At 72.0% G+C, this 112,389-nt stretch carries 101 protein-coding genes and 3 pseudogenes (2 of these 104 cut by a window edge); 60 read left to right on the top strand and 44 right to left on the bottom strand.

Translation table 11 applies throughout. The annotated features are described in order from the left end of the window. Positions 1–146, bottom strand: the beginning of a protein-coding gene (locus CSC62_RS18265; protein ID WP_162405100.1) for a helix-turn-helix domain-containing protein. 235 nt of this gene lie to the left of the window's left edge; only the first 146 of its 381 coding nucleotides appear in the window; the start codon lies at positions 144–146; its stop codon lies beyond the left edge, outside the window. Between the two features lie 161 nt (positions 147–307). Here CSC62_RS18265 and CSC62_RS05155 point away from each other — a divergent pair, with 161 nt between their 5' ends. Further along, on the top strand, positions 308–508 hold the full coding sequence (locus CSC62_RS05155; RefSeq protein WP_162405099.1) for a hypothetical protein: 201 nt from the start codon (positions 308–310) through the stop codon (positions 506–508). Between the two features lie 160 nt (positions 509–668). Beyond that, a complete protein-coding gene (locus CSC62_RS05150) occupies positions 669–977 on the top strand; it encodes a hypothetical protein (protein WP_162405098.1) in 309 nt (102 codons plus the stop codon). Between the two features lie 22 nt (positions 978–999). On the opposite strand, the gene CSC62_RS05145 is transcribed toward CSC62_RS05150, so the two are convergent. Then, positions 1,000–1,587: a FliH/SctL family protein gene (locus CSC62_RS05145; protein WP_162405097.1), complete on the bottom strand. Its 588-nt coding sequence runs from the start codon at positions 1,585–1,587 to the stop codon at positions 1,000–1,002. Between the two features lie 60 nt (positions 1,588–1,647). Here CSC62_RS05145 and CSC62_RS05140 point away from each other — a divergent pair, with 60 nt between their 5' ends. Next, complete coding sequence (locus tag CSC62_RS05140) at positions 1,648–3,816, top strand: bifunctional (p)ppGpp synthetase/guanosine-3',5'-bis(diphosphate) 3'-pyrophosphohydrolase (RefSeq protein ID WP_162405096.1); 2,169 nt, start codon at positions 1,648–1,650, stop codon at positions 3,814–3,816. A gap of 105 nt (positions 3,817–3,921) precedes the next feature. Beyond that, entirely contained in the window at positions 3,922–6,093 is a 2,172-nt protein-coding gene (locus CSC62_RS05135; RefSeq protein ID WP_162405095.1) for a RelA/SpoT family protein, read from the top strand. A 340-nt stretch (positions 6,094–6,433) separates the two neighbouring features. Here CSC62_RS05135 and CSC62_RS05130 read toward each other — a convergent pair whose 3' ends face one another. The 6 genes from CSC62_RS05130 to CSC62_RS05105 are packed head-to-tail and all read right to left on the bottom strand — an operon-like array spanning position 6,434 to position 11,176. After that, complete coding sequence (locus CSC62_RS05130) at positions 6,434–7,075, bottom strand: ribonuclease HII (RefSeq protein WP_162405094.1); 642 nt, start codon at positions 7,073–7,075, stop codon at positions 6,434–6,436. Continuing rightward, positions 7,072–8,292 (bottom strand): lipid-A-disaccharide synthase, encoded by a 1,221-nt coding sequence (gene lpxB / locus CSC62_RS05125; RefSeq protein ID WP_162405093.1) that lies wholly within the window; start codon positions 8,290–8,292, stop codon positions 7,072–7,074. The genes CSC62_RS05130 and lpxB overlap by 4 nt, the downstream gene beginning before the upstream one ends. Positions 8,293–8,317: 25 nt before the next feature. Next, a complete protein-coding gene (gene lpxA, locus CSC62_RS05120) occupies positions 8,318–9,106 on the bottom strand; it encodes an acyl-ACP--UDP-N-acetylglucosamine O-acyltransferase (protein WP_162405092.1) in 789 nt (262 codons plus the stop codon). A 22-nt stretch (positions 9,107–9,128) separates the two neighbouring features. Further along, positions 9,129–9,587: a 3-hydroxyacyl-ACP dehydratase FabZ gene (gene fabZ, locus CSC62_RS05115; protein ID WP_162405091.1), complete on the bottom strand. Its 459-nt coding sequence runs from the start codon at positions 9,585–9,587 to the stop codon at positions 9,129–9,131. After that, the gene (gene lpxD, locus CSC62_RS05110) at positions 9,584–10,609 is read right to left on the bottom strand and encodes a UDP-3-O-(3-hydroxymyristoyl)glucosamine N-acyltransferase (RefSeq protein WP_211368930.1); all 1,026 of its coding nucleotides are present in this window, start codon (positions 10,607–10,609) and stop codon (positions 9,584–9,586) included. The genes fabZ and lpxD overlap by 4 nt, the downstream gene beginning before the upstream one ends. A 45-nt stretch (positions 10,610–10,654) precedes the next feature. Beyond that, complete coding sequence (locus CSC62_RS05105; protein ID WP_162405089.1) at positions 10,655–11,176, bottom strand: Smr/MutS family protein; 522 nt, start codon at positions 11,174–11,176, stop codon at positions 10,655–10,657. 75 nt (positions 11,177–11,251) lie between these two features. Between CSC62_RS05105 and surE the strand changes: the two genes are divergently transcribed. From surE to CSC62_RS05085, 4 genes are read left to right on the top strand one after another with little or no spacing between them, the layout of a single operon-like run. Next, complete coding sequence (gene surE / locus CSC62_RS05100; RefSeq protein WP_162405088.1) at positions 11,252–12,043, top strand: 5'/3'-nucleotidase SurE; 792 nt, start codon at positions 11,252–11,254, stop codon at positions 12,041–12,043. Then, positions 12,040–12,732, top strand: coding sequence for a protein-L-isoaspartate(D-aspartate) O-methyltransferase (locus tag CSC62_RS05095; protein ID WP_162405087.1), 693 nt, complete (start codon positions 12,040–12,042; stop codon positions 12,730–12,732). Before surE ends, CSC62_RS05095 begins: the two co-directional genes overlap by 4 nt. Before the next feature lie 2 nt (positions 12,733–12,734). Beyond that, entirely contained in the window at positions 12,735–13,385 is a 651-nt protein-coding gene (locus tag CSC62_RS05090) for an exopolysaccharide biosynthesis protein (protein ID WP_162405086.1), read from the top strand. Positions 13,386–13,428: 43 nt separating this feature from the next. After that, positions 13,429–14,238 (top strand): peptidoglycan DD-metalloendopeptidase family protein, encoded by an 810-nt coding sequence (locus CSC62_RS05085; protein ID WP_162405085.1) that lies wholly within the window; start codon positions 13,429–13,431, stop codon positions 14,236–14,238. A gap of 143 nt (positions 14,239–14,381) precedes the next feature. Here the strand turns inward: CSC62_RS05085 and CSC62_RS05080 are convergent, their stop codons facing one another. Both CSC62_RS05080 and yhbY read right to left on the bottom strand, forming a co-directional pair. Beyond that, positions 14,382–14,771: an Mth938-like domain-containing protein gene (locus CSC62_RS05080; RefSeq protein WP_162405084.1), complete on the bottom strand. Its 390-nt coding sequence runs from the start codon at positions 14,769–14,771 to the stop codon at positions 14,382–14,384. 36 nt (positions 14,772–14,807) lie between these two features. Beyond that, positions 14,808–15,113 carry a ribosome assembly RNA-binding protein YhbY gene (yhbY, locus tag CSC62_RS05075; RefSeq protein WP_162405083.1) on the bottom strand — a complete coding sequence of 102 codons (306 nt, stop codon included), beginning with the start codon at positions 15,111–15,113 and terminating at the stop codon, positions 14,808–14,810. 84 nt (positions 15,114–15,197) lie between these two features. Between yhbY and rlmE the strand changes: the two genes are divergently transcribed. From rlmE to CSC62_RS05015, 12 genes and pseudogenes are all read left to right on the top strand, one after another. Then, complete coding sequence (gene rlmE, locus CSC62_RS05070) at positions 15,198–15,836, top strand: 23S rRNA (uridine(2552)-2'-O)-methyltransferase RlmE (protein WP_162405082.1); 639 nt, start codon at positions 15,198–15,200, stop codon at positions 15,834–15,836. An 89-nt stretch (positions 15,837–15,925) separates the two neighbouring features. Then, positions 15,926–17,863, top strand: a complete 1,938-nt coding sequence (gene ftsH / locus CSC62_RS05065; RefSeq protein ID WP_162405081.1) for an ATP-dependent zinc metalloprotease FtsH — start codon at positions 15,926–15,928, stop codon at positions 17,861–17,863. A gap of 10 nt (positions 17,864–17,873) precedes the next feature. Then, positions 17,874–18,155, top strand: a complete 282-nt coding sequence (locus CSC62_RS05060) for a hypothetical protein (RefSeq protein WP_162405080.1) — start codon at positions 17,874–17,876, stop codon at positions 18,153–18,155. Between the two features lie 79 nt (positions 18,156–18,234). Then, positions 18,235–19,131, top strand: coding sequence for a dihydropteroate synthase (gene folP / locus CSC62_RS05055; protein ID WP_162405079.1), 897 nt, complete (start codon positions 18,235–18,237; stop codon positions 19,129–19,131). 11 nt (positions 19,132–19,142) lie between these two features. Then, positions 19,143–20,121 (top strand): annotated as a pseudogene (miaA, locus tag CSC62_RS05050) (tRNA (adenosine(37)-N6)-dimethylallyltransferase MiaA); the annotation flags it as partial. 70 nt (positions 20,122–20,191) lie between these two features. Continuing rightward, positions 20,192–20,476 carry an RNA chaperone Hfq gene (hfq, locus tag CSC62_RS05045; RefSeq protein WP_162405077.1) on the top strand — a complete coding sequence of 95 codons (285 nt, stop codon included), beginning with the start codon at positions 20,192–20,194 and terminating at the stop codon, positions 20,474–20,476. Between the two features lie 20 nt (positions 20,477–20,496). After that, the gene (gene hflX / locus CSC62_RS05040; RefSeq protein ID WP_162405076.1) at positions 20,497–21,819 is read left to right on the top strand and encodes a ribosome rescue GTPase HflX; all 1,323 of its coding nucleotides are present in this window, start codon (positions 20,497–20,499) and stop codon (positions 21,817–21,819) included. Positions 21,820–21,851: 32 nt separating this feature from the next. Continuing rightward, positions 21,852–22,232: a RidA family protein gene (locus CSC62_RS05035; RefSeq protein WP_162405075.1), complete on the top strand. Its 381-nt coding sequence runs from the start codon at positions 21,852–21,854 to the stop codon at positions 22,230–22,232. 39 nt (positions 22,233–22,271) lie between these two features. Next, the gene (recG, locus tag CSC62_RS05030; RefSeq protein WP_162405074.1) at positions 22,272–24,407 is read left to right on the top strand and encodes an ATP-dependent DNA helicase RecG; all 2,136 of its coding nucleotides are present in this window, start codon (positions 22,272–22,274) and stop codon (positions 24,405–24,407) included. Positions 24,408–24,492: 85 nt separating this feature from the next. Further along, positions 24,493–25,434 (top strand): nucleoside hydrolase, encoded by a 942-nt coding sequence (locus tag CSC62_RS05025; protein WP_162405073.1) that lies wholly within the window; start codon positions 24,493–24,495, stop codon positions 25,432–25,434. Between the two features lie 90 nt (positions 25,435–25,524). Beyond that, entirely contained in the window at positions 25,525–25,773 is a 249-nt protein-coding gene (locus CSC62_RS05020; RefSeq protein ID WP_162405072.1) for a type B 50S ribosomal protein L31, read from the top strand. Between the two features lie 271 nt (positions 25,774–26,044). Then, positions 26,045–27,334, top strand: a complete 1,290-nt coding sequence (locus CSC62_RS05015; RefSeq protein ID WP_162405071.1) for a citrate synthase — start codon at positions 26,045–26,047, stop codon at positions 27,332–27,334. Positions 27,335–27,400: 66 nt separating this feature from the next. Here the strand turns inward: CSC62_RS05015 and CSC62_RS05010 are convergent, their stop codons facing one another. Further along, positions 27,401–28,048, bottom strand: coding sequence for a hypothetical protein (locus CSC62_RS05010; RefSeq protein ID WP_162405070.1), 648 nt, complete (start codon positions 28,046–28,048; stop codon positions 27,401–27,403). 139 nt (positions 28,049–28,187) lie between these two features. Further along, positions 28,188–30,659 carry a penicillin-binding protein 1A gene (locus CSC62_RS05005; RefSeq protein WP_162405069.1) on the bottom strand — a complete coding sequence of 824 codons (2,472 nt, stop codon included), beginning with the start codon at positions 30,657–30,659 and terminating at the stop codon, positions 28,188–28,190. Positions 30,660–30,867: 208 nt separating this feature from the next. Here CSC62_RS05005 and CSC62_RS05000 point away from each other — a divergent pair, with 208 nt between their 5' ends. The 13 genes and pseudogenes from CSC62_RS05000 to tkt all read left to right on the top strand — a co-directional run bounded on the left by CSC62_RS05000 (position 30,868) and on the right by tkt (position 46,752). Further along, complete coding sequence (locus CSC62_RS05000; protein ID WP_162405068.1) at positions 30,868–31,926, top strand: pilus assembly protein PilM; 1,059 nt, start codon at positions 30,868–30,870, stop codon at positions 31,924–31,926. Beyond that, positions 31,926–32,699 (top strand): PilN domain-containing protein, encoded by a 774-nt coding sequence (locus CSC62_RS04995; RefSeq protein ID WP_162405067.1) that lies wholly within the window; start codon positions 31,926–31,928, stop codon positions 32,697–32,699. Before CSC62_RS05000 ends, CSC62_RS04995 begins: the two co-directional genes overlap by 1 nt. Then, a complete protein-coding gene (locus tag CSC62_RS04990) occupies positions 32,696–33,346 on the top strand; it encodes a type IV pilus inner membrane component PilO (protein ID WP_162405066.1) in 651 nt (216 codons plus the stop codon). Before CSC62_RS04995 ends, CSC62_RS04990 begins: the two co-directional genes overlap by 4 nt. A 2-nt stretch (positions 33,347–33,348) precedes the next feature. Further along, entirely contained in the window at positions 33,349–33,900 is a 552-nt protein-coding gene (locus CSC62_RS04985) for a pilus assembly protein PilP (RefSeq protein ID WP_162405065.1), read from the top strand. A gap of 15 nt (positions 33,901–33,915) precedes the next feature. Next, positions 33,916–35,784: a type IV pilus secretin PilQ gene (locus CSC62_RS04980; RefSeq protein ID WP_162405064.1), complete on the top strand. Its 1,869-nt coding sequence runs from the start codon at positions 33,916–33,918 to the stop codon at positions 35,782–35,784. 130 nt (positions 35,785–35,914) lie between these two features. Next, complete coding sequence (locus CSC62_RS04975) at positions 35,915–36,922, top strand: AAA family ATPase (protein ID WP_162405063.1); 1,008 nt, start codon at positions 35,915–35,917, stop codon at positions 36,920–36,922. Continuing rightward, a pseudogene (locus CSC62_RS04970) lies at positions 36,919–37,812 on the top strand (DUF58 domain-containing protein); the annotation flags it as partial. The gene CSC62_RS04975 and the pseudogene CSC62_RS04970, both read left to right, overlap by 4 nt. A 160-nt stretch (positions 37,813–37,972) precedes the next feature. Then, positions 37,973–38,425 carry a DUF4381 family protein gene (locus tag CSC62_RS04965; protein WP_162405061.1) on the top strand — a complete coding sequence of 151 codons (453 nt, stop codon included), beginning with the start codon at positions 37,973–37,975 and terminating at the stop codon, positions 38,423–38,425. A gap of 5 nt (positions 38,426–38,430) precedes the next feature. Continuing rightward, positions 38,431–39,465, top strand: coding sequence for a vWA domain-containing protein (locus CSC62_RS04960; protein WP_162405106.1), 1,035 nt, complete (start codon positions 38,431–38,433; stop codon positions 39,463–39,465). Continuing rightward, positions 39,462–41,288: a tetratricopeptide repeat protein gene (locus CSC62_RS04955; RefSeq protein WP_162405060.1), complete on the top strand. Its 1,827-nt coding sequence runs from the start codon at positions 39,462–39,464 to the stop codon at positions 41,286–41,288. Before CSC62_RS04960 ends, CSC62_RS04955 begins: the two co-directional genes overlap by 4 nt. Further along, positions 41,285–43,042, top strand: a complete 1,758-nt coding sequence (locus CSC62_RS04950) for a BatD family protein (RefSeq protein ID WP_246194194.1) — start codon at positions 41,285–41,287, stop codon at positions 43,040–43,042. The genes CSC62_RS04955 and CSC62_RS04950 overlap by 4 nt, the downstream gene beginning before the upstream one ends. Positions 43,043–43,085: 43 nt before the next feature. Then, positions 43,086–44,387, top strand: a complete 1,302-nt coding sequence (locus CSC62_RS04945; RefSeq protein ID WP_162405059.1) for a dicarboxylate/amino acid:cation symporter — start codon at positions 43,086–43,088, stop codon at positions 44,385–44,387. A gap of 364 nt (positions 44,388–44,751) precedes the next feature. Next, entirely contained in the window at positions 44,752–46,752 is a 2,001-nt protein-coding gene (gene tkt / locus CSC62_RS04940; RefSeq protein ID WP_162405058.1) for a transketolase, read from the top strand. Between the two features lie 90 nt (positions 46,753–46,842). Here the strand turns inward: tkt and CSC62_RS04935 are convergent, their stop codons facing one another. The 4 genes from CSC62_RS04935 to CSC62_RS04920 form a co-directional block, all read right to left on the bottom strand. Next, positions 46,843–47,616 carry a M23 family metallopeptidase gene (locus tag CSC62_RS04935; RefSeq protein WP_162405057.1) on the bottom strand — a complete coding sequence of 258 codons (774 nt, stop codon included), beginning with the start codon at positions 47,614–47,616 and terminating at the stop codon, positions 46,843–46,845. A 34-nt stretch (positions 47,617–47,650) separates the two neighbouring features. Continuing rightward, positions 47,651–48,661: a L,D-transpeptidase family protein gene (locus CSC62_RS04930; RefSeq protein ID WP_162405056.1), complete on the bottom strand. Its 1,011-nt coding sequence runs from the start codon at positions 48,659–48,661 to the stop codon at positions 47,651–47,653. 125 nt (positions 48,662–48,786) lie between these two features. After that, positions 48,787–49,101 carry a BolA family protein gene (locus CSC62_RS04925; protein ID WP_162405055.1) on the bottom strand — a complete coding sequence of 105 codons (315 nt, stop codon included), beginning with the start codon at positions 49,099–49,101 and terminating at the stop codon, positions 48,787–48,789. A gap of 196 nt (positions 49,102–49,297) precedes the next feature. Next, entirely contained in the window at positions 49,298–51,259 is a 1,962-nt protein-coding gene (locus CSC62_RS04920) for an acetyl-CoA hydrolase/transferase C-terminal domain-containing protein (RefSeq protein ID WP_162405054.1), read from the bottom strand. 105 nt (positions 51,260–51,364) lie between these two features. On the opposite strand from CSC62_RS04920, the gene CSC62_RS04915 reads away from it, so the two are divergent. Genes CSC62_RS04915 through CSC62_RS04905 form a run of 3 tightly spaced genes read left to right on the top strand, consistent with a single transcriptional unit; the run spans position 51,365 to position 53,931 of the window. Next, positions 51,365–51,760 (top strand): BlaI/MecI/CopY family transcriptional regulator, encoded by a 396-nt coding sequence (locus CSC62_RS04915; protein WP_162405053.1) that lies wholly within the window; start codon positions 51,365–51,367, stop codon positions 51,758–51,760. Then, entirely contained in the window at positions 51,750–53,369 is a 1,620-nt protein-coding gene (locus tag CSC62_RS17995; RefSeq protein WP_246194192.1) for a TonB family protein, read from the top strand. Before CSC62_RS04915 ends, CSC62_RS17995 begins: the two co-directional genes overlap by 11 nt. Before the next feature lie 28 nt (positions 53,370–53,397). Continuing rightward, the gene (locus tag CSC62_RS04905) at positions 53,398–53,931 is read left to right on the top strand and encodes an energy transducer TonB (protein WP_162405052.1); all 534 of its coding nucleotides are present in this window, start codon (positions 53,398–53,400) and stop codon (positions 53,929–53,931) included. 30 nt (positions 53,932–53,961) lie between these two features. Here CSC62_RS04905 and CSC62_RS04900 read toward each other — a convergent pair whose 3' ends face one another. The 7 genes from CSC62_RS04900 to CSC62_RS04870 form a co-directional block, all read right to left on the bottom strand. Next, positions 53,962–55,245, bottom strand: coding sequence for a glucuronyl esterase domain-containing protein (locus tag CSC62_RS04900; RefSeq protein WP_162405051.1), 1,284 nt, complete (start codon positions 55,243–55,245; stop codon positions 53,962–53,964). A gap of 72 nt (positions 55,246–55,317) precedes the next feature. Continuing rightward, a complete protein-coding gene (locus CSC62_RS04895) occupies positions 55,318–55,875 on the bottom strand; it encodes a flavin reductase family protein (protein ID WP_162405050.1) in 558 nt (185 codons plus the stop codon). Positions 55,876–55,967: 92 nt separating this feature from the next. Beyond that, positions 55,968–56,582 carry a molybdenum ABC transporter ATP-binding protein gene (gene modC / locus CSC62_RS04890; protein ID WP_162405049.1) on the bottom strand — a complete coding sequence of 205 codons (615 nt, stop codon included), beginning with the start codon at positions 56,580–56,582 and terminating at the stop codon, positions 55,968–55,970. A gap of 7 nt (positions 56,583–56,589) precedes the next feature. Continuing rightward, positions 56,590–57,285 carry a molybdate ABC transporter permease subunit gene (gene modB, locus CSC62_RS04885; RefSeq protein ID WP_162405048.1) on the bottom strand — a complete coding sequence of 232 codons (696 nt, stop codon included), beginning with the start codon at positions 57,283–57,285 and terminating at the stop codon, positions 56,590–56,592. A 12-nt stretch (positions 57,286–57,297) separates the two neighbouring features. Then, entirely contained in the window at positions 57,298–58,029 is a 732-nt protein-coding gene (gene modA / locus CSC62_RS04880; protein WP_246194200.1) for a molybdate ABC transporter substrate-binding protein, read from the bottom strand. An 88-nt stretch (positions 58,030–58,117) separates the two neighbouring features. Then, positions 58,118–58,897 carry a S1/P1 nuclease gene (locus tag CSC62_RS04875; protein ID WP_246194190.1) on the bottom strand — a complete coding sequence of 260 codons (780 nt, stop codon included), beginning with the start codon at positions 58,895–58,897 and terminating at the stop codon, positions 58,118–58,120. 135 nt (positions 58,898–59,032) lie between these two features. Beyond that, positions 59,033–59,656, bottom strand: coding sequence for an OmpW/AlkL family protein (locus CSC62_RS04870; RefSeq protein WP_162405045.1), 624 nt, complete (start codon positions 59,654–59,656; stop codon positions 59,033–59,035). A 191-nt stretch (positions 59,657–59,847) separates the two neighbouring features. On the opposite strand from CSC62_RS04870, the gene gap reads away from it, so the two are divergent. From gap to CSC62_RS04850, 4 genes are all read left to right on the top strand, one after another. Further along, complete coding sequence (gene gap / locus CSC62_RS04865) at positions 59,848–60,852, top strand: type I glyceraldehyde-3-phosphate dehydrogenase (RefSeq protein ID WP_162405044.1); 1,005 nt, start codon at positions 59,848–59,850, stop codon at positions 60,850–60,852. Positions 60,853–61,098: 246 nt separating this feature from the next. Continuing rightward, on the top strand, positions 61,099–63,909 hold the full coding sequence (locus CSC62_RS04860; protein WP_425501992.1) for a DUF2339 domain-containing protein: 2,811 nt from the start codon (positions 61,099–61,101) through the stop codon (positions 63,907–63,909). Next, on the top strand, positions 63,906–65,339 hold the full coding sequence (locus tag CSC62_RS04855) for a DUF3999 domain-containing protein (protein ID WP_246194188.1): 1,434 nt from the start codon (positions 63,906–63,908) through the stop codon (positions 65,337–65,339). Before CSC62_RS04860 ends, CSC62_RS04855 begins: the two co-directional genes overlap by 4 nt. A gap of 214 nt (positions 65,340–65,553) precedes the next feature. Further along, positions 65,554–66,729 (top strand): phosphoglycerate kinase, encoded by a 1,176-nt coding sequence (locus tag CSC62_RS04850; protein ID WP_162405042.1) that lies wholly within the window; start codon positions 65,554–65,556, stop codon positions 66,727–66,729. Positions 66,730–66,937: 208 nt separating this feature from the next. Here CSC62_RS04850 and pdxA read toward each other — a convergent pair whose 3' ends face one another. From pdxA to CSC62_RS04820, 6 genes are all read right to left on the bottom strand, one after another. Continuing rightward, positions 66,938–67,921 carry a 4-hydroxythreonine-4-phosphate dehydrogenase PdxA gene (gene pdxA, locus CSC62_RS04845; RefSeq protein WP_162405041.1) on the bottom strand — a complete coding sequence of 328 codons (984 nt, stop codon included), beginning with the start codon at positions 67,919–67,921 and terminating at the stop codon, positions 66,938–66,940. A 13-nt stretch (positions 67,922–67,934) separates the two neighbouring features. Beyond that, positions 67,935–69,281, bottom strand: coding sequence for a peptidylprolyl isomerase (locus tag CSC62_RS04840; protein ID WP_162405040.1), 1,347 nt, complete (start codon positions 69,279–69,281; stop codon positions 67,935–67,937). A gap of 4 nt (positions 69,282–69,285) precedes the next feature. Then, on the bottom strand, positions 69,286–71,589 hold the full coding sequence (gene lptD, locus CSC62_RS04835) for an LPS assembly protein LptD (protein ID WP_246194186.1): 2,304 nt from the start codon (positions 71,587–71,589) through the stop codon (positions 69,286–69,288). Positions 71,590–71,722: 133 nt separating this feature from the next. After that, entirely contained in the window at positions 71,723–72,634 is a 912-nt protein-coding gene (locus CSC62_RS04830; RefSeq protein WP_162405103.1) for a histone deacetylase family protein, read from the bottom strand. Positions 72,635–72,743: 109 nt separating this feature from the next. Beyond that, positions 72,744–73,307, bottom strand: coding sequence for a cob(I)yrinic acid a,c-diamide adenosyltransferase (locus tag CSC62_RS04825; protein ID WP_162405038.1), 564 nt, complete (start codon positions 73,305–73,307; stop codon positions 72,744–72,746). Between the two features lie 22 nt (positions 73,308–73,329). Further along, positions 73,330–73,923 (bottom strand): hypothetical protein, encoded by a 594-nt coding sequence (locus CSC62_RS04820; protein ID WP_162405037.1) that lies wholly within the window; start codon positions 73,921–73,923, stop codon positions 73,330–73,332. Positions 73,924–74,059: 136 nt separating this feature from the next. Between CSC62_RS04820 and ubiH the strand changes: the two genes are divergently transcribed. Further along, positions 74,060–75,259: a 2-octaprenyl-6-methoxyphenyl hydroxylase gene (ubiH, locus tag CSC62_RS04815; RefSeq protein WP_162405036.1), complete on the top strand. Its 1,200-nt coding sequence runs from the start codon at positions 74,060–74,062 to the stop codon at positions 75,257–75,259. 8 nt (positions 75,260–75,267) lie between these two features. Beyond that, entirely contained in the window at positions 75,268–76,446 is a 1,179-nt protein-coding gene (locus CSC62_RS04810) for a UbiH/UbiF family hydroxylase (RefSeq protein WP_162405102.1), read from the top strand. A 12-nt stretch (positions 76,447–76,458) separates the two neighbouring features. Here the strand turns inward: CSC62_RS04810 and CSC62_RS04805 are convergent, their stop codons facing one another. Together CSC62_RS04805 and CSC62_RS04800 are read right to left on the bottom strand one after the other, a co-directional pair. Further along, positions 76,459–76,839, bottom strand: coding sequence for an EF-hand domain-containing protein (locus tag CSC62_RS04805; protein WP_162405035.1), 381 nt, complete (start codon positions 76,837–76,839; stop codon positions 76,459–76,461). Positions 76,840–76,926: 87 nt separating this feature from the next. Continuing rightward, the gene (locus CSC62_RS04800) at positions 76,927–78,075 is read right to left on the bottom strand and encodes a Gfo/Idh/MocA family protein (protein WP_162405034.1); all 1,149 of its coding nucleotides are present in this window, start codon (positions 78,073–78,075) and stop codon (positions 76,927–76,929) included. A gap of 169 nt (positions 78,076–78,244) precedes the next feature. On the opposite strand from CSC62_RS04800, the gene CSC62_RS04795 reads away from it, so the two are divergent. Beyond that, positions 78,245–79,189 (top strand): SMP-30/gluconolactonase/LRE family protein, encoded by a 945-nt coding sequence (locus CSC62_RS04795; RefSeq protein ID WP_425501991.1) that lies wholly within the window; start codon positions 78,245–78,247, stop codon positions 79,187–79,189. 93 nt (positions 79,190–79,282) lie between these two features. Then, entirely contained in the window at positions 79,283–79,999 is a 717-nt protein-coding gene (locus CSC62_RS04790; RefSeq protein ID WP_162405032.1) for a hypothetical protein, read from the top strand. A 123-nt stretch (positions 80,000–80,122) separates the two neighbouring features. Here CSC62_RS04790 and rlmM read toward each other — a convergent pair whose 3' ends face one another. From rlmM to CSC62_RS04775, 3 genes are read right to left on the bottom strand one after another with little or no spacing between them, the layout of a single operon-like run. After that, positions 80,123–81,178 (bottom strand): 23S rRNA (cytidine(2498)-2'-O)-methyltransferase RlmM, encoded by a 1,056-nt coding sequence (gene rlmM, locus CSC62_RS04785; RefSeq protein ID WP_162405031.1) that lies wholly within the window; start codon positions 81,176–81,178, stop codon positions 80,123–80,125. Between the two features lie 4 nt (positions 81,179–81,182). Further along, positions 81,183–81,743, bottom strand: coding sequence for a nucleoside deaminase (locus CSC62_RS04780; RefSeq protein WP_162405030.1), 561 nt, complete (start codon positions 81,741–81,743; stop codon positions 81,183–81,185). Between the two features lie 8 nt (positions 81,744–81,751). Further along, on the bottom strand, positions 81,752–83,521 hold the full coding sequence (locus CSC62_RS04775) for a glutamine--tRNA ligase/YqeY domain fusion protein (protein WP_162405029.1): 1,770 nt from the start codon (positions 83,519–83,521) through the stop codon (positions 81,752–81,754). 220 nt (positions 83,522–83,741) lie between these two features. Here CSC62_RS04775 and CSC62_RS04770 point away from each other — a divergent pair, with 220 nt between their 5' ends. Continuing rightward, positions 83,742–84,017, top strand: a complete 276-nt coding sequence (locus CSC62_RS04770) for a putative signal transducing protein (protein ID WP_162405028.1) — start codon at positions 83,742–83,744, stop codon at positions 84,015–84,017. A gap of 26 nt (positions 84,018–84,043) precedes the next feature. After that, positions 84,044–84,697 (top strand): peptide-methionine (S)-S-oxide reductase MsrA, encoded by a 654-nt coding sequence (msrA, locus tag CSC62_RS04765; protein ID WP_162405101.1) that lies wholly within the window; start codon positions 84,044–84,046, stop codon positions 84,695–84,697. Positions 84,698–84,745: 48 nt separating this feature from the next. Here the strand turns inward: msrA and CSC62_RS04760 are convergent, their stop codons facing one another. Then, positions 84,746–85,384 carry a hypothetical protein gene (locus CSC62_RS04760; RefSeq protein ID WP_162405027.1) on the bottom strand — a complete coding sequence of 213 codons (639 nt, stop codon included), beginning with the start codon at positions 85,382–85,384 and terminating at the stop codon, positions 84,746–84,748. A 13-nt stretch (positions 85,385–85,397) separates the two neighbouring features. Further along, positions 85,398–86,387 carry a transaldolase gene (locus CSC62_RS04755; RefSeq protein ID WP_162405026.1) on the bottom strand — a complete coding sequence of 330 codons (990 nt, stop codon included), beginning with the start codon at positions 86,385–86,387 and terminating at the stop codon, positions 85,398–85,400. Positions 86,388–86,659: 272 nt separating this feature from the next. Here CSC62_RS04755 and pyk point away from each other — a divergent pair, with 272 nt between their 5' ends. Next, the gene (gene pyk / locus CSC62_RS04750) at positions 86,660–88,126 is read left to right on the top strand and encodes a pyruvate kinase (protein ID WP_162405025.1); all 1,467 of its coding nucleotides are present in this window, start codon (positions 86,660–86,662) and stop codon (positions 88,124–88,126) included. Between the two features lie 162 nt (positions 88,127–88,288). Further along, positions 88,289–89,299: a class I fructose-bisphosphate aldolase gene (locus CSC62_RS04745; protein WP_162405024.1), complete on the top strand. Its 1,011-nt coding sequence runs from the start codon at positions 88,289–88,291 to the stop codon at positions 89,297–89,299. A gap of 70 nt (positions 89,300–89,369) precedes the next feature. Here CSC62_RS04745 and CSC62_RS04740 read toward each other — a convergent pair whose 3' ends face one another. After that, positions 89,370–90,254 (bottom strand): energy transducer TonB, encoded by an 885-nt coding sequence (locus tag CSC62_RS04740; RefSeq protein ID WP_162405023.1) that lies wholly within the window; start codon positions 90,252–90,254, stop codon positions 89,370–89,372. After that, complete coding sequence (gshB, locus tag CSC62_RS04735) at positions 90,251–91,231, bottom strand: glutathione synthase (RefSeq protein ID WP_162405022.1); 981 nt, start codon at positions 91,229–91,231, stop codon at positions 90,251–90,253. The genes CSC62_RS04740 and gshB overlap by 4 nt, the downstream gene beginning before the upstream one ends. 232 nt (positions 91,232–91,463) lie before the next feature. On the opposite strand from gshB, the gene pilG reads away from it, so the two are divergent. From pilG to CSC62_RS04700, 8 genes and pseudogenes are all read left to right on the top strand, one after another. Further along, positions 91,464–91,865, top strand: a complete 402-nt coding sequence (gene pilG / locus CSC62_RS04730; protein ID WP_162405021.1) for a twitching motility response regulator PilG — start codon at positions 91,464–91,466, stop codon at positions 91,863–91,865. A gap of 20 nt (positions 91,866–91,885) precedes the next feature. Continuing rightward, complete coding sequence (locus tag CSC62_RS04725; protein WP_162405020.1) at positions 91,886–92,251, top strand: response regulator; 366 nt, start codon at positions 91,886–91,888, stop codon at positions 92,249–92,251. Continuing rightward, on the top strand, positions 92,251–92,781 hold the full coding sequence (locus CSC62_RS04720; RefSeq protein ID WP_162405019.1) for a chemotaxis protein CheW: 531 nt from the start codon (positions 92,251–92,253) through the stop codon (positions 92,779–92,781). Before CSC62_RS04725 ends, CSC62_RS04720 begins: the two co-directional genes overlap by 1 nt. Positions 92,782–92,821: 40 nt before the next feature. Beyond that, a complete protein-coding gene (locus CSC62_RS04715; RefSeq protein WP_162405018.1) occupies positions 92,822–94,858 on the top strand; it encodes a methyl-accepting chemotaxis protein in 2,037 nt (678 codons plus the stop codon). An 82-nt stretch (positions 94,859–94,940) separates the two neighbouring features. After that, positions 94,941–95,375, top strand: a pseudogene (locus CSC62_RS18260) (Hpt domain-containing protein); the annotation flags it as partial. After that, on the top strand, positions 95,358–101,780 hold the full coding sequence (locus tag CSC62_RS04710) for a hybrid sensor histidine kinase/response regulator (RefSeq protein ID WP_484573168.1): 6,423 nt from the start codon (positions 95,358–95,360) through the stop codon (positions 101,778–101,780). The pseudogene CSC62_RS18260 and the gene CSC62_RS04710, both read left to right, overlap by 18 nt. After that, on the top strand, positions 101,767–103,008 hold the full coding sequence (locus CSC62_RS04705; protein WP_162405016.1) for a chemotaxis protein CheB: 1,242 nt from the start codon (positions 101,767–101,769) through the stop codon (positions 103,006–103,008). The genes CSC62_RS04710 and CSC62_RS04705 overlap by 14 nt, the downstream gene beginning before the upstream one ends. A 22-nt stretch (positions 103,009–103,030) precedes the next feature. Beyond that, on the top strand, positions 103,031–103,501 hold the full coding sequence (locus tag CSC62_RS04700; RefSeq protein WP_162405015.1) for a chemotaxis protein CheW: 471 nt from the start codon (positions 103,031–103,033) through the stop codon (positions 103,499–103,501). A 9-nt stretch (positions 103,502–103,510) separates the two neighbouring features. Here CSC62_RS04700 and CSC62_RS04695 read toward each other — a convergent pair whose 3' ends face one another. Together CSC62_RS04695 and bioA are read right to left on the bottom strand one after the other, a co-directional pair. Continuing rightward, complete coding sequence (locus CSC62_RS04695; RefSeq protein ID WP_162405014.1) at positions 103,511–104,245, bottom strand: 16S rRNA (uracil(1498)-N(3))-methyltransferase; 735 nt, start codon at positions 104,243–104,245, stop codon at positions 103,511–103,513. Then, positions 104,236–105,627 (bottom strand): adenosylmethionine--8-amino-7-oxononanoate transaminase, encoded by a 1,392-nt coding sequence (gene bioA, locus CSC62_RS04690; RefSeq protein ID WP_246194184.1) that lies wholly within the window; start codon positions 105,625–105,627, stop codon positions 104,236–104,238. The genes CSC62_RS04695 and bioA overlap by 10 nt, the downstream gene beginning before the upstream one ends. 74 nt (positions 105,628–105,701) lie before the next feature. Between bioA and nudE the strand changes: the two genes are divergently transcribed. Together nudE and cysQ are read left to right on the top strand one after the other, a co-directional pair. Continuing rightward, positions 105,702–106,247 carry an ADP compounds hydrolase NudE gene (gene nudE / locus CSC62_RS04685; RefSeq protein ID WP_162405012.1) on the top strand — a complete coding sequence of 182 codons (546 nt, stop codon included), beginning with the start codon at positions 105,702–105,704 and terminating at the stop codon, positions 106,245–106,247. Beyond that, on the top strand, positions 106,244–107,041 hold the full coding sequence (gene cysQ / locus CSC62_RS04680; protein WP_162405011.1) for a 3'(2'),5'-bisphosphate nucleotidase CysQ: 798 nt from the start codon (positions 106,244–106,246) through the stop codon (positions 107,039–107,041). The genes nudE and cysQ overlap by 4 nt, the downstream gene beginning before the upstream one ends. A gap of 176 nt (positions 107,042–107,217) precedes the next feature. Here the strand turns inward: cysQ and rnk are convergent, their stop codons facing one another. The 4 genes from rnk to ahpC all read right to left on the bottom strand — a co-directional run bounded on the left by rnk (position 107,218) and on the right by ahpC (position 111,242). After that, on the bottom strand, positions 107,218–107,649 hold the full coding sequence (rnk, locus tag CSC62_RS04675; protein WP_162405010.1) for a nucleoside diphosphate kinase regulator: 432 nt from the start codon (positions 107,647–107,649) through the stop codon (positions 107,218–107,220). 153 nt (positions 107,650–107,802) lie between these two features. Then, positions 107,803–108,774, bottom strand: coding sequence for a DNA-binding transcriptional regulator OxyR (gene oxyR / locus CSC62_RS04670; RefSeq protein WP_162405009.1), 972 nt, complete (start codon positions 108,772–108,774; stop codon positions 107,803–107,805). Between the two features lie 69 nt (positions 108,775–108,843). Further along, positions 108,844–110,439: an alkyl hydroperoxide reductase subunit F gene (ahpF, locus tag CSC62_RS04665; RefSeq protein ID WP_162405008.1), complete on the bottom strand. Its 1,596-nt coding sequence runs from the start codon at positions 110,437–110,439 to the stop codon at positions 108,844–108,846. A gap of 239 nt (positions 110,440–110,678) precedes the next feature. Continuing rightward, positions 110,679–111,242 (bottom strand): alkyl hydroperoxide reductase subunit C, encoded by a 564-nt coding sequence (gene ahpC / locus CSC62_RS04660; protein WP_162405007.1) that lies wholly within the window; start codon positions 111,240–111,242, stop codon positions 110,679–110,681. 193 nt (positions 111,243–111,435) lie between these two features. Between ahpC and prmC the strand changes: the two genes are divergently transcribed. Further along, entirely contained in the window at positions 111,436–112,281 is an 846-nt protein-coding gene (gene prmC, locus CSC62_RS04655) for a peptide chain release factor N(5)-glutamine methyltransferase (RefSeq protein ID WP_162405006.1), read from the top strand. 91 nt (positions 112,282–112,372) lie between these two features. Next, positions 112,373–112,389: the 5' end (the start) of a prolyl aminopeptidase gene (gene pip, locus CSC62_RS04650; protein WP_162405005.1), read on the top strand. 925 nt of this gene lie beyond the right edge of the window; the window shows 17 of its 942 coding nt (coding positions 1–17); its start codon is at positions 112,373–112,375; the stop codon falls past the right edge of the window.

Raw genomic sequence — 112,389 nt, 5'->3', positions numbered from 1 at the left:
TGGCAGAGGGTGGCAATGCTTGGGTTGTGGCGGCCCGTCTCCCAATGCCCAACGGTGGCATGGGAAACCCCGAGGTGATGGGCAAGATCCCGGATGCTGAGTCCAATCCTGGAGCGGGATTGCCGGATACGCGTGCCGATCCTCATGCACAGCTCCCCTGGGTGTCTAGCGAGGCTAGACAATAACAGCAATGGTATTGACCGAAGAATGCGAATGCGGGGTAAATCATCCCGGTATCCGGTGTCCCGGATACTGGCCCGGCCGGCCGATGTTTTCCAACCCTGTGCTTCCGGATGAGGAGAAAAGCATGAGGGAGTTGTCCAGCTTGGAGGTTTCTTCCGTGTCGGGTTCCATCGGCCTCGGAGATGCAATTGCCCTAGTCGAGGTCGCGGTAAAGGTGGTCACCGCCGGTTACAAAGTGGTGGAGGCAGCCGATGCCACTAACCGTGCGGTCTATGGCGATGACTTCGCTAATGAGTTGCTGGCCGCGGGCGGGCTGGGTGCCTGATTCAGCGCTTGGACGATTCTGGGGCAGTTCCTGCCCCAGAATCTTCTTCATCGCCTTCGCTCTGGCCGTGCCGGTCGCAGCGCTCTCGGTTCTTCTGGGCTGGGTGATTGCCAGCGCTATCCCCCCTCAGGGCGAGAGCAAGCTGCCGGATCCGGCGTACATGCTGATCGCCGTCTCCCTGTCTCCGATAGTCGAAAACTGGGTGGTGCTGCGTCTGGGAGACGTCATCCCCGACCGATGGGCTCGGGGGCGGTGGTGGATCAAGCCTTTGCTGATTGCCGTGCCTGCCGGCCTGTTTCATGTCCTGGTCAACTGGAATCTCGTTTCGTTAACGGCAATCCCGACCTTCTTCGTCATCGCGTGCCTAGCCATCAATGTCAGGAGCCGCCGTTGTGGATACTGGGCGTCGGTGATCCTGCATGCCCTGGTCAATGCACTCTTGCTCGGCCTGTGGTGGATTGCCGGCTGAGGGGCGGGCGGTGGCGTCGGATCTACTTGATCCGGCGTACTTTCGCGGCGGTGTTGTAGCCGGCGATCTTCAGGAACCAGGTATTGGTCACGCCGGGCTTGATCGTCACCGCCGGCGCCTGGGCGCGCACGCCGGCCAGGCTGGCGTCCTCGACCTGCTCCCAGACCTGGCCATTGGCCAAGGTGTACTGGCGGCCCTTGGCGAAGCCGCGGAACTCGCCGACCAGGGTGCTGGCGATCGGTTCGGAGGTGCCGAAGTCGAAGAAGCCGCGGTTCTCCTGCTTGACCTGCTGCCGGCCTTCCTCGCGCGCCTGCTCGCGGATGCGCTCGATCTCGGCGGCGCTGAGCACGGTGGCGCTCTCGGCCGGCGCGGCCTCGGTGGCGGCAGCGACGGCCGCGCCTTCCTGGCCGCGGCGGATCCAGGCCTGCAGCGCGGCCAGCTCCTGCGCAGTGAGCTTGTCCAGGCCGGCGGCCTTGAATTCCTCCGCGCTCATCTGCTGGCGCAGCGTGGTCGCCTCGGCGGCCGCCTGCGCGAACGCGCCGGGCGCGGCCAGGGCCAGCGCGAGCGCCAGCGCGGACAGGGACCATGGGGACGTCAGGCGCTGTTTCATGCTTGTTCCTCCGGTGCGTTGGCCGCTAGTGTAGTGCCAACCCCACGCGCCGGATCGGCCTTGTCGCGCCCCGCCATCGATGGTTTGCATGCCCTGCTGCAGGACCCGGCCGCCGCGTCCCTGCCGGCGGCCTTGCGCGAACGCCTGCAGGCGGCGTGGGACACCGCGGGCGCCGACCACGCCACCCGCGCGCCGTGGCCGGTGATCGTCGACACCCTGCGGATCCTGGGCCACCTGGACGCCGACGAACCGGCGCTGGCGGCGGCCCTGCTGTTCGACCTGCCGGGCCTGCGCGCGGTGGCGGCTCGGGAAGTCGCGACCACCTGGCCGGCGGTGGCCGGGCTGCTCGACGGCCAGGACGCGGCCGACCAGGTCTGGGCCCTGCACGCCGGGCGCGAGGCCGGGCGTAATGGTGAAGGCCTGCGCCGGCTGCTGCTGTCCATCGTCCACGACCTGCGGGTGGTGCCGGTGCTGCTGTCGCGGCAGCTGGCCCGGATGCGCGTGGCCGACCGCCAGCCCGAGGCCGAGCGCCGCGCCCTGGCCCAGCTCACCCGCGACATCCACGCCCCGCTGGCCAACCGCCTGGGCATCTGGCAGCTGAAGTGGGAGCTGGAGGACCTGGCCTTCCGCTTCCTCGAGCCGGACACCTACCGCCACCTGGCGCGCGAGCTGGACGAGACCCGGGCCGCGCGCGAGCGCTACGTGGAGGCGGTCAAGGCGCAGCTGGGCAAGGCCCTGGCTGCGCAGGGGCTGCAGGCCGAGATCAGCGGCCGCTCCAAGCACATCTACAGCATCTGGCGGAAGATGCAGAAAAAGCACCTGCCGCTGGACAAGCTCTACGACCTGCGCGCGGTGCGGGTGATGGTGGCCGACGTGGCGGCCTGCTACGCCGCGCTGGGCGTGGTCCACGCGCTGTGGGTGCCTGTGCCGGGCGAGTTCGACGACTACATCGCCCGGCCCAAGCCCAACGGCTACGCCTCCTTGCACACCGCCGTGGTCGGCCCGGAAGGGCGCACCCTGGAAGTGCAGATCCGCACCCGCGACATGCATGAGCAGGCCGAGCTGGGCGTGGCCGCGCACTGGCGCTACAAGGAAACCGGCGGCAGCGCCGCGGGCAAGGGCGCCGGGCGCGCGTTCGAGCGCAAGATCGCCTGGATGCGGCAGCTGCTGGAGCAGGCCGGCGAAGGCCGCGACGAGGGCCTGGCCGGGGCGCTGGACGCCGAGCTGGTCGAGGAGCGGGTGTACGCGCTCACGCCCAGGGGCGAGGTCGTGGACCTGCCGCAGGGCGCCACCCCGCTGGACTTCGCCTACCACGTGCACACCATGGTCGGGCACCGCTACAAGGGCGCCAAGGTCAACGGCCGGATCGTGCCGCTGGGCTACCACCTGCGCAGCGGCGACCGGGTCGAGATCATGACCGGCAAGGAGCCCGACCCCAAGCGCGACTGGCTGCTGCCGGCCAACGGCTACCTGGCCAGCGGCCGCTCGCGCGACAAGGTCCGGGCCTGGTTCCACAAGCTGGACCGCTCGCGCAATGTCGCCGCCGGGCGCGAGATGCTGGAGCGCGAGCTCAAGCGCCTGGGCCTGCACCAGGCCGACCTGGCGCCGGTGGCCCGGAAGTTCCACGCCGAGACCGTGGACGACCTGTACATCCAGGTCGCCCTGGGCGACGTCGGCCCGCACCAGGTCGGCCGCGCCCTGCATGAACTCGAACGCGCCGCCGAGCCGGCCGCCGCCGCGCCCGTGCCGGCACGCCCGGCGCCGCGCAGGACCGGGAAGAAGGCCACGGCCGGCTTCACCGTCCAGGGCGTGGGCAACCTGCTGGTGCAGCTGGCCAAGTGCTGCCAGCCGGTGCCGGGCGAGCCGATCGCCGGCTACCTCACCCGCATCCGTGGGGTCACCGTGCATCGCGCCGACTGCGCCTCCTTCGCCCGCCTGGCCGCGGCCCAGCCGCAGAGGGTACTGCCGGTGGAGTGGGGCGCGGCCGGCGGCGGCTACGAGGTGGACGTGGCGGTCAGCGGCATCGACCGCAAGTGGCTGCTCAAGGACGTGACCACCCTGATCGCCCAAGAGGACGCGCACGTGGCCGACATCCGCAGCGACCTGCGCAACGACGGCCGCCTGCACCTGCGCATGCGCCTGCGGGTGTCCGACTACGGCCAGCTGTCGACCCTGCTGGGCAAGCTCGACGCCCTGCCCGGCGTGGAGCGGGCGCAAAGGCTGGGCTGAGACCTGGTTTCGGGCATGGCGCCGCATCCCGATCGGCCCCATGGCCGGGCTGAATCGCGGCCTGGAATGTTTGCCGCCACAGGCCCGCTGGCATAGTCTTCCGCCATGAACCCAGGCCATTCAGCCCAGGCAGTCGCAAGCGTGCCGCCGTCCACCGGCGAGCCGGTCCCCGACTATGTCCTCGAGCTGGAGCGCGCCGCCGCCTACCTGCCGCGCGAGCAGCTGCCCCTGCTGCGCGAGGCCTGGCGGGTGGGCGCCGAGGCCCACGCCGGCCAGACCCGCAAGTCCGGCGAGCCCTACATCACCCATCCGGTGGCGGTGGCCGGGGTCCTGGCCGACCTCGGCCTGGACGTGGAGACGCTGATCGCGGCGATCCTGCACGACACCATCGAGGACACCCCGCTCACCCGCGAGCAGCTGGCGGCCCAGTTCGGCGAGGACGTGGCCGAGCTGGTCGACGGCGTCACCAAGCTGGACAAGCTCAAGTTCCGCGATCGCCAGGAGGCGGCGGCCGAGAGCTTCCGCAAGATGCTGCTGGCGATGTCGCGCGACCTGCGCGTGATCATGATCAAGCTGGCCGACCGCCTGCACAACATGCGCACCCTGGGCGCGCAGAGCCGCGAGGCGCGCGAGCGCATCGCCCGCGAGACCCTGGAGATCTACGCGCCGATCGCCCAGCGCCTGGGCATGAGCCTGGTCAAGTCCGAGCTGCAGAACCTCGGTTTCCGCGCCCTGCACCCGTGGCGCCACGCGATCATCGAGAAGCACATCCGCAGCCAGCCGGTGGTGCGTCGCGAGTCGATGGCCCAGGTCGAGGTGCAGCTGTCGCAGGGCCTGGCCCGCGAAGGGCTCGAGCACCGCCTGGTCAGCCGGATCAAGACCCCGTGGAGCATCTACAACAAGATGCAGGGCGAGGGCAAGAGCTTCGACCAGGTGATGGACGTGTTCGGCTTCCGCCTGGTGGTGCGCAGCGTGCCCGGCTGCTACCACGCCCTGGGCGCGGTGCATGCGGCGTTCAAGCCGCTGGACGGGCGCTTCCGCGACTTCATCGCGATCCCCAAGGCCAACGGCTACCAGTCCCTGCACACGGTGCTGTTCGGTCCCTACGGCTCGCCGATCGAGGTCCAGATCCGGACCGAGGAGATGGACCTGATCGCCGAGCGCGGGATCGCCGCGCACTGGACCTACAAGCACGGCGGCGACAGCCCCAACAGCGCCCAGAGCCGGGCCCACGCCTGGATCGTGGACCTGATCGACTCGCAGCGCGCGGCCGGCTCGTCGCTGGAGTTCCTGGAGAACGTCAAGGTCGACCTGTTCCCGGACGAGGTCTACCTGTTCACGCCCAAGGGCCGGATCCTGGCCCTGCCGCGCAACTCCACCGCGCTGGACTTCGCCTACGCGGTGCACACCGACGTCGGCAACCAGGCGGTGGCCGCGCGCGTGGACCGGCGCCTTGTGCCGCTGAAGACCAAGCTCTCCAGCGGGCAGACGGTGGAGGTCATCACCGCGCGTTCGGCCGCGCCCAAGCCGCAGTGGCTGGAGTTCGTGGTCACCAGCAAGGCGCGCACGGCGATCCGCCACCAGCTCAAGCAGCTCGAGCACGAGGACGCGGTGCAGCTGGGCCACCGCATGCTCGACCGCGCGCTGGAGGCGATGGACAGTTCGCTGGAACGCCTGCCGGCCAAGCGCCTGGAGTCGTTCCTGGTCGAGCACCGCTTCCCGCGGCTGGAGGCGTTCCTGGCCGAGGTGGCGCTGGGCAACTGGATGCCCAGCCAGGCGGCGCAGGCGCTGATGGCATACGCGGAGCTGCGCGGCGGCGGGCATTCCAAGCATTCGCAGGAAAAGATCCTGATCAACGGCACCGAGGGCGGGGTGGTCAGCTTCGCCAACTGCTGCCAGCCGATCCCGGGCGACGAGATCATGGGCTACCACACCGCCGGCAAGGGGGTGGTGGTGCACCGGCTGGACTGCCCGAACCTGGCCGAGTTCCGCAAGTCGCCGGAGCGCTGGGTGCCGATCGACTGGGACCCCAATGTCACCGGCGACTACGACACCTCGCTGATCGTGGACGTGGAAAACCACACCGGGGTGCTGGCGCAGCTGGCCGCGGCGGTGGCGCAGAGCCATTCCAACATCGAGCGGGTGGACTACCTGGACCGCGACGTGAACGCGGCCCAGCTGCGCTTCGCGATCCAGGTCCGCGACCGCACCCACCTGGCCGAGGTGATCCGCCGCCTTCGCCGCCTCAACGTGGTGCAGGGCGTGCGTCGGCAGTAGCGGGGGGCCTGCGCGGCTTCTCCGCTTCGCTTTACCCCTCCCGCAAGGGGAGCAAAAACGCTGGGTCCTGGCGTTCGCCGGGACGACGGCAGCGGGGAAAGGCGCAGCAGAAGCCTGAAGAGCAGAAGCACCAGAAGCGGTGGACTCCAAAGTTCGCGGAGGCCGTCGTGTCTTGGGTCTGCGGGGCAAGTGGCACAGGGACGTGCCACGGCCGCGAGTTGCGGGCAGGATGCCCGCCCGAGCGGTGCACCGCAGACCCAAGGCACGGCGGCCCCGCCCGAAGCCAGCGCATTCACGCCATCCATCCGGCAGCGCCTTTCGCTCCGTCAGCCCGAAAGCCTCAGGCCTCGAGCGCCGGCTCCCGCTCCCGCGTCCGCGCTTCCGCCTCCCGCACCGGGGCGAAGCTGCGCCGGTGGTGCAGGCAAGGCCCGTGCAGCGCCAGCGCGGCCAGGTGGGCCGGGGTCGGGTAGCCCTTGTGCGCGTCGAACCCGTAGTGCGGGTGCGCGGCGTGCAGCTCGCACATCAGCCGGTCGCGGGCGACCTTGGCCAGGATCGAGGCCGCCATGATCGCCGGCTCCAGCGCATCGCCGCCGACCAGCGCCTCGGCCATGCACGGCAGCGCCTTCGGCAAAGCGTTGCCGTCGATCCGCACCAGTTCCACCTGCGAACCCAGCGCCAGCACGCAGCGGCGCATGCCTTCCAGTGTCGCGTGCAGGATGTTCAGGCGGTCGATCTCCTCCACCGCCACCATCTCGATGTGCCAGGCCAGCGCGCGCTGGACGATCTTCGGGTACAGCGCCTCGCGCTGGGCCGGAGTGAGCTTCTTGGAATCGTCCAGGCCGCGGATCCGCCGCTTCGGATCCAGGATCACCGCGGCCACCGCCACCGGCCCGGCCAGCGGGCCGCGGCCGGCCTCGTCGACGCCGGCCACCCGCAGGCGCCGGCGCTCGATCGGGAACAGGTCCGCCGCGGTCGCGCTCACGGCCGCCGCTCCAGCGCCGCCAGCAGGCCGGGCAGGGTGGCGATGGCCTCGGCTGCGGAGGCCGAGGCGTCGCGGCGCAGCTGTTCGTGCAGCTGCAGGTACTTCGGCTGCAGCGCGTCCACCGCGCCGGGCGAGCGGAACCAGTGCAGCACCGCCGCGGCCAGCGCCTCGGGCGTGCAGTCATCCTGCATCAGCTCCGGGGCCAGGTCCTCGCCGGCCAGCACGTTCGGCAGGGCGTAGCGGTCGACCTTGAGCAGGCCCAGGGCACGGACGATGCGGTAGGTCAGCGGCGCGACTCGGTAGCCGACCACCATCGGCCGCTTCGACAGCATCGTCTCCAGGGTCGCGGTGCCGGAGGCGAGCAGGACCACGTCGGCGGCGGCCAGCGCGGTGCGGGCCTGGCCGTCGAGCAGGTGCGACTGCAAAACCGGCAGGGCCGAGCGCGACAGCTGCGCCTGCAAAAGTTCGCGGCAGCGGGCGTTGGCCGCCGGCACCACCACGTGCGCGTCCGGCAAGGCCTCGCACACCTTCCAGGCGGCCTCGAAGAAGATCTCGCCCAGGCGTTCGATCTCGCCCAGGCGGCTGCCGGGCAGCACCGCCAGCACCGGCGCGTTCGGTGGCAGGCCGAGGGCGGCACGGGCGGCGGCGCGGTCGGGGTGCAGCGGCATGGCGTCGGCCATCGGGTGGCCGACGAAGCGCGCGTCCACGCCGTGGCGGGCGTAGATCGCCGGCTCCATCGGGAACAGGCACAGGACCCGGTCGGCGCTGGCGCCGATCTTCTCGGCGCGCTTCTCGCGCCAGGCCCAGACCGAGGGACTGACGTAGTGCACGGTGGCGATCCCGCGCTGCTTGAACCAGCGCTCCACGCCCAGGTTGAAGTCGGGGGCGTCGATCCCGACCACCACGTCCGGCTGCCAGGCCAGGGCGCGCTCGCGGAATTCGCGGCGCAGCTTCAGCAGCCGCGGCAGGTGGCGCAGCACCTCGGCCAGGCCCATCACCGCCAGCTCGCTGGCGTCGTGCCAGGTCTCGACCCCGGCCGCGCGCATGGCGTCGCCGCCGATGCCGGCGAACAGCGCCCCGGGGAAGCGTGCGCGCAGGGCCTCGACCAGGCCGGCGCCGAGCGCGTCGCCGGAGGCCTCGCCGGCGACCAGCACGATCCGCGGACGGCCCGGGCCGGCGCGGTCTGCAGCCTCGTGTCCGCGGATGCGTTCGTTCACCGCCTGCCGGCCCCGGTCCGCCGCCTCAGCGCAGCAGCGGCCGTTCGCCGCCGTCGATGAAGTCCAGCAGCTGGCGCACGTCCTCGCTGCCCTCGGCCTGCGCGGCCAGCTGCTCGCGCGCCTCGGCCAGCGGCAGGCCGGCCACGTACAGGGTGCGGTAGGCGCGCTTGATCGCGGCGATCCGGTCGGGATCGAAGCCGCGGCGCTTGAGGCCTTCGCTGTTGATCCCGCGCGGGCGGCCGAGCGAGTTGCCGCCGACCATGGTGAACGGCGGCACGTCACCGTTGACCAGCGCGCCCATGCCGAGGAAGGCGTGGTCGCCGATCCGGCAGAACTGGTGGGCGCCGGCGAAGCCGCTGACGATCACCCAGTCGCCGACGATGACGTGACCGGCCAGGGTGGTGTTGTTGGAGAACACGCAGTGGTCGCCGACGATGCAGTCGTGGGCCACGTGGGTGTAGGCCAGCATCCAGTTGTCGTCGCCGATCCGGGTGATGCCGCCGCCGCCCGCGGTGCCGCGGTTGAGGGTGACGAACTCGCGGAACAGGTTGCGATCGCCGATCACCAGCTCGGTGCGCTCGCCGGCGTACTTCTTGTCCTGCGGCTCGCCGCCGACGGCGACGTGGCCGACGAAGCGATTTTCGCGGCCGACCCGGGTCGGGCCGGCGAAGCTGCAGTGCGGGCCGATCCGGCAGCCGTCGCCGATCTCCACGTCCGGGCCGATCACGGTGAAGGCGCCGACGCTCACGCCCGCGCCCAGGCGCGCGCCCGGATCGATCACGGCGGTGGGGTGGATCAGGGCTTGCTCGCTCATGGCCGGGCTCCGGTGTTCGGGCTTACTCGCGGGTGCCGGCGCACAGCACCTCGGCGCAGGCGACGATCTCGCCGTCGACCTTGGCCTCGCCGTAGTACACGGCCATGTTGCGGATCACCCGCTTGATGGTCACGTGCAGCTCGAGCACGTCGCCCGGCACCACCTGCTTGCTGAAGCGGGCGTTGTCGACCTTGACCATGTAGAACAGCTTGGACTGGGCGTCGCGGCCCAGCGACAGCTGGGTCAGCACGCCGCCGGCCTGGGCCAGGGCCTCGATGATCAGCACCCCGGGCATGATCGGCTGGGTGGGAAAGTGGCCCTGGAAGAACGGCTCGTTGATGCTGACGTTCTTGCGGCAGACGATCCGCTTGCCCTCGATGTCCAGTTCGTCGACCCGGTCGACCAGCAGGAACGGGTAGCGGTGCGGGATCAGCGTCTGGATGGTGGTGACGTCGATGGGCAGCTGCACGGTTTCGTTCATTCGGGACTTTCCTGGGTGGAGGCGTTGACGCGGCGCGCCAGCGCGTCCAGTTGCTTGAACCGGGCGGCGTTCTTCCGCCAGGTGCGGTTGTCGGTGAGCGGGGTGCCGGAGGAATATTCGCCCGGCTCGCGGATGGAATGGGTCACCAGCGACATCGCGGTGACCGTGACCTTGTCGGCGATCTCCAGGTGGCCGAGGATGCCGGCGGCGCCGCCGACCAGGCAGTAGCGGCCGATCCGGGCGCTGCCGGCCGCGGCCGAGCAGCCGGCCATCGCGGTGTGGGCGCCGATGCGGACGTTGTGGCCGATCTGGACCAGGTTGTCCAGGCGCACGTCCTCCTCCAGCACGGTGTCGTCGAGCGCGCCGCGGTCGATGCAGGTGTTGGCGCCGATCTCGCAGTCGTCGCCGACCACCACCCCGCCGAGCTGCGGCACGTTGACCCAGCGCCCGGCGTCCATCGCCAGGCCGAAGCCGGCCGCGCCGAGGACCGCGCCGGGCAGGACCCGCACCCGCTTGCCCAGGCGCACGCGGGCGACCAGGGTGACCCGGGCCTGCAGCTCGCAGCCGGCGTCCAGCTCGCAGTCCTCGCCGATGCTGCAGCCGGGGCCGATCACGCAGCCGGGGCCCACCTTCGAGCGCGCGCCGATGGAGACGAACGGACCGACGTGGGCATCGGCCGAGACCACGGCCGATGGATCGACCACGGCCGAGGGATGGATTCCCGGCGCGCGCGCGGGCACGCATTCGAACAGGGCCGAGATCCGGGCGAAGGCCACGTACGGGTCGCGCGCGACCAGCGCGGTGCCGGGCGCGGAGGCCGCGTCGTCGGCGCGCAGCACCACCACCGCGGCGGTCGAGGCGGCCAGCTGCGGGCGGTAGCGCGGGTTGGCGAGGAACGCCAGCTGGCCGGGGCCTGCATTGGCCAGGGTGGCCACGCCGCGCACGGCCACTTCGCCGTCGCCGTGCAGCTGCAGGGCGAAGCGCTCGGCCAGTTCGGCGGCGGTGAATACGGGGGCTTCCATCCCGTGCATTCTAGCCTCCCCGGCGCGCCGGCCGGCTGCGGCGGCCTAGCGCCGGGCCAGCAGCACCAGCAGGGCGCCGGTCCCGCCCTGCGCGGACGGTGCCGAATGGAAGGCGAGCACGTCGCCGCGCTGGCGCAGGGTGCGGTCCACCAGGTTCTTCAGCACCGGCACGCCATCGCCGCCGCCCTTGCCGTGGATGATGCGCACGCAGCCGAAGCCGGCCTCGCCGGCCTCGGCCAGGAAGCGCGCCAGCAGGGTCTCGGCCTGCAACGAGTTGGCGCCGTGCAGGTCCAGCTCGTCCTGGGCGGAGAACTGGCCGCGGCGCAGCCGCTGCCAGTCGCGCGCCGACACCCGCTCGCGCCGGAACGCGCTGGCGTCGCCGCGCATCAGCGCCGCGTCCGGATCGTCGGCGAGGCGGCCGGAGGGCGGCGGCTCCTCGTGCCGCGCGCGCGCGGCCGGACGCGGGCGCGGCGGCGCGGGCGGCGCCTGCGCCGGCTTGCGCAAGGGCGCCACCTCGCCGATCGCGGCGCGGAACAGGGCGGCGGGGTCTTCCTCGTCCTCGTGCATGGGCACAGGTTAGCGCAGCGCCGCGGCCCCGCGCCGGACGCTTCCGGTATCATGCGGACGTTTTCGAGGAAGCCCATGCGCGTACTGGTAAGCAACGACGACGGCGTGGATGCCCCGGGCATCCACGTCCTGGCCCAGGGCCTGCGCGACGCCGGCCACGAGGTGTACGTGGTGGCCCCCGACCGCGACCGTTCCGGCGCCAGCAATTCGCTGACCCTGGACATGCCGATCCGCACCCGGCGGATCGATCACTACACCTGTTCGGTCGCCGGCACGCCCACCGACTGCGTGCACCTGGCCCTGACCGGGATGTTCGAATTCGAGCCGGACATCGTGGTCTCCGGGATCAACAACACCGCCAACCTCGGCGACGACGTGATCTACTCGGGCACGGTCTCGGCGGCGATGGAAGGCCGCTTCCTCGGCCTGCCGGCGGTGGCCGTGTCGCTGGCCACCCGCAACCACGACGCGAAGCACTACGGGACCGCGGCGCGCGCGGCGGTGGAGATCGTGGCGCGGCTGATCACCGATCCCTTGCCGGCCGACACCATCCTCAACGTCAACGTGCCGGACCTGGCCTGGGGCGAGGTCCGCGGCTTCGAGGTCACCCGCCTGGGCAACCGCCACCGTTCCGAGCCGTGCATCCCCCAGGCCGACCCGCGCGGGCGCACGGTGTACTGGATCGGCCCGGCCGGCCCGGAGCAGGACGCCGGCCCGGGCACCGATTTCCACGCCGTGCGCACCGGCCACATCTCGATCACCCCGATCCACGTCGACCTGACCCGCTACCAGGCGCTGGAGAAGGTCGCCGGCTGGGTCGGCGGCCTGTCCGCGGCCCTGGCCGCCAACGGCGAGGCGCGGGCATGAGCCCGGCGCAGCGCCTGCAGTCCGGCCCGGCCGGCCTGGGCATGACCTCGCAAAGGGTGCGCGACCGCCTGGTTCAGCGCCTGCGCGAAGGCGGCCCGGGCACCGCGGCGATCGTCGACGAGAACGTGCTCGACGCCGTGCGCACCGTGCCGCGCCACCTGTTCGTGGACGAGGCCCTGGCCAGCCGCGCCTACGAGGACACCGCACTGCCGATCGGCCATGGCCAGACCATCTCCCAGCCCTGGGTGGTGGCGCGGATGACCGAGGCGATCCTGGCGGTGCAGCCGAAGAAGGTGCTGGAGGTCGGCACCGGCTCGGGCTACCAGGCCGCGATCCTGGCCGCCTTGGGGCTGGAGGTGTACACCGTCGAGCGCATCGGCGAACTCCTGCGCCAGGCGCGCAAGCGCTTCCGCACCCTGGGCATGAACGTGCGCAGCAAGCACGACGACGGCCGCGCCGGCTGGGCCGAGCACGGTCCCTACGACGCGATCGTGGTCACCGCTGCCGCGCCGGCGCTGGTGGAGGCGCTGATCGGCCAGCTGCGGCCCGGCGGGATCCTGGTCGCGCCGGTGGGCGGGCCCTCCTCGCAGTCCCTGCTGGAACTGGTCCGGCGCGAGGACGGCGGGGTCGACGAGCGGGTGCTGGCGCCGGTGGTGTTCGTGCCCCTGCTCTCGGGCACGCTGGATTGAACATGGACCGGGAACCGCGCCCCCGCGCCGCCGAAGGCGCCCCTCTGGGCGAGCAACTGGCGGCGATCATCGAGCAGCTGCCGGAAGACCGACTGAGCCTGCGCGAGCTGCTGGACACCTTCGGCGACGAAGGCCTGCTGCTGCTGACCATCCTGCTGACCCTGGTATTCCTGATCCCGGTCTCTATCCCCGGGGTGAGCACGGTGTTCGGCGCTGCGATCCTGCTGGTCGGGGTGAGCCGGCTGGCGCGCCGGCCGCTGTGGCTGCCGCGCCGGATCAAGGACAAGGCCTTGCCGGCCGACCGCCTGCGCCCGGGCCTGCAGGGCGGGCTGAAGTGGGTGCGGCGGATGGAAAGGATCAGCCGGCCGCGGCGGCTGCCGGCGTTCGTCGACGGCCGGGCCATGGACATCGCCAACAACCTGGCCTTCATCCTGGCCGCTTTGCTGTTGATGGCGCCGTTCGGGTTCGTGCCGTTCAGCAACACCCTGCCGGCGCTGGCCCTGCTGCTGTACGCGATCGGCATGATCCAGCGCGACGGCGGCGCAATCCTGCTCGGCCACCTGGCCAACATCGGCACCATGGTCTACTTCGCGGTGCTGCTGGGCGGCGGTGGCATGGCCGCGCACGGACTCTTCGAGCGCCTGACCGGCTGACCGCCGGGTGCGCCCTTCCATTCGACAGGAGACAGGCAAAGGCATGAGCAACGCGACCGCCCCGGCACGCAGCCCGGCACGCAGGGTTTTCAGTCTCGGCATCGTCGTCCTGGCCGTGCTGGCCCTGGTCGCCTGCGGCCGCAGCACGGTGGTGCGCAGCCCGGCGGCCGCGGGCAGCTCCGCGTCCCAGGCCAGGCCGGGGCAGTCGGTGGTGGTGCAGCGTGGCGACACCCTGTATGCGCTGGCCCGTCGCAACAACGTCGCGGTGACCGACCTGGCGCGCTGGAACGGACTGCCGCCGCCGTACACGATCTATCCGGGGCAAAGGCTGGCGCTGGGGCCTGCGGACGGGAAGTCCGGGACGGCGGCCGTCACGCCTGCGCGGCCGGCTTCCGGCGCATCCACCGCGCCGGCCACGGGAACGGTGGCGACCGCGCCGGCGCAGCGCCCGGCCGCTACGCCGGCGGCGCCGGCCAGCAGCGGCTTCAGCTGGCGCTGGCCGGCGCAGGGCGTGCTGCTCAACACCTACGTGGCCGGCAACAACACCCGCCAGGGCATCGACATCGGCGGTAGCAGCGGCCAGTCGGTGGTCGCGGCGGCGGACGGGGTGGTGGTGTATTCGGGCGCCGGCCTGGTCGGCTATGGCGAGCTGATCATCATCAAGCACAGCGAGCAGTGGCTGTCGGCCTATGGCCACAATCGTGCGCGCCTGGTCAACGAGGGCCAGAACGTGAAGGCGGGCCAACAGATCGCCGAGATGGGCCGCACCGGCGCGGCGCGCGACATGCTGCACTTCGAGATCCGCTACAACGGCAAGCCGGTGGATCCGCTGCTGTATCTGCCGAAGAAGTAGCGGGCGGGCGCCTCGTGTAGGAGCCGGTCTTGCCGGCGACCGTGGAGGCGGACGGATCACTGGCATCCGGTTTCACGCAGACGTATCCGCCATGGCGGTCGCCGGCAAGACCGGCTCCTACAAAAGGCCAGCCGCGAGGCGGATCAATCGCCCGCGCCGCCGTCCAGCAGCAGGGCGACCACCACCCGCCGGCCTTCGCCGGCCAGGACGTTGTAGGTGCGCGCGGCGGCGGCGTTGTCCATGACCTCGATGCCGATCCCGCGGGTCAGGCAGGCGGCCATCACCGCCGGTGGCGGGAAGGCCTGGCGCGCGCCTGTGCCCAGCACGATCAGCTCCGGCTGCAGCTCCAGCAAAGGCTGCAGGTGCGCCGGTTCCAGCGCGGCGGCGGTCGCCGCGGCCGGCCAGTCCTCGACCAGGCGGTCGGGGGCCAGGGCCAGGCTGCGGACCAGGACGCGGTCGTTGACCCGGGCCTGGTGGCCGTCGGCGCCGCGCAAGACCCAGGCGTAATCGGGGCGTTCGTGGCTGAGCTGCATCGGATCGCCTCGGGACGTGCGTCGGGCGCGGCCGGCTCAGGCCCGCGGCAGGACGATCGAGGGCTTTTCCTTCGCAGGCCGGTACAGGGTGGCGGTATGGCCGATCCTCTGCACCAGAGCCGCGCCGGTCTGGCCGGCCAGTTCGGCGATCATCGCGTCGCGGGCTTCGCGGTCCTCGGCGCCGACCTTGACCTTGACCAGCTCGTGCCGCTCCAGGATCTGGTCCAGCTCGGCCACCAGGGCCGGGGTGACGCCCTTGCCGCCGACCTGCATCAGGGCCTTGAGCCCGTGGGCCTGGCCGCGGAGAAAGCGGTTCTGGGCGGAGGTCAGGACAACCGACATCGAGGGTACCGGGCGGGTCTGCGGGGCGGATCAGGGTATCATGGCCCTCCGTATTCCCGCGGGCTTCCCGGCCCGGTCCTCCGCATGTCCCGCAGCTCCCGCAGCAAGAGCAGCCACCGCTGGCTCCGCGAGCATTTCGCCGATCCCTACGTGAAGAAGGCCCAGGCCGAGGGCCTGCGTTCGCGCGCGGCCTACAAGCTCGAGGAGCTGCTGGAGCGCGACCGCCTGCTGCGGCCGGGCATGGTCGTGGTCGACCTGGGCGCGGCCCCGGGCGGCTGGTCGCAGTTCGTGCGCCAGGCCCTGGGCGACAGCGGCCGGGTGGTGGCCCTGGACATCCTGGAGATGCCGCCGCTGGCCGGGGTCGAATTCCTTCATGGGGATTTCAGGGAGGATGCCGTCTTATCGGGGCTGGAGACGCTCCTGGACGGCCAGCCGGTGGACCTTGTGCTGTCGGACATGGCCCCCAATATGAGTGGCGTGGACGCGGTCGACCAGCCGCGGGCCATGCACCTGGCGGAACTGGCGCTGGAATTCGCCGACAACCACCTGCGCCCCGGCGGCGCCTTCCTGATCAAGTTGTTCCAGGGAGTGGGGTTCGACGACTACGTCCGCCAGCTGCGCCGCCGATATGAAAAGGTCGCCATCCGCAAGCCGGCGGCCTCGCGCAAGCGTTCGCCGGAAGTCTATGCCCTCGGGCAGGGCAAGCTGGCGGCAATGAAGTAAGCTCGGGCTGCAAGCCCGCGAGACCGGCGGCCGGGCCGCCGCAGACAGATGCAGGACCAGGCAGGACAGGGGTTACGGAGCCGATGAGGATGAACGACTTGACCAAGAATCTGCTGCTTTGGGTGGTCGTCGCCGTCGTGCTGATGGTGGTGTTCCAGAGCTTTTCGCCGCGCGGCGCCACCGCTCCCGGCGCCGGCGAGACCGCCAGCTACACCCGCTTCCTGCAGGACGTGGACGCCGGCCGGATCCGCTCGGTGGTGTTCACCGACGAGAGCACCTTCACCGCCAACGCGATCCGCTACAAGCGCGCCGACGGCACCGAAGGCCAGGTGGTGGGCCCGATGGACGGCAAGCTGATCGACCAGCTGGTCAGCAAGAACGTGGACATCGTGCGCGAGAAGCCGGCCACCGGCCCGGGCTTCTGGGGCATCGTCCTGAACTTCCTGCCGGTGCTTCTGCTGATCGGCTTCTGGATCTTCATGATGCGGCAGATGCAGGGCGGCGGCGGCGGGGCCAAGGGCGCGATGTCCTTCGGCAAGTCGCGGGCCAAGCTGCAGGGCGAGGACCAGGTCAAGATCACCTTCGCCGACGTCGCCGGCTGCGACGAGGCCAAGGAGGAGGTCGGCGAGCTGGTCGAGTTCCTGCGCGATCCCTCCAAGTTCCAGAAGCTGGGCGGCAAGATCCCGCGCGGCGTGCTGATGGTCGGCCCGCCGGGCACCGGCAAGACCCTGCTGGCCAAGGCGATCGCCGGCGAGGCCAAGGTGCCGTTCTTCTCGATCTCCGGCTCGGACTTCGTCGAGATGTTCGTCGGCGTCGGCGCGTCCCGCGTGCGCGACATGTTCGAGCAGGCCAAGAAGCACGCGCCGTGCATCATCTTCATCGACGAGATCGACGCGGTCGGCCGCCATCGCGGCGCCGGCCTGGGCGGCGGCCACGACGAGCGCGAGCAGACCCTGAACCAGCTGCTGGTGGAGATGGACGGCTTCGAGGGCGGCGAGGGCGTGATCGTGATCGCCGCGACCAACCGTCCGGACGTGCTCGACCCGGCCCTTCTGCGCCCGGGCCGCTTCGACCGCCAGGTGGTGGTCGGCCTGCCCGACGTGAAGGGCCGCGAGCAGATCCTCAAGGTGCACATGCGCAAGCTGCCGCTGGCCGACGACGTCGTGCCGCTGGTGATCGCGCGCGGCACCCCCGGCTTCTCCGGCGCCGACCTGGCCAACCTGTGCAACGAGGCGGCGCTGTTCGCCGCGCGCGGCAACGAGAAGGAAGTGCGGATGGAGCACTTCGACCGCGCCCGCGACAAGATCCTGATGGGCGCCGAGCGCCGCTCGATGGCCATGAGCGAGGAGGAGAAGACCCTCACCGCCTACCACGAGGCCGGCCACGCCATCGTCGGCCGGCTGGTGCCCGAGCACGACCCGGTCTACAAGGTCACGATCATTCCCCGCGGCCGCGCCCTGGGCGTGACCATGTACCTGCCCGAGGGCGACCGCTACTCGATGAACCGGGTGGCGATCGAGTCGCAGCTGTGCTCGCTGTACGGCGGGCGGGTGGCCGAGGAACTGATCTTCGGCGAGGACAAGGTCACCACCGGCGCCTCCAACGACATCGAACGGGCGACCAAGATGGCCCGCAACATGGTCACGAAGTGGGGCCTGAGCGACGAGATGGGTCCGATCGCCTATGGCGAGGAAGAGGACGAGGTGTTCCTCGGCCGCTCGGTGACCCAGCACAAGAACGTGTCCAACGAGACCGCGCGCCGGATCGACGAGGTGGTGCGCTCGATCCTGGACAAGGCCTACGCCAAGACCAAGGGCCTGCTGACCGAGAACATCGACAAGCTGCACGCGATGAGCCAGCTGCTGTTGCAGTACGAGACCATCGACGCGCCGCAGATCGACGCGATCATGGAAGGCCGCGAGCCGCCACCGCCGGCCGGCTGGGGCAAGTCCAACCGCGACGGCGGCGACAAGGGCGGTGACCCCCGTCCTCTGCCGCCGGTCGGCGGCCCGGCGACCCAGAGCTGAGCCTGCGGCGATGGCAGGGCAGCACCCGCCCGGACCGGAACATTCCGGCCGGCGCGACGGCCAGGCGCCGCGGCCGAGCTACTACGTCCGCAACCCGTGGCGCAACGTCGCTGCGGGCGCCTTCGCCGGCTGCTCGACCATCCTGACGGTGACGGCGATCTTCTACGCGCTGGGGCGGCTGCCGCTCGGCGCGGTCGGGGTCAGCGTGCTGCTGGCCGTGGCGGTGTTCGGCTTCGGCCTTTTCGCCCGCCACCGCGCCGCACGGATCGACGCCGGCCTCCTCGGCCGCTGACGGCGCCTCCTGCCGTAGGATTGTCGCCGGCGACGGCACGGGCCAGACTTGCCGGCACTTTCCACCGGGATTGCCGCCGATGTTCGACCTTTCGCCCCGCCTGGACTGCGCCGGCCGGATCCTGGTACTGGACCGCACCCGGGTGATGGGCATCGTCAACGTCACCCCCGATTCGTTCTCCGACGGCGGTGCCCACGCCACAACCGACGCGGCCGTGGACCATGCCCTGCGGCTGGTGGAGGAGGGTGCGGACATCCTCGACATCGGCGGCGAGTCCACCCGCCCCGGTGCCGAAGAGGTGCCGCTGGAAGAGGAGCTGCGCCGGGTTTTGCCGGTGATCGAGCGCCTGGCGCGCGAGACCTCCGTCCCGCTCAGCATCGACACCTGCAAGCCCGAGGTGATGCGCGCGGCGGTGGCCGCCGGCGCCGGCATGGTCAACGACATCCGCGCCCTCGAGGCCGAGGGCGCGCTGGACGCGGCCGCCGCGCTGGGCGTGCCGGTGGTGCTGATGCACATGCGCGGCCAGCCGCGCTCGATGCAGGACGATCCGCGCTACGACGACGTGGTCGCCGAGGTCCACCGCTACCTGGCCGAGCGGATCTTCGCCGCCGAACTGGCCGGGATCGCGAAGAAGAAACTGGTGGTCGACCCCGGCTTCGGCTTCGGCAAGACCACTGCGCACAATCTCGCCCTGCTGGCCGGGCTGGAACGCTTCACCGAACTGGGCGTGCCGGTGCTGGCCGGGCTGTCGCGCAAGCGCAGCATCGGCGAGTGGACCGGGCGCCAGATGCCGGCCGAGCGCGCGGCCGGTTCAGTCGCCGCGCACCTGGTCGCGGCCCAGCGCGGGGCCCGAATCGTACGGGTGCACGACGTGGCCGCCACCGTGGACGCGCTCAAGGTGTGGGAAGCGGTCGCCGCGGTGCCGGCGCCGCGGCTCGATGCGGCGCCGTCCATCCGCTGGCCCGACGAGGACTGAAGGCCGCGCGCATGGGCGAGGACACGCGGCCCCTGGCGATCGCGGTGATGGGCCCGACCGCTTCGGGCAAGACCGCGTTCGCGATCGAACTGGCGCGAAGGCACGGCGGCGAGATCGTCAGCGTCGACTCGGCCCTGGTCTACCGCGGCCTGGACATCGGCGCGGCCAAGCCCGACCTGGCCGAACGGGCCGGCGTGCCGCACCACCTGCTGGACCTGCGCGAGCCGTGGCAGCCGTATTCGGCCGCCGAGTTCGCCGCCGACGCGCGCGCAGCGATCGACGGCATCCTCGCCCGCGGCTGCCTGCCGGTGCTGGCCGGCGGCACCGGGCTGTATTTCCGCGCCCTGCTGCACGGGCTGGCGCCGATGCCGGAGGCCGACGAGGCCATGCGCACGCAGTTGGCGGCCGAGGCCGGCGAGCGTGGCTGGGCGGCCCTGCACGCCGAACTGGCCCGGGTCGATCCGGAAGCGGCCGCGCGCATCCGTCCCGGCGATGCGCAAAGGATCCAGCGCGCGCTGGAGGTCTACCGCCTGAGCGGCCGTCCGATCAGCGCCTGGCAACGCGACCCGCCGCCGCCGCGGCTGCCGGTGCGGGTGCTCAAGCTGGTGCTGGCCCCGGACGGGCGCGCGGTGCTGCACGAACGCATCGCCCGCCGTTTCGACGCGATGCTCGCCGCCGGTTTCCTCGACGAGGTGCGCCGGCTGCGCGCCTTGCCGCCGCTGCGGGCGCATCCGGCGCCGCTGGACCTGCCGGCCCTGCGCGCGGTCGGCTACCGCCAGGCCTGGGAACACCTGGACGGGGCAACGCCGGCGGCCGAGTTCCGCGATCGTGGGGTGTTCGCCACCCGCCAACTGGCCAAGCGCCAGCTGACTTGGCTGCGCGGCGAACTGGACGCACGCTGGTTCGACCCGGAACGTGACCGCGATCAACTCCGGCAGGCGGTTTCCGCCTTCCTCGCCGTACCCCGGCGTCTGCAAGGGCGCGGGCTTGTGTAACATGCCGGTTCGGGCCGGGGAGGCCCGCGCATGGCCCATAAGTAGAAGAACAAGGGGAAAGCCAGATGTCCAAGGGGCAATCGCTGCAGGATCCTTTCCTGAACGCACTGCGGCGCGAACGCGTGCCGGTGTCCGTTTACCTGGTCAACGGGATCAAGCTGCAGGGTACGATCGAATCCTTCGACCAGTTCGTGGTGCTGCTGCGCAGCACCGTCAGCCAGATGGTCTACAAGCACGCCATCTCCACCGTGGTGCCGTCGCGCAACGTCCGGGTCGGACCGGGCGGCGGCTACGTGCAGCAACCCGGCGGCGAATCCGTCGAGGCCGACGGTGGCGACGAGGCGGAGTGACGCGATACCCGGAGTAGAGATTGTTCGAACGTTCCCGCAAGGGTGAACACGCACTGCTGATCCAGCCCCACGCGGGCGGCGCGGTGGCCGAGGACGTGCTGGAGGAATTCGCCGACCTGGCCCGCTCGGCCGGCGCCAGCGTGGCCGCGACCCTCACCGCGCGCATCGACAAGCCCAATCCCGCGACCCTGATTGGCAGCGGCAAGCTGGAGGAGGTCCAGGCCGCGGCCGAGGCCACCGGCGCCGACCTGATCCTGATCAACCATCCGCTCAGCCCGGTGCAGGAGCGCAACCTGGAGCGGGCGCTGCAGAGGCGCGTGGTCGACCGCACCGGCCTGATCCTGGACATCTTCGCCCAGCGCGCGCGCAGCCACGAGGGCAAGCTGCAGGTCGAACTGGCCCAGCTCAAGCACATGGCCACCCGCCTGGTGCGCGGCTGGACCCACCTGGAGCGCCAGCGCGGCGGTTCCATCGGCCTGCGCGGCCCCGGCGAGACCCAGCTGGAGACCGACCGCCGGCTGCTGCAGAAGCGCCTGGAGCAGTTGCAAAGGCGTCTGGAGAAGGTCGAGGTCCAGCACACCCAGATGCGCCGCGCGCGGGTGCGCAGCGAGCTGCCGCGGGTGGCCCTGGTCGGCTACACCAACGCCGGCAAGTCGACTCTGTTCAATGCCCTGACCGGTGCCGACGCTTACGCCGCCGACCAGCTGTTCGCCACCCTGGACCCGACCGTGCGCCGGGTGAATTTCCCCGGCGGCAGCGTGGTCCTGGCCGACACCGTCGGCTTCGTCCGCGACCTGCCGCACGAACTGGTGGCCGCGTTCCGCTCGACCCTCAGCGAGGCGCGCGAGGCCGACCTGTTGCTGCACGTGGTCGACGCCGCCGATCCGCAGCGCGAGGACCGGATCGCCCAGGTCGACGCGGTCCTGGCCGAGGTCGGCGCCGGCGAGCTGCCGCAGTTGCTGGTGTTCAACAAGATCGACCGGATCGAGGGCGCCGAGCCGCGCCACGACCACAGCGGCGGCGAGGCCGACGACCCCGGCCACCGCGAGCGGGTGTGGCTGTCGGCGCGCGACGGCCGCGGCCTGGAACTGCTGCAGGCGGCGCTGGCCCGGCGCCTGGATTTCCAGCGCACCCTGGGCGAGCTGCGCCTGCCGCCGCAGGCCGGGCGCCTGCGCGCGCGCCTGCACGAGCTGGGCGCGGTGAGCGCAGAACAGGCCGACGAGGAAGGCTGGCTTCTGCGGATCGACCTGCCGCGCGGCGAGGCCGAGCGCCTGGCCGCCGGCGCCGGCGGCGAGCCCCTGCGCGCCTTGCTGCCGGAACGCGAGCCGGAAGACTGGGAATAGAATCTCCCTTTCGTTCGCCACAGGAACCCGCCATGTCCCAGATCGTCCAGACCGACCGCGCCCCGGCAGCCATCGGCCCGTATTCGCAGGCCGTGCGCAGCGGCAGCACCGTGTACTTCTCCGGGCAGATTCCGCTGGTGCCGGCCACCGGCGAGGTGGTCGAAGGCGACATCGCCGCCCAGGCGCGGCAGGTGTTCGACAACCTCAAGGCGGTGGCCGAGGCGGCCGGCGGCTCGCTCGACAAGGTCGTGCGCCTGGGCCTGTACCTGACCGACCTGTCGCAGTTCGCCGCGGTCAACGCGGTGATGCAGGAATACTTCAGCGCGCCGTTCCCCGCCCGCTCGACCATCGGCGTGTCCGCCCTGCCCAAGGGTGTGGCGTTCGAGGCCGATGCGGTGATGGTCCTGGAGTGAGGGCGCGGGCCTGAGCCCTACGTTCCGGCGCGCGCTGGCGTGAAGCCGATCCGGCGGCCGGCACCGAAGCTGGCCGGCGGCGCCACGCCGCTGTCGGCCCTGCGCGGAGTCGGCGCGGCGGTGGCCGAAAAGCTCGCCGCCCGCGGCCTGGCCACGGTCCAGGACCTGTGGCTGCACCTGCCCCTGCGCTACGAGGACCGCACCCGGCTGACCGCGATCGCCGACCTGCGGATCGGCGAGCCGGCCCAGGTCGAGGCCACGGTCGAGGCGGTCGAGCGCGGCTTCCGCTACCGGCCCTTGTTGCGGGTGGCGGTCGCCGATGGCTCGCACGCGACCTTGGTGCTGCGCTTCTTCCATTTCCGCGCCGCCCAGGTCGCGCAGTTCCGCCCGGGCGTGCGCCTGCGCTGCTTCGGCACCCCGCGGCCCGGCCAGTACGGGCTGGAGATCGTGCATCCCAGCTACCGGGTGCTGGCCGCGGACGAGGCGCCGGAACTGGGCGAGTCGCTGGACCCGGTCTATCCGGCGGTCGAGGGCGTCGGGCCGGCGGTGCTGCGCCGGCTGATCGGCCAAGCCCTGGACCTGTTGCCGGAGCCGGCCGCGCTGGAGCTGTTGCCGCCGTCGCTGCCGGGACTGGCCGGACTGCCCGGCCTGCGCGACTCCCTGCTGGCCCTGCACCGGCCGCCGTCTGACGTGGACCTGGCCGCGCTGGCGGCCGGCACCCATCCGGCGCAGAGGCGACTGGCGCTGGAGGAGCTGCTCGCCCACCACCTGAGCCTGCGCCGGCAGCGGCTGGCGCAGCAGAGGCTGCGCGCGCGCGCGCTGGACGGTCCCGGCGCGCTGGCGCGAAGGCTGACGGCGTCGCTGCCGTTCGCGCTGACCGGGGCGCAGCAGCGGGTGTTCGAGCAGGTCCGCAGCGATCTGGCTAAACCCTCGCCGATGCAAAGGCTGGTGCAGGGCGACGTCGGTTCCGGCAAGACCGTGGTCGCCGCGCTGGCCGCGACCCTGGCGGTCGAGGGTGGCGGCCAGGTCGCGCTGGCCGCGCCGACCGAACTGCTGGCCGAGCAGCACCTGGCCAACCTGCGCGCCTGGCTGGAGCCGCTCGGCATCCGCGTGGCCTGGCTGGCCGGCAAGGTCACCGGCAAGGCGCGCGCGGCGGCGCTGGCCGACGTGGCCTCCGGCGCCGCGCAGGTGGTGGTCGGTACCCACGCGCTGATGCAGGAAGGCGTGGCCTTCCACGACCTGGTCCTGGTGGTGGTCGACGAGCAGCACCGCTTCGGCGTGCAGCAGAGGCTGGCCCTGCGCGACAAGGGACCTGCCCACGGCCACGTCCCGCACCAGCTGGTGATGACCGCCACCCCGATCCCGCGCACCCTGGCGATGACCGCCTACGCCGACCTGGACGTGTCGGCGATCGACGAACTGCCGCCCGGACGCACCCCGGTGACCACGGCCGCGCTCAGCGCCGAGCGCCGGCCGGAACTGGTCGAGCGGATCCGCGCCGCCTGCGCGGAAGGGCGTCAGGCCTACTGGGTCTGCACCCTGATCGAGGAGGCCGAGGACGACGGCAAGCCGGGGCAGGGCGCGAAGCTGCAGGCGCAGGCGGCCGAGCGCACCTTCGAGCAGCTCTCGCAGCAGCTGCCGGGCGTGCGCGTGGGCCTGGTCCACGGCCGGATGAAGGCGGCGCAGAAGCAGACGACGATGCGCGCGTTCAAGGACGGCGACATCGACCTGCTGGTCGCGACCACGGTGATCGAGGTCGGCGTGGACGTGCCCAACGCCTCGCTGATGATCGTCGAGAACGCCGAGCGCCTGGGCCTGGCCCAGCTGCACCAGCTGCGCGGCCGGGTGGGGCGCGGCGCGGCGGCGTCCAGCTGCGTGCTGCTGTACCAGCCGCCGCTGTCGGCTTTGGCGCGGCAGAGGCTGGACGTGCTGCGCCAGACCGGGGACGGTTTCGTCATCGCCGAGAAGGACCTGGCCCTGCGCGGTCCCGGCGAGCTGCTGGGCACCCGCCAGACCGGCCTGGCGGCATTCCGGATCGCCGACCTGGCGCGCGACGCGGGCCTGCTGCCGCAGGTGCACGCGCTGGCCGACAGGCTGCTGGAGCATTCGCCGGACATCGCCGACCGGGTGGTGGCGCGCTGGATCGGCGGAGCAGCGCGCTACGCGGCGGCTTGAGGGGACAGGATCCAGCGCTCCGCCTCCCGTTTGCCGCGCATGCCCGGAATGGCGACACTGGCCCACCGATCCGGACGAGCGACGCATGAGCGAGAAGATCCCTTTGCTGATCGATACCGATCCCGGTGTCGACGACGCACTGGCCCTGCTGATGGCCTTCCATTCCGATGCCCACGAGGTGGTCGGCCTGACCATCGCCGCCGGCAACGTCGGGCTCGGGCATACCGTGCGCAACGCGCTCAAGCTGCGCGAGGTCGCCGGCCGCCCGAATATCCCGGTGTTCCCCGGGTGCGAGGGCCCGCTGGTCCACGCCCCACGCGAGGACGCGGCCCACGTCCATGGCCGCGACGGCTTCGGCGACGTCGGCTATCCCGATCCGGCCGGCCAGGCCGAGGCCGAGCACGCCGCCCTGGCGATCCTGCGCCTGTCGCACGAACACGCCGGCCGCCTGCTGCTGGTCGCACTCGGCCCGCTCACCAACCTGGCCCTGGCCCTGCGCCTGGACCCGACCCTGCCGCAGCGCGTGGCCCGGCTGGTGGTGATGGGCGGCGCGGTGACCGCGCACGGCAACATCACCCCGGTGGCCGAGTTCAACGTCGGCTTCGACCCGGAGGCCGCGCACGTGGTCCTGTCCGGCTTTCCGAAGTTCGACCTGGCCGACTGGGAGGCGACCCTGGCCCACGGCTTCCACCATCGCAAGGTCGAACAGTGGCTGGCGGCCGATTCCCCGCGCGCGCGCTTCTACGAGGCCATCTCCCGCCAGACCCGGCTGTGGTCGGAGGACCGCCGCGGCGAGTTCTGGCATTCGGCCGACTCCCTGGCCATGGCCTGGGCGCTGGACCCGGACGGCGCGGTGGAACTGGTCGAGCGGCCGCTGGCGGTGGAGACCGAGGGTCGGCTGACCCGCGGCCTGACCGCGGTGGACTGGAACCGGCAGACCGGGGCCGCGGACAACGCCCGGATCCTGCTGCGCTACGGCCAGCCGCGGTTCGAGGCCCGGGTACAGGCCGCGCTGGCGGCCGGCTGAGTCGGGGAGGCCCCCCGGTCTTGCGCCGGGGGTGGTCCGCCCGCTAGAATGCCGGGCTCTGTTCCGTCAACTGATCAGTAGGTCTACGCCATGAAGGCCGGCATCCATCCCGATTACCGCGAAGTCGTCTTCTACGACGTCACCTCCGATTTCAAGTTCCTGACCCGCTCGACCCTGGCCGGCGGCGCCAAGGAAACCGTGAAGTGGGAAGACGGCAACGAATACCCGCTGGTGAAGATCGAAATCTCCTCGGCCTCGCACCCGTTCTACACGGGCAAGCACAAGGTCATGGACACCAGCGGCCGCATCGACAAGTTCCAGCGTCGTTACGCGCGCTGATCGCCGCGTCGCGCCGTCCACGGATGGCGCCGGCACTGTGATGCAGCGGGTTGGGCGAACGGCCGCGCTTGCGCGGCCGTTTTGCCGTGTCCGCTTTCCGGAACGGCCGGATGCAACGCTGCGTCGCGGGCCATGCGACTTCCGTACGAGGTACCCCGGCATACGCGGTATGCGATAATCCCGGGGCTTCGCGGCTCGCGCCGCGGACCCCTCCCGCGAGCCGCAGCGCACCCGCGCGAAGGCGCCGCCTACCCCACAGAGGAGCGCAACCGTGTCCAATCTCGACCAGGTCACGTTGAATGCCGGCGACAAGTCGGTGTCCCTGCCGGTGCTCAAGCCGACCCTGGGCAACGACTGCATCGACATCTCGAAGCTGACCAAGGAAACCGGCCTTTTTACCTACGATTCCGGTTTCACCGCCACGGCCAGCTGCAAGTCGGCCATCACCTACATCGACGGCGACAACGGCGTGCTGCTGTACCGCGGCTACCCGATCGAGCAGCTGGCCCAGCACTCGAACTTCCTCGAAGTCTCGTACCTGCTGATGAACGGCGAGTTGCCGACCGCGGCCGAGTTCAAGAAGTTCGAGCACGAGGTCACGCATCACACGATGATGCATGAGTCGCTGAAGAACTTCCTGCAGGGCTTCAACTACGACGCGCACCCGATGGCCATGCTGGCCGGCAGCGTCGCCTCGCTGTCCGCGTTCTACCACGACACCCTGGATCTCAACGATCCGGAGCAGCGCCGCCTGGCCGCGATCCGGCTGCTGGCCAAGATCCCGACCCTGGCCGCGGCCGCCTACCGCTATTCGATCGGCTGGCCGATCCGCTACCCGCGCAACAACCTGGGCTACGTCGACCGCTTCCTGCACATGATGTTCGAGGTGCCGAGCGAGCCGCTGGAACTGAACCCGGTGGTGGCCAAGGCCCTGGACCTGCTGTTCATCCTGCACGCCGACCACGAGCAGAACGCCTCGACCTCGACCGTGCGCCTGGTCGGTTCGACCGGCGCCAATCCGTACGCTTCGGTCGCCGCCGGCATCACCGCGCTGTGGGGCCCGGCGCACGGCGGCGCCAACGAGGCCGTGCTGAAGATGCTGGAGGAGATCGGCGACGCCAAGAACGTCGAGTCCGCCGTGGCCAAGGCCAAGGACAAGGAGTCGGGCTTTCGCCTGATGGGCTTCGGCCACCGCGTCTACAAGAACTTCGACCCGCGCGCCAAGATCATCCGTGAGATGACCCACAAGGTGCTGGGCGAGCTGGGCGTGGACGATCCCTTGCTGGAAGTGGCCATGCGCCTGGAAGAGGCCGCGCTGAAGGACGACTACTTCATCCAGCGCAAGCTCTACCCGAACGTCGACTTCTACAGCGGCATAATCTACAAGGCGCTGAAGATCCCGACCGAGATGTTCACGGTGATGTTCGCCATCGGCCGCACCGCCGGCTGGGTGTCGCACTGGCTGGAGCAGCAGGTCGACCCGGAGGCCAAGATCGGCCGTCCGCGCCAGATCTACACCGGCTACGACGTGCGCGACTACAAGGCCCAGGGCCAGCGCTGAGCCGCTTCCCGCCGATCGCACGACGACGAACGCCCCGCCATGCGGGGCGTTCGTCTTTTCCGGCGCCTACAGGGACAGCTCGTAACCGGCGATCTCGTCCTCGGCCAGCAGCTGCCGCAGCTGGGCCAGCGAGGCGCGGCGCATGGGCTTCTCGTCCAGCGCAGACAGCGGGGCCTGGCGCAATGCCTGCGAGGGCAGCACGGTCAGGTCGAACGCCAGGTCCTCGGCGCTGAAGACCCAGACCGGAGCGTCGAAGCTGCGTTCGCGGTCCAGGCGCAGGCGGCGGCCACGGGGCTCGGCCGGGATGCCGTGTTCCTCCAGGAACCGGGCGACCGCGTCGGGATCGTCCGCATGCAGGTGCAGCAGCACGGGCGAGCCGGCGTCGGCGGTGCCGTCCAGCACCGGCCCGACCAGCCGCGGTTCGAAGCCGGCGAAGAACTCCAAGGCCCGGGCCGCCGCCTCGCGCCGCTGGCGCACTGCGCCGGCCTGTGCCTGACCAAGGAAGATGCGCTGGTATTCGCGCAGGGCCTCCTCGATCTCGCGGTTGCGCGGCAGCGAGGCATCGTCGTGGATGCCGAGCCGGTCGGCGGCCTTGAGCTTGGCTTGGTGATAGTCGTGGATGCCGCCCTCGGCCATCAGCCGCGCGGCCTCGTGGGCGAGGCGCCGGCGGCGCTCGCGGGTGCGGGTCTCGGCATGCTGGCGGGCGCGGTGCATGTCGACACTCCCGGACGAAACCTGGCCCGAATGTAGCGCATCGGCGTGACAGGTCAATCAACGGCCGCCAGGCACCGATGACGAACTTTACGAACCTGCGTGCCGCCGCGGAGCCGTTGCGGCTGCCGCGGCCGTCCGCTCAGAAGATGTCGAACGCGGCCTCGTCGTCCTGCTCGGGACCGAAGAAGTCCAGGCTGTTCTGCATCCGCTCCAGGTCCTCGACCTTGACGTACTCGGCCAGGCCGCCGCCTTCGGTGGACATCCGCCCGGAGCCGTCGACGTAGACCTTGACCATGCCCGGCGGCGGATCGTTGGCCGCGATCGGCTGGCCCTCGAGGGCCACGCGCATGTAGTCGATCCAGATCGGCAGGGCGGCCTTGCCGCCGTACTCGCGGTAGCCCAGCGAACGGAAATCGTCGCGGCCGACCCAGACCGTGGTCGCCAGCGGGCCGCCGAAGCCGGAGAACCAGGCGTCGCGGTGGTCGTTGGTCGAGCCGGTCTTGCCGCCCACGTCCTCGCGCCCGAGCACCTTGGCCGCGGTGCCGGTGCCGCGCTGGACCACGTCGCGCATCATCGAAACCAGCTGGTAGGCGGTGCGCTCGTCGATCGCGCGCGGGGCGACCTTGGCGTCGGCGGCCGGCGGGGCGGGAACGGCCGCGGTCGCCGGGCCGTCCTGGGCGGCCTCGCCGGCCGGTGCCTGCGCCTGGCCGGGGGCGGGCAGGGCGCCGAAGTTGAAGCCGTCCACCACCTGCGGCGCGCCGGCCACGGCGCGGCCGCCGACCGTGGCGCAGGTGCGGCAGGCCATTGCCGGGTTCTCCTTGGACAGGACCTGGCCGTCGCGGTCGCGGACCTCGTCGATGAACCAGGGATCCACCCGCGAGCCGCCGTTGGCGAACACCGCGTAGCCGCGCGCGACCGACAGCGGGGTCAGCGAGGCGGTGCCCAGCGACATCGACAGGTTCGGCGGCAGTTCGGCCTGGTCGAAGCCGAACTGGGTGATGTAGTTGCGGGCGAACTCCACGCCGATGGCGTCGAGCATGCGCACCGAGACCAGGTTGCGCGACTGCACCAGCGCCTCGCGCAGGCGCATCGGCCCGCGGAAGCCGCCGCCGTCGTTCTGCGGCGACCAGGTGTTGCCGCGGCGGTCGCGGAACACCACCGGTGCGTCGAGCACGATCGAGGCCGGGTTGAAACCCTTCTCGAACGCGGCCGCGTACACGAACGGCTTGAAGCTGGAACCGGGCTGGCGCCGGGCCTGGGTGGCGCGGTTGAACTTGTTGCCGGCGAAGCTGTAGCCGCCGACCAGGGCGCGCAGGGCGCCGGTATTGGCGTCCAGCGAAACCAGGGCGGACTGGCCGCGCGGGATCTGGTCGAGCAGGAATTCGTCCTCCTTCTCGCCGTGGCGCACGCGGACCACGTCGCCGCGCTTGAGCAGGGCGGCCGGATTCTTGTTGGCCCAGCGCGCGGCGCCGGGGGCCAGCGCCACCCGGCGGCCGTCGGCCAGCACCACCTCGGCGCTGCCGTCGGCCGCGGTGGCGGCGACGATCGCCGGCAGCAGGTCGGCCTGGACGGTGATGCCGGCCAGGGCCTTGGCCAGGGTGGCGTCGTCGGCGTCGGCGGCCACTTCCGCGGTTCGCTCCACCCCGTGCCAGCCGTGGCGGTGGTCGTACAGGCGCAGGCCATCGCGCACGGCCTGGTCGGCCGCCGCCTGCAGCACCGGGTCGATGGTGGTGGTGACCCGGTAGCCGCGGGTCACCGCCTCGGGGCCGTAGCGGGCGATCATTTCCTGGCGGACCATCTCGGCCACGTATGGCGCCGGCGCCTCCAGCGGCGGCTCGTGGGGGCTGGCGTGCATCGGAACGGCCTTGGCCGCCGCGGCCTCGGCGGCGCTGACGTAACCCAGCTCGGCCATGCGGTCGAGGATGTAGTCGCGGCGGATCCGCGCGCGCTCGGGATTGCTGATCGGATTGCCGGAGGAGGGGAACTTGGGGATGCCGGCCAGCGAGGCCATCTCGTCCAGGGCCAGTTCGTCCAGCTTCTTGCCGTAGTAGAACTCGGCGGCGGCGGCCACGCCGTAGGCGCGGTTGCCGAAGAAGCTCTTGTTGAGGTACAGCGCCAGGATCTCGTCCTTGCCCAGCTCCTGTTCCATGCGGATGGCCAGCAGCATCTCGGCCAGCTTGCGCTTGATCTTGACCTCGGGGCTCAGATAGAACTGCCTCGCCACCTGCTGGGTGATGGTGGAGCCGCCCGGCACCTTGAGGCTGCCGGTCGTCACCATCAGCCACACGGCCCGCCCGGTGCCCTTGTAGTCCACCCCGCCGTGCTCGTAGAAGCGGGCGTCCTCGATCGCCAGGAAGGCCTGGCGCAGGCGCTGGGGGACCTGGTCGATGGTCACCGGGTAGCGCCGGCTCTCGCCGAACACGGCCATCAGCTTGCCGTCGGCGGCATGGACGTAGAGCGGCTCCTGCATCTCGGTGTCGCGCAGGGTCGAGATGTCCGGCAACTCGGACGAGATCACGTAATAGAGGGCGCCCAGGGCGACGGCGGCAAGCAGGGCCAGGCCCGCGAACGCGATCAGCGTCCAGCGCAGCAGGCGGCGGAAACGGGGCATCGACCGGGATTCCGTTGCAGATTTTGCGGCCGCAGAGTATAGATGAGCCAAGGACCAGGCCGGGGGGCGGTCCGGGGGATACGGTTGGCGACCTTGCGTGACAGGCATCCCAGCCTGGGCGCGGGGGTGTTGCCAAGCGGGAAAAGACCGTTATTTAATGTACAGGCACAGGTAGTACGCCCAAGTGCCTGTCATTAGGGGAGAAACCGTGGGGCTCATCCCGAAAAGCCAGTCGCCGCTCATTGGCGTCGACATCAGCTCGACTGCGGTCAAGCTGCTGCAGCTTTCGCGCAGCGGCAACCGTTACCGCGTCGAACACTATGCCGTCGAGCCGCTGCCGCCCAACGCGGTGGTGGAGAAGAACATCGTCGAGGTCGAAGCGGTCGGCGAGGCCATCCGCCGCGCGGTGACGCGCTCGGGGACCAAGGCCAAGAGCGCCGCGGCCGCGGTCGCCGGTTCGGCGGTGATCACCAAGATCATCCCGATGCCGGCGGACCTGGACGAGAACGACATGGAAGCCCAGGTCGAGCTCGAGGCGGTCAACTACATCCCGTACCCGATCGAGGAAGTGAACCTCGACTTCGAGGTGCTGGGCGGCATGCCCAACAACCCGGAGATGGTCCAGGTGCTGCTGGCGGCGTCGCGTTCGGAGAACGTGGAGCTGCGCCAGTCGGCGCTGGAGCTGGGCGGGCTGACGGCCAAGGTGATGGACGTGGAGGCCTTCGCGGTCGAGAACGCCTTCGCCCTGATCGCCGACGAGCTGCCGGTGGGCCGCGACGGCGTGGTCGCCCTGGTCGACATCGGCGCGACCATGACCACCCTCAACGTCCTGCGCGGCGGCCGCAGCCTGTACAGCCGCGAGCAGGTGTTCGGCGGCAAGCAGCTGACCGACGAGGTCATGCGCCGCTACGGCCTGACCTACGAGGAAGCCGGCCAGGCCAAGCGCCAGGGCGGCCTGCCGGAGACCTACGAGGTCGAGGTGCTGGAGCCGTTCAAGGAGGCCACGGTCCAGCAGATCAGCCGCCTTCTGCAGTTCTTCTATGCCGGCAGCGAGTTCAACCGGGTCGACCAGATCGTGCTGGCCGGCGGCTGCGCCGCCATCGCCGGCCTGTCGGAGATGGTCGAGGAGCAGCTGGGCGTGCCGACCCAGGTGGCCAATCCGCTGGCGCAGATGACCCTGGGGCCGAAGGTGCAGGCGCATGCCCTGGCCCAGGACGCGCCGGCGCTGATGATCGCCACCGGCCTGGCCCTGAGGAGCTTCGACTGATGGCACGGATCAATCTTCTGCCGTGGCGCGCCGAGCGCCGCAAGCAGCGCCAGCGCGAGTTCCAGGGCATGCTGGGCCTGGCCGCGGTGGCCGGCCTCCTGCTGTCGTTCCTGGTCTGGTTCTACTACGACCGCCAGATCAGCGGCCAGCAGGCGCGCAACGGTTTCCTCGAACAGCAGATCGCCCAGGTCAAGAAGCAGAACGAGGAGATCAAGGAGCTCGACGCCAAGAAGGACCGCCTGCTGGCGCGCAAGAAGGTGATCGAGGAGCTGCAGGCCAACCGCTCGCAGATGGTCCACCTGTTCGATTCGCTGGTGCGCACCATCCCCGACGGCGTCACCCTGACCGCGCTCAAGCAGGAAGGCGACATCCTGACCCTGCAGGGCAGCGCCCAGTCCAACGCCCGGGTCAGCGCCTACATGCGCAACCTGGAGAGCTCGGGCTGGATGACCAAGCCCGACCTGTCGATCATCGAGGCGAAGAAAGACGACAAGGCGAGCCTGAGCGGCACCCGGACCCTGCCGTACAACTTCACCCTGAAGGTGAAGCTGGCCAACCCGACCACCAACGAGGACGGCACCCCGGTGATCGATCCCGCCGCGCAGGCCGCGGCGGTGGAGGGCGAGGCCAACGCGCCGGCCACTGGCGATGCCGCAGCCCCGGCGGCCGCACCCGCCGATGTCGCCGCACCGGCCCAGGCGCCCGCCGCGCAGCCGGCCGCACCGGCCCCGGCCGATGAGCCCGCCAAGACCCAGGGGAGCCCGGCGTCATGAGCCAGAAGAAGAAGTTCAAGCTGAGCGACCTGGATTTCAACAACATCGGCAGCTGGCCGCAGAACGCCAAGATCGTTTTCTGCGTGCTGATCGCCCTGCTGATCCTGCTGCTGTCCTGGCTGCTGGTGTTCCGCGGCAAGGGCGAGGAGCTGACGGCGCTCGAAAGCAAGGAAAGCGACCTGCGCCGGACCTTCGAGACCGAGCAGGGCAAGGCCGCCAACCTCGAGCCCCTGCGCCTGCAGCTGGCGCAGATGGAGCAGGTGCTGCAGCAGATGCTGCGCCAGCTGCCGAGCAAGACCGAGATGCCGGACCTGATCATCGACATCTCCCAGACCGCGCTGTCGAGCGGCCTGTCCAACGAGCTGTTCAAGCCGGGCTCGGAGACGCCGAAGGAGTTCTACGCCGAGAAGCCGATCGCTTTGCGGATGGTGGGCAACTACCACCAGTTCGGCGCCTTCGTCAGCGGCGTGGCCTCGCTGCCGCGTGTGGTCATCCTGACCATGCACGACATCCAGCTGCAGCCCAAGGGCAACCAGGGCATCACCCGCAACGGCGTGCTGGAACTGTCCGGCACGGTCAAGACCTATCGTTACCTGGACGACACCGAGATCTCCGAGCAGGCGGACCAGGGGGGCGGCAAGAAATGAGCATGGACCGTCGTAACGTTGCCGTCACCGGAGCCGCGCGGCTGGTTGCCGCTTCGTTGCTCGTGCTGGCGCTCGGCGCCTGCGGCCGCGGCATCACCAGCACCCCGGGCGACGCCCCGAACCTGGAGAAGTGGGTGGCCGACGTGCGCGCGCGCCCGGCGCCGCCGCTGCCGCCGCTGCCGGTCATGCAGCAGTTCGAGACCTTCGAGTACGCCGCCCAGGACATCCGCGACCCGTTCAGCGACGCCTGGAGCAATCCGGACGGCGGCGCCGGCCTGCGCCCGGACCCGAACCGGCGCAAGGAGCCGCTCGAGCAGTACCCGCTGGACAGCCTGGACATGGTCGGCACGATCGGCCAGGGGGGAGGGCTGATCGCGCTGGTGATGGCGCCCGACCGGGTCACCCACCGGATTCGCCCGGGCGCGTACCTGGGGCAAAGCGACGGTCGCGTGACCTCGGTGCACGAGGACAGGATCGAACTGGTTGAACTGGTGCCTGATGGTGCGGGCGGCTGGCTGGAACGTCCGGCCTCCATCGCGCTCGAAGATCAATGATTAGGGGATAGCACGATGACCTTTTCCAATGCCCAGAGCCTGCGCATGCTGAGGCGCCCGGCGATCGTCCGGGCCTGCGGCCTGGGGCTCGCGTTCGCCCTGACCGCCACCACCGCACTGGCCGCCGCGCCGGCGACGTCGCCGGCTGCCGCGCAGGCGGCACAGGCCAGCGTGTCCCAGATCGACTTCAAGCGCGGCGACGGCGGCGCCGGCCGGCTGATCCTGCGCTTCGACGGCGAGGGCGTGGCCCCGGACCTGCGCAACCAGGACGGCAGCATCGTGGTCGACGTGGCCAACGCCCGCCTGCCGGCCGAACTGCAGCGCCCGCTCAACGTCACCGACTTCGCCACCCCGGTGCAGAGGATCGACGCCAAGCCCTATGCGGGCGGTACCCAGCTGGTGCTGAGCACCCGCGGCGAGTTCGAGTCGCTGGCCTACCAGTCCGGCAACGAGTACGTGGTGGAGATCGCCCCGCGCACCGGCAAGCCGGCGGTGGGCGCGCCCAACGCCGACAACGTCGCCAGCGCCCAGGCGCGCCTGGCCAACCGACCGTATTCGGGACGCCCGGTGACCTTCAACTTCCAGGACGTGCCGGTGCGCACCGTCCTGCAGCTGATCGCCGAGGAATCCAACCTCAATATCGTGGCTTCCGACACGGTGCAGGGCAACGTGACCCTGCGGCTGATGAACGTGCCCTGGGACCAGGCGCTGGACATCGTCCTGCGCGCCAAGGGCCTGGACAAGCGCCGCGACGGCAACGTGGTCTGGGTCGCGCCGCAGCCTGAGCTGGCCGCGTTCGAGAAGGCCAAGGAAGACGCCCGCATCGACCTGGAGAACCGGGTCGACCTGACCACCGACTACATCCAGATCAACTACCACTCCGCCGCGGCCATCTTCAAGGCGCTGACCGAAGCCAAGGGCATCGGCGGCAGCGGCGGCCAGGGCGGTGGCGGCGGCACCAACGAGAACGGCTTCCTCTCCCCGCGCGGCCGCCTGGTCGCCGACGAGCGCACCAACACCCTGATGATCAGCGACATCCCGAAGAAGGTCGCGCAGATGCGCGAGCTGATCGGGGTGATCGACCGCCCGGTCGACCAGGTGCTGATCGAGAGCCGGATCGTGATCGCCACCGATTCGTTCGCGCGTGACCTGGGTGCTCGCTTTGGTGTCCAGGGGCGCAGGATCGGCAACAACACCCGGGTGATCAGCGGTGGGCTGGAGAACAACACCACGATCATCGAGGACAGCGAGTACGAGATTCCCGGCGGCCTGAACTTCAACCTGCCGGCGACCACCTCCACCGGCCTGAGCCCGGGCGCGATCGCCTACACCCTGCTCGGCGCCAACTTCGCCATCGACCTGGAGCTGTCGGCCCTGCAGCAGGAAGGCCGCGGCGAGGTGCTGTCCAACCCGCGCGTGGTCACCTCCAACCAGCGCGAGGCGGTCATCCGCCAGGGCCGCGAGGTCGGCTACGTGACCCTGACCGGCGGCGGCACCTCCGGCGTCGCGACCCCGAACGTGCAGTTCAAGGACGTGGTGCTGGAGCTGAAGGTCACCCCGACCATCACCAGCGACGACCGCGTGTTCATGGTGGTCAACGTGCTCAAGGACGAGATCCTGCGCTACATCGACACCAGCATCGGCCAGGTCCCGGAAATCGCCACCCGCGAGATCAATACCGCGGTACTGGTCGACGACGGCCAGACCGTGGTGATCGGCGGCGTGTACGAGTTCACCGACGCCAACAGCGTGGCCAAGGTGCCGTTCCTGGGCGACGTTCCGTTCCTCGGCGCGCTGTTCAAGAAGAAGAGCCGCAGCAAGGACAAGGCCGAACTGCTGATCTTCCTGACCCCGAAGGTCATGCGGGTCGAGAAGCGCAGCTGAGCCATCGCCACGCGGATGGACGGACGACGGGGCCTTCGGGCCCCGTTTTCGTTGCGGCCGGTCGGACCGTTTGGGCCGCGGTTCACCCGCGGGGAACCCGCCGCCTGCCGGATCGGTCAGAATCGGCGCCATGGATACCCTTCCCGCCGAGTCCAGTCCCGCCGCCGGCTCCGGCCTGCACGCGGCCTTCCTGCGCCTGCGCGAGCAGCTGTCGGCGGCCATCGTCGGCCAGTCCGCGCTGGTCGAGCGCCTGCTGGTGGCCCTGCTGGCCGATGGCCATCTGCTGGTGGAAGGGGCGCCGGGGCTGGCCAAGACCACCGCGATCCGGACCCTGGCCGCGCACCTGGACGCCGACTTCGCCCGGGTCCAGTTCACCCCCGACCTGCTGCCGGCCGACCTGACCGGGACCGAGGTCTGGCGCCCGCAGGAAGGCCGCTTCGAGTTCCAGCCCGGGCCGGTGTTCCATCCCCTGCTGCTGGCCGACGAGATCAACCGCGCCCCGGCCAAGGTGCAGTCCGCCCTGCTGGAGGCGATGGGTGAGCGCCAGGTCACGGTAGGCCGGCACACCTATGCCTTGCCGCCGCTGTTCCTGGTGATGGCCACCCAGAACCCGATCGAGCAGGAGGGCACCTTCCCCTTGCCGGAAGCGCAGCTGGACCGGTTCCTGATGCATGTGCGCATCGGCTATCCCGACGCGGACATGGAGACCGAAATCCTGCGCCTGGCCCGCGAGCGAGCGCGCCAGACCCTGCAGGAGCCGACGCCTCCGGCCGAGCGCATGCCGCAGGCCCAGGTGTTCGCCGCGCGCGAGCAGGTACTGGCGCTGCACGTGGCCCCGGCGCTGGAGCGCTACCTGGTGGAACTGGTGCTGGCCTCGCGCGACGCCGGCCGCTACGACCCCGCCCTGGGCCGGCGGATCGCCTGGGGCGCCAGCCCGCGCGGCTCGATCGCGCTGGAGCGCTGCGCCCGTGCCCGCGCCTGGCTGGCCGGCCGCGACTACGCCACCCCCGAGGACGTGCGCGCGGTGGCGCCGGACGTACTCCGGCACCGGGTGCTGCCCAGCTACGAGGCCCTGGCCGAGGGCTGGGACGGCGAGCGCCTGGTCGCCGCCCTGCTGGAGCGGGTGCCGCCGCCGTGAACCCTGCCGCCGGCGACGCCGCGAACGGGACCGAGGCGCAGGCCGGCATCGTCCCGAGCCTGGCCGAGCTGGTCGCCCTGCGCGGCCAGGTCCGGCGGGTGCAGGCCCCGCGCCGCGGCCGCCTGGGCGTGCACGGGCCGGCGCCTTCGAACCTGCGCGGCCGCGGCATGGAATACGCCGAATCGCGCGAATACACCATTGGCGACGATGTGCGCAGGATGGACTGGCGCCTGACCGCGCGCAGCGGCCGCCCGCACACCAAGCTGTTCCAGGCCGAGCGCGAGCGCCTCACCCTGCTGGTCGCCGACACCGCGCCGGCGCTGTACTTCGGCACCCGCGCGCGCTTCAAGTCGGTGCAGGCCGCGCGCGCGGGCGCGGTGGCGGTGTGGACCGCGCTGCAGGCCGGCGACCGCATCGCCGCCCTGCGCGCGGGCGAGCCGGCGATCCCGCCGGCCACCGGCATGCGCGGGGCGATGCGGGTGCTCGATGCGTTGGCGCGCTGGTATGCGCGGCCACCGGCGGACGACGGCCGCCTGGAGGTGGCGCTGGAACACGCGCAGCGGCTCCTGCGTCCGGGCGCGCGGCTGCTGGTGCTGGCCGATGCCGCCAGCGCAGCGGCGGTGCCGGCGCCGCGTTGGAGCGCGCTGGCGCGCCATCACGAGGCGACCCTGGTGCTGCTGCAGGACGCCCTGGAAATCCATCCGCCACGCCGTCCGCTCGCATTCCGTGCCGGCGCAGCGCGGCTGCAGCTGGCATTGCAGCGCGCATCGGTGCGCGGGCGCTGGCATGCGACGTTCGCCGCGCCCGCCGAGGGCCTGGTGGCGAGCCTGCCGGGCCTGGGCTGGCAGGTGCGGACGCTGTCCACCGAAGCCGAGGCCGACGCCTGGCTGCGGCCGCCGGTGCCTGTCGACGTGGCGCCGGGATCCGCCGCCGCGGTGCCTTCGCACGACCCGGATGCGCGCCCAGCCCAACCCGCCGCCAAGCACGAACTCCCGACGGGTGGATACGACGGCGCCGCCCGGGGCAATGGCGCCGGCAGGCCCTGACGGCATGGATCCGGCCCGCCTTCCGCTGCGCGATGTGCACCTGCCGCCGTCGCCATCCTGGTGGCCGCCGGCCCCGGGCTGGTGGTGGTTGACGGCCGCCTTGCTGCTGCTAGTCATGGTGTTGGGCGCCTGGCTGGCCTGGCGCCGGTGGCGGCGCCGGCGCTGGCTGCGCGGGTTCGATGCCGGCTGTGGCGAAGGCGACCGCCCGCAGAGGCTGGCGGCGATGTCCGCCTGGCTGCGCCGTGCCGCGCGACGTGCCCAGCCCGGCGCCGAACACCTGCAAGGCGAGGCCTGGCTGCGCTTCCTCGACGGCCGCGACGGCCTCGATTTCAGCGCTGGCGCTGGGCGCCTGCTGCTCGAGGGCGGCTTCCGTCCTGAAGTGGATGCGCGCGCGTTCGACGCCGCCCATGCCCTGGCGCGCGCGCGCTTCGTTCAGCTGATGGAGCGGCGGCGCTGATGGAGATGCTGGCCGGTGGGCTGTCGGTGGTGCGCCAGGCGCTGGACGGGTTCGCGGGTTTCGCCTGGCCCTGGGCGTGGGCCCTGCTGCCCCTGCCGGTGCTGGCGCACTGGCTGTTGCCGCCGCGGCGCAGCAGCGCGCCGGCCCTGCGCGTGCCGTGGGGCGAACGCCTGCAGGGCGTGGCCGCGGGCGGCGAAACGGGGCTGCGCGGCCACTGGCTGCTGCCGGCGCTGGCCTGGCTGCTGCTGGTGACCGCCATCGCCCGCCCGCAGCAGCTGGGCGAGGCCCACGAGCCGCCGCGCCAGGCCCGGCAGATGCTGCTGGCGGTGGACCTGTCCGGCAGCATGAACGAGGCCGACATGCGCTTGGGCGTGCAGGTGGTCGATCGCCTGACCGCGGCCAAGGCGGTGATCGCCGACTTCCTCGCCCGCCGCGCCGGCGATCGCGTCGGCCTGCTGGTGTTCGGCCAGCGCGCCTACGTGCTCACTCCTTTGACCCTGGACCTGGCCTCGGTCCGCGGCCAGCTGCGCGACAGCGTCGCCGGCTTGGCCGGACAGGAGACCGCGCTGGGCGATGCGATCGGCTTGGCGGTCAAGCGCCTGCGCGAGCAGCCCGAGGGCCAGCGGGTGGTGATTCTGCTGACCGACGGGGTCAACACCGCCGGCGTGCTCGATCCGCGCAAGGCGGCCGAACTGGCCCGGGCCGAGGGCGTGCGCGTGCACACCATCGCCTTCGGCGGCGCCGGGGCGGGCTTTTCCTTCTTCGGCATGCAGGTGCCGATGCCGCAGGGCGGCGAGGAAGTGGACGAGGACACCCTGGCCGAAGTGGCGCGGACCACCGGCGGGCGCTTCTTCCGCGCGCGCGATACCGAGGCGCTGGCCGGCATCTACGCCGAACTGGACCGGCTGGAACCGGTGCAGGTCGCGGCCGCGCCGGTGCGGCCGCGGATCGAACGCTACCCCTGGCCGCTGGCCGCGGCCTGGCTGCTGGTCCTGCTCGCAGGGTTGTGGCGCACGGCGGCCGGCAGGAGCGCGGCATGAATCCTGCGCTCTGGCTGGAAGCCGTGCATTTCCAGCGTCCCCTGTGGTTGTGGGCGTTGCTGCTGGCGCCGCTCCCCTGGCTGCTCGGGCGCCGCCGGCGCGGGCGCGGCTGGCGCGAGGTGGTCGATCCGCACCTGCTGCCGCACCTGCTCGAGCCCGCCGGCGCGGGTGCCGGCCCGCGCCTGGCCGGGGTGGGACTGGCCCTGGCTTTGGCGGCGCTGGCCCTGTCCGGGCCCGGCTGGCGCCAGCAGGCGCAGCCGCAATGGCAGGCGCAGGCGCCGCTGGTGATCGCCCTGGACCTGTCCAGCGCCATCGCCACCCCGGACCTGCCGCCCAGCCGCCTGGCCCAGGCGCGGGCCAAGCTGGCCCTGCTGCTGCGCGAGCGCCGCGGCGGCGAGGTCGGCCTTGTGGCGTGGGCCGAGGACGCCTATACCGTCGCCCCGCTGACCGCCGATGCCGGCAACATCGGCCTGTTCCTGGAGTCGCTGGCGCCGGAGGTGATGCCGGTGGACGGCGCGCGCCCGGAGCGCGCGCTGACCCATGCCGCCGGGCTGCTGCGCCAGGCCGGCTTTGCCCAGGGCCAGATCCTGTTGCTGACCGGCGAGGCCGACGAGGCTTCGCGCCGGATCGCCGCGGCGCTGGCGGCGCAGGGCTACCGCACCTCGGTGCTCGGCCTGGGCAGCGCGGCCGGCGCCGTGTACCGCGATCGCGAGGGCGGCACCCGCCGCGCGCGGCTGGACGAGACCTCCCTGCGCGCGCTGGCCGCGGCCGGCGGCGGCCGCTATGCGCGGCTGACGGTGGATGCGGGCGACCTGCGTGCCTTGGGCGTGCTGGATCCGCCGGCCAGCGATGGCCAGGCGCGCGGCGAGGGCGAGCGCACCTGGCTCGACCAAGGCTATTGGCTTTTGCTGCCGCTGGCCCTGCTGGCGGCGCTGGCGTTCCGCCGCGGCGCCGGGGTGCTGGCGGCCTGGCCGCTGGCCCTGCTGCTGGGCCTGGGCGCGGTGGCCGCGCCGCCGGCGCGGGCGGCCGGGCAGGCGGCGCAACCGCCCACGCCGGTAAGGGCCGCCGCGGCAACCACGCAGGGCGCACGCAGCTGGTGGCAACGCCCCGACCAGCAAGCGCAACGGACCTTGGAGCAGGGCGTGGACGCCTACCGCGGGGGAGATTTCGCCGCCGCCGCCCAGGCCTTCGATGCCGCCGCCGCACGCGGCGCCGAAGCCCAGTACAACCTCGGCAATGCGCTGGCGCGGCAGGGCCGCTACGACGACGCGATTGCCGCCTACGACCGCGCCCTGGCCCAGGCGCCGGGGATGGAGGACGCCATCGCCAACCGTGCCGTGGTCGAGGCCGCACGCAAGCGCCAGCCGCCGTCCGGCGGCGGGCAGGGGCAGTCGCGCGACCCCGGCGAAGGCCAACCGCCGCAGGAGGGCGATGACGGTACCCCACCACCGCAGGCGGGGCAGCCGTCCTCCGACGCGCAGGGCACGCCTTCCTCCGGCCGGCAATCGCCGCCGCAGCCGTCGTCGCAGCAGCAACCACCGTCATCCTCCGCCGCGCCGCCGCCCCAGGCCGACGATGCGCAGGCGCGAAGCCGCCAGGAACAGGCCGACCGCGAACAGCGCGAACGCATGCGGCAGGCATTGCAGCAGAACGACCCCGGCACGGATCCCGCGCAGGTGCAGGAGGATCCGGCCGATGCGCGCACGCGCGAGCAGGTCCAGGCGCACGAGGCCTGGCTGCGGCGGGTGCCGGACGATCCGGGCGGATTGCTGCGGGCCAAGTTCCGGCTCGAACACGAACGGCGCCAGCGGGAGGGACGATGAGCACGGGACGATCGATGACGGGGGCGGCGCGGCGCACGCATGGCTTCCTCCTGCCGTGCCTGGCACGCGCCAGCGACGTGGCGACGTGGACGGCGGTCCTGCTGGCAGCGCTGCTGTCGGCGACCTGGGCGCCGACGGCCCAGGCAGCGACCCGCGCCTGGCTGGACCGCAGCGAAGCCGCCGCGGGCGAGGCCGTCACCCTCAACATCGAGACCGACCAGGCCGGCGTCGCTCCGGACTACACCCCGCTGCAGGCCGATTTCGTCCTCGGCCCGCCGTACCGCAGCGGCGCCGGCGGCAATGGCGGCAGCCTGTTCGGCGTGGCCCTGACCCCGCGCCGCCCCGGCGCCCTGGCGGTGCCGGCCCTGCGGGTCGGCCAGGAGCGCACGCCGCCGCTAGCCTTGCGGGTGGCCGCGGCCGCGCCGCGGCGGACGCCGGCCGGCGAGGTATTCGTCGAGACCCGGGTGGACGATCCTTCGCCCTACGTGCAGCAAAGCGTGGGCGTTAGCGTGCGCCTGCACTACGCCACGCCCCTGCTGTCCGGCGAGCTCACCCAGGACGCGCCGGAAGGCGCCTCGCTGCAGCGCGTGGGCGAGGACGTGCAGAGCAGCCGCGAGATCGACGGCCGCCGCTACCACGTGGTCGAGCGCCGCTACCTGCTGGTGCCCGAGCGCAGCGGTCCCTTGCAGCTGCCGCCGGCGCGTTTCCGCGGCGAGGGCGCGGCCGGCTTCTTCGACGATTTCTTCGGCACCGACCGCAAACTGGAGGCCACAGGCCAAGCGCAGCTGCTGCAGGTGCGCGCCCAGCCCGACGGCGCGCCGCAGCCGTGGCTGCCGCTGCACGGCCTGCGCCTGCGCTATCTGTCCGCACCCACCCAGGCGCGCGCCGGCGAAGCGGTGGAGGTGGCGGTCGAGGCGGTGGCGCCGGGTGCGACCGCGGCCCAGTTCCCGGAGATCCCCGCGCCGCGGGTGGACGGGGCGCAGGTGTTCGCCGAGCGCGCCGAGACCACCGAGCGCTTCGTCGACGGCAGCCCGCAGCTGACCGTGGTCCGGCGCTTCTCGGTGGTGCCCCTGCAGGCCGGCGCGTTGCGGCTGCCCGGCGTACGCATGGACTGGTGGGATACCGCCGGCGCGCGTGCGCGCCAGGAACGGCTGCCGGAACTGCACCTGGATGTGGCGCCGGGCGCGCCGGGCACCGCTGCCGCCGCGGATGCACCGCCGGCACGGGCAAGCGCGGACGCCGCGCCCGACCCCGGCGACGAGGCGATCGTATCGGGCCTGTCCACACCGGCCCTCGCTCCAGGCTTCTGGCCATGGCTGGCCGCCCTGTTCGGCGCGCTGTGGCTGCTGACCCTGGGCTGGGCATTGTGGCTGCGGCGTGCGCGGTACGCGCCAGCCATGGAAGCCGCCGCAGGCGATCACCCATCCGCGCGTCCGCGGGCGCGCCCGGCGCTGGTAGAGCTGCGCCGCACTCTGGATGCCGGAAGCTTCGACGAGGCCGTGGCCCTGCTGCGAAAGATGGCCGAGCCGCCGGCCGCCGACCTGGACGAGGTGCTCGCGCGCCTAGCCGACGCCCGCCAGCGCCAGGCGCTGGAAGCGATGCGCCGTGCGTTGTGGGCGGGGGCCGGCGATCCGTCCGCCGCGCGCGCGCAGCTGCGCGCGGCGTTCAGCGAAGGCCCGCGCTGGACCGTATCGGCGGCGCCGGTGGACGAGCTTCTGCCGCCGTTGTACCCGCAAGGCCTGCGGTCGCCCTGAGCCGGTTTGCTAAGCTGCCGGCTGCCTCTTCCGGAATGCCCGCATGACCGCAGCCGCCCGCCGTTCCTGGCCGATGCCCTGGAAAATGGGACTGGGCTTCGGCCTGGGCCTGCTGCTGGGCCTGCTGGTGCACGTGGCGGTCGGCGCGGACGCCGGCTGGGTCAAGGCGTTCACCGACTACGTGACCACGCCGGCCTCGCGCCTGTTCCTCAATCTGATCTTCATGCTGATCGTGCCGTTGCTGTTCTCGGCGCTGGTGATGGGCATCGCCGAGATGGGCGACATCCGCGCCCTCGGCCGGATCGGCTGGAAGACCCTAGCCTACACCGTGATCCTGTCGGGCGTGGCGGTGCTGCTGGGACTGGTCCTGGTGAACCTGTTCAAGCCCGGCGCGGGCGTGGACCCGGCCCTGGCGCAGCAGCTGCTGGCGCAGAACGTGGAGCGCAGCCGCGAGATCGTGGCCAGCGTCGATTCGCAGCCGCGCGGCATGGACATGCTGCTGTCGATCGTGCCCAGCAACGTGGTCCACGCCGCCGCCGACAACGGCTCGATCCTGGCCCTGATGTTCTTCGCGGTGATGTTCGGGGTGGGCATGGTGCTCACGCCCGACGACAAGGTGGCCACGCTCAAGCGCGGGATCGAGGGCGTGTTCGAGATCTCGATGACCCTGATCGGGCTGGTGATCCGGCTGGCGCCGTACGCGGTGTTCTGCTTCATGTTCAACCTGGCGGCGATCTTCGGCTTCGACCTGCTTCTGCGGCTGGGCGCGTACGTGGGTGTGGTGGTGCTGGCGCTGGCCCTGCACATGTTCGTGACCTATTCGGTGGCGGTGCGGCTGGCGGGGCATTCGCCGCTGGCGTTCTTCCGCGGGATCCAGGAGGCGGCGGTGATGGCGTTCTCGACCGCGTCGAGCAATGCCACGCTGCCCACGGCCTTGCGGGTGGCCGACCGGTTGGGGCTGCCGCAGAAGGTGTCGCGCTTCGTGCTGACGGTCGGGGCGACGGCCAACCAGAACGGCACGGCGCTGTTCGAGGGCGTGACGGTGATCTTCCTGGCGCAGTTCTTCGGGGTCGACCTGAGCCTGGGCCAGCAATTCATGGTGATGCTGGTGTGCATCCTCGGCGGGATCGGCACGGCCGGGGTGCCATCGGGTTCCCTGCCGGTGGTGGCGCTGATCTGCGCGATGGTGGGGGTGGACCCGATCGGCATCGGCCTGATCCTGGGCGTGAACCATTTCCTCGACATGTGCCGGACCACGCTCAACGTGAGCGGCGACCTGACCCTGGCGACGATGGTGGCCAGCGGCGAGCCGGACGAGGGCAGGCCGGCGGTTCCGGCGGGGTGATGCGCCGTCGCGTCTTCTTGCGCGCTGTGGGTTCGGGATTTCTATGACCGTCGTCCCGGCGAACGCCGGGACCCAGCGCCTTGCTTCCCCGCTTCGCTGTGCTCCTGCAAGGGGAGCAAAGACACTGGGTCCCGGCGTTCGCCGGGACGACGGCACCTTCCGAAGTCAGCGCTTTGCGCTCCCGGCATCCGCTTCCGTTTCAGCGAAAACCGTGCGGAGAACGTTCCCTCGGCGGGAATTCCGCCCATACGCGTGCCAACGCGGATGTTTTTTGTCCGATCGGCAGGACAGGAGTGGACAAGGGGTGGGACAATGGGCGGCCCGCAGCGACGCGGGCGCCCTCGCAGACCAAGCCAACCCCGACATGACGACGCCGACCCGCCGACAGCTCGCCAACGCCATCCGATTCCTCGCCGCCGACGCGGTCGAAGCCGCCAAGTCCGGTCACCCGGGCATGCCCATGGGCATGGCCGACATCGCCGAAGTGCTGTGGAACGACTACCTGCGCCACAACCCGTCCAACCCGGACTGGTTCAACCGCGACCGCTTCGTGCTGTCCAACGGCCACGGCTCGATGCTGCACTACGCCCTGCTGCACCTGGCCGGCTACGACCTGCCGATCGAGGAGCTCAAGCGCTTCCGCCAGCTGCACAGCAAGACCGCCGGCCATCCCGAGCGCTACGAGACCCCGGGCGTGGAGACCACCACCGGCCCGCTGGGGCAGGGCTTCGCGAATGCCGTCGGCTTCGCCCTGGCCGAGAAGATCCTCGCCGGGCGCTTCAACCGGCCCGAGCTCGAGATCGTCGACCACCGCACCTGGGTGTTCATGGGCGACGGTTGCATGATGGAAGGCGTCTCGCACGAGGCCGCCTCGCTGGCCGGCACCTGGAAGCTGGGCAAGCTGACGGCGTTCTGGGACGACAACGGCATCTCGATCGACGGCGAAGTCCACGACTGGTTTACCGACGACACCCCGGCGCGCTTCGAGGCCTACGGCTGGCACGTGGTCCGCGGCGTCGACGGCCACGATCCGGAATCGATCAAGGCCGGCATCGACGCCGCACTGGCGGTCGAGGACCGGCCCAGCCTGATCTGCTGCAAGACCACCATCGGCTTCGGCGCCCCGCACAAGGCCGGCAAGGAAGAATCGCACGGCGCGCCGCTGGGCAAGGACGAGATCGAGGGCACCCGCACCGCGCTGGAATGGCCGTACGCGCCGTTCGAGGTGCCCGAGGAGATCTACGCCGGCTGGCGCGCCAACGGCACCGGCACCCTGCGCCAGGCCGAGTGGGAGCAGCTGTTCGACAAGTACGCCAAGCAGTATCCGCAGCAAGCCGCCGAGCTGACCCGCCGCTCACACGGCGAGCTGCCGGAGGATTTCCTCGCCAAGGCCGACGCCTACGTCGCCCAGGTCCAGGCCGAGGGCGCGACCATCGCCTCGCGCAAGGCCTCGCAGAACGCGATCACCGCCTTCGCCCCGCTGTTGCCGGAAATGATCGGCGGCTCGGCCGACCTGGCCCCGTCCAACCTGACCCAGTGGAAGGCCAGCACCTCGGTCACCGTGGCCAGCCCGGACGCCAACTACGTGCACTACGGCGTGCGCGAGTTCGGCATGAGCGCGATCGCGAATGGCCTCGCCCTGCACGGCGGCTTCCTGCCGTTCGACGCCACCTTCCTGGTGTTCAGCGACTACGCCCGCAACGCCCTGCGCATGAGCGCGCTGATCCCGGCGCACGTGATCCACGTCTACACCCACGACTCGATCGGCCTGGGCGAGGACGGTCCGACCCACCAGCCGGTCGAGCACCTGGCCGCGCTGCGCTACATCCCCAACAACGACGTCTGGCGCCCGTGCGACGCGGTCGAGTCGGCGGTGGCGTGGAAGGCGGCGATCGTGCGCAAGGACGGCCCGAGCGTGCTGGTGTTCAGCCGGCAGAACCTGCCGCACCAGGCGCGCACGGACGAGCAGCTGAAGCAAGTCGAGCGCGGCGGCTATGTCCTGGCCGACGCCGAGGGCGGCAGCCCCGACGTGATCCTGATCGGCACCGGCTCGGAAGTGTCGCTGGCGGTGGAGGCCAAGGCCGTGTTGGACGCCGCCGGACTCAAGACCCGGGTGGTGTCGATGCCCTCGACCGACGTGTTCGACCGCCAGGACGCGGCCTACCGCGAGTCGGTCTTGCCGAAGGCGGTGCGCAGGCGGGTGGCGGTGGAGGCCGGCATCACCGACTTCTGGCGCAAGTACGTCGGCCTGGACGGCGCGGTGGTCGGCCTGGACCGCTTCGGCGCCTCGGCCCCGGCCGGCGAGCTGTACAAGTACTTCGGCATCACCACCGACAAGGTGGTCGAGGCGGCCAAGGCGTTGTGATGGTGGTCCTCCGGCTGCGGCCGGAGAGTGCGATCGTGGAAAGGGGACGTATTGCGTCCCCTTTTCGTATCGGCAGGGCAATGAAGCCGGTTACGGCAGCGGCGCTTCCCCGCGCAGTACCGGATAGGGATTGACCGCGGTGCCTTCCCACCAGCGCCGTTCGGGCCCGAGCACGAAGATGGCGAAGTGCAGGTGCGGCGCGTCCGGACTGGCGTTGCCGGTGGCGCCGACGTAGCCGATCACCTGGCCGCGGCGCACCGGCTGGCCTTCGGCCAGGCCGTCGGCGTAGCGCTGCAGGTGGGCGTAGTAGTAGGCCAGCCGCCCGCTCGGCTCGAACTGGTAGATGGTCAGGCCGCCGCGTTCGCTGTCGAACAGCTTCTCGACGTGGCCGTCGGCCACGGCCAGCACCGGCGTGCCGGCGGCGGCCATGATGTCGATGGCGTCGTGGCGCCGGCTTTCGCTGCGGGCATCGCTGAAGGTGTCGTGCAGCTGTTCGGGCCGCACGCCCTGGACCGGGAGCAGCAGCGTTGGCGGACCGCCTGCGGTCGATGCCGGCAAGGGGAGGGAGGCTCGCGCGGGACCGGTCGCAGGGTTCGCCGGGGGTGCGGGCGAGGTGGCGGCATGTGGGTCGCCGGCGTTGGCCGGCGGGGCAGGAACGGACCGCGAATCTGCGGATGGCGCGTTGGCGCCGGGCATAGTCGCCAGTGGTGCGGGTGCCGATGCGCGTACCGCATCTCCGCCGGACGGTGCCTGGACACTCGGCGCCACCTCGACCAGCGCTCCGGCCCCGGGACCACCGGCGAAGAACACCAGCGCGCCAAGTGCGACCAGAACGCACAGCAGAAGGGCCAGCAGCAGCTTCATCGCACACCTCCGGTGCGTGGCGGCGGGCGGTGGATCATTCTTGCAGGGTCACCGGCACGCTGGCATCCACCGCCTGCGCCACCGCCTCGGCGTCCCAGTTGGTCAGGCGGATGCAGCCGTGTGACTGCTGCTTGCCGACGCTGCGCGGCTCGGGTGTGCCGTGGATGCCGTAATGCGGCTTGGACAGGTCGATCCAGACCGTGCCGACCGGGTTGTTCGGGCCGGGCGCCAGCTTGGCCTTGCCGTGCGCCGGATCGGCGTCCCAGAACAGGTCGGGGTTGTAGTGGAAGGTCGGATCTTGGACCACGGCGGTGATCTTCCACTCGCCGATCGGCAAGGGGTCGTGCTCGCTGCCGGTGGAGGCGGGGAACTGGGCGATCGCGCGGCCCTCGCCGTCGAGCAGGCGCAGCACCGACTCGCTGCGGTCCACGACCAGCCGCGCGGGCTTGGGCAATGGTGCCTGGGACACGGCGGAGCCGACCGCAGGCATCTTGAGCACGGTTCCCGCCTTGGCGCCATCCAGGCCGGGATTGAGTCGACGCAGCAGCTCGGGGCTGGTGTGGAAGCGTTCGCCCAGCGCCTCGGCCAGGTCGGCATGGCCGAGTGCCGGCAGTTTGGCCTTTTGCATGATGTCGTCGGGCAGCCGCGCATACGGGCCGGCGAGATCCTCGGCGGTCAGGGTGTAGTCCGCCAGCACCGGCGCGGTATCGCGCTCCAGCGCCTCCCAGGTCGCGGCGTCGGCCTCGCCGCTCGCGGTCAGGCCGTGGGCGGCCTGGAAGCCGCGCAGGGCGCGGGCCTGGTTGGAGCCCGCGCGGGCGTCGATCTCGCCGGGACCGAAGCGCGCGCGGTCCAGCAGTACCTGCAGCCTCAACAAGGCCGCCTCGCCTTCGCGCTGGTCGCGCTGTTCCGCAGCGGTGGCGAGATCGGTGGGCGCCGCAGTGTCGGCCGCGTTGCCGGTGGCGGGCGCGGCCAGCGCCGGCAGGCAGCCGCTGCCGGCCAGTGCGGTGGCGAGGGCGAGGGCGGAAAAACGGATGCGGGCGGTCATCGGTGGCTTCCTGTAGGGATGCCACCAAGCTGCGTAGCTGGGTGCGGAGGGGGCGTGAAGCCGCGCGGCGCGGCGTTAAGCCATGTGCAGGCGGCGTGGTGGTTGCGCCGCTATGGGCCGTCGGCTCAGTGCGCGCCCAGGTCGTGCTTGCTGCCGCCGCGACAGCGCGGGGAATCAGGCACGCTGGCGTCGGCCTCCCATTCGGCCGGGGTGTAGGTGTGCAGGCCGAGGGCGTGGATCTGGCCCATCAGCCCGCCGAGCGCGGCGTAGGCCGCCTGATGGCGCTGGATCGCGCGCTTGCCTTCGAAGGCGTCGCTGACGATCACCGCCTTGTAGTGGGTCTCCAGGCCGCGGCTGTGCAGGTGGCTCTCGTCAAGCACCTCCAGGTGCTGCGGCTGCAGGGCGGCCAGGGCCTGGCGGATCTGATCGGCGCGGGTCATGGATGGGTTCCGGGAAGGCAGGCGGGTCCGTCCAAGATGGCGTCGCGGGGGCGAGGCTTCAAGCCTGGCGATGGGCTCGCCATCGTGCCTCTCCTGTAGGAGCCGGTCTTGCCGGCGACCGTGGAGGCGGACGGATCATTGGCAATCGGCTTCACGCACACGCATCCGCCATGGCGGTCGCCGGCAAGACCGGCTCCTACAGGGACTGGCGTGCGGTGCGGGCCAGGGCCAGCCGCAAAAGGCGGGCCTGCAGCCGGTCGCCGAGGCCGCGCGGCGACTGCAGGTCCATCCGCGCCATCGCCGGCAGGTCCTCGGCCAGGCTGCCGCCGCGCGCGGCCAGCGCCTGCAGCACGGTGCGCAGCTTGCCGCGGGGCGTGGCGGTGCGTTCCTGCAGCCAGGCCAGCGCCTTGACCAGGCGTTGCTCGGCCTCGGTGAAGTCGCTGCCCAGCGGATAGTCGGGCAGGGTGCCGTCGGCGCGGAAGCGCGCCAGCGCCTGACGCAGGCGCGAGGGCGTGTTGCGCCGCCATTCCGCGGGCGCGGCGAAGTCCGCGCGCAGCTTGCGCGCCGATTTCGCCTGGTCCAGCAGCGCCGGGCCGAAGCGCGCGTCGGTGATCGCGGCCATCGCCACTACGCAGTCCTCGTCGCAGGCGTGGCGCAGGTCGGCGATGCCGTATTCGCTGACGTACAGGTCGCGCAGGTGGCGCGGGATGGTGGCGTGGCTGTAGTTCCAGCGCAGGTTCGATTCCTCGCGGCCGCCGGCCCGCCGCACCGCGCGCAGCATCAGCGCCGAGCGCGCGCCGGGCAGGGCGTGGGCCATGGCCACGAAGTTGTACTGGCCGCCGACCCCGGACACCACCCGCCCGTCCTCCAGCGCGTCGGACACCGCCGCGCCCAGCGCGGTGGCCATCATGCAGCTGTTGAAGAAGCGCGCGTCGCGGCGCTGCAGCCGCTCCAGGCCTTCGTCGCCGCCGTACAGCTGGTTGACCTCGCGGATGCGGCGCATGCCGATCGCGCGGCGCTGGTCGTCGGGCAGCTCGCGCAGCCAGGCGTAGAACGCCGGCGAGCCGAGGTAGAAGGCGCCGTGCAGGTATTCGCCGTCGCGCTCCAGCCGGGCCTGGTCGCCGAGGTTGGCGGTGCCCTCGTCCAGGCGCCGCATCAGCGCCGCGTCGTCCAGCACCTTGCGCCGGATCACTCCGGCTTCGACCAGGCGCTTGAAGCCCTCGTTGAGCATCTCGCTGCAGCCGTACAGGCCGGTCGCGAACGGGTCCAGGTCGCCGCTGGCCAGCACCGCCGGATGCGACTCCAGCCGCGGATCCAGCGCCGCCAGCACCTCGCGGTAGCGGGCGTTGTCGGTGTGGCGCAGCGCCAGCGCATGGCACAGCGCGTCGGCCAGCGCGCCGATGCCGATCTGCAGGGTGCCGCCGTCGCGCACCAACGCGCTGGCATACAGGCCGATGGCGTAATCGGCGTCGGTCACCGGCTGCCGCGGCAGTCCGAACAGCGGCGGGTGCGGCCCCGGCGGTTCGATCACCACGTCGAAGAAGCCGTCCGGCGCCAGCGCGCTGCCGCCCAGCCACGGCAGCTGCGGATCGATTTCGGCCACCATCAGCGGCCGCGGCTTGCCCGCGGCCAGGTGCGCGTCCACCGTGTCCTGGGTGAGGTCGTTGTTGCACGAGAACGACAGCCGTTGGCCGCCGGGCTCGCGCGCCACCTTCTGCACGATCAGGTCCACCCCGCGCTGGGCCAGGGCCGCGGCGACGTGGGTGTAGTTGAGGCTGACGTAGCGCCTTTGTGCCTGGGCCGAGCCGAGCAGGGCGCCGGACTGCAGGTAGAACTCCTCGACCTCCACGTGCGCTGGCAGCGCGTCGCGCTTCATCGCCTGGACGTAGGCCAGGCGCGGGAAGTCGCCGAAGTGGCGCTGCAGGAACGGGCCTAGGAAGCGCGCCTGCAGGCCCTTGCCCGGAACCGGCGGATCCAGCGACAGGGCGGTGTACAGGTACAGGGGGCGCGAGGGATCGCCTTCGATCCGTGCGTACAACGCATTGAGCAGGCGGTGCGGCTTGCCCAGGCCCAGTGGCGCGGCGACGCGCAGGCCGGGCGGCAGCCGCGCCAGAAGGTGATCCAGCGCGGCGTCGATCTCGGTGAAGTGCAGGCTCATGCCTGCAGCTTAGGACAGGCACCGCGAACGGCCGGTGGCGGGGCTTGACAGGGCAAAAGTTTACGCATGTAATCAGTAAAAATTACAAGCGTAAACGGAGGCGCCATGGATACCGTTCCGATCAGCGAGGCCGAGGCCACGGTCATGGAGGTGTTGTGGCGAGGCAGCCCGCGCAGCGCCGAGGAGGTGATCGCCGCACTGGCGGCCGATACCGGCTGGGCCGAGCCGACCGTCAAGACCCTGCTCAACCGCCTGCTCAACAAGGGCGCGATCAGCGCCGAGAAGGACGGTCGCCGCTACCTCTATTCGCCGGTGCTGCGGCGCGAGGCCTGGGTCCAGCAGCAGAGCGAGGGCCTGCTCGCGCGCCTGTTCGGCGGCCGGGTGGCGCCGCTGGTGGCGCACTTCAGCGAGCGCGGCAAGCTCGGTGCGGCCGACATCGCCGAGCTCAAGCGGCTGGTGCGCGAACTCGACGACGGCGAGGAGCCCGGCCATGAACGCTGAACTGGCCGCGGTGCTGGTCGAAACCACGATCGCCTCGGGTGCGGCACTGCTGCTGGTGCTGGCCCTGCGCCGGCCGGTGCGCGCGGTGCTGGGCGCCAGCGCCGCGTATGCGCTGTGGCTGTGCGTGCCGGTGGCGTTGCTTGCGGTGCTGCTGCCGCGCGGCACCGAAGCGCCGCTGGCGCTGCCCGCAGCCTGGCAGATGGCGCCGGCGGTGGTGGTCGCCGCGACCCCGCAGGCGCAGGCCGGCTGGGACTGGCCGCAGGTGCTGGTGCCGCTCTGGCTGATCGGCGCGGTTGCGTCGCTCGTGGTGCTGGGCGGGCAGCAGCGGCGCTTCCGCCGCGGCCTCGGTACCCTGCGCCGCCGCGACGACGGCCTGTACCAGGCGGCCATCGCCACCTCCGGCCTGCCGGCGGTGACCGGCCTGTGGCGTCCGCGGATCCTGCTGCCGGCCGACTTCGAGCGACGCTATACCGAACAGGAGCGCGCGCTGGTGATCGCCCACGAGCGCCTGCACGTGCGCCGCGGCGACCTGGTCGCCAATGCCTTCGCCGCGCTGCTGTGCTGCCTGTTCTGGTTCAACCCTTGTCTGCACTTCGGTCTGCGCCGCTTCCGCCTGGACCAGGAACTGGCCTGCGACGAGCGGGTGATCGCGGGCCATCCCCGCGCGCGCCGCAGCTACGGCGAAGCCATGCTCAAGACCCAGTTCGACCCTTCGCCCCTGCCGCTGGGTTGCCACTGGCAGGCACGCCATCCGCTCAAGGAGCGCATCGACATGCTCAAGCGTCCCACGCCTTCTCCTTTGCATTGGACCCTCGCCATGCTCCTCGCCACCGGGCTCAGTGCCGGCGCCGGGTACGCGGCCTGGGCGGCGCAGCCGGCCAGCCTTCCGGACGCTGTGGACGCGCAGCAGGACGGCCTTTTCCTGCTGGCCCGGCAGAACAGCTACGGCGGCATCGACGGCCAGGGCGTGCTTAACCAGTGGGTGAAGGCGGGCGAGGACGCCGTGTCGATCAGCGGTGCCGGCGAGGATCGCTGGAAGAGCACCGCCACCGTGGCCGCGGGCGCGCAACCGGGCACGCTGGTGGTGCGGATGCGGATCGAACGCGGCGATCCCGGCACCGTCGTCGCCGAGCCGGTGCTGGTGGTGCGCGAAGGCGAAACGGCGGCGGTCGAGCAGAGCGATGCTTCGGGCAAGGTCGTCTACCGGTCGCAGTTGATGGTGCTGCCGCTGGCGGGCTCGCGCGAGGCGACCGAAGCGCGTATGCGCCAACTGCAGGAGGAGTCAGGTAGTGTCGATCCCGCCGAGCCGGTGTGGTCGTCGCGGCTGCCGCCCCCCGTGTATCCGGCGGAGGCGGCGCGCCAGGGGATCGGCGGCAGCGTCATGCTGCTGGTGACCGTGGGTGCCGATGGCGGCGTGCTCGACGTGCAGGTCGAAAGCGCCACCCCCCCGGGCGTATTCGATGCGGTGGCGGTGGCGGCGGCCCGCCAGTGGAAGTTCCAGCCGGGCAGGCGCGACGGCAAGCCGGTGGAGGGGCGCATCCGGGTGCCGATCACCTTCGAGGCCGACGTGCCGGAAGACGGCCCGGATGCCGGCGCCATGAAGGGCTGAGCGGATGGGGCGGGGAACGGATGCGGCCGTGCGCGGTTCGATGGCGATGGCGGCCTGCGCGGCCCTGGCGCTGTCGGCCTGCGCCACCCGCACCGCCGAAGTGGAGCAGCGGCTGATCCTGCCCGAGGGCCAGGCGCGCTACGAGATGGCGGCCCACCAAGCCTTCGTGTTTCCGCGCGCATTGGCCCAGACGACGCCGGCGTTCCCGCAGGACGGCCTGCCCAGGGCCCTGCCGCCGACCACGGTGTGCGCTTCGCTGGTGGTGGATGCCGACGGCGGCGTCGAGGCGGTGAAGCCTTTGCGCGATCCCGGCTGCAGCGACCCGGAGGCGCAGCCGCGGCTGGCCGCGGCGATGCTGGAGGCGGTGTCGTCCTGGCGTTTCGTGCCGGCGATGTTCTGCATCTACCCGGACGCGGCCACCCGCGACCGCGACTGGAACGGCGACGGCTGTGCCGGCGCGGTGGCCGAGGCCCGGCCGGTCGCGGTGACGCTGGCCTATGCCTTTACCTTCGAGGTGCGGAACGGGCGGGCGCAGGTGGGGGCGGCGCGGCTGCGGCATTGACCGCGGCACACGCGCTCCGCCTTCGGGGCGTCACCGCAGGACCGGCGTATCCCAGTCCCTGTGATCCTCCAGCCGGACCGGGGCCGGGTCGGCGGCGATGATCGGCAGGTCGTCGGCGTCGGCCTGGCGCAAGTGCCGGCGGATGGCGTCGAGCGCCGGCGCGTTCCATTCGGCACGCCATGCGCAGTGCGCTGGATCGGCGACCGCGGCGTGGTAGCCGAGGTTGCCGGCGACGCCGAGCGCCCGGTAGATCTCGGCGCCCGCCAGCGCGCCGAGATGGCCGGCGCGCGCGCCGAGCCAGTCGATGTGCGGGTTGTCCAGGACGAGCAGGCCGCGTGGGGCGACCAGGCCCAGGACCTGGTGTTGGTCGGTCGCCAGGGTGTCGACCGCGTCGGCGAAGTCGCCGAACGCATCGCCCAGCCAGGGCTGCTCGCCGTAGGCGCTCCGCGCAGGCTGGGCGCCGGTGCCGGCCAGCCCGCGCCAGACCGGCACGCCGCCGGATCCGGATTCGATCGGGATGGTCAGCGCGATCCGCTGGTCGAACGCGCCGGCCGCGAGCGCGCCCTTGCCGAACCGCGAGCAGCCGGCCACCGCCACCGCATCGGCGCGCAGCAGGCGCTGGTCGGACTGGGCGATGACGTCGAGCAGGCGGCTGACGCCCCAGGCCCACGCCATCAGCGTGCCGGTGGATCGCACCTGCTCGCCGTAAAGGTCGAAGAACGCACCTTGCCTGGCGCGCCCGCTGCCGGTCTCGGCGCCGACCTGGGTCGGCAGGTAGTCGATCCACGCCACGCCCTCGCCCGCCAGCAGCCGCGGATCGATGCCGCCGATCCCGCCCACCACCACGACCGCCGGGTAGGGCCCGGGGCCGTCGGGCAGGTGCAGCCTGGCGCTGAAGGTTTCCTGCCTGCCGCCGTAGGTCACGGTCACGTCGATGCGGTCGGGGTGGACGCTGCCGGTCACGCTGTCCGGCGCCGGCCCCTTCCAGCCGTACACCTGCCGCTCCAGCGCCCGCAGCGTCTGCTGGCGCTGGCAGCGCCACTGCCCGCGGGTGGCGATCCGGGTGCCGTCGGGTACGGCGAACGGATCCGGCAGGTTCGCCTGCGCCTCAGCGAAGGGAGGCGTGTCGGCGCAGCCGGCGCCGTCGTTCTCGTGGATGGAGGTGTAAGGCGTCCCTGGTGTTTCCAGGCCTTGATCGCCGGTCGCTGCAGCTACGTGCGGGAGGGTGCCGGTGGCTGCCAGGACCAGCAGCCATGGCAGGCGTGGATGCCTGCGCTGGCCATTGCCGGTAGCCGGTTTCGATGTGCCTGCCATCACGGGGTCCATGACGCGATCATGCCAGCGATGGCGACCTACGCCCACCGGGCGAGCCGGCGGACGCCATGATCACTCCTCCAGCATGTCCGGGCGGAACAGCTGCCGCCGCGACACCTCCCTGCCGGCGACCATGAAGCGGCCCTGGCCGCGGTAGTGCAGCGTACGCGGATAACGGGGCGAAGCCGCCGCATGCGCCCGCACCACCCGCCAGACGAACAGGGGATAGTCGGCGGTGATCCGGGTCTCGTGCAGGCGGCATTCGAAGCCGGCGTGGCATTCCCCGACCAGCGGCGCGTCCACTTCGCGTGCCGGCACCGCGGTCAGGCCGAAGCGCTCGAACTTGTCCACCTGCGCGCTGCTGCAGTTGCCGATCCCGACCACGCTGTCCAGCAAAGGCTCGGTCGGCAGGTTGATCGTGCACTGCCGGCTTTTCCGCGCCAGGGCGTGGCTGTGGTTGGCTTCCCAGATGTAGGTGCCGACCAGGTCGTAGCCGAGCATCATGTGCCAGCCGCAGGTCATCACCGCGCGCTGGCCCTTCCACGCGGTGGCGATCAGGACCACCGGCCCCGGTTCGAGGAAATGGCGGATCCGGTCGACGGGGAACGCGCGCTTGCGCGGCATGGCCATGGTGCACCTCCTGGCGGAATGGCGCAGCGTGCGCGGACGCGGCGCAACGCCGCGTCGACGGCCGGACATCGGCGGGCACGGGCGCGCCCGGATCAGTCCAGCACGTGGATGGCGTCGGCCAGGCGCCGCACCTCGTCCGGATGGTGGCTGACGTAGAGCATCGGCAGGCGCACCTCGTCGCGGACCTTCTGCAGCCATGGGATCAGTTCCTCCCGGCGGGCCTGGTCCAAAGCCGACAGCGGCTCGTCGAACAGCAGCAGGGCCGGCTGCGACAGCAGGGCACGGCCGATCGCCACCCTTTGGGCCTCGCCGCCGGAGAGGTTGGAGGTGCGTCGCTGGAGCAGGTGGCCGATGCCCAGCAGCTCGACCACCGCGTCGAAGCCGAAGGCCGCCGCGCCGGCGCCATGGCGGCCGTAGCCCAGGTTGCGGCGCACGTCCAGGTGCGGGAACAGGCGCGCGTCCTGGAACACGTAGCCGATCCGGCGGCGGTGGGTGGGCAGGTCGATGCCGCGCGCCTGGTCGTACAGCACCCGGCCGTCGATCTCGATCCGGCCGCCGCGCGGGCGCACCAGCCCGGCGATGGCGTTGAGCACGGTGGTCTTGCCGGCGCCCGAGGGCCCGGTCAGGGCGACCACGCGTGCCTGTTCCTCGATCCGTACGTGGCGCCGGAAACGGCCGCGCTGCAGGTGCAGGTCCAGGTTCAGCACCGGCCGTTCACTCCTCGTCGCCGCGCTGGCGCCGCACCAGCCATTCGGAGGCCAGCAGGGCGGCCAGCGAGATCGCCAGCGCTACCGCCGCCAGCCGCCAGATCCCGGCCTCGGCGCCGGGCACCTGGAGCAGGCCGTAGATCGCCGCCGACAGGGTCTGGGTCTCGCCGGGGATGGCCGAAACGAAGGTGATGGTGGCGCCGAACTCGCCCAGGGCCTTGGCGAAGGCCAGGGCCGCGCCGGCCACCAGCCCGGGCCAGGCCAGCGGCAGGGTCACGGTCAGGAACACCCGCCACGGCGCGGCGCCGAGGGTGGCCGCGGCCTGCTCGAGCCTGCGGTCCACGTTCTCGATCGACAGCCGGATCGCGCGCACCATCAGCGGGAAGCCCATCACCGCGCAGGCCAGCGCCGCGCCGGTCCAGCGGAATGCCAGGGTGATGCCGAACGCCTCGTGCAGCCATTGCCCCAGGGGGCCGCGGCGGCCGAACAGCACCAGCAGCGCATAGCCCATCACCACCGGCGGCAGCACCAGCGGCAGGTGCACCAGCGCGTCCAGCAGCGACTTGCCGGGAAAGCGGCCGCGCGCCAGCAGCCAGGCCACCGCCACCCCGGGCGGCAGGCTGGCGAGCGCGGCCACCGCGGCCACCTTCACGCTCAGGGCGATGGCGGTGGCTTCTTCCGGGGTGAACCAGGCCGCGGGCAAGGATGCGGCCCCTCAGTCGTCCAGCGGATCGAAGCCGCGGCGCTGGAAGATCGCGCGCGCCGGCGGCGAGGACAGCCAGCGCACGAACTCGCGCGCCGGCGCGGACGCCGGCGCCAGCGCCGCGGCCGGGTAGACGATCGGCGGGTGGCTGTCGGCCGGGAAGGTGGCCACCACCTTCACCTTCGGCTCGGCCCTGGCGTCGGAGGCGTAGACGATGCCCAGCGGGGCCTCGCCGCGCGCGACCAGCATCAGCGCCGCGCGCACGCTGTCCGATTCGGCCAGGCGCGCGCTCACTTCCGGCCACTGGCCCAGCTTCTCCATCGCGGCGCGGGCGTACTTGCCCGCCGGCACGCTGGCGACCTGGCCCACCGCCAGGCGGCCGTCTCCCAACGCGGCGGCAATGCTGCCGGGCTTGGCCAGGTCGACCCGGGCGACGCCGTCCTGCGGCGCGACCAGCACCAGGCGGTTGCCGAGCAGGTTGTGGCGGCTGCCGGCATCGACCCTGCCGCGCTCCTGCAGGTAGTCCAGCCAGTCCAGGTCGGCGGACACCAACACCTGCGCCGGCGCGCCCTGTTCGATCTGGCGGGCCAGCGCCGAGCTGGCGGCGTAGGACACCCGCACCGGAACCCCGGTGGCCTGCTCGTAGGCCGCGGAGGCCTCGTCCAGCGATTCCTTGAGGCTGGCGGCGGCGAACACGGTCAGCGGTTCGGCCGCGTGCGCGGCCGGCGACAGCAGGGCCGCCAGCGCGAATGCTGCGGTGGCGGCAAGGCGCAGCAGCGAATATGCATGAGCGGACACGTCGGCGTTCTCCTCCGAAGACAAGGGCGGACTTTCAGTGCGCGGCAAGGACGGCATTGAGCAGCGCGGCCAGGCGCGCGCCGGCCAGGCGCAGCTGCCGCTCCCCGGTCGGCAGGTGCGCCTGCACGTAGGCGGCGTCGATCACGTGGCCCGGCGGATAGACGCCCGGGGCCAGCGCCAGCCGGCAAGACTGTTCGACCCAGGGGAGCGCGGCGTCCGTCGCCCGCGGCGACAGCACGGCGGCATCCGGCGCCGGCAGCGCGCGCAGCCGCGCCAGCCAGGCGTCCTCGCCCAGGCGGGCGCTGTTGAGCAGGCCGCTGTCCCACAGCGAGTGCAGGTTGCTGCCCTTGCCGGCGTGGTTGACCTGGTAGCGGTTGCCGCCGCGGTCCTTGCCGTAGCCGGCGTGCAGCGGCTGGTGGGCGTCGCCGACCAGGTGGACCACGAACTTCAGCGCCTGGGCGCGTTCGGCATCGCTGCGGCCGCGGTCGGCCAGGATCCGGACCTGGGCGTCGAGCGCGGCGACGATGCAGTCGCCGCCGGGGCAGTCGCGCGTGGCCTGGTAACGGCAGCCGGACTCGCCGATGTTGACGTAGTGCCAGGGCGCGCTGCGGCGTCCCAGGTCGGGGTCTTCGGCACGCAGGTCGTCGGCCCAGCTGGCGATCCCGGCCAGGGTCGGTTCGGCTTCGCCACGCAGGAGGCGGGCGGTTTCGGCGCGCGCCTGCGGATCCAGGCCGTCCTCGGCCAGGCGCGCGACCAGGCGGTGGCCGAGCGGGCCCCAGGCCTGCGCCGGCAGGGCGATGGCGAGCGCAAGCACGGCGGCCAGCCAGCGCGCGGGATGGCGTGCACGGCGACGTGCCGGGCGGCGTGCGGAACGGCGGACGGGAACGGAATCGGAGCGGACCATGCCGGCACTTTAACCGACCGGCCCGCTCCGTCCCCTGGAGCAGGATCAGAACTTCAGGACGTAGGCCACGCCGTACACCAGCGGGTCGATGTTGGCGGTGCCCAGCTTGGCGCCGTCCACCTTGACCTTGGTGTCGATGTCGGCCCAGCGCACGTCCACGCGCACCGCCGACTTCTCGCCAACCTTGAAGTCCAGGCCCGCATGCGCGGCCAGGCCCCAGGAGTCGTCCAGCTTCAGCTTGGTGCCGGCCAGCGCGCCGGTGGTGTCTTCGCTGAAGAAAGTGGTGTAGTTCAGGCCCAGGCCCAGCAACGGCGAGACCTTGCCGTCGCTGTTGAAGTGGTACTGCAGGCTGACCGTCGGCGGCAGGTGCTTGGTCTCGCCAACCTTGCCCACGCCCTTGACCGCGATCTCGTGCTTGAACGGCAGCGCGGCCAGCACCTCGATGCCGAGGTTGTCGCGGACGAAGTACTCGAAGGTCACGCTCGGCTTGGCGTCTTCGTCGATCGCCAGCGGCAGGGTGCCGGCGGCGAGCTTGCCGTTGTCGGACTTCGGGTCGACCTGGTGCACGCCGATGCCGACGGTCCAGTCGCCGGCGGACTGGGCGAAGGCGGGAGCGGCGGCGCCGGCCAGGCTGGCGGCGAGCAGGAGGGGGAGGAGCTTCTGTTTCATGGGCAACGCTCTTGCGTCTTGGGGAATGGCGCCAGTCTCCGCCGGCACCGCGCGCGGCGCCTTGATTGCAGTCAAGAGCGCGCCGGGCGGGCGGCGGCGCGGTGCTAGAATGGCCGCCCGCTTCATCGATCCTTCATTCAGTCCTTCCCACAGCGGGCCGCACCCGTCGCGGCCGTCAGGAGTCATCAGCAATGGCGATCAAGGTTGGCATCAACGGCTTCGGCCGCATCGGCCGCAACGTGCTGCGTTCGGCGGTGCAGAACTTCGGCGGCGACATCGAGATCGTGGCGATCAACGACCTGCTCGAACCGGACTACCTGGCCTACATGCTGCAGTACGACTCCGTGCACGGCCGCTTCGGGGGCGAGGTCAAGGTCGAGGGCGGCGCCTTGTTCGTCAACGGCAAGAAGATCCGCCTGACCCAGGAGCGCGACCCGGCCGCGCTGAAGTGGGACGAGGTCGGCGCCGACGTGGTGATCGAGTCCACCGGCCTGTTCCTGGACAAGGCCAGCGCGCAGAAGCACCTGGACGCCGGCGCGAAGAAGGTGATCCTCTCGGCCCCGTCCAAGGACGACACCCCGATGTTCGTCTACGGCGTCAACCACGACACCTACGCCGGCCAGGCGATCGTGTCGAACGCCTCGTGCACCACCAACTGCCTGGCCCCGCTGGCCAAGGTCATCCACGACAAGTGGGGCATCAAGCGCGGCCTGATGACCACGGTGCACGCCGCCACCGCCACCCAGAAGACCGTCGACGGTCCGTCCAACAAGGACTGGCGCGGCGGCCGCGGCATCCTCGAGAACATCATTCCGTCCTCGACCGGCGCGGCCAAGGCGGTGGGCGTGGTGATCCCGGCGCTGAACAAGAAGCTGACCGGCATGAGCTTCCGCGTGCCGACCTCGGACGTGTCGGTGGTCGACCTGACCGCGGAACTCGAGAACCCGGCCAGCTACGAGGAGATCAAGGCCGAGATCAAGGCCCAGAGCGAAGGCGCGCTGAAGGGCGTGCTGGGCTACACCGAGGACAAGGTGGTTGCCACCGACTTCCGCGGCGACACCCGCACCTCGATCTTCGACGCCGACGCCGGCATCGCCCTGGACCCGACCTTCGTCAAGCTGGTGGCCTGGTACGACAACGAGTGGGGCTACTCCAACAAGTGCCTGGAGATGGTCCGCGTGGTCGCCGGCAAGTAAGCCGCGGCCGCCAAGCGCGACACCCTGGAGGCGCCCCGCGAGGGCGCCTTCTTTTTGACGGCCGGCCGTGCGCGAAGGCCGGGCATGCGCTTGCCGCCTTGCAAACGCGCGCGGCATCGCCGACGCTGCCGGCGCCATGGCGGCCGCCGGATCGCCTGCGACCACCGCTGCAGGACCTGACGGAACGGGGTGAGGATGGACGGACTCGTGGGAGTGCTGGTGCTGGTGGGATTGGCGGTGCTGGCCATGCCGGTGCTGCTGATCGTGGCCCTGGTGTCGCTGGCGGGGTTGAAGCAGCGCGTGGCCGCGCTGGAGCAGGCGCTGGCCGCACGCGCGCCGGCGATGCGGCAGGACGAATCCGCGCGGCCGTCCGCCTTCCACGCCGCCGCTCCCGCGGCACGGGCCGCACCCGAGGAAACGGACGAACGCACCCTGGCCGAGCGCATGCGCGATCAGGCCGGGTCCGGACCCACGCCGGCCGCAGGGGTGCCGACGCCCAAGGCTGCCAGCCCCACTACGGATGCGCCGGGAACCTCGGTGACGCCGCCGGAGATGTCGCCGGCCGCCGGCCCCGCCGTTCCGCGCCCCCAACCCGTTCCCGCGCCGCCGCCCGGCCCGGCTTCTCCCGCGGGTGCAGTCCCACCGCCCTTGCCGGCCGCCGCCCGCGTCCCGCGCGGGGAAGCGCCTTCGGCCGTATCGCCGGCCCCGCGCCAGCCGCGCCGCGAGGCGCCCGCAGCGGACAATCCGGTGCTGCGCATGGTCAAGCGCTGGTTCACCGTCGGCAACGTGCCGGTCAAGATCGGCGTGCTGGTGTTGCTGGCCGGCGTGGCCGCTTTGCTCAAGTACGCCAGCGACCAGGGCCTGTTCGTGCTGCCGATGGAGCTGCGCCTGGCCGGCGTGGCCGCCGCCGCTTTGGGCGCGCTGGCCTTCGCCTGGCGCCGGCGCGACAGCAACCGCAGCTTCGCCCTGAGCCTGCAGGGCGGGGCGATCGGCGTGCTCCTGCTGGTGGTGTTCGCCGCATTCAAGCTGTACGGGATGATCGACGCCGGGCCGGCGTTCGCGCTCAGCGTGATGCTGGTGGCGGGCATGGGCCTGCTGGCGGTGCTGCAGGACGCGAAGGCGCTGGCGGTGTTCGCGCTGCTGGCCGGTTTCCTGGCGCCGATCTGGCTGTCCACCGGCCAAGGCAACCACGTGGCGCTGTTCTCGTACTACGCGCTGCTCAACGCGGCGATCGTGGCGATCGCCTGGTTCAAGGCCTGGCGGATCCTCAACCTGCTCGGCTTCGCCTTCACCTTCGGCATCGGCACCGTCTGGGGCGTGGGCGCCTACCTGCCCGGGAAATACGCCAGCACCCAGCCGTTCCTGGCGCTGTTCTTCCTGTTCTACCTGGCGGTGCCGATCCTGTTCGCGCGCCGGCGGCCGGAAGGGCGGCGCGACCTGGTCGACGGCTGCCTGGTGTTCGGCACGCCGCTGGTCGCCTTCGCCCTGCAGGCCGGGCTGCTGCAGGGGGTGATGGCCGGGGGCAGCCGGTTGCCGCTGGCGTTCTGCGCCCTGGGCCTGGGCGTGCTGTATGCGGGGTTGGCCTGGGCCTTGCTGCGCCGCGCCGGCTACACCGTGCTCGGCCAGTCGTACGCGATCCTGGCGGTGGGCTTCGCCACCCTGGCGGTGCCGCTGGCGCTGTCGGCGCGGGCCACGGCCAGCGTGTTCGCGCTGGAGGGCGCCGGCCTGGTCTGGCTGGGCCTGCGCCAGGGGCGCTGGCTGCCGCGCTTCACCGGTGCGCTCCTGCAGTTGCTGGCCGCGGTCGCTTTGCTGGCGGGCCTGGATGCGGTCGGGGCCGACGCGCGCGCGCTGTTCAACCCGACCGCGATGGGCATGCTGCTGATCGCCCTGGCCGGCCTGGCCAGCGCCTGGGCGGCGCGCGCGCACGGCCAGGACGGGCTGGCATTGCCGTTCTACCTGTGGGGCCTGGCCTGGTGGGCCGGGCTGTGCGTGCACGAGGTGCAGCGCTTCGTCGAGGCCGCGGTGCGGCCGGATGCGCTGCTGGCCATGGCCGCGCTCAGCGGCTGGATCGCGGCCGAGGTCCAGCGCCGCAGGCCGGCGCCTGCGCTGGCGTTCACCGTGTTCGCCGCCTTCCTCGCCGCGGCGCCGCTGGCGCTGTGGCAGGACGCGGTGCATGCGCATCCCTTCGGCGGCGGCTATGGCGCGCTGGCCTGGGTGGCGTTCGCCGCGCTCGGGCTGCGCAGCCTCGGCTGCCTGCGCGGGGACGACGACGGCGGCGCCGGCGCGGCCCAGTTCGTGTGGTGGCTGCTGTGGCCTTGCGTGCTGTCGATGGAAGGCCATTGGCTGGCCGCCGACGCCGGCCTCGGCCAGGGCTGGCAGGTGGCGCTGGTGATGCTGCCGTGGCTGGCACTGGCCGCGCTGGGCCTGTGGCGCTGGTCGTGGCTGGCGTTCCCGCGCGAGGAGGAACGGGCCGCGCGTCTGCGTGTGCCGGTGCTGTGGCTGGCGTTCGCGGTGCTGGCGGCGGCTTGGCTGGCGGCGCTGACCCGGCCGCTGCCGCCGGCCCCGCTGGCCTGGCTGCCTTGGCTCAATCCGGGCGAGCTGGCGCAGCTGCTGGCGCTCGCACTGGGCGTGGCCTGGCTCGGTTCGGAACACGCGCCGGCCGGCCTGCAGCGCGCGCGCATCGGGGTGCTGGCGCTGGGCGGCTTCCTTTTGCTGAGCGCCACCACCCTGCGCGGCGTGCACTACTGGGGCGGGATCGGCTGGAATGCCGGCCTGCTCTCGTCCAGCCTGGCCCAGACCAGCCTGACCGTGGTCTGGAGCGTGCTCGGCGTGCTCGGCTGGATCATCGGCTCGCGCCGCGGCCGGCGTGGGCTGTGGCTGGCTGGCGCGGTGCTGATGGCCGTGGTCCTGGCCAAGCTGGTCCTGGTGGACCGTTCGCACCTGGGCAACCTGACCGGGATCGTCTCGTTCATGGCCTACGGCGTGCTGTGCACGATCGTGGGCTATCTGGCGCCGGCGCCGCCGCGCCTGACGGCCGTGGAGGAAGCGCAGGCATGAGTCCGCAGGCAGGCATGGACGGGCAGGGCCGTCGCATCGGCGCGAGCAGACGCTGGCGCCGCGTGGCGCTGTTGCTGTCGCTGGGCCTGGTCCTGATCCAGGCGGCCGCGCTGGCCGGTCCGCGCGAGGACTACGCGCGGCAGTGGCCGCTGACCCTGGGCCAGGCCGACGCCGGCGCCTACCGGGTGGTGCTGGACGAGGCGGTGTACCGCCAGGCCGGCGACCACGCGCTGGCCGACGTGGAGGTCTTCAACGCGGCCGGCCAGGCCTTGCCGGCCGCGGTGCTGTCGCCGGCGCAGCCGCTGGCGCAGGCCCCGCGGGTGCTGGCCTTGCCGTGGTTCCCGTTGCCGGCGAACGCGCCGGCGGCCGGCGGCGCCGACATCCGCCTGATCGCTGAGCGCAACGCGGACGGCAGCATCCTCAGGATCGAGGCCGGGATGGATGCACCCGCGGCCGCCGCGCAGGCCGGCGGGCAGTGGCTGGTCGACGCCAGCCGCCTGCGCGAGCCGCTGCGCGCGCTGCGCCTGGACTGGGAGGCACCGGCGCAGCCCTGGCAGGCCGGCTACCGGGTCGAGGGCAGCGACGACCTGCGCGACTGGCGCACGCTCAACCCGGGCACCACCCTGCTGGACCTGCAGCGCGACGGCGAACGCCTGCGCCAGGGCCGGATCGAGCTGGACGGCCAGGCCCGCTACCTGCGCCTGCAGCCCTTGCGCCCCGGCCCCGGGCCGCAGCTGACGGTGGTCTCGGCCGAACTGGCGCCGCCGCCGGCGCAGGCGCAGTGGCAGTGGCTGGAGATCCAGGGCCAGCGCCGCCGCGACGCAGGCCGCGATGGTTTCGAGTTCGTGCTCCCCGGCCGCTTCCCGGTCGCGCGCGCCGACGTGGTCCTGCCCGGCAACAGCGCGGTCGAATGGACCCTGCACAGCCGCGAGGACGCCGACGCCGCCTGGACCTGGCGGGCCGGGCCGTGGATGGCCTGGCAGGTCGAGGCCGGCGGCGATGCGCGCGACCGGTCCGAGCCCGCGACGCTGGCTTCGGTGGTGCGCGACCGCCACTGGCGGCTGAGCGCGTCCACCCCGGTGGGCGATGCGGCGCCGGTGCTACGCCTGGGCTACCGGCCGGAGGTGGCGGTGTTCCTGGCCCAGGGCGCGCCGCCGTACGCGCTGGCCGCCGGCAGCGCCCGCGCCGGCCGCGGCGAGGCGCCGATCCCGGCCCTGCTCGAGGCCTTGCGCCGCCAGCGCGGCGCCGACTGGCAGCCGGCCCCCGCCTACCTGGCCGACGCGCCGCAGGAACTGGCCGGCGACGCCGCGCTGGCCCCCCGGCGAGAGCACGACTGGAAGGGCTGGCTGCTGTGGTCCCTGCTGGTCGGCGGCGCGCTGATGGTGGCCCTGCTCGGCCTGAGCCTGCTGCGGCAGCGCGGGGAGCCTTGATCCGCCTTCCTTGTAGGAGCCGGTCTTGCCGGCGACCATGGCAATGACGGGTCGTTGCCAATGATCCTTTCGCCATGGCGGTCGCCGGCAAGACCGGCTCCTACACCAGGTTTGCCCCCGTTCCGCCACGGCGGGACAATGCGGGCCTTTCGCGGCCTGCGCCGCGGCATCGGGCAATGCCCCGACTTCTTCCCCCCTCGATGAGACCGACCCCATGACGATCCTGCGGATGACCGACCTCGACCTCGCTGGCAAGCGCGTGCTGATCCGGCAGGACCTCAACGTGCCGATCGACGGCGGCAGGATCACCTCCGAGCAGCGCATCACCGCCTCGGTACCGACCCTGAAGCTGGCGCTGGAGAAGGGCGCGGCGGTGATGGTCACCTCGCACCTGGGCCGGCCGAAGGAAGGCGTGTGGAGCGAGGCCGACTCGCTGGCGCCGGTGGCCGCGCGCCTGTCGCAGCTGCTGGGCGTGGACGTGCCGCTGGTGAAGGACTGGGTCGACGGCGTGGACGTGGCCCCGGGCCAGGTGGTGCTGCTCGAGAACTGCCGGATGAACGTGGGTGAGGGCAAGGACGACGAGTCCCTGTCGAAGAAGTACGCGGCGCTGTGCGACGTGTTCGTGATGGACGCCTTCGGCACCGCGCACCGCGCCCAGGCTTCCACCCACGGCGTGATCCGCCACGCCCCGGTCGCCGCCGGCGGCCCCCTGCTGATGGCCGAGCTCGATGCCCTGGACAAGGCCCTGGCCAACCCGGCGCGGCCCCTGCTGGCGATCGTGGCCGGCAGCAAGGTCTCGACCAAGCTGGAGCTGCTGACCAGCCTGGTCGGCAAGGTCGACCAGCTGATCGTCGGCGGCGGCATCGCCAACACCTTCATCGCCGCGGCCGGTCACGCCGTGGGCAAGTCGCTGTACGAGGCCGACCTGCTGGAGACGGCGAAGAAGATCGACGCCGACGCCAGGGCGCGCGGCGCGCAGATCCCGATGCCGGTGGACGTGGTGGTGGCGCCGGCGTTCGCCGCTGACGCGCCGGCCACGGTCAAGGCGGTCGATGCGGTGGCCGCGGACGACCTGATCCTGGACATCGGTCCGCAGACCGCGGCGCAGTACGCCGAACTGATCAAGGCGGCGGGCACGGTGGTGTGGAACGGGCCGGTGGGCGTGTTCGAGTTCGACGCCTTCGGCAAGGGCACCGAGACTCTGGCGCGGGCGATCGCGCAATCGCCGGCGTTCTCGATCGCCGGCGGCGGCGACACCCTGGCGGCGGTGGACAAGTACGGGATCGCCGGCGGGGTCAGCTACATCTCCACCGGCGGCGGCGCGTTCCTGGAATTCCTGGAAGGCAAGACCCTGCCGGCGGTCGCGGCGCTGGAGGCGCGCGGCGGCTGAGGCTTTCTCTGGCGCGTCGAAAGCCCACCTTCTGCACGCGGTGGGTTCAGGACTTTTACCAACGTCATCCCGGCGAACGCCGGGACCCAGTGACTTTGCTCTGCTCCAGCTTGTAGGGGCCGGTCTTGCCGGCGATCGTGGAGGCGGACAGATCACTGGTCCCGGTTGCACGCAGATGCCTAGTCATGGCGGTCGCCGGCGAGACCGGCTACAGCAGCAGCTGCCGCTGCCGGGCGATGCGCGCGCAGGTGGCCACCGCCGCCTCCAGGCTGGAGGGATCGGCCAGGCCTCGGCCGGCCAGGTCCAGGGCGGTGCCGTGATCCACCGCCACCCGCGGGTAGGGCAGGCCCAGGGTCAGGTTTACCGCGTGCTCGAAACCGCTGTACTTCAGCGTCGGCAGGCCCTGGTCGTGGTACATCGCCAGGACCGCGTCGAAGCCGCGCAGCTTGCCGGGCAGGAACGCGGTGTCGGCCGGCAAGGGGCCGACCAGGGCCATGCCCTGCGCGCGCAGTTCCTCCAGCACCGGGACGATCGTCTCGATCTCCTCGTGGCCGAGGTGGCCGTTCTCGCCGGCGTGCGGATTCAGGCCCAGCACCCCGATCACCGGCGCCGACAGGCCGAAGTCGCGGCGCAGCGACTCGTGGGTGGTCCGCAGGACCTTGCGTAGCAGGCCGGCGTCGATCGCGTCGGCGACCTGGCGCAATGGCAGGTGGGTGGTGGCCAGGGCCACGCGGACGATGTCGTTGGCCAGCATCATCACCACCTCGCGGCCGGCGTGCTCGGCCAGCAGTTCGGTGGTGCCGGTGTAGGGGATGCCGCCCTCGTTGATCGTGGACTTCTGCACCGGACCGGTGACCATGCCGGCGAATTCCCCGGCCAGGCAGCCCGCGGCCGCACCGAGCAGGGCGTCGATCACCGCGCGGGCGTTGCGCGGATCGGGGGCGCCGAACGCCACCGCGTTGGCATTGGGGAACATGCGCAAGGGCAGGTCGCCGGGCGCGCGCGCCTCCTGATCCTCGTGCAGCAGGTTCAGGGGCAGGGCCAGCGCATCGGCGGCGGCCTGCAGGGTGGCCGGGTCGGCGAAGGCGACCAGCCGGCAATCGCGCCGTGGCCGCTGGGCCAGGCGCACGCACAGTTCCGGTCCGACCCCGGCCGGTTCGCCGGGTACCAGGGCGAGCCGGGGGGGCGTCACGGCCGGCTCCGGCTCAGCTGCCGGCCGGCGGCGCGGCGGACGTGTCTTCGGCGCGGTCGCCGGCGCGCAGGACGATGTAGGCTTCGCCGCGCATCTCCTGAAGGTAGCGGTCGTACTCTTCTTCCAGCTTGCGCCGGCCGATGGTCTCGCGGACCTGGGCGCGCTGGTTGGCGTCGGTGACGTCCTGCTCACGCTCGGCCACGCGCTGGATCACGTGCCAGCCGGCGTCGCTGCGGAACGGCTGGGAAATCCCGCCATCGGCCAGGGAGGTCACCTGGCGGCCGAAGTCGGCACCGTAGGCATCGGCCGGGAACCATCCCAGATCGCCGCCCTGGCCGCGGGTGCCGTTGTCCTCGGAGGACTCGCGCGCCACTTCCTGGAAGTCGGCGCCGCCGACCACGCGCGCGCGCAGGGTGTCGATCTTGGCCTTGGCCGCGGCCTCGTCCTGGCGGTCGTTGATCCGGACCAGGATGTGGCGGACGTGGTATTCGGTGACGGTGCGCTGGGCCGCCTGCGAGGCGTCGCGGCTCTCGACCAGGCGCAGCAGCTGGAAGCCGCTGGGACCGCGGATCGGACCGAGGATCTGTCCGGCCTGCAGGTCGCGGATGCGGGTGGCGAAGGCGGCCGGGATCTCGTCCAGGCTGCGCCAGCCCAGGTCGCCGCCTTCCAGCGCGTTGGGGCTGTCGGAGTAGCGCACCGCGGCGGCGGCGAAGTCCATCTCGCCCTTGTCGATCACGTTCTTGATGCCGTCGATCTTGCGCTGGCCGGTGGCGATCTGCTCGGCGGTGGCGCCGTCGGGCAGGGCGACCAGGATGTGGGCCAGGTGGTACTGGCGGCCGCCGCTGGCCTGCTGGGCCAGGGCCGCGTCGACCTCGCCCTCGCTGACGTTGACCCGCTGGGCGTAGCTCTGGCGCAGGCGCTGGACGGTGATCTCGTCGGACAGCGAGCGGCGGAACTCGTCGAACGCCAGGCCGTCGGCGGCCAGGCGCTGGCGCAGGCCGTCGACCGACAGGCCGTTCTGCTGGGCGATCTGGGCGACGGCCTGGTTGATCTCCTGATCGCCGACGCGGATGCCGTTGGAGCGGGCGCGGGCGACCTGCAGCTTGACCAGGACCAGGCGCTCGAGCACCTGGCGCTCGAGCACCGCGCGCGGCGGCAGCTGGTTCTCGCGGCCGGCGTACTGGCCGACGACGTTGCGCATCGCCAGGTCCAGTTCGCTCTGCAGGATCACGTCCTCGTCCACGATCGCGGCGATGCGCTCGATCGGTTGCGTCTGCTGGGCGGGCGCGGCGAAGGGGACGGCGGACAGCGCGGCGGCGGCCGCCAGGAGGATCGCGGGAAGGCGGAGGCGTCGGCTCATGGACTCAGGGAATGAGGTTCGGATCGTAATCGTCCGGATCGGGCGTGGTGTTGCTCGGCGGGACCAGGTAGAGGTCGTCGCGGTGGTAGCCGAGAATAGCACGGCGCAAAGTCCGCTCCGTGTCCTGGCCGGCCGACCCTAGGCCCTTGAGCACGAATTCGACCTGAATGGCGTTGTCCAGGTCGCCCTCGCGGTTGCGCACGTAGCGCCGGGCCAGCGCGCGCACCGCCAGGCAGCAGCTGTCCCACTGCACGCCGGCGATCGCCTCCAGCAGCTTGTCGTCCTGGATGGAGTGGTAGTAGCGGCCGACCACGCTCCAGGTCGGGCTGACCGGGTACAGGAAGGAGAAGTCGGCCTGCTCGAGCAGGTCGCGGCGGTAGCGGTAGCCGAGGTTGACCACGCCGTCGTTCGGCCACAGGTAGCGGGCGCGGACGCTGGCCAGGTCCTCGCGCCGGAACTTGGGGTCCCACTGGTAGGAGGCACCGAGGTTCCAGCGGTCGTTGATCATGTAGTTGGCGTCGGCCACCCAGGCCGACTTGCCCTGGGCCACCGGGGTCTCGCCCGGGGCCACGACCCGCGAGTCCTCGAAGTAGCGGATCTGGCCGAGGCTGGCCGACAGCTTCTCGCGGCCGTCGGCCTGGCGGATCAGGCGGGTGGTCAGGGCCACGGTCAGCTGGTTGGCGTCGGTCTGGCGGTCGGCGCCGGAATAGCGGTTGTCGCGGAACAGCTGGCCCCAGCTGAAGGTGAAGGGCCGGGTGTCGAACAGCGGCAGCCCGTCCTGCTCGCGGTACGGCGCGTTGAGGTAGAACAGCCGCGGCTCCAGGGTGTGCAGGTAGGCGTCGCCGTCCCAGGTGGTGTCGCGGTCGAAGTACAGGCCGGCGTCCAGGCTGGCTACCGGCAGGCTGCGGGTGGGCGAATCGTCGCCGCCCAGCTGCGCGGCCAGGTCCTCGTCCAGCTTGTAGGCGGTGTAGCGCCAGGCCAGGGTCGGGGTCACGTACCAGGCCGGGCCGGCCAGGCGCGCGGAGAGGTAGGGCTTGACGTCCAGGCGGCTGCCGCCGGGGCGCTCGGTGTGCTGGAAGCGCACCGCCTCGGCGTACACGCCGGCGTCGAACCAGTGGCCCAGCGGCTGCTCCCAGTTCACGAACACCCGCGGCAGCCGGCTGTAGGGCAGGTTGGCGTCGGTCAGGGTGTAGTCGGTGAGCTGGAAGTGCTCGGCCATCGCCCCGGCGTTCCAGTACTGGCCGGTGCCGTAGACCCCGGCGGTGCTCTGGATGTAGGACGCCGACACGCCGTTGAGGCGGTTGGCGAAGTCCTCGACGTAGCGGTCGTCGCTGACCCAGCCCAGGCTCGCCCGCGCCTGCCAGTGGCTGTCGATGTTGTGGTAACCGGTGAAGCCGAAGCGGCCGCGGTCGCGGTCGCGCAGCTCGTCGCTGGGCATGTAGGCGCCCTCGATCGTGCCGCGGCCGCCCTCGTAGAGGTAGCGGAACTCGCTGTCCAGCATCAGCCCGCGCTTGCTCATCCAGCGCGGGGTCAGGGTCATGTCGTAGTTCGGCGCCAGGTTGAGGTAGACCGGCTGGCGGTAGTCGAAGCCGTTGCGCCCGGACATGCTCACCGACGGGTACAGCAGGCCGGTCTGGCGGCGGTCGTCGACCGGGAACTTGAACCATGGCACGTACAGCACCGGGAACCGGCCCATCCGCAGCACCGCGTTGCGGGCCACGCCGAAGCCCTCGTCGCTGTCGACGTCGATCCTCTGCGCGCGCAGTTCCCAGGCGCGCTGGTCGGGGTCGCAGGTGCTGTAGGTGGAGTGGTGCAGTTGGCCCTGGGCGCCGCGCAGGTTGATCGAATCGGCGCCGCCGTTGCCGCGCCGGTCCACCAGCTGGTAGCGGATGTTGGTGATGACGTGGGTGTCGGCGTCCTGGTCGCCTTGGGCGCGGTCGGCGACGATGCGGATGCCCGAGTCCTGGTAGCGGACGTTGCCCTCGGCCACGTAGGTGCCGGTCTCGGTGTCGAAGCGCATGTCGTCGGTGCCGAGGAACTGGTCGCCGCGGACCAGGGCGACGTTGCCCTGGTATTGCGGCTGGGTCTCGGTGCCGCTGAGCCGGTCGCCCGCGATGTCGGTGGGCTGCTCGTTGCGCGCCGGCGCGCCGGGCTGGGCGGCCGGCGGCGCGCCCTCGAACGGGGCCAGGACGTCGCCGGCCGGGCACAGGGCCCAGCTCAGCGGCTTCTCGTCGGCGGCCAGGGCCGGGCCGGACAGGCAGGCGGCGATGCTCAGGGACAGGGGCAGCAGGCGCAGGGGGTGTCGCACGGGCAGGGGGCATCCGGGCCGAAAATCGCCGGTAGCTTGCCGGATGCGGGTGCATGCGGGCAATGAAAGCGCGCCGCGGGGGCGGCCGGGGTTCATGCGGAAGGTGGCAGGGTTGGCCCCGGCCGGCCGGCTTTCAGCCGCGCAGGGCGCCGACGTGGGCCACCGTGCATTCGGCCAGGGCGTCGAGGTTGTAGCCGCCCTCGAGCATCGACACCAGCCGGCCGCCGCCGTGGCGGGCGGCCACCGTGCGCAGCTCGGCGGTGATCCAGGCGAAGTCGTCGGCGTCCAGCATCAGGTCGGCCAGCGGGTCGGACAGGTGGGCGTCGAACCCGGCCGAGACCAGGACCAGCTGTGGACGGAAATCGTCCAGCGCCGGCAGCAGGGTGTCCAGCCAGGTGTTGCGGAAGCGGAAGCCGCCGCTGCCGGGAGGCAGCAGGACGTTGTGCAGGTTGCCGGCGCCGCGCTCGTGGACGCTGCCGGTATGCGGGTATAGGCCGGACTGGTGGCTGCTGAGGTAGGCCACCTTCGGCTCGCGCTGGAAGATGGCCTGGGTGCCGTTGCCATGATGGACGTCGAAATCGACGATCGCGATCCGTTCCAGGCCGTGCTGGTCGCGGGCATGGGCGGCGGCCACGGCGATGTTGTTGAACAGGCAGAAGCCCATCGCGGTGTCGGCGGTGGCATGGTGGCCGGGGGGGCGCACGGCGCAGAAGGCGGTAGTGGTTTCGCCGGCCAGCACGGCGTCGACCGCGGCGATCCCGGCGCCGGCGGCGTGCAGGGCGGCGCGGGCCGAGCCGGGAGAGAGCAGGGTGTCGGTGTCGAGGTGGCGCAGGCCGGCGGGCAGCGGTTCGAGCACCTGGTCGACCAGGCGGTCGGCGTGGACCCGGAGCAGGGCGCCGCGGCGGGCGGCGGGGGCGTCGCGCCAGTCGAGGTCGGGCCAGGCCTCCTGCAGGGCGTCGAGCACCACGCGCAGCCGGGCGGGCTGTTCGGGATGGCCGGGGCCCGGATCGTGGGTCAGGCAGGCGGGATGGGTCCAGGCGAGCATGCGGCCAACGTAGCGCGGCGAAGGCAGGGGCGCCATCGGATATTGGTCGGAGCCAAAGCGCAAGCCGGAAGAGCGGTCCGCGAGTTGCCGGCAGGGGAACGCCGAGCCGTCAGGGCGCGGCGTTGCGCCGCTCGTGCCGCCACAGCACTTCGCCCTGGCCGTCGGCGCGGGCCAGCACCCGGGCCAGCACGAACAGCAGGTCGGACAGGCGGTTGAGGTAGCGCACCGCTTCGCCGCGGACCTGCTCCGCCCGCGACAGCGCCACGGTCTGGCGCTCGGCGCGGCGGACGATGGTGCGGGCCAGGTGGCAGCGCGCGGCCGCCTCGCCGCCGGCGGGAAGGATGAAGTCCTTCAGCGGCGGCAGGTCCTCGTTGTAGCGGTCCAGGTGGCGTTCCAGCGCATCGATGTCCTCGCCGCGGATCGCGGCGTGGCCGGGGATGCACAGCTCCCCGCCCAGGTCGAACAGCTGGTGCTGCACGGCGGTGAGCAGGTCGCGCACGTCTCCGGGCACGCCCGGCGCGGCCAAGACCACGCCGATCGCGGAGTTGGCCTCGTCCACCGTGCCGTAGGCCTCGACCCGCAGCGCGTCCTTGCCGGTGCGGCTGCCGTCGCCCAGGCCGGTGCTGCCGTCGTCGCCGGTGCGGGTGTAGATCTTCGAGAGGCGGTTGCCCACGGGCGGACGCTCGCCGCGCGGCTCAGCGCGCGGCGGGGTCGCGCCCGGAGCGCAGGGCCGGGCCGATGCGCTCGGCGGCCACCTGCACCGCGGCGGCGATGGCCACGTACACTCCGGCGGTCACCAGGTACGGCGGCAGCCAGTCGGTGTAGTTCTTCCACCAGCCGGCCAGGGTCGGCTCGGCGACGCTGGCGCTGGTCCAGTAGAAGCTGCCCTGGGCGATCAGGTGGCAGACCAGGACCGAGACCACGAAGGCCAGTGCCAGCCGGCCCAGCGCGTCCCAGTTGGCGCGCACGTAGTGGCGGCGCAGCCAGGCGCCGCCGGCCCACATCGCGCCGTAGGCCGGCACCAGGCACCAGTAGCCGGGCGAGACGCAGTAGTGGCTCCAGAAATCGATGCCCTGGCCGGAGATCACGTACCAGTCCACCGCCACCGCCAGCACCATCAGCGCCGGGAAGGCCCAGCGGCCCCAGCCGCGCAGGACGAACCCGGCGACGAAGAAGGTCGCCCAGGTGGTGTCCGGTGGCGAGAAGTGGTCGAACACGTGCGCGCGCGAGGCCGCCATCAGCACGGCCAGGACGAAGAGGACGAACAGGCGTTGGGGGGTGGAGGTCATGGCGCGCGCAGTGAAGTGGTCCGGCCGCATTCTAGCCGAGGCCCGCCGGGCATGCGCCGGATCAGTGCCGGCAGCCAGGGTGGAGCGCTCCGGTGCGATGCCTGCCGATTCCCGGCCCCCGCGTATCATGTCGCGCATGATCCGAACCCACGATGTCGTCATCGTCGGCGGCGGCCTGGTCGGCGCCAGCCTGGCGATCGCCCTGGACGGGCTGCCGCTGGACGTGGCCCTGGTCGAGGCCAGTCCTCCCGGCGAACTGCCGGCGGTGTTCGACCAGCGCAACCTCAGCCTGGCCGCGGCCTCGGTCAACGCCCTCGACGCGCTGGGCGTGATGCGCGAACTGCGCGCCCCGGCCGGCCCGATCCGCCGCATCCACGTCAGCCGCGCCGGCGATTTCGGCCGGGTGCAGCTGGACGCGTCCGACTACGGCCGCGACAGCTTCGGCCAGGTGGTGGTGGCGCGCGATTTCGGCGAAGCGCTGGAAGCGCGGCTGGCGCAGCTGCCGCGCCTGGTCCGCTACCGGCCCACGCGCTTCGTCGCGCTCGACGGCGACGACGGCGCGACCCGCGGCCTGCGGCTGGCCACCGCCGATGGCGAACTGCAGCTGCGCGCGCGCCTGCTGGTGGCCGCCGACGGCACCCGCAGCGCCTTGCGCGACGCGCTGGGCATCGCGGTGCGCCGCCACGACTACGGCCAGACCCTGTTCGTGGCGCGGGTGCGCGGCGAACGCGCCCCCGACGGCACCGCCTACGAGCGCTTCACCGACAGCGGCCCGACCGCGCTCCTGCCGCGCGGCGACCGCGCTTGGGGCGTGGTCCATGGCGTGCCCACGGCCGAGGCCGAAGCGGTCGCGGCGCTGGACGAGGCCGGCTGGCTGGCGCGGATCCAGCAGGTGTTCGGCTGGCGCGCCGGGCGCCTGCTCGCCGCCGGCGAGCGCCAGGCCTATCCGATCGCCTCGGCGGTGGCCGAAGGCCTGGTCGCGCCGCGCGCGGTGCTGCTCGGCAACGCCGCCCAGACCCTCCACCCGGTCGGCGCGCAGGGCTTCAACCTCGGCCTGCGCGACGCCCTGACCCTGGCCGAAGGCCTGCGTGCGCAGGCCGCCGATCCCGGCGACGATGCTCTGCTGCGGCGCTATGCCCACCGCCGCGGCGAGGACCGCGAGCGCACCCTGGCCTTCTCCGACGGCCTGGCCCGGCTGACCGGCAACCCTTTGCCCCTGCTGCGGCCCCTGCGCAGCCTGGGCCTGCTGGCCGCCGCCCGCGCCGGCTGGCTGCAGGCCTGGCTGGTCGGCGGGGCGATGGGTTTCCGCGGCGACGTCCCGGAGCTGTGCCGATGACGGGGCATGTGAAAGGCCGTGCGCGCCTGGACGCGGTGGTCGCCGGCGGTGGCGTGGTCGGCGCGGCCTGCGCGCTGGCCCTGGCCCGCGCCGGCCTGGAAGTGACCCTGGTCGAGCCGCGCCCTGCGCCGCGCTGGTCGGCCGCGCAGCCGGACCTGCGGGTGTACGCGCTGGCCCCGGACAACGCCGGCCTGCTCGAACGCCTGGGCGTGTGGCCGCAGGTGCGGGCCGCGCGCGCCCAGCCGTACCGGCGGATGCGGGTCTGGGACGCGGCCGGCGGCGGCGAACTGCGGTTCGACGCGGCGTCCATGGCCCGCGAAGAACTGGGCTGGATCGTCGAGAACGACCTGCTGGCCGACCGCCTGTGGGCGGCGCTGGCCGCGGCCGGGGTGCAGGTGCGCAGCCCCGCTCGGGTCGAGGCGCTGGAGCAGGATGCCGCCGGCGTCCGCCTGCGCCTGGACGACGGCAGCCGGCTGGAAGCGCGGATCGCGGTGGCCGCCGACGGCGCCGGCTCCGACCTGCGGCGACTGGCCGGGCTGGAGCTGGACGCGCACGACTACCGCCAGCGCGGCGTGGTCGCCTACATCGAGACCGAAGCCCCGCACCAGGACACCGCCTGGCAGCGTTTCCTGCCGAGCGGGCCGCTGGCGCTCTTGCCGTTCGTGGACGGGCGCAGTTCGATCGTCTGGACCCTGCCCGAGGACGAGGCCGCGCGGGTGCTGGCGCTGGACGACGAAGCCTTCGCCGTGGCCCTGACCGACGCCTCGGCCGCGCGCCTGGGCCGGGCCGCGCCGGTGTCGCCGAGGGTCGCGTTCCCCCTGCGCCGGCAGCTGGTGCGGCAGCAGGCGGCGGGACGGGTGCTGGTGCTGGGCGATGCCGCCCACGTGGTCCATCCGCTGGCCGGGCAGGGCGTCAACCTCGGCCTGCGCGACGTAGCCGCCCTGCTGGCCGAAGTGGAGGCGGCGCGCGCGCACGGGTCCGACTGGACCGCCGCACACCGGCTGCAAAGGTGGGCACGCCGTCGGCGCAGCGACAACACGGTGTCGGCCTACGCCTTCGAAGGCATCAACCGGCTGTTCTCCAATGCCGACCCGCTGGCCACCCTGGCACGCGGGCCGCTGCTGGGGCTGGCCGGGAAACTGCCGCCCTTGCGCAGCGCCTTGTGGCGGCACGCGGCCGGGGTCTGAGCCGACGCGTCGTCAGCGGAGCCAGCCGGACAGTTCGCCGCGGTCCAACTTGCCGTCGTTGTTCGCATCCACCGCGCGGAACTCCGCGTCCAGGGTCGGATTGGCCTTGGCCTCGGTGCGGTCGATCAGCCCGTCGGCATCCGCGTCCAGCGCCTCGAAGTCGATCCGGTAGTTGCCGACCACGCTGTCGGGCTCGTACGAGCGCACGATGGTGCGTTCGTCGTGGTCGCCGTCGATCACTACCATCCCACTCTGGCGCTGCATCGGCGCGCTGGACGGCGCCGCCGCGGGCGGCGGCAGGGGCAGGGTGGTGGCCTGGGCCAGGGCGCCGCCGCTGGCGAGGGCCAGGCAGAGGCCGGCGGCGAATCGGGACGCGATACGGACGCGGATCATGGCAGCGAGGGACGCAAGGTCGGGACGGCACACGCTAGGTGGCCGGCGGTGAAGCGTCCCTAAACCGGTACGCTCCACCCATGCCGTTCACAGCACGATCCGCTTCCCGCCTGCGCGAGCCGAGGCGTACACCGCGTCCACCACGCGCATGTCGCGCAGGCCCTCCTCCCCGGGCACCAGCGGCGCGGTGCCCTGCAGGATCGCCAGGGCGTCGTCGTCCATCTGTTTGGCCTGCTGGTAAGGCGAGGTGCCGGTGCTGGCGAAGGTCTGGCCGTCGCTGGTGCGGCCCTTGAGGCCGTCGTAGGTCTGGAACGGGGACAGTTCGTACCAGCCGCGCTCGCAGTCGGCGCGCAGGGTGTTCATCTCCCGGCCGAAGCTGGTGGCGCATTCGGCGACCAGCCCGTCGGCGAATTCCAGGGTGAAGTGCATGGTCTCGTCCACGCCCTGGAACAGGTGCTCGCGCACGACCTCCTGGCGCGCGGTCACCGCCACCGGTTCCTGGCCGCTGGTGTAGCGGGCGGCGTTGAGCGCGTACACGCCCATGTCGTACATCGCGCCGCCGCCGTGCTGCGGCAACAGGCGCCAGGGCTTGTTCGCCGGATCGACGTCGTCGTAGGCGTGGAAGCCGGCCTCGGCGCGCAGCTTCAGGATTCTGCCGTACGGCTTCTCGCGCGCCATCGCGATCAGTCGGCGGGTGATGGGATCGTGCTGCAGGCGGTAGCCGATGGTCAGCTGCACCTTGTTGGCGCGGCAGGCCTCGATCATGGCCTGGCCCTCGGCCGCATCCATCGCCATCGGCTTCTCGCACCACACGTGCTTGCCGGCGTTGGCCGCGCGCAGGGTCAGCGGCTTGTGCAGGTCGTTGGGGGTGGCGATGTAGACGGCCTGGATGTCCGGGTTGTCGGCGATCCGGTCGAAGTCGTCGTAGCCGTAGACGTTGCGGTCGGGGATGCCGTGCTTGCGCTGCCACTCCGGGATCTTCTCCGGCGAGCCGGTGACGATGCCGGCCAGGTGGCAGTGCCGGGTCAGCTGCAGGCCGGGCGCGAGCAGGTGGGTGGCGTAGTAGCCCAGCCCGATCAGGGCCACGCCGATCGAGTCCTTGCCGCGCGCGGCGGTGGGCGTCGCGGCGCTGGCCGGGTTCGCGGCGCGGGCCATGCCGGAAGGCAGGGCGGCGCCGATCCCGGCGCCGGCCATGGCCGCGAGCAGGTGGCGGCGGGTAAGTGCGGTGTCGTGCATGGGCCCTCTCCCTTGGGTGCGTGCGATGTGTGGACTGGTGACCGCTAACATGCGCAGGTCCGCACCATGCCACAGTCGACGCGGCGACCACGGACGGCGGCGTATGCGCGGACCGCTCTGGCACACTGGCCCGCCCTGCCCGGAGGACGCCGCCATCGCCCGCACGCCCGTGTCTCGTCCCGCCACCCGGCGGATCGCCGCCGCGCTGCCGGCCCTGCTGTCGCTCGCTGCCTGCGCCGCCGCGCCTGTGCAGGCGCCGCCGCAGGTGGCTGATGCGACACCGCTGTTCGAGGCCCGCGACTACGTCGGCGACGGGGTGTTCGGCGAAGGGATCGAAGGCCCGGCCACCGGTCCGGGCGGGGTGCTCTACGCGGTCGCCTTCGGCCGCGACGGCACCATCGGCCAGGTGGTGCCGGCTGCCGATGGCCAGGGCGCGGCCACCCTGTTCGTCGAGCTGCCGGCCGGCAGCACCGGCAACGGCATCCGCTTCGGCGACGACGGCGCCATGTACGTGGCCGACTACAGCGGCCACAACGTGCTGAGGATCGATCCGGCGACGAAGGCGGTGGCGGTGTTCGCCCACCTGCCCGCGGCCCACCAGCCCAACGACATCGCCCGCGCCCCGGACGGCACCCTCTACGCCAGCGATCCGGACTGGAAGACCGGCCAGGGCCAGCTCTGGCGGATCGGCCGCGACGGCCGGGTGGACCGGCTGGAGACGGCGATGGGCACCACCAACGGCATCGAGGTCAGCCCCGACGGCAAGCGGCTGTACGTGAACGAGAGCGTGCAGCGCAAGGTATGGGCCTACGACATCGGCGCCGACGGCAGCATCGCCGGCAAGCGCCTTTTACTGGAATTCCCGGACCACGGCCTGGACGGCATGCGCAGCGACGCCGACGGCAACCTCTACATCGCCCGCTACGGCGCCGGCGTGGTCGCGGTGGTCTCGCCCCAGGGGCAGGTGCTGCGCGAGGTGCGGCTGAAGGGGCAGAAGCCGACCAACGTCGCCTTCGGCGGCGCCGATGGCCGCGACGTGTACGTGACCCTGCAGGACCGCGGCGCGATCGAGACCTTCCGTGCCGACCGGCCCGGGCGCGAATACGGGCGCTGAACCGTTTGGTCGCCCGGTCGCGCACGGCCGGGCGCGATCCCAGCCCTTGCGACGCCCGCCGCGGATACTGCAGCACCGGAGGAGACCCGTCCCATGCAGCAGCTCGAACTGAACGACCCGGCGGCCTTCGCCCATGAATTCCTGCGCCAGACCCAGCTGCAGGGCTTCGGCGCGCTGAGCAAGCGCGACCTGGAGCTGCTGGTGTTCGTCCTGCTGGAGCGCGACGGCGCGATCGACCGCAACGCCAGCAACCATGCCGCCGCCGGCCAGCTGCGGGTGACTCCGGCCAAGCTGCGCGCGTTGCGCCGCGACGGCTACGCGCGCTGGCGCCAGCTGGTGGCCGAGCAGGCCGACGCGGCCCTGCGCCGGATCCTGGGCCATGTCCTGGACGAGGCCAACCTGCGCGCGGGCAGCCGCCACGTCAGCGAGCGCAGCCGCAAGGACGGGTTCCTGGCGGTGCGGATCGAGCATCCGGACGATCGCCAGCAGTTCGAGCAGGCGATCCTGGACGCCGGGGCCTTGCCGGTCTACGAGCGCAACCGGGAGGTGCTGGCGGTGCGCTTCGACACCCTGGTGGCGCTGGCCGAGCGCAGCGGCTTCCTGCAGCCGGACACGGAGGCGGTGGTGAAGCATCTGCGCGCGCTGGCGCCGGCCTCGGAGGAACTGGCCGACCTGCTGAAGAAGGACGTGTCCCGGCTGCGCTGGGAGGACGCGCGCAACGCGCTCAACAGCCTCGGCGCCAAGGCGGTGGCGAGCAGCGCCGAGGGCGGCCTGAAGGGATTGCTGAAGCTGGTCTTCCCCTTCCTGTAGGAGCCGGTCTTGCCGGCGACCGCCATGGCGGATGCGTGTGCGTGAAGCCGGTTGCCAATGATCCGTCCGCCTCCACGGTCGCCGGCAAGACCGGCTCCTACAAGGGAGTTCCCGCCGCGCCGTTCAGGTCGCCGGCGTGGCGAACACCGTGATCTCCTCGCGGTCGTGGTACAGCTGGCGCGCACGCACGGTCAGCGGTTTCCCGGCCTGGGCGGCGAACAGGTCCAGGCATTGCCGGGTTTCCTGCCAGCGCTTCTTCATCGGCAGCTTGAGGTTGAACACCGCGTGCCGGCACCAGCCCTCGCGGAACCACTGCGCCATCCGCGCGGCGACCTTGCTGGGCTGTTCGACCATGTCGCAGACCATCCAGTCCAGCGGCCGCGAGGGCTGCCAGTGGAAGCCGTCGGCGCGCAGGTGCTCGACCAGGCCGGTGTCCAGCACGTGCTGGCGCAGGGGGCCATTGTCGATCGAGCTGACCCGCAGGTGCTGGCGGGTCAGGACCCAGGTCCAGCCGCCGGGGGCGGCGCCGAGGTCGGCGGCGGTCATGCCGGGGCGCAGCAGGCGCTCGCGCTCGCCGGCGTCGAGCAGGGTGAGGAAGGCTTCCTCCAGCTTCAGGGCCGAGCGCGAGGGTGCTTCCGGCAGCAGCTTCAGCCGGGGGATGCCCAGCGGCCACGGCGAGCTGTCGCGGGGATCGGCCAGGGCCAGAAGGGCGTGGTCGCCGGCCAGGAAGCACACGTGCAGCCGCGGCAGCCGCGGGTCCTCCCTGGCCGACAGCAGGCCGGCCTTGCGCAGCGCCGGGCGCAGGGCGTTGCCGAAGCTGCGCGCCAGCGCCGACAAGGGCTTGCCGGCGTCCGAGTCCGGGTGCTCGACCCAGACATCGCCCAGGCGCAGGTCCGCGGGCAGGGCGGCCAGCAGGGGTGTCAGCCGGTCCTTCGGATCGAGTCCGCGCAGTTCGGCCAGCAATCGCAGCTTCTGCCGGGCGAAGACCAGGTCGCGGAAGGGCAGGGCGCGGGCCAGGGCCCGGGCGTCGGCGGCGTCGCCGGTGACGAACAGCACGTGGCCGTCGTCGCGGCTGGCGCGGGCGTAGCCGGCGATCCCAGCCTGCGCGGCGCGTTCGCCCAGTTCGGCGGCCAGCTCCGGTTCGAAGCCCTGGCGGCAGTAGCCCAGCAGGCCGTCCATGCGGTCAGTAGCGCTCGCCGCCGCCTTCGCCGTAGGCACGCAGCACCGCGCGCGCCTCGGTGCGCATCAGGTCGCGGGCCACCGCGATGCCGCGCTTTTCCAGTTCGCCGATCCAGTCGGCCGGCAACGGGCCTTCGTCGAATTCGGTCAGCTCCATCACGTCCTCGGCGCGGGCGCCGATCAGCAGCCGGTCGATCCCGGCCCAGACGGTGGCGCCGTAGCACTGGCAGCACGGCTGCGAGGAGGTGGCCAGGGTCACCGGTGAGAGCACGTCGTTCAGGCGCGGGGTCTGCAGCCTCTGCTGGGCCAGCATATAGGCCATGTTTTCGGCGTGCGCCAGCGAGGTGCTGTGCGGCAAAACCCGGTTGACGCCGGTGGCGATCACCCGATGATCGGGACCGAACACCACCGCGCCGAACGGCCCGCCGCTGCGGGCCTCGACATTGCGCCGCGACAGCTCGATCGCCAGCGCGACCTTGTCCTCGTCGGAAGCGAAGGTCGCGCCCTGGTCGAACGCCTCGTGGATCCAGGCGGGCAGGGTGAGGTGGACCTGGGCGTACAGCATCGGCGTACTCAGCCCGCCGCCCAGGTGTCGCGCAAGGTCACGCTGCGGTTGAACACCGGCCGCTCGGGCGTGTGGTCGCGGCGGTCGGCGACGAAGTAGCCGGTGCGCTCGAACTGGAACGACTGCTCTGGCGCGGCCAGTGCCGCGGCCGGCTCGAGCCAGCCCTGCACCGTCTTCTTCGATTCCGGGTTGAGGTGGTCGCGGTAGGTCCTGCCGTCGGATTCGTCGTCCGGCTTTTCCACCGAGAACAGGCGGTCGTACAGCCGGATCTCGGCGGCCACGGCGTGCGCCGCGCTGACCCAGTGGATCGTGCCCTTGACCTTGCGGTTGGCGCCTTCCATGCCCGGGCGCGATTCCGGATCCAGCCAGCCGCGCAGCTCGATCACTTCGCCGGCATCGTCCTTGACCACCTCGTCGATGCGGACGATGCCGGCGCCGCGCAGCCGCGCCTCGCCGCCCGGGACCAGCCGCTTCCAGCCCTTGGGCGGGACTTCGGCGAAGTCCTCGCGCTCGATCCACAGCTCGCGCGCGAACGGCACCTGACGCTCGCCCTGCGATTCGTCCTTGGGGTGGTTGGGGAAGGTCAGCGATTCGGTGTGGCCTTCCGGCAGGTTGGCGAGCACCAGCTTCAGCGGATCGATCACGGCCATGCGCCGCGGTGCGCTCGCGTCCAGGTCCTCGCGCAGGCAGCCTTCCAGTACCGAGAAGTCGATCACCGAGTTCTGCTTGCTGATCCCGACCCGGTCCACCAGCAGGCGCAGCGAGGCTGGGGTGTAGCCGCGGCGGCGCAGGCCCTGCAGGGTGTACATGCGCGGGTCGTCCCAGCCGTCGACCAGGTGCTCGGCCACCAGCTGGGTCAGCTTGCGCTTGCTCATCACCGTGTAGTTGATGTTCAGGCGCGAGAACTCGATCTGGCGCGGCTTGGCCGCTTCCTTCGGCAGGCCCTTGGCGGCCAGCGGCTCCAGCAGTTCCGGGTGGCCGGCCAGGTCGACGTTGTCCACGCACCAGTCGTACAGCGGGCGGTGGTCCTCGAACTCCAGGGTGCACAGCGAGTGGGTGATGCCCTCGATCGCGTCGCCCAGGGCGTGGGCGAAATCGTACATCGGGTAGATCGGCCACTCCGCGCCGGTGTTCTGGTGCTCGACGTGCTTGATCCGGTACAGCGCCGGGTCGCGCAGGTTGATGTTGCCGGAGGCCATGTCGATCTTGGCGCGCAGGGTGCGGGCGCCGTCGGCGAACTCGCCGGCGCGCATGCGCGCGAACAGGTCCAGGTTCTCCTCGACGCTGCGCTCGCGGTAGGGCGAATTGCGGCCGGGCTCGGTCAGGCTGCCGCGATAGGCGCGCACTTCCTCGGCGCTCAGGTCGCAGACGAAGGCCTTGCCGTCGCGGATGAGCTTCTGCGCGGCCAGGTAATAGACCCCGAAGTAGTCCGAGGCGTGGCGCAGGCTGGCCCAGTCGAAGCCCAGCCAGCGCACGTCGTCCTGGATCGCGGCGACGAACTCGGGATCCTCCTTGGCCGGGTTGGTGTCGTCGAAGCGCAGGTTGCAGCGTCCGCCGAACTCGGCGGCCACGCCGAAGTCCAGGCAGATCGCCTTGGCGTGGCCGATGTGCAGGTAGCCGTTGGGCTCGGGCGGGAAGCGGGTCCTGATCGCGGTGTGCCTGCCGCTGGCCAGGTCCTCGCGCACGATCTGGCGGATGAAATCCCGTTTCTCCGATGCCGGGGCGTCGGGGGCGGGATTTTCCGGGGCGGCGTCGGCGAGCGTGTTCGGGTCGGACATGGCGGGAGAAGGCTGCGAAGGCAAACGGCAAGTTTAGCCGAGCCGCTGCCGGCCCAGCGCCCGGAGGCCGGGCATGTTCAGGCTTGCGGTCCTGCGCGTGCCGCGGCCGGCCGTCGATCGCGTGACGCCCGGGCGGGTGCCGGCGCCGTTCATCGACCTCTCCGGCACGCGGCGTAAGCTGGGCCGAAAGCCAGTGTCCCCGGCCACGGAGGAATCCGCCATGCAGGTCGTCTATCGCGCCCACAACCTGATCGATGCCCACCTGGCCCGGCACGTGCTGGAGGACGCGGAGATCCCGGCCTTCGTGTTCGGCGAGAACCTGCTGGGCGCGGCCGGCGAGCTGCCGCTGTTCGGGGTGCTGCGGGTCTGCGTGCCCGATCCGTACCTGGCGCAGGCCGGGGCGGCGCTGGCGGAAGCCGGGTTGGCTGGCGACGGCTTGCGCGAGGCGGCCGCGGACCCCATTTCAGGCGACGAACCCGGCCTGCAGCCGGCCTGAAGGAGGAAGCGATGGACCTGGGATCGTTGCTCGGCGTCGGCGGCTGGAAGCAGCGCATGCCGCGCGAACAGGACCTGCTGCCCGGCCGCGGCCAGCCATTGCCGCTGCACAACGTCCACCATGTCCACGGCCGGCCGTTGCGCGGCGACGCGGCGGACGGCGGTTTCGCGGGGATGGAGGTGGTCGACTTCGGCCTGGGCTGCTTCTGGGGCGCCGAACGCAAGTTCTGGCAGCAGCCGGGGGTGTTCACCACGGCGGTGGGCTATGCCGGCGGCGGCACGCCGAACCCCAGCTATGACGAAGTGTGCTCGGGCATGACCGGGCATACCGAGGCGGTGCGGGTGGTCTACGACCCGGCGCAGGTGGATTTCGCCACGCTGCTGCGGCTGTTCTGGGAGAGCCACGATCCGACCCAGGGCATGCGCCAGGGCAACGACGTGGGTACCCAGTACCGTTCGGCGATCTATTGCCACACGCCTGCGCAGTACGAGGCGGCGCTGGCCAGCCGCGAGGCCTACCAGCGGCAGCTGCGGGATTCGGGCTACCCGGCGATCACCACCGAGATCGCGTATCCGGCCCCGGCGTTCTACTACGCCGAGGACTATCACCAGCAATACCTGTCGAAGAACCCGAACGGCTACTGCGGGCTGGGCGGCACCGGGGTGTCCTGCGCGATCTAGGAAGCTCCCCGGGCGATCGCAACCGCCAAGGTGGGGCAGCACCGGAAGCTACTCGGCCGAAATCCCGCACACGTACACCACCTCGCAGGCGCCGCCGCCGGTGTCGTTGCGGCTGGTGGAACTGCGCCAGCGCCAGCCGTCGTCGGCCTTGACCTCCACCAGCCAGCCGTCCAGGCGCACCCGCTGGCCCTGCTCGACCCGCGACAGCGCCTCGGCCACCGCCGAGCTGCTGGGAATCATGTGCATGTTCGCGCTGCTGCGCGCGATCTCGCGCGGCGGCAACGGCGGATCGCCCTGCCACCGGTAGTGGTACCAGCGCCCGGACTGGCTGATGTCCAGCCGCTGCAGCACCTCGTCGCGGGCCATCCCGTCCCAGCCCAGGGCCAGGTCGGTCGGCGACCAGTCGGCCTCGCGGCCGTGGCCGTAGTCCTTGCGCGACAACACCCGCGCCTCGAGGCTGAAGCCGGCCAGCGGCACCAGGGTGGAAGCCTGCATCGCGAACGGCCGCATGCCGTCGGGCACCTCGCTCTGCAAGGGCGGCCCGCTTTCGCGCAGGGCCGGCGGCAGCGGGCAGCCGGCACTGGCGTCCACCGCCGCGGGCACGTCGCCGGCGCGGCGGTTGCCGGAGAACCACCAGCCGGCCAGCCCGAGCAGCAGGCCGGCCAGCAGCAGCCGGTTGAAGGTCATCGCGGCCGGGTTGTCAGGCCAGGCGCTTGGCGATGTCGGCGCGCAGCGCGTCCAGGTCCTTGGCGAAGGCGGCGATGCCCTCGGCCAGCTTCTCGCTGGCCATCGCGTCGGCGGCCAGGTCGGCGGCGAACGAGGCCGCGGTCACCGGCGCGAGCGTGCGCTCCTCGCGCGGCACCGGCACCAGGCAGCGCTCGACCGTGCCGGTCGAGGCGTCCAGCTGCTCCAGCAGGTCCGGGGAGATGGTCAGGCGGTCGCAGCCGGCCAGCGCCAGCACCTGCTCGGCCGAGCGGAACGAGGCGCCCATCACCACCGTGGCCGCGCCGCGCTTCTTGAACTCGGCATAGACCCCGCGCACGAACTTCACGCCCGGGTCCTCGTCGATCGTCGCCGGTACCTGGCCGCGGGCCTTGTACCAGTCGAGGATGCGGCCGACGAACGGCGAGATCAGGAACGCGCCGGCCTCGGCGCAGGCGATGGCCTGGGTGGGGTTGAAGATCAGGGTCAGGTTGCAGTCGATGCCCTCGGCCTGCAGCTGGCGCGCGGCCTCCACGCCCTCCCAGGTGGCGGCGACCTTGATCAGGATCTTCTCCCGCGGCACGCCGCGCTCGGCGTACATGGCCACGAACTTGCGCGCCTTGGCCACGGTGGCGGCGGTGTCGTGGGCCAGGTCGGCGTCGACCTCGGTGGAGACCCGGCCGGGGACCAGGGCGGTCAGCATCGCGCCGACGCCGACGGTCAGGCGGTCGGCGACCTCGTCCACGATTGCCTTGTCGACAGCCGCCTTGCCGGCTTCGCCCTGGGTCCTGGCCCAGGCCAGCTCGCGCTCGATCAGCTCGGCGTAGACCGGCAGGTCCAGGGCCTTCTTCACCAGGGTCGGGTTGGTGGTGCAGTCGACCGGGCGCAGGCGGGCGATGGCGTCGTAGTCGCCGGTGTCGGCGACCACCACGGACAGCTCGCGCAGCTGCTGCAGGCGGGAAGGGGCGGCGGTATCGGAGGCGGTCATGTCGGGTATGCGCTGCGTTGGAGTGAGCGTGGGCCGGCATCGTAGCCTGCGCTGGCCCGGAGGACATCGCGGGACATCCGGGGACAGGGCGAGGCTGCGGCGGCGAAGCGCCTATGGTAGCGGTATCAGTATTGCATGCCCATGCGCCCCCGTATGTCGTCGCGCAGCGCCAGCGCTGGGCCGCGCGCCCTGCGCCGGCGATGACAGCGCTGCCGGAAACGGCGCCCGGCTTGTGGTAGTTTTCCCTGCCTTTTTTCGGGACCCCTCCGCACATGACCGACCGCCTGCGCCGCACCAAGATCCTCGCCACCCTCGGACCGGCCACCGATCCGCCGGGCGTGCTGGAGGCGCTGTTCCGTGCCGGCGTGAACGTGGTGCGCCTGAACTTCTCCCACGGCGATCCCTCCGGCCAGGCCAAGCGCGCCGCCGAGGTCCGCGCCGCGGCCCAGCGGGTCGGCGCCGAGGTCGGCATCCTGGCCGACCTGCCGGGCCCGAAGATCCGGATCGAGCGCTTCACCGAAGGCAAGATCGCGCTCAAGGCCGGCGACCGCTTCGACCTGGTGGCCTCGACCGATGCGCCCGCGGGCGACACCACCCAGGTCGGCGTCAGCTACCTCGGCCTGCCCGGCGACGTGAAGGCCGGCGACGTGCTGTTGCTGGACGACGGCCTGATGCAGCTGCAGGTGGTCGAGGTCCAGGGCGAGCGGATCGTCAACACCGTGCTCAACGACGGCGTGCTGTCGGACCGCAAGGGCCTGAACAAGCAGGGTGGCGGCCTGTCCCTGGGCGCGCTGACCGAGCGCGACAAGGAGCTGATCGGGATCGTCGCCAAGATCGGCGTGGACTTCATCGCCGTCTCGTTCTGCCGCAACGCCCAGGACATGAACGACGCCCGCGAGATCGCCCGCGCGCACGGCTGCGATGCGGCGCTGGTGTCCAAGATCGAGCGCACCGAGGCGATCGAGAACCTGGTCGAGATCGTCGAGGCCTCCGACGTGGTGATGGTCGCCCGCGGCGACCTGGGCGTGGAGATCGGCGACGCCGAGCTGCCGGGCCTGCAGAAGAAGATCATCAAGGAGTCGCTGGCGCAGAACAAGGTGGTGATCACCGCCACCCAGATGCTGCAGTCGATGGTCGAAAGCCCGATCCCGACCCGCGCCGAGGTGCTGGACGTGGCCAACGCGGTGATCGACGGCACCGACGCGGTGATGCTGTCGGCCGAGACCGCCGCCGGCGCCTATCCGGTCAAGGCGGTGGAGGCGATGGCGCGGATCTGCCTGGGCGCCGAGAACCAGTTCCAGGCCGACGCCGACTTCAGCAAGGCCCCGGGCAACCTGGAGCGCGCCGACCAGGCGATCGCCATGGCCACCATGTTCGTGTCCGAGCACATCGGCGTGCGCGCGATCGTGGCCATGACCGAATCCGGCGGTACCCCGCGCTTCCTGTCGCGCTTCCGGGCCAAGGCGCCGATCTACGCGATCACCCGCCACGACGGCGCCCGCCGGCGGATGGCGCTGATGCGCGACGTTTTCCCGATCAACTTCGACAGCCGCGGCCTGACCCCGCGCGAGGCCGCGCGCGGCTCGATCCGGGTGCTGGTCGATGCCGGCATGCTGGCCGGTGGCGACCGGGTGGTGTTCACCAGCGGCGAGCACATGGAGACCCACGGCGCGACCAACACCCTGCGCCTGCTGGAAGTGGGCGCCGACGGCCGCGCTAGCGGGCTGGGCGACCTCTGATCGCCGGTTCCGACCAGGGTTGAAGCACGGGCGCCGCAGGGCGCCCGTGTCGTTTCCGGTGGCGCTTCTGCCGGCCCGGGCCCGCGCGCGACGCGGGAGGGCACTCATGACCCCACGGCTATAATTGCCGGCAATCCCCCACGCCGCGCGCAGGAAGCCGCCATGAGCATCGAACAGCTCGCCGAAACCGCCCAGGCCATGGTCGCCCCGGGCAAGGGCATCATCGCCATCGACGAATCCAACACCACCATCGGCAAGCGCTTCGCCGCGGTCGGGATCGAGAACAGCGAGGAGCACCGCCGCGCCTACCGCGAGCTGCTGCTGACCGTGCCCAGGCTGTCCGAGCACGTCTCCGGCGCGATCCTCTATGACGAGACCCTGCGCCAGTCGACCAGGGCCGGGGTGCCATTCGCGAAGTACCTGGCCGACCACGGGATCATCCCGGGGATCAAGGTCGACAAGGGCACCACCGCCCTGGCCGGTTTCCCGGGGGAACTGGTGACCGAGGGCCTGGACGGGCTGCGCGGCCGGCTCGAGGAGTACTACCGGCTGGGTGCGCGCTTCGCCAAGTGGCGGGCGGTGATCACCATCGGCGACGACATCCCGACCGGCACCTGCATCGAGGTCAACGCCCATGCGCTGGCGCGCTACGCGGCGCTGTGCCAGGAGCAGGGGCTGGTGCCCATGGTCGAACCGGAGGTGCTGATGGACGGCAGCCACGACATCGAGACCGCCTACGAGGTGACCGAGGCGGTGCTGCGGTCGCTGTTCGGGGCCTTGTACGAGCAGAACGTGCTGCTGGAGGGCACCATCCTCAAGTCGTCGATGGTGGTCTCGGGCAAGGACTGCGAGGAGCAGGCCGGCATCCAGGAAGTGGCCGAGTCGACCCTGATGTGCCTGAAGAGCACGGTGCCGGCGATCCTGCCGGGCGTGGTGTTCCTGTCCGGCGGCCAGGAGGACGAGGACGCGACCGCGCACCTGGACGCGATGAACCGCCTCGGCCCCAATCCGTGGGCGCTGAGTTTCTCCTACGGCCGGGCGATGCAGCAGGCGGCGCTGAAGCTGTGGGCCAAGGACATGGCCGGCAATGCGAAGAAGGCGCGGGACGCGGTGTACGCGCGCGCCCGGGCCAATGGCCAGGCGGCGCTGGGCCAATGGCAGGGCGAGTACTGACCCGGTTCCGCTTTCGGATGCGTCGATCGAAACGCCGGCCCCGTGCCGGCGTTTTCCGTTTACGCGCCCGCTACTCCGTCCGCATCTGCCCGCCCGGCACGAACACCCAGGTGCGGGTCACGTGCAGGATGTCGACCTTGTCGGGCGTGTCGGGCAGCGGCGGGAACGGCTCGGCCAGGCGGACCATGCGCTCGACCGAGGCGTCCAGCAGCGGCGTGCCGCTTGAGCGCAGGATGCGGATGCTCTCCACGGTGCCGTCGCGGCGCACGCCGACGCTGGCCACCACCTGGCCGCCGAGTCGGCGCCGGCGGGCCTCGTCGGGGTAGTTGAGGTTGCCGACCCGCTCGGCGCGGTCGACCCAGGCGCGCAGGTAGCTGGCGTAGGCGTACTCGCGGGTGCTGGCCGAGACGAACTTGCGGGTCGGGCGCTTGGCGTACAGCTCCGAGCGCAGGTAGACCTCGGCCGCCAGTCGCGCCATCTCCGCATCGCGCCGGGCCCGTGCCTCGCTGACCGGCGGCAGCGGCGGTTCCGGCAGCGGTTGCTGCGGCTGGGCGGCCGGCACCGGATCCTCGCCGCGGCGGCTGGCGACCACCCGCGCCTCCGGCGGCGGCGTCTCCACGGCCGCGCGCTGGCGTTCGGGCAGCGGCGCCTGGCCGGGTTCGGCCAGCGGGATCGCCCCGGCCTGCGGGTCGCGCGGGCGCTGGGCGCGCTCGTGCTCGCCGCCGCCGCGGTTGTTGGCCTGGGCCAGGAAGTCGGCCTGCTCGGGGCTGAGCGGGGTCTGGGTGCGGCTGAAGATCACGTCCAGGGTCGGCACCAGCGGGGCATCGTCGTCGAAGGCGAAGCCCAGGCCCAGGATCAGGATGCCGTGGGCCAGCAGCGACAGCACCAGGGTCGCGCCGAGGCGCTGGTTCTCGCCGATCCGCGGCGGGGCGACGGCCGTGCCGGCGGCGCTCATGCCGGGCCGGCGGTGGCGCCCGGTCCGGCCCCGGTCGGGTCGCGCTCGATCGCGTCGAACAGCAGCCCGGCGATGTTCAGGCCGAACTGGGCGTCCAGTTCGCGCACGCAGGTCGGGCTGGTGACGTTGACCTCGGTCAGGAAGTCGCCGATCACGTCCAGGCCGACGAAGCGCATGCCGCGGCGCTTCATCTCCGGGCCGACCTGGGCGGCGATCCAGCGGTCGCGCTCGCTCAGGGGGCGGCCCTCGCCGCGGCCGCCGGCGGCCAGGTTGCCGCGGAACTCGTCGCCCTGCGGGATCCGCGCCAGGCAGTAGTCCACTGGCACCCCATCGACCAGCAGGATGCGCTTGTCGCCCATGGAGATTTCCGGGAGGTAGCGCTGGGCCAGGGCCAGCTTGCGGCCGCCGTCGGTCAGGGTCTCCAGGATCACGTTGAGGTTGGGGTCGCCGGCCTGACTGAGGAAGATCGAGCGCCCGCCCATGCCGTCCAGCGGCTTGAGCACGACCTTGCCGTGCTCGGCGGCGAAGGCCTTCAGCTCGGCCGGCTCGCGGCTGATCCGGGTCGGCGGGCAGCACTGCGGGAACAGCAGCGCCGCCAGCTTCTCGTTGAAGTCGCGCAGGCCGCGCGGGTCGTTGACCACCTGCGCCCCGGCCAGGCGGGCGATGTCCAGGACCTGGGTGTCGTAGAGGTACTCGGCGTCGACCGGCGGGTCCTTGCGCATCAGCACCACCTGGCCCGGGCCGAAGGCCAGCTCGGCGAAGGCGCCCAGCTCGTACCACCCGGCCTTGTCGTCGCGCACCGCCAGCGGCGCGGCCACGGCCAGGGCGCGGCCGTCCCGCAGGGACAGCCCGCCGGGGCGGACGTAGTGCAGGCGGTGGGCGCGGCGCCGGGCCTCCAGCAGCATGGCGAAGGTGGTGTCCTTGGCGATCTTGATCGACCCGATCGGGTCCATCACCACGATGACGTCCAGGGGCATGGCGGCGGCAGGCAGGTGGGGCCGCCGATGTTAGCCGATCCGGCCCGGCCGTCCGCCGGGTTGGCCGGGCCTGCCTGGAGGTCGGCGCGCAACTGCGACGGGGTTCCCAGCCTACCGTTCAGGCGCCGCGCCGCGCGTGGCCGGGCTTGACAGTACCGGGCCGTGCTGGGATATAGACGCATCGCAGCGACGCCGGAACGATGAAGCGCCGCGCGCAAGGGGAATTAGGGTAATGACTGAGAACACCTCCCCCACGGGGGAACTGGGCGGCTTGCGGGTCATGGTGATCGATGACTCCAAGACCATCCGCCGCACCGCCGAGACCCTGCTCAAGCGCGAGGGTTGCGAGGTGGTCACCGCCAGCGACGGCTTCGAGGCCCTGGCCAAGATCGCCGACCAGCAACCGCAGATCATCTTCGTCGACATCATGATGCCGCGCCTGGACGGCTATCAGACCTGCGCGCTGATCAAGGGCAACCAGAAGTTCAAGTCCACGCCGGTGATCATGCTCTCGTCCAAGGACGGCCTGTTCGACAAGGCGCGCGGCCGCATCGTCGGCTCCGAGCAGTACCTGACCAAGCCTTTCACCCGCGAAGAACTGCTCAACGCCATCCGTACGTACGTCAACGCCTGACCGGGGGGGCAGGCAACAACATGGCTCGAATCCTGCTGATCGAAGATTCGCCGACCGACCGCGCCGTCTTCACCCAATGGCTGCAGCGCGGCGGGCACCAGGTGATCCTGGCCACCAATGCCGAGGACGGCATCGCCATCGCCCGCAAGGAGCTGCCGGACCTGGTGCTGATGGACGTGGTCCTGCCCGGCATGAGCGGTTTCCAGGCCACCCGCGCGCTCAGTCGCGACCAGGCCACCAGCAAGATCCCGGTGCTGATCGTCAGCACCAAGAGCATGGAGACCGACCGGGCCTGGGGCATGCGCCAGGGCGCGGTCGACTACGTGGTCAAACCGCCGCGCGAGGAAGACCTGGTCGCGCGGATCAACCAGCTGGTGGGCGGCTGATGCGCACTCCGTTCGACATCCTCTCCGACTACGAGCAGCGCAGCCTGGCGCACGTGGTCCAGCTGCCGGCGCGCGAGCTGGGCGCCGACACCTGGCGCGGGGTCGGCTACCGGGTCGGCAAGCGCCGGCTGGTGTCGCCGTTCGGCGAGGTGGTCGAGATCCTGCCGATGCCGCCGGTCACCCCGGTGCCGGGCGGCCAGCCCTGGCTGCTGGGGATCGGCAACCTGCGCGGCAACCTGTTCCCGGTGGTCGACCTGAAGCTGTTCCTGGAAGGCGAGCGCACCGTGCTGCACGAGGGCCAGCGGGTGCTGGTCATGCGCCAGCAGGGCGGCGACGTGGCCCTGACCATCGACGAGCTGTACGGCCAGCGCGGCTTCGCCCAGGAACAGGCGATCGATCCCGGGCCGCTGGCCCAGGGCCGCTACGCCCACTTCATCGAGCGCGCCTTCCATGGCGACGACGCCGACTGGGCCGTGTTCTCGCTTTCGCGGCTGGCCCGCACTCCCGAATTCCGGCAGGCCGCGGCGTGAGCCGCGCCCGCATCCGCCCCTGCATCGAGGCTGACGACGTATGAGCACTGCCCCCGAAACCCCCAAGACCAGCCGCCTGGGTGGCGTCAGCACCGGGTTCTGGCTGGTCCTGCTGGTGCTCTCGGTGATCGTATTCGGCGCCAACACCGGCGTGGCCACCTGGCAGGGCAGCCGCCTGGCCGGCGCCAGCACCGGCGCGGCCGACCTGCAGGTGCTCTCGCAGCAGCTGGCCAACCAGGGCCGCGACGCGGTCTCGGGCAATGCCGAGGCGTTCAAGACCTTCCGCCAGACCCGCAGCCAGATCGACACCACCGTGGCCGACCTGCAGGCGCGCTTCGGCCAGGAGCCGGGCGTGTCCGACGCGTTGGGCAACCTGGTCAAGACCTGGAAGCCGCTGGGCGACAGCGCCACCCAGATCGTCGATTCCGAGCCGGCGGTGCTGGCCCTGGCCGGCAATGCCGACCGCTTCGTCGGCCGGGTGCCGCAGCTGCAGGCGCAGCTGAACGAGGTGGTGCGGGCGATGACCGCCGGCGGGGTGCAGGCCTCGCAGGTGTTCAACGCCCTGCAGCAGGTGGTGGTCGCCGGCACCATGGCCCGCCGCGTCACCGAGATCCGCGCCGGCGGCCCGACCGCGGCCTCGGCCGGCGACGCCCTGGCGCGCGACTCGGTGGTGTTCGGCCAGGTGCTGGCCGGCCTGCGCGAGGGCAACGAGGAACTGGGCGTGGCCGCCGTGCGCAATCCGGCCGCGCTGGCTGCTTTGGACCAGTCGCAGGCGCAGTGGAACGAGATGCGCAAGGACCTGGACGCGATCCTGGCCAGCTCGCGCAACCTGTTCGCCGCGCAGGCTGCGGCGGCCAGCATCGGCGCCGGCTCGGCCCGGATGCTGGACGACAGCAAGCGCCTGTTCGACGCGTTCTCCGCCTTCGGTTCCACCCGCGATACCCGCCTGTTCCCCAATTTCTGGATCGGCGCGGTGTCCGGCGGCCTGCTGCTGGTGTCGCTGTTCTTCTACATCTTCAGCACCGTGCGCAGCCGCAGCCGCGAGCAGGAGGCCCGCCTGCAGGCGCAGGTGGAATTCAACAGCCGCAACCAGCAGGCGATCATGCGGCTGCTGGACGAGATCAGCTCGCTCGGCGAAGGCGACCTGACGGTGAAGGCCTCGGTGACCGAGGACATGACCGGCGCGATCGCCGACGCGATCAACTACGCCGTGGACGAACTGCGCAACCTGGTGACCACGATCAACGACACCTCGGTGCAGGTCGCGGCCGGCTCGCAGGAAACCCAGGCCACCGCGCTGCAGCTGGCCGAGGCTTCCAACCACCAGGCCGAGCAGATCACCGCCGCCTCCCAGCGCATCAACGAGATCGCCTCGAGCATCGAGCAGGTGTCGCGCAACTCCTCCGAGTCGGCCGAAGTGGCGCAGCGCTCGGTGGTCATCGCTGCCGAGGGCGCGGGCGTGGTCCGCGAGACCATCAACGGCATGGACCAGATCCGCGACCAGATCCAGGAGACCTCCAAGCGCATCAAGCGCCTGGGCGAGTCCTCGCAGGAGATCGGCTCGATCGTGGAACTGATCAACGACATTTCCGAGCAGACCAACATCCTGGCGCTCAACGCGGCGGTGCAGGCCGCGGCCGCCGGCGAAACCGGCCGCGGCTTCGCGGTGGTGGCCGACGAAGTGCAGCGCCTGGCCGAACGCACCTCCGGCGCGACCCGACGGATCGAAGGCCTGGTCCAGGCCATCCAGGCCGACACCAACGAGGCGGTCAGCTCGATGGAGCAGACCACCGCCGAGGTGGTGTCCGGCGCCCGCCTGGCCGAGGACGCGGGTACCGCGCTGACCGAGATCGAGCGCGTGTCCAACGCCCTGAACGAGCTCATCAAGAACATCTCGGGCGCCGCCCAGCAGCAGGCGGGCGCGGCGGCCGACATCACCAAGACGATGGACGTGGTCCGGCAGATCTCTGGCCAGACCTCGCGCGGCGCCGGACAGACCGCCGAGTCGATCGGACACCTGGCGCAGCTGGCCGCCGACCTGCGGCGTTCGGTCGCCGACTTCAAGCTGCCTGGCTGACGATGGCGCGCCTGACGGGGGACGTAGGAATGAGGATGGCCCGCACCACGCGCATCGACCGCCGCCCGGCAGGGGGCATGCGATGAGCGCACTGCGCGACGCGATGAGCCACGCCGTGCTCGGCTGGGTCAAGCCGGAGCTGGACGAGACCCTGCGCCAGGCGCGCGGGGAGATCGAGGCGTTCGTCGAGAACCCGGCCGACAGCAGCCGCATGCGCTTCTGCGCCGGTTACCTGCACCAGGTGCAGGGCACCCTGCGGATGGTCGAGCTGTACGCCCCGGCGATGGTCGCCGAGGAGATGGAACTGCTGGCCCAGGCCCTGCAGCAGGGCGCGGCCAACGACCGCGACGAGGCCTGCGCCACCCTGATGCGCGGCACCGTGCTGCTGCCCGACTACCTGGAGCGGCTGCAGAACGGCCACCGCGACATCCCGATCGTGCTGCTGCCCCTGCTCAACGACATCCGCGCCGCGCGCGGCGCCGCCGGCCTGAGCGAGAGCGTGCTGTTCGCGCCCGACCTCAACCGTCCCCTGCCCGAGCAGGTGCCCGACGCTTCGCCCCTGCCCTGGACCCAGCGCCAGGACCAGGTCGCCTCGGCGCAGTCGCGCTTCGAGGACGCGCTGGCCGGCTGGCCCGAGCATGGCGTCCCGACCGACCCGGCCGCGCTGGCCGCCGCCGCCGCCGCTTTGCTGGAGAACGCCCGCCACGATTCCACCCGGCGCATGCTGTGGGTGCTGTCCTCGGCCGCCGAAGCCCTGCGCGACGGCGCCCTGGCCGCGGGCGAAGGCCTGCGCGGCGCCTTCACCGGGATCGCCCGCGCGGTGCGCCAGGCGCACGAGGACGAATCCCTGCCGGCCAACGCCCAGGGCGTGGCCAGCCAGGAACCGACCCGCCAGCTGCTGTACCTGATCGCCCAGGCGCGGGTGCAGCACCCGGCGCTGGACGCCCTGCGCCAGGCCTTCGACCTGGACGCGCACGCGCCCACCGAGGCCGAGCTGGACCATGCCCGCGGCAGCCTGGCCGGGCGCAACCGCGACCTGCTCAACACCGTCGGCAGCGTGGTCAAGGAGGAACTGCTGCGGGTCAAGGACGCGCTGGACCTGCACCTGCGCACCGGCGGCGACGCCGCCGCCCTGCAGCCGCAGGCCGAGGAACTGACCAAGGTCGGCGACACCCTGGGCATGCTCGGCCTGGGCGTGGCCCGCGACGTGGTCCAGCAGCAGCGCGACAGCCTGGCTGCGATCGCCCGCGGCGAGCAGCCGGCCAGCGAGAGCGCCCTGCTCGACATCGCCGGCGCGCTGCTTTACGTGGACGCCTCGCTGGACGACCAGGTCGCGCGCCTGGGCGCGGGCGAGGAATCGGCCGAGGACGCCGCCGCCGCCGAAGCCCGGCGCACGGTCGAGGTGCTGGCGCACGAGGCGATCTCCAACTTCGCCGCCGCGCGCGAGCACTTCGTCGCCTTCATCGAGACCAATTGGGACCACGCCCGCCTGGACGAGGTGCCGCGCCTGCTGGAGGAGGTCTCCGGCGCCCTGGGCATGCTCGACCTGCCGCAGCCGGCCGCCTACCTGGAAGGCGTGCGCCGCTACATCGCCACCGAACTGCTCGAGCGCCGGCGCGTGCCCAGCGGGCGCCAGCTCGACACCCTGGCCGACGCCATGGCCAGCCTGGAGTACTACCTCGAGGCCTTGCGCGACCGCCGGCCCAACCGCGAGGAGATCCTCGAGATCGCGCGGACCAGCCTGGAGAACCTGCACTACTGGCCTCTGCCGCAGGCCGCCGCGCCGGGCGGGGAGGCCGCGCCGGGCGGGGAGGCCGCGCCCGCCGCCGTGCCCGCGGTCGCCGAAGCGCCGGTCGCTGCCGTCGACATCGCGGTCGAGGCACCGCCGGCGATCGAAGGCCTGGCCTGGGACGCGGTGCAGGTCGAGCGCCCGCAGACCTTCGCCGCGATCGAGGACGAATACGCCACGATCCCGCCGGTGGAGCTGGCCCCGGCCGACCTGCCGGAACCCGAGGCGCTGGAAGCCCAGGCCCCGGCGCTGGAGGTCGAGCCGTTCGCGATCGAGCCGGCGGCCCCGTCGGTGCCGCCGTCGGTCGATTTCCATTTCAGCTTCGATCCGGTCTCGGCCGAATACGTCGCCTCCCCGGGTGCGACCGCGGAGGCCGGCGAGATCCTGCCGGTCGAGCTCGAGGGCGCAGGCGCCCTGCCGCCCGCCGCCATCCCGCCCGCGTTCCAGGACGATGCGGCCGTCGACGGGCTCGCCTGGACCGCGCCCGGAAACGAAATTGCCGCCGAACCGGTGGCAGTGCAGCACGAGTCCACTGCGGCTGCCGCCAACGACGCCGGCGAGCTGGAACAAGCGCTCGAGGCCGAAGCCGAGGCCGCGGCGATCGAGGACGTGGCCGACGAGGCCGAAACCGAGGCCGCGGCCGCGGCGATCGAGGACGTGGCCGACCTCTCCGCCGAAGCGCCGGCCGTGGGCGCCGACGGCGCTGCCGTGCCGCAAGTCCGCGGCACCGACGCCTCGCAATGGCTGGACGTGAACCTGCGCCTGCAGCCGGAGACCCGTCCGGTGACGGTGTTCGAGAGCCGGGTCAGCCGGATCGAGCTGGACGGCGATTCCAGCTCGCTCATCGCCGAGATCTCGGCCGCCGCCGCCGGCCTGCCCAGCGGCGGTTTCGGCTCCCCGGCCGTACCTTCCGCGCCGGTCGCACCTGCGGCCGAACCGGCGACTCCGACCGTGGACACCGCCGCGGGCCCCGTGGCCGGCGGTTTCGACGAGAGCCAGGACATCGACGCCGACATCCGCGAGGTGTTCCTGGAGGAATTCGAGGAGGAGATGGGCAACCTGGCCCGCCTGCTCCCGGAGTGGCGCATGGCGCCCAACGACCTGGAGCGCATGCGCCCGATCCGGCGCGTGTTCCACACCCTCAAGGGCAGCGGCCGCCTGGTCGGCGCGCGCGCGCTGGGCGAGTTCAGCTGGAAGATCGAGAGCATGCTCAACCGCGTGCTCGACGGCACCCGTCCGGCGAGTCCGGCGGTGCTGGCCATGGTCCAGCAGGCCTGCGACGTGCTGCCGCAGTTCGATGCCGCCTTGCGTGGCCGGGTGCCGCTGGCGGCCGACCTGGAGGGAATGGAGGCCGTCGCCGAGCGCGTCGCCGCCGGCGAGGAGGCGTTCTACAGCGCGCCGGATGGCATCGCCACGGAAGCGGCCGCCATCGTGGCGCCGTTGCCGGCGGTCGAAGCCATGGCCGAGGCCGCGCCGGCCGCCGCATTGCCGGAAGAGGGCACGCCCGCCTCGGTCGACAGCGTGCTGCGCGAGATCCTGGAGGCCGAGGTCGCCTCGCACCTGGAAACGGTCGACGCCTGGATCGCGGCCGCGCGCGGGCTGCCGCAGCCGGCCACCGATGGCCTGCTGCGCGCCATGCACACCATGAACGGCGCGTTCGCGATGACCGATGTGCCCGAGATCACCTCGGTCACCGACCCGGCCGAGACCTTCATCAAGCGCTCGCTGGCCGGCGCCCAGGTCGCCGACGCTGAGGCGGTCGACGCCATCGCCGCCACCGCCGAGGCGATCCGCGGCTGCATCCTCGCCTTGCAGGCCGAATCGCCACGCATCCCCGTGTACACGGCGCTCTCGGCGCGGCTGCAGGCGCTGGCCGCCAGCCTGCCCGAGGCCAGCTGGCCGCAGACGGTGCTGACCGACGAGGAGTTCGACGACGTGGCCGGGCAGGACGCAGCCGCGGGCGACGAGCTGACCGGAGTGGAGGACCTGACCCCGTACCTGTCGCCGGAGCTGCATGAAGCCCCGACATCGGCCACGGATACCGCCGCCGTCGAGGCGGCGGCGGAAGACGCGACCTTGGAGGATATGGCCTCCTTCGAACTGGCCGTGGATGCCGACGCGGAATCTTCGTCCCTGTCCGATGCGGACCTGGAGCCGGCCTCGCTCGAAGCGGCGGAGGTGGTGGCCACCGAGGACGCGTTCGCGATTGCCGAGACCCTGGAGCTCGAGCCGGCCGAACGGGCCGCACACGGCGACACGGAAGCGGTGGACGCAGGGTCGGTGCTGGAACTGGCCGAAGAAGATCTGGCCGAAGAAGGACTCGCCGGAGAAGAGCGGGCGGACCTGGATGCGGCGGGCGTTGCCGAGGCCGGCGATGCCGCCATCGTCCTCGAGGAGGCCGCCGATCCGGCCGTCGAGGGCGAAGAGGAATCGCTCGAAGCCGCTGTCGGTGAAACCGCCATCCCCGCGTTCCAGTCGGCACCGCCGCTGGCCGAGGCGGGCGCCGCCGACGGCCCGATGCTCGACTTCGAAGAGCTGGACCGCGAACTGGTCGACATCTTCGTCGAGGAGGGCGTGGACCTGCTCGACCACATCGACGGCCTGATCCAGGAGCTGCGCGAAGACACCACCGCGCGCGAGCCGATCGCCGGCCTGCAGCGCGACCTGCACACGCTCAAGGGCGGCGCGCGCATGGCCGGGATCGCCACCATCGGCGACCTGGGCCACGTGATCGAATCGCTGCTGGAAGCGGCGGCCGAGCAGCGCACCGAACTGCGGAGCGGCGACGTGCAGCTGCTCGAGCGCGGCTTCGACACCCTGCACCGGCTGCTGCAGCGCACCCGCGCCCATCGCGTCACCGAGATGCCGCAGGCGCTGATCGACGAGTTCGAAGCGCGCATCCGCGGCCAGGCCTACGCGCCGTCGGCCGACGGTTCGGCCGAGGCCTATGTGGCTGCGCTGACCACGCCGGCGACAGTCGCCGCGCCGGCGGTCGAAGAGGGTGAAGCGCAGGCCGCGGCGGCGGACGCTGTCGCCGCCACCGACGAAGCCAGCGGGAGCACGGTCGCCGCGGACGAGGTTGGATCCGTCGCCGCGCCGGTGGACCAGGCCTTTGCCGCGGACGAAGCCGGTTTCGAACCCGCGACCGCGCCGGAGACCGATCGCCTCCCGTCGGCCGCGGAAGACGCCGTGCCGCAGCCCGCGGTGCCGGCTTCCGCCGCCGCCATCGCCCTGGCCGCGGCCGCCGCGCACCTGCCGCCGCTGTCGCCGCCGGTCGAGGACGAGCCGGTCGAGATCAACGAGGAAGGCGTGCCGCGCGGTCCGCAGGAACAGGTGCGCGTGCGCGCCGACCTGCTCGACAACCTGGTCAACCACGCCGGCGAAGTGGCGATCTACCGCTCGCGCCTGGAGCAGCAGCTGGGCGCGTTCCGCAGCGCCATGGCCGAGCTGGACCGCACCAACGCCCGCCTGCGCGACCAGTTGCGCCGCCTGGACCTGGAGACCGAGGCCCAGATCGTCGCCCGCTACCAGCGCGAGCAGGACAGCGCCGACCCGACCTTCGATCCGCTGGAACTGGACCGCTTCTCGACCCTGCAGCAGCTCAGCCGCGGCCTGGGCGAGTCGGCCGCCGACTTGACCGGCCTGCAGGGCGTGCTCGACGACCTGGCCCGCCAGTACGACGTCCTGCTGCAGCAGCAGTCGCGCGTCAGCTCGGAGCTGCAGGACGGCCTGATGAGCGCGCGCATGGTGCCGTTCGACAGCGTCGTCCCGCGCCTGCGCCGGGTGGTCCGCCAGGCCGGGCACGAGACCCGCAAGCAGGTCCAGCTCAAGCTCGACGGCACCCACGGCGAACTGGACCGCAACGTCCTCGACCGCATGGTCGCGCCGCTCGAACACATGCTGCGCAACTCGGTCGCCCACGGCCTGGAGCTGCCGAAGGACCGCCGCGACGCCGGCAAGCCCGAGGAAGGCACGATCACGATCGCCCTGCGCCACGAGGGTTCCGAAATCGTTCTGCGGGTGTCCGACGACGGCCGCGGCCTGGATCGCGACGCGATCCGCCGCCGCGCCGAGTCGCGCGGCCTGCTGCGCGCCGACGCGGTGCTCACCGATGCGGAGCTGGATTCGCTGATCTTCGAATCCGGCTTCAGCACCTCCGAATCGGTCAGCCAGCTGGCCGGCCGCGGCGTGGGCATGGACGTGGTCCGCAACGAGGTGCGCCAGCTCGGCGGCACGGTGGAAATCGATTCCACCGCCGGCAAGGGCGTGGTCTTCACCCTGCGCCTGCCGCAGACCCTGGCGGTCACCCAGGCGGTGTTCGTGCAGATCGGCGACACCACCTACGCGGTGCCGGTGGCCTCGGTCAGCGGCATAGGCCGGATCTCGCGCGAGCGCTTCGAGGCCGGCGGCGGCGTCTACCGCTACGCCGGCGAGGAATACGCCTTGCACGACCTCGGCCTGCTGGTCGGGCAGGGTCCAGCCAAGGCCGAAGGCCAGCCGCAGGTACCCCTGCTGCTGGTCCGCGCCGGCGACCTGCGTGCGGCAGTAGCAATAGACCAGGTGGTCGGCAACCGCGAAATCGTGGTCAAGCCGGTCGGCCTGCAGATCGCCTCGGTGCCGGGCATCTACGGCGCCACCATCACCGGCGACGGTCGGGTGGTGGTGATCCTCGACGTGGCCCCGCTGGTGCGCCGCCACCTGGCCCAGCCGGAGCGCCCGGTCGCCGAGGTCGAGACCCTGCAGCAGAGGCGCGTGCCGCTGGTGATGGTGGTCGACGACTCGCTGACCATGCGCAAGGTCACCGGCCGCGTGCTGGAGCGCCACAACTTCGAGGTGGCCACCGCCCGCGACGGCGTCGAGGCGCTGGAGCGGCTGGAGGAGCGCGTCCCCGACCTGATGCTGCTGGACATCGAGATGCCGCGCATGGACGGCTACGAGCTGGCCACCGCGATGCGCGCCGACGCCCGCTTCCGCGGCGTGCCGATCGTGATGATCACCTCGCGCACCGGCGAGAAGCATCGCCAGCGCGCGTTCGAGATCGGCGTGCAGCGCTACCTGGGCAAGCCGTACCAGGAGCTGGACCTGATGCGCAACGTCTACGACCTGCTGGGGATCGCCCGTGTCCGCGAATGAGTCGCGCAAGCCGGTGGCCTTGCTGGCGCGCCCGGGCCAGGCGCGCGAACGCCTGCGCCAGGCGCTGGACGCGGCCGGCGCCCTGATCGTGCTGGAAGAGGACCCCACCGCGCTCGACGTCGCCACCCTGGCCGGGGCCGCGCCCCAGGCTGCGCTGGTGGCGCTGGAACCGGCGGTGGAGGATGCGCTGGTGGCGCTGGAACCGGCGCTGGAGGCGCCCGGCTTGCTGGTGATCTTCGACGAGGCCGACCTGGCCGCGCGTCGCGACGGCTGGGAGGCGCAGCGCTGGATCCGCCACCTGGCGGCCAAGCTGCACGGCCACGACGACGTGCTGCCGCCCGGTCGCGAGCAGGAGCAGGACATCGGCCTGCAGCTGGAGCCGGGACATCCGGTCACCCCGCAGCAGGTCCACGCCGAGGCCCGCTTCGAACCGCACCTGGCCGAAGCCGAGGCGCGGGCGCCGGAACTGCCGCAGGACCGCCCGGGCGCCACCCCGCCGCCGCTGCCAGCGGCCGACTGGAGCCTGGCCGAGGAGGCCGACGTCGTGCCGTCGCCCGCACCGGAGCCGGCATCGGCACCGGGCGTGGCTTCCACGCCGCCGCCCCTGCCCGATTTCTCGCGGCTGGAACTGGTCGAGCTGGACGACAAGGCCGCGGCCGCTCCAGGTCCTGCGGCCGCCGCCGCGGCCCTGCCCGACGCCTTCGCCAAGCCGCCGGGCGCGGTCCTGGTGATCGCCGGGATCGGCGGCCCGGATGCGGTGCGCAAGCTGCTGGTCGCCCTGCCGCGCGGCTTCAAGCGCCCGGTGCTGATCCAGCTGCGCCTGGATGGCGGGCGCTACGACAACCTGGTCAAGCAGATGGCACGGGTGTCCGCCTTGCCGGTGCTGATGGCGGAAGCGGGGCAGGAACTGAGCGGCGCGCGCGCCTACGTGCTGCCCGAAGGGGTGGGCGTGGCGGCCGGCGACGGCCTGCGCTTTGTCGAGGTCGCGGGTGGAGACGAACTGGTCGCGGCCCTGCCGCCGGCCGAGAGCGCGGTCCTGCTGCTCAGCGGCGCCGACACCGCGCGGGTGGATGCGGCCCTGGCCCTGGCCACCCGCGGCGGCCACGTCGCCGGCCAGGCGCTGGAAGGCTGCTACGACGCCAGCGCGATCCGGCTGCTGGCGGCCGGCGGCGCCGAATTGGGCTCGCCGGCGCAGCTGGCCGAACAGCTCGCCTCGCGCTGGGGCTGAGTGCACGGACACGGGATCGAACATGGCCTACAACAAAGACGAAATCCGCGGCGTCATGATCCAGGTGGGTCAGGAGCGCCTGCTGCTGCCCAACGCCACCGTCGCCGAGGTGATGGCGCGGGTACCGGTCGAGCCGATCGCCGGTGCGCCGGATTGGCTGGCCGGGCAGATCGACTGGCATGGCTGGACCGTGCCGCTGGTGGCGTTCTCGCGCCTTGCCGGCCTGGGCCAGGAAGCGGCCGCGCGCAACAACCGCGTGGTCGTGCTCAAGGGCATGGGCGGCGACGAGGCGGTGCCGTACCTGGCCTTGCAGACCGCGTCCTTCCCGCAGCTGGTCTCGGTGCCGCGCGACAGCCTGCTGGCCGACGCCTCCGAGGAGGAACTGCCGCGCGGGGTACAGATGCGAGTGCTGCTGGGCGACCTGGGCGCCCTGCTGCCCGACCTGGAAGGCGTGGAGCGCCTGGTCGCCGAGGCGCTGGCCGCGGCGGCCTGAGTCACCGCCCTACAGGTCGCCGAAGCGCGCCTGCAGGGCCGCGATCGCGGCCAGGCCCGCGGTTTCCGTGCGCAGCACCCGCGGTCCCAGGCGCAGGCCGCTGAAGCCGGCCGCGTGCAGGACCTCGCGGTCGCGCGGCGACCAGCCGCCTTCCGGGCCGATCGCCACCACCACCTTCATCGCCGCCGGCGCGGGCATCGCCTCCAGCCGATGTTCGCCCTGCGGATCCAGCAGCAGGCGCAGGCCCTCGTCCTCCAGTCCACGCGCGGCCGGGTCCAGCGCCGCCGGCGCCGCCAGGGCCGGCACCCGCGCACGTCCGGACTGCTCGCAGGCCGACTCGACCACGCTGCGCCAGTGCGCCAGGCGCTTCTCCGCGCGCTCGGCGTCCAGCCGCACCTCGGTGCGCTCGCCGGACACCGGCACGATCGCGGCCACGCCCAGTTCGGTGGCCTTCTGCAGGATCAGGTCCATCTTCTCGCCCCTGGCAATCCCCTGCAGCAGCACGATCCGCAACGGCGACTCGTTGTCCACCGCGGTGGCTTCCAGCACCTGCGCGCGGACCTCGCGCTTGCCGACCGCGACCAGGCGCGCACCGTAGTCGTGGCCGTCGCCGTTGAACAGCACGCAGGGGTCGCCTTCGCGCAGGCGCAGGACCCGCGCCAGGTGGTTGCCGGCGCGCTCGGGCAGGACCAGCTCGGCGCCGGCGCGCAGCGGCAGGTCGACGTGGCAGCGGGTCAGGCGCATGCGGTGGCCTCGGCGATGGCCTCGGCGGTGGCCTCGGCGAGCAGGTCCAGCTGGGCCGCGTCCACGCAGTAGGGCGGCATCCAGTACAGCACGTCGCCCAGCGGCCGCAGGAGCACGCCGCGATCCAGCGCGGCGCGGTAGGCGCGCAGGCCGATGCGCAGGGCCGGATCGAATGGCCTGCCGCGGTCGCCGTCGCGGCACAGTTCGAAGGCCACGACCATGCCGGCCTGGCGCACGTCGGCCACGTGCCGCTGCCTGGCCAGCGCCGCGGCCCGGCGCGCCATCGCCGCCGCGGTGGCGCGGTTGCGCTCGAGCACGCCGTCGGACGCGAAGATGTCCAGCGAGGCCAGGGCCGCGGCGCAGGCCAGCGGGTTGCCGGTGTAGCTGTGCGAATGCAGGAAGGCGCGCTCGCGCGAGTCGTCGAGGAAGCCGTCGTACAGCACCTGGGTGGCCAGCACCGCGGCCAGCGGCAGGAAGCCGCCGGTGAGGCCCTTGGACAGGCACAGCAGGTCGGGCGCGACCCCCGCCTGTTCACAGGCGAACATCGTCCCGGTGCGGCCGAAACCGGTGGCGATCTCGTCGGCGACCAGGAACACGCCGTTGGCGTCGCACAGCTCGCGCGCGCGGCGCAGGTAGGCCGGGTGGTGCATGCGCATGCCGCCGGCGCACTGCAGCCGCGGCTCCAGGATCAGCGCGCAGATCTCGCCCGGATGGCGGTCGAACAGGTCGGCCAGGGCGTCGGCCGCGCGCAGGGCGCATTGCTCTTCAGACTCGCCGGGGACGGCCAGGTACGCATCGGGCGAGGGCGCGAACAGGGCCTGGGCCAGCAGCGGCGCGTAGATCCGCCGGTACAGCGGGATGTCGCCCACCGCCAAAGCGCCCAGGGTCTCGCCGTGATAGCCGTTCTCCAGGGCTACGAACTTGGTGCGCCGCTCCTCGCCGCGGTTGCGGAACCAGTGGAACGCCATCTTCAGCGCCACCTCGACCCCGGCCGAGCCGTTGTCGGCGTAGAACACCTTGGCCAGCGGCGCGCGGCCGGCCTGGCGCGGGGCGATGGCGAGCAGGCGCTCGGCCAGTTCCACCGCCGGCGCATGCGAGAAGCCGGCCAGGATCACCTGTTCCAGGGTCCGCGCCTGGCGGGCGATGGCCTCGGCGATCCGCGGCTCGGCGTGGCCATGCAGGTTGGTCCACCAGCTGCTGACTCCGTCCAGATAACGGCGGCCGTCGTAGCCGACCAGCCAGGCGCCTTCGCCGCGCTCCACCGGCACCAGCGGCAGCGTGTCCGGGTGCTCGCGCATCTGCGTGCACGGGTGCCAGAGCACGGCCAGGTCGCGCTCGCGCCAGCGGCGGGCGGGCTCGGGCATCGACGGGTCTGCTAGCATTCGCGGTTCATGAGTACGTCCGAGCATCCCGCCATCATATCGGCCGCACCGCGGCCGCGCCGCGGGAGCCGCCGGTGAGCCGCCGCCTGCCCGTGATCCACGAGGTCACCGCGTCCGAGGCCGGGCCCTACCGCCTGGAGAAGCTGGACCTGGAGTTCTCCAACGGCGAACGCCGCCGCTTCGAGCGCATGGTCGGCCGCGGCCACGGCGCGGTGGTGGTGGTGCCGATGCTGGACGACGAGACCGTGCTGCTGGTGCGCGAGTACGCCGCCGGCGTGCACCGCTACGAGCTGGGCCTGGTCAAGGGCCGGATCGATGCCGGCGAGAGTCCCGAACAGGCCGCCGACCGCGAGCTGAAGGAAGAGGCCGGCTACGGCGCCCGCCGGATCGACGTGCTGCGCCCGCTGACCCTGGCCCCGACCTACATGAGCCACGTCTCGTGGCTGGTGCTGGCCCGCGACCTTTATCCCGAGAAGCTGCCCGGCGACGAGCCGGAGGAGCTCGAGGTCATTCCCTGGAAACTGCAGGAACTGGAAACGCTGATGTTGAGAGAGGATTTCTCCGAGGGGCGCTCGCTGGCGGCGCTGTTCATCGCCCGCGAATGGTTGGGGCGTCGATGATCCGGATCACCGTGGACGTGCGCGAAACCGTGATCGCCATCGCCCGCCAGGCCGGCGCGGCGATCATGGAGATCTACGAACAGGGCTTCGAGGTCCAGCACAAGGACGATGCCAGTCCGCTCACCGCCGCCGACCTGGCCGCGCACCGGATCATCGTCGAGGGCCTGGAACGGCTGACCCCCGACCTGCCGGTGCTGTCGGAGGAGTCCGCCCAGGTGCCGTGGGAGACCCGCCGGCACTGGTCCAGCTACTGGCTGGTCGACCCGCTCGACGGCACCCGCGAGTTCGTCAAGCGCAACGGCGAGTTCACCGTGAACATCGCCCTGATCGCCCAGGGCGCGCCGGCGATGGGCGTGGTCCAGGCCCCGGTCGGCGGCCAGGTCTGGCATGCGGTGCGGGGCGAGTACGCCTACCGTCGCGACGGCCACCGCGACGAGCCCCTGCGCGTGCGCGAACCGGCGACCGCGCCCCTGCGGGTGGCCGCCAGCCGCTCCCACCGCGATCCCCGCACCCAGTCGGCGCTGGAGAAGATGGGCGCGATCGAGGAGGTCGCGCTCGGCTCCTCGCTCAAGTTCTGCCGGATCGCCGAAGGCGCATTGGACGTCTATCCGCGCTTTGGCCCCACCTCCGAATGGGATACCGCCGCGGCCCAGTGCGTGCTGCACGCGGCCGGCGGCGCCGTGCTGTCGACGGAAACGGGCAAGCCGTTCCGCTACAACCGGCGCGAGACCCTGCTCAACGGCGACTTCATCGCCCTGGGCGACACCGAGCTGCCCTGGCGCGACTGGCTGTAGCGGGCGCGCTGGCATCATCGCCGCGAACCCGGCCTCGAGGCCATCGTGAAGCGCTGCGGCGCGGCGCCCGCCGACGGGAAGTAAAAGAGGAGGCAGCGGCCGCAGGCCGCTGCCGGGGGACATGAGCGGCGGCAGGCGTCGTGTCGCAGCGCCAAGCCATGCCGCTCTCTCTCGCCTCAGCGATGCAGGTCGCCGGCGGCCTCGGGCTGGTAGCGCACCGACTTGACCCGCAGCTTCAGGGTGCGGCCGCCGGGGGCCTGCCAGTCGATGCTCTGGCCGACCGACAGGCCGAGCAGGGCGCTGCCCACCGGGGCCAGTACGGACACCCGGCCGCGCTCGACGTCGGCCTCGTTGGGATAGACCAGGGTCAGGACATGGTCCTCGCCGCTGGCGATGTCCTCGCACTCGACCCGCGAGTGCATGGTGACCACATCGGCGGGGATGCGCTCGGGCGGCAGCACCTCGGCGCGGTTGAGCTCGTCCATCAGCGCGAGCGCGGCCGGATGGCGGCTCAGCACCGGGGAGTCGAGCAGGGCCTCGAGGCGGGCCAGGTCGCGGCTGGAAACGATGATCGAAGGCGGCAGGCCGCTGGTGGGTCGGGCGGACATGGAGGTTCCTCACGGGTTGGAGCGCGCGCTCGGCGCGCACGAAGAAAAGGCGGCGCGTTTCCGCGTCCGCCTTGGGCAAAAAGGTTTGCAGGGCCCACCGTAGCCCGGAACGCGGGCGGATTCAACCGCCGCGGGGCCCCGCGCAGCCCGGATTCAGCCCCAGTCGCTGCGCGGCGGCGGCACCGCGGCGGACTGGCGCGCCGCCGCGGCCGGGACGGCGCCGGTGGGCGCGAGCAGGTCCGCCGGCAGGTCGCCGAACACCTGCGCCAGCCGCTCCAGGAAACCGCTCATGGCCGAGCTGCGGCGCCAGACCATGGCGATGCTGCGGCTGGGATGGGAGTCGGAGAAGCGCAGCAGGTGGATGTTGTCCGAGCGCGCCACCGGCGGCTTCACCGCCAGCGCCGGCAGCAGGGTCACCCCGACGTTGGCCGCGACCATCTGCCGCAGGGTCTCCAGGCTGGTGGCGCGGAACTCGGTCTTCTCGTGCGCGCCCGACAGCCGGCACACGTCCAGCGCCTGCTCGCGCAGGCAGTGGCCGTCCTCCAGCAGAAGCAGGCGCTGCTCGGACAGCTCGTCCAGGGCCAGGGCCTCGCGCCCGGCCAGCGGATGGCCGTCGGGCACCGCCAGCACGAACGGCTCCTCGAACAGGAACTCGGTGTGCAGCTGCTCGTCGTGCACCGGCAGGGCGAGCACCGCGGCGTCGAGCTTGCCGTCGCGCAGGCGCGCCAGCAGCTCGTCGCTCTTTTCCTCCACCAGCAGCAGTTCCAGCTGCGGGAAGCGGGCGCGCACGCGCGGGATGACGTGCGGCAGCAGGTACGGCGCCAGGGTCGGGAAGATGCCCAGGCGCACCGCCCCGGCTTCCGGGTCCTGGCTGCGGCGCGCGGCTTCCTTCATCTGCTCGACCTCGGCCACGATCCGGCGCGCGCGCTCGGCGGCCTCGCGCCCGGCGGGGGTCAGCATCACCTTGCGCGGCGCGCGCTCGACCAGCGGCACGCCCAGCTCGTCCTCCAGCTTGCGGATCTGGGTGGAGAGCGTGGGCTGGCTGACGTAGCAGGCCGCGGCGGCGCGGCCGAAATGCCTGTGGTCGGCCAGCGCCACCAGGTACTTGAGGTCGCGCAGGTTCATCGCGGCTTGCCTCCGTCGCCTCGGCCGGACTGTATAGCACCGGGCGGGCAGGGTGCCCGCCGCGGCGCATCAGGCCGCCTCGGCGACCGCTCCGGTCTTCGGCGCCGGCGCCGAGGTGCGGATCAGGTGGTCGAACGCGGCCAGCGCAGCCTTGGAGCCCTCGCCCATCGCGATCACGATCTGCTTGTACGGTACGGTGGTGCAGTCGCCGGCGGCGAACACCCCCGGCACGCTGGTCTGGCCGCGGTCGTCGACCACGATCTCGCCGCGCGGGCTCAGCGCGATCGTGCCCTCGAGCCATTCGGTGTTGGGCAGCAGGCCGATCTGCACGAACACGCCTTCCAGCTCCAGCCGGTGGCTGTCGCCGCCCTCGCGGTCCTTGTAGACCAGGCCGGTGACCTTCTGCCCGTCGCCCAGCACCTCGGTGGTCTGGGCGCTGGTGAGGATGCGCACGTTCGGCAAGCTGCGCAGCTTGCGCTGCAGGACCTCGTCGGCGCGCAGCTTCGAATCGAACTCGACCAGGGTGACGTGGGCCACGATTCCGGCCAGGTCGATCGCCGCCTCCACCCCGGAGTTGCCGCCGCCGATCACCGCCACCCGCTTGCCCTTGAACAGCGGACCGTCGCAGTGCGGGCAGTAGGCCACGCCCTTGTTGCGGTACTGGTCCTCGCCGGGCACGCCCATCTGCCGCCAGCGCGCGCCGGTGGACAGGACCACGGTCTTCGACTTCAGCGAGGCGCCGTTGGCCAGCTTCACTTCAACCAGGCCGTCGTCGCCGGCCGGCACCAGCGCGGTCGCGCGCTGCAGGTTCATCACGTCGACCTCGTACTCGCGCACGTGCTGTTCGAGCTGGGCGGCCAGCTTCGGGCCCTCGGTGTGCTGCACCGAGATGAAGTTCTCGATCGCCATGGTGTCCAGCACCTGGCCGCCGAAGCGCTCGGCGGCCACGCCGGTGCGGATGCCCTTACGCGCGGCGTATATGGCCGCCGCCGCGCCGGCCGGACCGCCGCCGACCACCAGCACGTCGAACACGGCCTTGTTCGCGATCTTCTCCGCTTCGCGCTTTTCGGCGCCGGTGTCGAGCCGGGCGACGATCTCCTCCAGGCCCATGCGGCCGTAGCCGAACAGTTCGCCGTTGAGGAACACCGCCGGCACCGACATCACCTGGCGGCCCTCGACCTCGTCCTGGAACAGGGCGCCGTCGATGGCCACGTGCCTGACCTTCGGGTTCAGCACCGCCATCAGGTTCAGCGCCTGGACCACGTCCGGGCAGTTCTGGCAGGACAGGGAGAAATAGGTCTCGAACAGGAACTCGCCGTCCAGCGCGCGCACCTGCTCGATCGTCTCGGCCGCGGCCTTGGACGGATGCCCGCCGGCCTGCAGCAGGGCCAGCACCAGCGAGGTGAACTCGTGGCCCATCGGCAGGCCGGCGAAGCGCAGGGAGATGTCGTGGCCGGGGCTGGTGATGGCGAAGGACGGCGTGCGCTCGCCGTCGTCGCGGCGCGTTTCCAGGCTCACCTTCGGCGACAGGGCCTCGATGCCCTGCAGCAGGGCGAGCATCTCCGCCGAGCCGGCGCCGTCGTCGAGCGAGGCGACCAGGTGCACCGGGCGGGTCAGGCGCTCCAGGTAGGCCTGCAGCTGGGTCTTGAGGTTGGCATCCAACATGGCGGCAACTCCGTGGGGGAGGGGTGTTCGAGCGCGGCGAAGGCAGGCAAGCCGTCGCCGTGGCGCCCTGCGCACAGGGCGTCATCTTCGTAGGGAGTGGATGGAAGCCGACGCGGCCTGCGTGGCGTGCCGCATGGCGCGGCAGCGGCGTGGGTACGATGGCTTCCATCCACTCCCGGCCTTTGGAACGGGCCGGGGGGAGGCCCTCCCCGCGTGATGCGGGAAGGGCGGTGCGGCGCTTAGATCTTGCCGACCAGGTCCAGCGACGGAGCGATGGTCTGGGCGCCTTCCTTCCACTTGGCCGGGCACACCTGGCCCGGGTTGGCGGCGACGAACTGGGCGGCCTTGAGCTTGCGCAGGGTCTCGCTGACGTCGCGGGCGATCGCGTTGTCGTGGATTTCCAGGGTCTTGATCACGCCTTCCGGGTTGATGATGAAGGTGCCGCGCAGGGCCAGGCCTTCCTCCGGGATGTGCACGCCGAAGGCGTTGGTCAGCTGGTGGGTCGGGTCGCCGACCAGCGGGAACTGGGCTTTGCCCACGGCCGGCGAGGTCTCGTGCCACACCTTGTGCGAGAAGTGGGTGTCGGTGGTCACGATGTAGACCTCGGCACCGGCCTTCTGGAACTCGGCGTAGTTGTTGGCGGCGTCCTCGACCTCGGTCGGGCAATTGAAGGTGAAGGCGGCCGGCATGAAGATCAGGACCGACCACTTGCCCTTCAGGCTGGCGTCGGTGACTTCGATGAACTCGCCGTTCTGGAAGGCGGTGGCCTTGAACGGCTTGACGGTGGTGTTGATCAGGGACATGGGTCGGTCCTTCTAGGGGTGGGTGGAGGGGATGGCGGCCATGCTAGGCCGGAGTGATAGACAGATCAAATCGATTGATGGCATTGAATAGATAGTTATTGTCTATCGGATTTCACTGTTGCTTCTTTGGTGCGTTGCCGCGCGGACCCGACCGACATTGGCAGATCCATATCCATGGCCCATCGTTGTCGCCATGAATGCCCCCCCTCCTGAATCGCCGCGCGTCGACCAGCTGCTGCGCGAAGCCGCCGCCCGGATCGGCCGCGAGGACGCCGAACCCTTGCTGGCGCATGCCCTCGGCCGCGACCGCGCCTGGCTGTTCGCGCACGCCACCGACCCGGTGGCCGCCGCCGAGGCCGCTGCCGTGCGCGCCCTGGTCGAGCGTCGCGCCGGCGGCGAGCCGGTCGCCTACCTGACCGGCCGCCGCGGCTTCTGGACCCTGGACCTGCAGGTCGGTCCCGACACCCTGATCCCGCGCCCGGAGACCGAACTGCTGGTCGAACTGGCCCTGGCCCGGCTCGATCCGCAGGAGCCGGCACGCGTGGCCGACCTGGGCACCGGTAGCGGCGCCATCGCCCTGGCCATCGCCAGCGAGCGGCCGCTGGCTGCGGTGGTGGCCACCGACGTGGCCAAGGCCACCCTGGCGGTGGCGGTGGCCAACGCCCAGGCCGCCGGCCTGGACAACGTCTGGTTCCGCCGCGGCGACTGGTGCCAGGCCCTGGGCGGCGACCGTTTCGACCTGATCGCCAGCAACCCGCCCTACATCGCCGAAGGCGACCCGCACCTGGCCCAGGGCGACCTGCGCCACGAGCCGGCGCGCGCGCTGGCATCCGGGCCCGACGGCCTGGATGCGATCCGCACGATCGTGGCCGCGGCGCCCACGCACCTGGTGCCCGGCGGCTGGCTGCTGCTGGAGCACGGACTGGACCAGGGCGCGGCGGTGCGCGCGCTGTTGCGGGACAACGGCTTCGCCGAAGTCGGGACCGTGCCCGACCTGGAGCGGCGCGACCGCGTCACCCTCGGCCGCCGTCCCGTGTAGGTCGTCGCCACCCGCCGGATGACCCGTTTGCCGGGCCGGGCCATATTCCGCGCCCGATACAATGCCCGCACCGTTTCGCAGGAACCCCCGCATGCGCACGCTGTATCC

It is taken from the genome of Pseudoxanthomonas jiangsuensis, assembly GCF_010093185.1.
In the GTDB taxonomy this organism is placed as follows: domain Bacteria; phylum Pseudomonadota; class Gammaproteobacteria; order Xanthomonadales; family Xanthomonadaceae; genus Pseudoxanthomonas; species Pseudoxanthomonas jiangsuensis.
This window is presented reverse-complemented; position numbering and strand designations above follow the sequence as displayed.

Excerpts from the sequence above, each read along its gene's own strand:
- CSC62_RS05155 (WP_162405099.1), top strand. The coding sequence starts at position 308 with ATGAGGGAGTTGTCCAGCTTGGAGGTTTCTTCCGTGTCGGGTTCCATC.
- CSC62_RS05150 (WP_162405098.1), top strand. The coding sequence starts at position 669 with ATGCTGATCGCCGTCTCCCTGTCTCCGATAGTCGAAAACTGGGTGGTG.
- CSC62_RS05145 (WP_162405097.1), bottom strand. The coding sequence starts at position 1,587 with ATGAAACAGCGCCTGACGTCCCCATGGTCCCTGTCCGCGCTGGCGCTC.
- CSC62_RS05135 (WP_162405095.1), top strand. The coding sequence starts at position 3,922 with ATGAACCCAGGCCATTCAGCCCAGGCAGTCGCAAGCGTGCCGCCGTCC.
- lpxA (WP_162405092.1), bottom strand. The coding sequence starts at position 9,106 with ATGAGCGAGCAAGCCCTGATCCACCCCACCGCCGTGATCGATCCGGGC.
- fabZ (WP_162405091.1), bottom strand. The coding sequence starts at position 9,587 with ATGAACGAAACCGTGCAGCTGCCCATCGACGTCACCACCATCCAGACG.
- lpxD (WP_211368930.1), bottom strand. The coding sequence starts at position 10,609 with ATGGAAGCCCCCGTATTCACCGCCGCCGAACTGGCCGAGCGCTTCGCC.
- CSC62_RS05105 (WP_162405089.1), bottom strand. The coding sequence starts at position 11,176 with ATGCACGAGGACGAGGAAGACCCCGCCGCCCTGTTCCGCGCCGCGATC.
- surE (WP_162405088.1), top strand. The coding sequence starts at position 11,252 with ATGCGCGTACTGGTAAGCAACGACGACGGCGTGGATGCCCCGGGCATC.
- CSC62_RS05095 (WP_162405087.1), top strand. The coding sequence starts at position 12,040 with ATGAGCCCGGCGCAGCGCCTGCAGTCCGGCCCGGCCGGCCTGGGCATG.
- CSC62_RS05090 (WP_162405086.1), top strand. The coding sequence starts at position 12,735 with ATGGACCGGGAACCGCGCCCCCGCGCCGCCGAAGGCGCCCCTCTGGGC.
- CSC62_RS05085 (WP_162405085.1), top strand. The coding sequence starts at position 13,429 with ATGAGCAACGCGACCGCCCCGGCACGCAGCCCGGCACGCAGGGTTTTC.
- CSC62_RS05080 (WP_162405084.1), bottom strand. The coding sequence starts at position 14,771 with ATGCAGCTCAGCCACGAACGCCCCGATTACGCCTGGGTCTTGCGCGGC.
- yhbY (WP_162405083.1), bottom strand. The coding sequence starts at position 15,113 with ATGTCGGTTGTCCTGACCTCCGCCCAGAACCGCTTTCTCCGCGGCCAG.
- rlmE (WP_162405082.1), top strand. The coding sequence starts at position 15,198 with ATGTCCCGCAGCTCCCGCAGCAAGAGCAGCCACCGCTGGCTCCGCGAG.
- ftsH (WP_162405081.1), top strand. The coding sequence starts at position 15,926 with ATGAACGACTTGACCAAGAATCTGCTGCTTTGGGTGGTCGTCGCCGTC.
- CSC62_RS05060 (WP_162405080.1), top strand. The coding sequence starts at position 17,874 with ATGGCAGGGCAGCACCCGCCCGGACCGGAACATTCCGGCCGGCGCGAC.
- folP (WP_162405079.1), top strand. The coding sequence starts at position 18,235 with ATGTTCGACCTTTCGCCCCGCCTGGACTGCGCCGGCCGGATCCTGGTA.
- hfq (WP_162405077.1), top strand. The coding sequence starts at position 20,192 with ATGTCCAAGGGGCAATCGCTGCAGGATCCTTTCCTGAACGCACTGCGG.
- CSC62_RS05035 (WP_162405075.1), top strand. The coding sequence starts at position 21,852 with ATGTCCCAGATCGTCCAGACCGACCGCGCCCCGGCAGCCATCGGCCCG.
- CSC62_RS05025 (WP_162405073.1), top strand. The coding sequence starts at position 24,493 with ATGAGCGAGAAGATCCCTTTGCTGATCGATACCGATCCCGGTGTCGAC.
- CSC62_RS05020 (WP_162405072.1), top strand. The coding sequence starts at position 25,525 with ATGAAGGCCGGCATCCATCCCGATTACCGCGAAGTCGTCTTCTACGAC.
- CSC62_RS05010 (WP_162405070.1), bottom strand. The coding sequence starts at position 28,048 with ATGCACCGCGCCCGCCAGCATGCCGAGACCCGCACCCGCGAGCGCCGC.
- CSC62_RS05005 (WP_162405069.1), bottom strand. The coding sequence starts at position 30,659 with ATGCCCCGTTTCCGCCGCCTGCTGCGCTGGACGCTGATCGCGTTCGCG.
- CSC62_RS04995 (WP_162405067.1), top strand. The coding sequence starts at position 31,926 with ATGGCACGGATCAATCTTCTGCCGTGGCGCGCCGAGCGCCGCAAGCAG.
- CSC62_RS04990 (WP_162405066.1), top strand. The coding sequence starts at position 32,696 with ATGAGCCAGAAGAAGAAGTTCAAGCTGAGCGACCTGGATTTCAACAAC.
- CSC62_RS04985 (WP_162405065.1), top strand. The coding sequence starts at position 33,349 with ATGGACCGTCGTAACGTTGCCGTCACCGGAGCCGCGCGGCTGGTTGCC.
- CSC62_RS04980 (WP_162405064.1), top strand. The coding sequence starts at position 33,916 with ATGACCTTTTCCAATGCCCAGAGCCTGCGCATGCTGAGGCGCCCGGCG.
- CSC62_RS04975 (WP_162405063.1), top strand. The coding sequence starts at position 35,915 with ATGGATACCCTTCCCGCCGAGTCCAGTCCCGCCGCCGGCTCCGGCCTG.
- CSC62_RS04965 (WP_162405061.1), top strand. The coding sequence starts at position 37,973 with ATGGATCCGGCCCGCCTTCCGCTGCGCGATGTGCACCTGCCGCCGTCG.
- CSC62_RS04960 (WP_162405106.1), top strand. The coding sequence starts at position 38,431 with ATGCTGGCCGGTGGGCTGTCGGTGGTGCGCCAGGCGCTGGACGGGTTC.
- CSC62_RS04955 (WP_162405060.1), top strand. The coding sequence starts at position 39,462 with ATGAATCCTGCGCTCTGGCTGGAAGCCGTGCATTTCCAGCGTCCCCTG.
- CSC62_RS04950 (WP_246194194.1), top strand. The coding sequence starts at position 41,285 with ATGAGCACGGGACGATCGATGACGGGGGCGGCGCGGCGCACGCATGGC.
- CSC62_RS04945 (WP_162405059.1), top strand. The coding sequence starts at position 43,086 with ATGACCGCAGCCGCCCGCCGTTCCTGGCCGATGCCCTGGAAAATGGGA.
- tkt (WP_162405058.1), top strand. The coding sequence starts at position 44,752 with ATGACGACGCCGACCCGCCGACAGCTCGCCAACGCCATCCGATTCCTC.
- CSC62_RS04935 (WP_162405057.1), bottom strand. The coding sequence starts at position 47,616 with ATGAAGCTGCTGCTGGCCCTTCTGCTGTGCGTTCTGGTCGCACTTGGC.
- CSC62_RS04930 (WP_162405056.1), bottom strand. The coding sequence starts at position 48,661 with ATGACCGCCCGCATCCGTTTTTCCGCCCTCGCCCTCGCCACCGCACTG.
- CSC62_RS04925 (WP_162405055.1), bottom strand. The coding sequence starts at position 49,101 with ATGACCCGCGCCGATCAGATCCGCCAGGCCCTGGCCGCCCTGCAGCCG.
- CSC62_RS04920 (WP_162405054.1), bottom strand. The coding sequence starts at position 51,259 with ATGAGCCTGCACTTCACCGAGATCGACGCCGCGCTGGATCACCTTCTG.
- CSC62_RS04915 (WP_162405053.1), top strand. The coding sequence starts at position 51,365 with ATGGATACCGTTCCGATCAGCGAGGCCGAGGCCACGGTCATGGAGGTG.
- CSC62_RS17995 (WP_246194192.1), top strand. The coding sequence starts at position 51,750 with ATGAACGCTGAACTGGCCGCGGTGCTGGTCGAAACCACGATCGCCTCG.
- CSC62_RS04900 (WP_162405051.1), bottom strand. The coding sequence starts at position 55,245 with ATGGCAGGCACATCGAAACCGGCTACCGGCAATGGCCAGCGCAGGCAT.
- CSC62_RS04895 (WP_162405050.1), bottom strand. The coding sequence starts at position 55,875 with ATGGCCATGCCGCGCAAGCGCGCGTTCCCCGTCGACCGGATCCGCCAT.
- CSC62_RS04870 (WP_162405045.1), bottom strand. The coding sequence starts at position 59,656 with ATGAAACAGAAGCTCCTCCCCCTCCTGCTCGCCGCCAGCCTGGCCGGC.
- gap (WP_162405044.1), top strand. The coding sequence starts at position 59,848 with ATGGCGATCAAGGTTGGCATCAACGGCTTCGGCCGCATCGGCCGCAAC.
- CSC62_RS04860 (WP_425501992.1), top strand. The coding sequence starts at position 61,099 with ATGCCGGTGCTGCTGATCGTGGCCCTGGTGTCGCTGGCGGGGTTGAAG.
- CSC62_RS04855 (WP_246194188.1), top strand. The coding sequence starts at position 63,906 with ATGAGTCCGCAGGCAGGCATGGACGGGCAGGGCCGTCGCATCGGCGCG.
- CSC62_RS04850 (WP_162405042.1), top strand. The coding sequence starts at position 65,554 with ATGACGATCCTGCGGATGACCGACCTCGACCTCGCTGGCAAGCGCGTG.
- CSC62_RS04840 (WP_162405040.1), bottom strand. The coding sequence starts at position 69,281 with ATGAGCCGACGCCTCCGCCTTCCCGCGATCCTCCTGGCGGCCGCCGCC.
- CSC62_RS04830 (WP_162405103.1), bottom strand. The coding sequence starts at position 72,634 with ATGCTCGCCTGGACCCATCCCGCCTGCCTGACCCACGATCCGGGCCCC.
- CSC62_RS04820 (WP_162405037.1), bottom strand. The coding sequence starts at position 73,923 with ATGACCTCCACCCCCCAACGCCTGTTCGTCCTCTTCGTCCTGGCCGTG.
- ubiH (WP_162405036.1), top strand. The coding sequence starts at position 74,060 with ATGATCCGAACCCACGATGTCGTCATCGTCGGCGGCGGCCTGGTCGGC.
- CSC62_RS04805 (WP_162405035.1), bottom strand. The coding sequence starts at position 76,839 with ATGATCCGCGTCCGTATCGCGTCCCGATTCGCCGCCGGCCTCTGCCTG.
- CSC62_RS04800 (WP_162405034.1), bottom strand. The coding sequence starts at position 78,075 with ATGCACGACACCGCACTTACCCGCCGCCACCTGCTCGCGGCCATGGCC.
- CSC62_RS04790 (WP_162405032.1), top strand. The coding sequence starts at position 79,283 with ATGCAGCAGCTCGAACTGAACGACCCGGCGGCCTTCGCCCATGAATTC.
- rlmM (WP_162405031.1), bottom strand. The coding sequence starts at position 81,178 with ATGGACGGCCTGCTGGGCTACTGCCGCCAGGGCTTCGAACCGGAGCTG.
- CSC62_RS04780 (WP_162405030.1), bottom strand. The coding sequence starts at position 81,743 with ATGCTGTACGCCCAGGTCCACCTCACCCTGCCCGCCTGGATCCACGAG.
- CSC62_RS04775 (WP_162405029.1), bottom strand. The coding sequence starts at position 83,521 with ATGTCCGACCCGAACACGCTCGCCGACGCCGCCCCGGAAAATCCCGCC.
- CSC62_RS04770 (WP_162405028.1), top strand. The coding sequence starts at position 83,742 with ATGCAGGTCGTCTATCGCGCCCACAACCTGATCGATGCCCACCTGGCC.
- CSC62_RS04760 (WP_162405027.1), bottom strand. The coding sequence starts at position 85,384 with ATGACCTTCAACCGGCTGCTGCTGGCCGGCCTGCTGCTCGGGCTGGCC.
- CSC62_RS04755 (WP_162405026.1), bottom strand. The coding sequence starts at position 86,387 with ATGACCGCCTCCGATACCGCCGCCCCTTCCCGCCTGCAGCAGCTGCGC.
- pyk (WP_162405025.1), top strand. The coding sequence starts at position 86,660 with ATGACCGACCGCCTGCGCCGCACCAAGATCCTCGCCACCCTCGGACCG.
- CSC62_RS04745 (WP_162405024.1), top strand. The coding sequence starts at position 88,289 with ATGAGCATCGAACAGCTCGCCGAAACCGCCCAGGCCATGGTCGCCCCG.
- CSC62_RS04740 (WP_162405023.1), bottom strand. The coding sequence starts at position 90,254 with ATGAGCGCCGCCGGCACGGCCGTCGCCCCGCCGCGGATCGGCGAGAAC.
- gshB (WP_162405022.1), bottom strand. The coding sequence starts at position 91,231 with ATGCCCCTGGACGTCATCGTGGTGATGGACCCGATCGGGTCGATCAAG.
- pilG (WP_162405021.1), top strand. The coding sequence starts at position 91,464 with ATGACTGAGAACACCTCCCCCACGGGGGAACTGGGCGGCTTGCGGGTC.
- CSC62_RS04725 (WP_162405020.1), top strand. The coding sequence starts at position 91,886 with ATGGCTCGAATCCTGCTGATCGAAGATTCGCCGACCGACCGCGCCGTC.
- CSC62_RS04720 (WP_162405019.1), top strand. The coding sequence starts at position 92,251 with ATGCGCACTCCGTTCGACATCCTCTCCGACTACGAGCAGCGCAGCCTG.
- CSC62_RS04715 (WP_162405018.1), top strand. The coding sequence starts at position 92,822 with ATGAGCACTGCCCCCGAAACCCCCAAGACCAGCCGCCTGGGTGGCGTC.
- CSC62_RS04700 (WP_162405015.1), top strand. The coding sequence starts at position 103,031 with ATGGCCTACAACAAAGACGAAATCCGCGGCGTCATGATCCAGGTGGGT.
- CSC62_RS04695 (WP_162405014.1), bottom strand. The coding sequence starts at position 104,245 with ATGCGCCTGACCCGCTGCCACGTCGACCTGCCGCTGCGCGCCGGCGCC.
- bioA (WP_246194184.1), bottom strand. The coding sequence starts at position 105,627 with ATGCTAGCAGACCCGTCGATGCCCGAGCCCGCCCGCCGCTGGCGCGAG.
- cysQ (WP_162405011.1), top strand. The coding sequence starts at position 106,244 with ATGATCCGGATCACCGTGGACGTGCGCGAAACCGTGATCGCCATCGCC.
- rnk (WP_162405010.1), bottom strand. The coding sequence starts at position 107,649 with ATGTCCGCCCGACCCACCAGCGGCCTGCCGCCTTCGATCATCGTTTCC.
- oxyR (WP_162405009.1), bottom strand. The coding sequence starts at position 108,774 with ATGAACCTGCGCGACCTCAAGTACCTGGTGGCGCTGGCCGACCACAGG.
- ahpF (WP_162405008.1), bottom strand. The coding sequence starts at position 110,439 with ATGTTGGATGCCAACCTCAAGACCCAGCTGCAGGCCTACCTGGAGCGC.
- ahpC (WP_162405007.1), bottom strand. The coding sequence starts at position 111,242 with ATGTCCCTGATCAACACCACCGTCAAGCCGTTCAAGGCCACCGCCTTC.
- prmC (WP_162405006.1), top strand. The coding sequence starts at position 111,436 with ATGAATGCCCCCCCTCCTGAATCGCCGCGCGTCGACCAGCTGCTGCGC.